Genomic DNA, 115343 nt, shown 5'->3' on the forward strand with positions numbered 1-115343 from the left:
GGATGTGACGGCAGAAGCCGGGGCTAAAAGGCAGGAAGTGCTTTGGATTAACCCAATAGCTGCGGAGTTCGGATTTCAACAGCAGTCATTGGAATTGGATACAGTGTAATCTTTACAACTGAATTTAGCACACCAGTTCCATAGACGTCCCTAATTGGTTGTAGTGAATGAATACACCAAATCAACTATAGGGCGCTCAGAATCGATGGAAAACAACATTGTACGCTCTGTTAGTAGTCTAGTGAAACTTTGAAAGGGTGAGTACTGTGAATATTGAATGGCAATGGCAGCAGGAAAACGCAAAGTTACGAATAGAAAATCACGAGCTAAGGAAAAAACTCGAACTTTTTTCTGGTAATCGATTGATCACGGAACAGGCGCCAGTTATCGCTAAAAAGAATCGGTGGACTGACAAAGAACGTGAAATTGCAAAGAAAAATGGGTTGTCTGCAAATCATATGAATCTCGTTAGCGCTCGCATTGGCAAAGGGTGGACAAGAGAAGAAGCGTTGAACACTCCTAAGATGTCGTTGGAAGAACAAGCGGAACGCATTGGGGAAGGTACTAGGGCTTATCACGAACGGAGGAAAAAGGATGAGTGCATGTAATCGTTGCGGAAGAAAGCTTAAAACGCAGAAATCGATTGATGATGGTTATGGTCCTGTCTGCATGAAAAAACAGGCTGCTGAAGATGCAGAGTTCGAGAAAATCCAAATCACGCTTGATGAGGTTGTTGAATCGGAGGTGGCAGTTTGAGAAATGTTCAAAGGGCTCCTAGTAGACCAAGGGCGCCGAAACAACCGCGTCAATTCAATTCCAATACAACTGTAATCGACGGCATTACGTTCGATTCATTGACCGAGGGAGCTTATTACGTTCACTTGAAAAAAGATCAGTCTATCAAACTGATTGAGGTACAGCCGGAATTCCAGATTATCAAACCGTACAAGGTTTCATGTAAACGTTGTGCGGGTGGTGGCAAGCTGATAAGTCCTAAAACGGGCAATCCTATCAATTGTTCTTTATGCAGTGGTAGGGGCAAACGTGAAAAGGCAGGGGCTATCTACACGGCTGATTTTCAAGTTACTTACTTTGATGGTTACGTAGAAATAATCGACGTCAAAGGCGGTCCGGTTGGACGTGACTTCTCGTTGAGAAAAAAGTTATTCGAAATTAAAACTGGTATGGAATTAATTGTAATACGGTCGAAAAATAAGGAATGGGTGAGGGATTAACTAAGGGGGATGAGATTATGGGCGAATATTTCACGACGAGGGTAACGGGCGGGGACAAATCGGAAGTCGATAGACGTGTCGCGGAACTTGAAGAACGGGGATTTGAACTAGTGTCCATTCATGAAAGTTCAGAAACACGAAAAATGTTTGCTTTGAATTCAAGTTCATATGGCCCGAAAAAGAAGTTTGCTACTGATTTTACGACGAATAAATATGTAGCTGTCATGCGTCGGAGGAATGCGGTATGAACGGCGTGTGGCGGTTGTTGTTTCGGTGGGAGGACGGTTATAAAGTTTGGACTTACGAGCCTCTGTTGCGACGGGAGTTGTATGACAAAGAGCAGGAGGGGTGGAAGATATGGCGACAGTGATTACCACGTTTGAAGGTTGGACATTTATTGTTTCAGCTTTGTTACTCGCATTGGGGTTTTATTATTTTGGTCGGATGCATGGGCGGGCGAAGTGACGGAGTAGACACATTATGCACCAAAAAAAGAGGACGCCTATTGCGTCCGTCTCCATGCATTTGAATTAAAAAACATTAATGATTTTTTCTACATCTTTGCAATACTCCTCTTCGACTTTTTTAAAAGAAAATTCAAGGGAGGGATCAATATGTTTATTTACCCATTTTTCATAAACAAAAATTACATTTCTTGCGGTCTCTAAACCAGGAGTAGGAGTAGAGCGTCGGAAATCCGGACCTCTGTGTGCTGAAGAATTATTTCTCCATTCCGTAATCTCTTTCCAGTATAGGTAATATTCTTTCTCGCTTAAATTTAAGTCAGATATTATTAGGGTTCCTAATTCCGGGTTTAGCCCAATATTCTTCCAGTGAATCTCATTACTGTCAGTTCCAAATACCATGCTCCATAAGTTAATAGCTTGATAGTAGTGAGCATTTATGGTGTATACCCAAAATTCACAAGACTCTTTTTCAAGTAATGCTTCCACATTTTGGAGCAAAATTCTGTAACTAGAGTAATGAAACAAGAAGTCTCTCACAGTATGAAGCTGCTCATCAAGGACTTTTATGTTTAATTTCAATTCTTCACCTACTTTTTTTAGACTGTAACTTTATTATATCATTGGCAGATTAATAGAAACATATGCAACGTAGTTCGACCAAAAACGGAGGGGAAACCATGAAAGAACTCAAATTATCGGAGCTAGATGACAATATCGAAATTGCCAAAGAAGAAACAAGTTCATTTTATACAGTCGGTGAATTAAAGCGAGAAATCCTGAAGTTTGATAGTGAGGATCATTTCATCGGGCAGTGGTTTACGGTTGAAAAGAAAAGATGGCAACCTTGCGCACAGTCGATGATTGAAAGCTATATTGATGGGCAGTCAGATGAGATGTACGAGGATTGGAGCGAACGAGCCTTAGATTGTGTTTCGGAGTCATTGATAGATAAGGTGCAAAAACTGTTAAACGGAGCATTTGAAGGCGATGATGCCACGGTTTATTGGGAATGGGACAAACCTGTTGAGATTGATATTTTGCCAAAGTCGCAATGACGCATATCGACCAAAAGGCGAAGGAGATAACCGAATGACTGCATATCAAGAAATAATCAAGCTTTTACCCCGATTACCGTTTGAGGTGCTGAAAGATATCGAAAGGCGTACCGGAGACTGGATGTGGAGCGGCGGCAATGAGGATGATCCGTATATTCATCAACAGTTGAGGTATGCGAAGAGATTTGTAGGGGAGTGACAGAAAAAGACTACTGACTAAAACTCAATCAGTAGTCCACCTCTCAGTCACCATATAACTCAGTCTGCTTCTATTCGAATAGCTTGAATTTTTTGGCAGTCTACGATGAGTGTTGAACCAGGTTCAGTTTCTGGATCACTAAAGAATGCACAGCAATCCTTCTGGTTTAAGGTAATAAAAACAACATCTTCTAGGACTTGACCACCTGATAAGAAAACATCAACTTCAGTCTGCGTTTGTAATCGTCTTAATTGATCACAAATGCATCCTTTACAGTTATTCACAGTTTTCTTGGGTTGTTTTTTTGTCTCACATTTATCACAATTACATCGCTGTTTATTTGAACAATTTCCCATTTTGAAGACCTCCTTTCTGGTTTTGTTAAGCTTGGCTTACATTGATAATGTATGACTTTAAAATGAGAAGTGATTGGACAACTGTGGAGAGTAATTGAAAAATTCTAGAGAAATTAAGAAAATCATTAAACGTAGAAGTATTTGTAGTAGACACATTGGGCGTGCTAGAGAAGGAGGTATTAGCTTGAATTGTGAAAAATACTGGCTAAGTGGCTGTAAAAACTTTGGAATTGTAGAGACTGCTGAAGGGAATTTCGATGTTTATTATAGACTTTATTCCGAGTTGGCTAATCATGACTTTATGTGGTTTCCCACTTACGCCGGGGCTAGAAACTGTCTAAAGAAGGAGTATTTTCTAGAAACTAGAATGAAAAAGATTTCAAGAGATGAGTTTGAGAAAGCAATTTAGTGCCTATTACGACCAAATAGTTAAAGAGTGATAACCATGGTGCAGCAACTCACTATTTTTGATGCGGTGCCAACATTAGCGTTTGAGCTTGGTGACATGGTTGAAGTCGTTGTAAACGTGGAGGAGAAAGAAGTTGAGGATTATTACTATCTCAAATTGTATGAGGGGTCGGAGGGACGGGTTGTGAAGTTTTTACCGAAACGGCAGTATGAGGTTTTATTTGCGAAGTCTAATCAGATTAGGATATTTCGGCATGGTGAATTGAGGAGGAGTGAGTGATACGGAACGGTGGACAATAAAAAAAGGCGCTAATAGATAGCGCCAAAAAATTACCAATCAACTGGTACGCACGGTGTATTCGTCGGAGGTTTTCCATTACAAAAAGGTGGAGCTTGTACAGTTGCTGCAGATGCAAATGATGCAGATGATAAAGCAAATACGAAGCCCAGAGCCATTAATGACGTTAATAGTTTCTTTTTCATATGTTTTCACTCCTTTCGGACTATTTAGTCTATTATAACATGTTTGGGTGAATTAACCAGAAATTAAATATGAAAGTTTTCTGCTGTTTTCGACATGAAATAACAAATTCGATAAAACGAAGGAGTGAGCAGGGATGAACAATGATCACGAACGTGAAAAGTTTAAAAGATTGATGGAGGGCTTTTCGTTCGCTTTGTATGCGAATGCTTTAGCGGAAATAAAGAAAATCGACACCAGCAAAGTCATGGCTAGAATGTCAGAAGAAACTAAGATGTCTCGTCAATATTTGGAGCATCATCCGAGCATTAAAACGGATGTCACGGACAAGGACATGCTGTTGTTGCAGATTGATATGGCGCTTGATTCGGGGGATATGGAGATGTTTATGCGGCTTACGGATGAATTGAAAGGGATGGGGGTTTTGGTGTGATCCACGCGAAAGAACAAAAGCGCGTGTTACTTGATGACGTTGATATTGATTGGGTGTTTACTGAGCGAGAAACAGATGTATTCAGGACGATGTGGGAAGCGGATATGAGCATGGATAGCATCGCGGAAGAGTTGGGACGTAAGCCTTTGGAAATCGGGTTGCTGATTATCGAGCAGGCTGAACTCGGGGAAATACAGGTACGGCAGCAGGGGATATTTGGGCAATAAAAAAGACATCGACCAGGATGCCTTGATGGATCATTTGAAAAGTTCGTGAAATCCAGCGTTCATTGGAATTGCCCATATATAAATTCCGAATAGAGCTACCGGTCCGATCAGGAAATTAAATAACCTTCTAGGTAACCAACTAAAAAGTATCTTGAAAACAAGAGTAACAGCAAACATTGTAACGAACAATACAATTATTGGACCTATGATAGTCATGTAGTTAGTTTCGATACCATCAAACAAGAAGACGACCACCTTTTAGACAAATAAAAAGACAGGAAACCTCCCGTCTCAGCAGACTGATTATACCACAAGGAGGGGTCCTGGTGAATAAAGATATAACTTTTAATACAGATGCATTATTGCTAGGAATTGGTATAATGGAACTACCAATTAACTGTGTGGTGGTTATTTCGGAGGGTATTGCTAAAGTGAGAGAGCTGCCGGAGCATGGTGAATATAGGATAGTTACGCATCAAGGGAAGATTAAGCGGATGCGGAGGGAAGAGGGCGAGGAGTTTTGATTCAATTGAAGAAAATTGTGTTAGAAGAGCTTTTCGATAATTTTGTGCGACAAATTGAAGCCCTAAATGAATACGTATTATCAATCAACGAATATATGGAGAAAAAATACAAAGAAGATATTGAAAGTGACAAAGATACTAAATTCGCAAAGCTTTTAATACAGTTTAAAAGCTACCAACTAAATAGAAAAGAATTAGATCCTAAGGATTTAGAACACCTTGAAAAGCTAGAAAAAATGATGGAGCCAGATTCTGAACTCACAAAAATATTAGAAGACCTTAAAATGGAAGGAGAAGATAAACAAAGTAGTTTAAGTTTTAACGGTAACTATATGGTTAGTAGAAAATTGAGAAAGTATTTTAATAAGGCAGATATACAAGAGAAGAAAATAGTCTTATTGTATAATACTTCCTTTATTTCTCTGATAACCACATATCAATATCTGTTTTCAGACTTCTTAAGATTAAAAGCCCAAGAAAACGTAGCTAATATAGGAATTCAAGATAAGAAAATAAGTTTTTCGGATCTACAATATCTAAATAGCTTAGAAGAAATAAACGAACATTTTATAGAGAACTATATTTCTGATACCATGATCGGCCCGATTGGAAAATGGATGAGTGAAATTATGAAGAGATGCAAACTAACGCTAATAATCTATGGTGAATATGCAGAGGAATTGAATGAGGCATTTCAACGGCGAAATATAATAGTCCACAATAACAGTAAAGTTAATCAGAAATATATTTCAAATGTATCACAAATGTATCTAGAAAATTATAAAATGAACGATGTTGTCAAAATAGATGAAAAATATCTACTGCAAAAAATTAAAATAATAAAGAAAATTGGTATTCATTCTATCTACGAAATTTGGATGAAACATCAAAAGCATGATATTACGAGAAGCAATGTCTTTTCAAGTTTTGGTTTAGCTTTGATTAAAGATGAAGAATATGATTTGGCTGAAGAAGTTTATACATTAATTTTAGAAGATAAATATCTCGAAAATGAATTAATCTCAAAAATTAATTATTGGCAAGTACTTAAATGGAAAGGAGAATTGAACCTAGTAAAAGAAGAAATTATAAAAACAGATATGAGTACAGAAGGTCCCGTTTATGAAATGTGCAAATCATTGCTACTAGATGACCTCGAAGATGCTAATATAAATTTTAGTAAAGCATTAAAAAACAAAACAGTTAATATATATGACCTTTATGATTGGCCGATATTTAAAGACTTTATAGACTATGAACCCGTAAAAATATTGCTTCAATCAGTATTTAATGATGAACAAGAACAAGTTCTTTCAGCTGCTGAAAGGAACTGAATAGACTATGCAATCACAACATGAAGAGTTTAAGAATGTGACGCATCGAGGTAAGGTCAGGATGATGCGGAGGGAGGAGGGGGAAGAGTTTTGAGTCTAGCTGTAGCTAAATCAGCAATAAAGTCAAGCGAAAAATTATTTCAAAGAGTTATAGGGAAGTTCCCAGATGAATCGTATTTAAACAAAGAAGATATTGTCATCATTGGTCTTTTTATCGGAATTATTAAACGTTCTCAAAGTTTGTTGGTTTTATGTGAAAGTAAATACTACTCAGGAACGGATTCGATATTAAGAAGTATTTTTGAGTCAAAAGTGTATTTGGATTTTATATTAAAAAAGCATACGAAGGACAGAGCAAAAGCCTATGAGTATTCTTTAAGAATTCAACATTATAAACGTATTGAGTGGCTTCAAAAGCAGGATGAAAATGTACTTCTTTCCAAAATGAATTTAAAAAAAGAGAGTCTAGAATCATTTAAACCAGGAGATCATGAAGAAATTAAAGAAGAATATTTCGATCTTACTAAGAGATATTCTAAAAAAGAAAAAGCTGATTATGGCGGTAGTAAATGGTATAAGGTTGGAGGGAATATAGATACATTTGAAGGGCTTTGTGAATCACTAGGGCAGGATTGTTTAATGGAATATTTTATAGCGTTCAAAACGTGGTCGGAGGAAGTTCATGGAAGAGATGCGAAACGTTTTTTTGAACATGCGGAAGGTTCCTTGGTAATTGGTGGTGCGGACTACAATGATGAATCAATTTTTAAATGGATTACAAAATTGAGTATGGATGCGTCTGAATTGATGGCAAGGAAGTATAATATTCCATATGAAAAAGCGGTTAGAGACACTGTTTATTTAGCTGCCCAACAAAAAAATATAAATAATTAGTCCCCCTGGCCAACCAGAGGACAACGATTGATTACAGCATTGCGCTGTGTCATTTGTTGTCCTCTTTTTTTATTTCAAAAAAGGAGTGAGAGAAATGAAATCGTTGCAAACGGAACAGGTTGAAATAGGGGTCTCTGATGCTTGTACAGGCGAAGTAGACAAGAAGAGTACAACGGCTAAGGGCAAGCCGAAAGAGCAGTTGTCTGATAGGGACTGGCGAGAAATGATGGGGCAAAATCGACAAACTTATAAACGGGTGAACGGGGCAATTCGTAAACGATAAATAGGGGGCGGGCAGCTTATGACAGAAAAACAGATTGAGCAACTTTTGAAAGACTATCACTGGATGATTAATTCTGTGAAGATCATGCGTGAGGGACTGAACGATGTAGGTGGTAACTTTACGGCTCAGTATGGGTTAGAAGCAGCTATGCCGAAAGCAGCTGGCGGTCATAGTGATCCTATTTATCAAGAGTTTTCAAGACGGGAAAAGCGGTGGAAGAAGATTAGTGATTATGAGCAGAAAATAAAAATGGTGCAGGATAAAATTCATTTGATTACGGTTGACCGAGAGATTGAGGTATTGCATTGGTTGCTCGAAGGAATGAGCATGCGGTGGATAGGGCGTCACATGGGGTTATCACACACGAATATCCAAAGAATCCAAGAGACTATTATCCGCAAGATGGTAAATGTTCCAGAAGTGCCAAATGTGCCAGATGTTCCATAATTCTTCAAAAATAAATTTGATGATACCATGGAAGGCAGGTCGGGGAGTTGGGTGTTCTTGGGGTGCGAGAGTACGCCTTGGCTACCAACCCCCGAATACGGGTGATTTCTTTGTACTTTGAAAACTATATGCCATACAGTCATAAAATAATCCAGGGCTAGTAGGTACTGGATACCGTTAGCTAACAGTTGGACTTGATATGGTGTGTAGTTTTGAGGGTATAAAGTATTTACACCATTTATGACGTATAATATCAGCAGGAGGTGTCGATATGATTCGAGTAATTTATAAAAAGGCAAGTCTAACTGCTGAAGTTATTGAAGTTAATGAAACTGAGGCCGAAAGATTCAAAGTTTGGTCCCGCGGAGAACTCGCGAAACGCAAGGATGAGCATTTTACCTTAGAGCCAGGTAAAATAGTTTACTTTTCTCAGGTTATTAATATTGATTATGATTTGTCTTAAAGGCGTCCTTCGGAGGTGCTGTTTCTAATTTTGAAGGATTTACACCTTATTTGGCGTATGATGTCAGTAAGGGGGTGAAAAAATGAATAGCAATCTAGAAGACGTAAAAACTGTAATGAATGACTTGGGTGTTTGGAAACAAGAACTCGAGAATGCATCGAAAGAAATAAAAGATGCTAGCGAAAAACGCCGTGCTAATTTAACGACAGCAAGAGCCAGAGCTTTTATAATGGGTTTAGCAGTTAGACAATCTTCAGGCGCCGTTTCTGAATCTTTATTAAAAGGTTCGGCACAGTTAAACAGTTCTATAGCCGAAGATAAAAAGACGAATGATCGACTCGAAGAAAAAGATGAAATAAAATTAGAGGAAATTCGCCTAACTTTAAACGAAATCAATGGATATATAGAAAAAAACAAAGCATGAAAAGAGTTTATTTGTAAAGCGCCTTTCAGGTGCTTTTTTTATAACTAAAAATAACCTAAGCGACTAGCATAATGAGGTGATGCCATTGAATGTGAAGAAAAAGAAAAGCGGAAGCCACGGAAAATTCGTCGAATGGTTAAAACCAGAGGGGCTAATTAAGATCGAAGGTTGGGCTCGTGATGGTTTGACGGATGAACAGATAGCAGGAAATATAGGTATTAGTCGTTCGACACTGAATGAATGGAAGAAGAAGTATTCGGACATATCGGACACCCTAAAAAGGGGTAAAGAAGTCGTTGACCGTCAAGTCGAAAATGCACTGCTTAAAAGGGCGCTCGGCTATCAATACAATGAAGTCACGCAAGAAAAAACATGGAGTGACGACCTAGGAATATATGAAATGTCAGTTACAAAGATTGTCACTAAAGAAGTCAATCCAGACACGACTGCCCAAATCTTCTGGTTGAAGAATCGCAAACCTAAAGAGTGGCGTGACAAACAGGACATCGAACATAGCGGCAGTATGGACATCAACAATCCACTTAAAGATTTGTCTACTGAGGACTTGAGGAAGTTGATAGACAAATGATGGATTTAGAACAAATTAAACATATGGCCAGAATTGAACTCGCTAATCGTGAGTTCTTTTATTTTTGCCATTTACTCGCTCCTGACTTCTACGCCGCAAACCGTCAGTACCTAGTTGACCTTTGCGATGAGATGCAAGCGTTCTATGAATCAGATGATGATGTATTGATCGTTAACGTTCCACCACGTCATGGCAAGTCCAGAACGGCTGTCATGTTAGCGCAGTGGATATTTGGACAGAACCAAGAAGAAAAGGTTATGACCGGCTCCTATAACGAAACGTTATCAACGATGTTCTCGAAGGGTGTTCGTAATGGAATATCCGAAGAAAAAGCCGATAAAGGTCGCGTTATATACAAAGACATATTTCCAAATGTACACATAAAGCAAGGTGATGCAGCTATGAACCTATGGAGCTTAGAGGGTGGTTACAACAACTACCTAGCAACGTCTCCAACGGGAACAGCAACTGGCTTCGGTGCCTCGGTACTAATCATTGATGACTTAATCAAAAACTCACTTGAAGCTTACAATGCTTTAACGCTTGAAAAGCACTGGGATTGGTTTACGAACACGATGCTTTCACGGCTTGAAGAAGGCGGTAAAATCATTCTCATCATGACGCGATGGGCGAACAATGACCTAGCGGGAATGGCGCTTGAACACTTCAAGGGAGAAACGAAAGCTGTTCGTCACGTGCTTATGAAGGCGTTGCAAGATGACGGCTCCATGTTATGCCCGGCTGTTCTATCAAAGGATAGCTATGACATGAAGGTTCGTGCGATGGGTGAGGATATTGCGTCAGCAAACTATCAACAGGAACCGATAGATGTAAAAGGGATCCTGTACAAGGTTCTCCAAACTTACGACAGCCCACCTAGGCAGTTTGAGCGCATCGTTAACTACACGGATACGGCGGATGAAGGTTCGGATTATCTATGCAGCATCATAGCGGGGGTTTATCAAGGTGAAATCTATATCCTGGACGTTTACTACACGCAGGATGGCATGGAAATCACCGAGAAAGAAACCGCTTCTTTTTTGGTTCGTAACAATGTAAACCGCGCAGATATCGAGTCCAATAACGGTGGTAAAGGTTTTGCTCGTAACGTGAAGCGGATTATATGGGAAGAACACCACACGAGAAAAGTAGTTGTGAAATGGTTCCACCAAAGTAAAAACAAAATGGCTCGTATTCTTTCTGAAAGTGCATATGTGCAAGACCATGTTTATTTCCCGCACAACTGGAAAGAGAGATGGCCCGAATTTTACAAGCACTTAACGGAGTTCCAAAAGGTAGGTAAGAATTTGCACGATGATGCTCCCGATGCTTTAACAGGGATAGTTGAAAAAGCTAATTACAGCAGTGTATCCGTACTGAAATGAGGTGATTGAATGCTGATAGAGGACCTTCACCGTGCTCCTTGGCACGAACGTATGAATGAGGTGATAAAAGACATGATTGATGACGTCACTACAGACCTTGAGATATTGGTGCAGGAGATTCAAGAATGGGAAAAAAGCGAACGTCGTAAGAATATGGTCACAGGCGAACTCTATTATTTGAACAAAACGGATATCCTGTTAAAAAAACAAAAGATCGCGTGGAAATCAAACACTCAGTTGGCACACGGTTTCGCTAAAAAGCTTGTTGATCAGAAGATTGGATACTTATTGTCGAAAGAGCCTACATTCGGGACTGAGAATATACCTTATCGCGTTCTGATGACGGAAACATTTGACCGGGGTCTGCTGAAAAAGATTAAAAACGTCGGTAAAGAAGCGATCAATAAAGGTATTGCGTATCTTCATCCATTTTTCAATGAAGAAGGAGAACTTTCATTCAAGAAATTTCCGTCTGAGCAGATTATCCCTAATTGGGCTGACAATGAACATATGGAGATTCTGTCATTTACTCGCGTTTATGAGGTGACAGCCTACGAGGATAAGAAAAAGGTAACGAAAAAGAAAGTGGAGTACTACCATTCGCAAGGCGTTAAGTACTTCGTTTTCGAAAGCGGTAAACTTATTCCGGATGTTTCGGCGGGTATCGAGAAAAACTACCACTTCCTAATTAACGACGAACCGTACGTGTGGGAGAAGATTCCGCTGATTCATTTCAAGTACAACGAAGAAGAGCAGCCGCTGATTGACGGCATAAAGTCTTTGGTGGATAACTACAATACGCAAGCATCGACAAACGCCGATTTGTTGGCTGATATTCCGAAATTCATCTACAAGCTTATTAATTATGGTGGGGCTGATCTTGCGGAGTTCCTTTCTGACTTGCATGAGTTCATGGTCGTTAAAACAGATGAAAACGGCGATGTCGATAAGTTGCAGGCGAATATTGAAACCGATGCAGTAGAGAAGGAGATTGATCGTAACAGGAATTCCATCTATGAGTTCGGTCGAGGTGTTGACACTAGAGAGGTAGGTCTTGGAGATGCTTCTGGTGTTGCGTTACGTTTCCGTTATTCAGATTTGGATATGGATTGTAACATCCTAGAATCCGAATTCCAGTCAAGTTTCGAACACATGATGTGGTTCATTAATCACCATCTATTTGTAACTGGCCAAGGAGATTTCACGGAAGAGAAGATCAATGTCATCTTTAATCGCGACATCATCATTGCTGAAACAGAGTCAATTGATAACGCTTCAAAATCCTTCGGCATACTTGATGATCAAACGATTCGCGAGAATCATCCCTGGTACAACGAAGAGGTCGAGAAACGTTTAAAAGCACAAGAAGCGAAGTTGCAGAAAGAAATTGAAAAAGAATATGCGAATGCTTTCCCACCGAAAGAAGTGAAGACGAATGGCTAAACCAAGCAAGAAGTATTGGGAAGGTCGTTCTGCTCAACGTGAATTAGAATCACAGGTCATTGCTGACAAATACCTTGCCCAAATGGATGTCAAGCTACGTGAATCACAGCGTGAGATTCTAAAAGAAATCGAATCCTTTTATGGCCGTTATGCTGTCGACAACAAAATATCAATTCAAGATGCGAAAAGATATCTGACAGCAAAGGAGATGAAGGATTTCAAGAACGTTGACTTAAAACGGTTCCGTGAAATGTCTTTGGACGGTAATCCTGAATACGACAAACTTTTGAATTCAATAAGTTATCGTTCGCGAATATCCCGACTGGAAGCTGTTAACGCGCACATCGAGATTACTATGATGGAGTTGTACGGCGGAAAGAATGGGTTACAGGAGTATGCGAACACTGGTCTTGCTGAAATTTATCAAAACTCTTATCACAAATCGCTATATGAGATAGCGAAGGGTGGCAAGGATATCAGCATTGTCGGACTGACTGACGACCGAATGAAAGAAGTCCTCTCCTACAATTGGAGTGGAAAAGAGTTCTCTGACCGCATTTGGGATCATCAATCGGGTGCGCTTCAAACTATTCGTAAAGAGATGGAAAGAAGCTTTGTATCCGGTCGTTCGATTCAACAGACTTCAAAATCAATCATGGATGCTACAGACGTTACTCGTTCGCGTGTTGAAGCTTTAGTTAGAACTGAGGCTAGTTTCTTCAACAACCAAGCATCAAAAGACAGCTACGATGATGCAGAAATCGATGAATACGAGATCCTTTCTACACTAGATTTGAGAACGTCTGAAATTTGCAGGGAACAAGACGGCAAGCGATACAAAACAAAAGACTTTAAGCCAGGAACGAATGCCCCTCCATTCCACGTCAGATGTCGTTCTACAACGATTCCGTGGTTTGATGAATCAGAATACACGGACGGTGAACAACGCCAGTCAATGGATGGCATGGTTGATTCACAGACATATGAGGAATGGTATGGCAAGAATGTAACCGGCAGTGAGTCGAATGAAAATAAAGAGAAGATGATTCAAAATCGTTTAGGTGATATTGAGCAGATGAAGAAATATCAAACTGCAAAAGTCGAGGGTGCACCTAAGAGTCTTGTTGCTTTCCAAAATCTTAAGTACAACGACGAAGAAAAGTATGAGCAATTGATGAAGGCTTATCGGAAGCGGAAAAAATAAAGGTGGTGGTGAACTTGCGTTTCAAGAAGTCAAATTCGAGAAAGGTACGGTGATCTCTTTAATCTCGGTTCGCTACTCCGTTATGTAGCTATTAAAAAGAGGGAGTGACGGTATTGGAAAACGTGAAAAATTATAGAGTTAAAACTGGATCCGTCAAGGCTATGCGCACTTTTATAGGGCAACCCATTCACGAAATCCGAGACTACATGTTAGGATGCGAAAATATAGCCCTGGGCCTAGGTGACTTACGCGAAGGTTTTAATGTATCGATCGAAGGTACAGGAGGCGCGCGTGATCTTACGCCTGGCGATTATATTGTGATGAGCGAAGATAGGCATGCCTTTTTTATGAGCCCAGTCGAATTCGAGAAGAAGTATGAGGAACAAGTTGACAGTACTGAACTGTATTACGTGGTTACAAAGTACGGATTCCCAGTAAAAGATGGCGAAATGATGTTGAAGGACGAGCGAATCAGACCCATTCTTCTAGCTTCTTTCTTCGAACAGAATAAGTTCAGTCCAGCAGTAACGGTTAATCAATCGTTTAATGTGAAGGATGAAGCGGACATAGGAAGAATAGTTAGTGGGATAACCGAGCAAATGCACGTGGATATTTTAAAAATAGCTACCAAAGTTTATTAATACCTCGCCTGTTTGGTATTTAAGACGTAAAATCAAAAGACAAATCCGAGGTCGATACCCTCGTAAAAAAACGTAATTTGAAAGGATGACTGAATTGAATAAGGAACAGCTGATAGCATTGGGTTTAACCGAGGAACAAGCAGATAAGGTTGTGGCAGGCATCGGGACTATGATTCCTAAATCACGCTTTGACGAATTGAACGATGCTAAAAAGCAACTTGATACCGACTTGGCAGCGCGTGATACCCAACTTGAAGAATTGAAGAAAACAGCCGGTGCCAGTGAAGAGTTAAAGGGGCAGATTGCGACGCTTCAAGCGGCTAATGATTCAACAAAAACTGAGTATGAAGAGAAAATCCAAAAGCAGTCATACAACTACGCTCTCGAACGTGCATTAACGGAGGCCAAGGTAAAGAACCCGAAAGCAGTAAAAGCGTTGCTAGATATAGAAGCCATCAAACTTGATGGGGAAAAGTTGCTCGGTCTTGATGAGCAGTTGAAAACCCTATCTGAGTCGGATGGCTATTTGTTTGCCCGAGATTCAGATGGTAAGCCAGTATTCAAAGGCCTCACTCCGGCGGATGGTATACAACAGGTCAATACGGAACCTAAAGCAGGGGATTACGGCAAACAAATGGCTGAAGGTCTAGCGAAAAGTAACGAAGGTCTCGAAGATGCACGTAAATCTTACTTTGAATAAGGAGGAAATCATACATGAGTAAATTTGTTGAAACAACTTTCGGTAATAAAAAAAGTATTTTAAAGTTTCCGGATCACTATGTAAACCTCGCCGTGACAGTTAGTGACGCAGGTATTGTCGCTAATGTAGACGGTAAGAAAATTGTGCCCGCAGGAACTATCCTTGGTGGCGGTGTACTTGCGGACGATACGAAAGATGCGGTTAAAGCTTCGACTACTGCGGACGTGTCTAATGCGGAGGGTGTGTTGTTCAACGATACTGATGTGACATACGGTCCGGCACCTGGCGCATTATTAATCCACGGATTTATTGCACTCGATAAAATTCCTGAAGCACCAACCGCGGAAGAAGTAGCGGCACTTAAACAAGTTACATTTTTGAAATAAGAGAGGATGAATATTAATGCCAACTATCTTTGATTTAGTAAACGCGCAAGAAATTGGAACATATTTCGAGAATAACCCATCAAACAAAGTACCCTATTTCGGAGCTACATTATTCCCTGCGAAAAAGCAACTTGGTTTAGACCTGAGTTGGATTAAAGGGGCGAACGGTTTACCTGTTGCACTTACTCCTTCTGAATTTGATACAAAGGCCACACTTCGTGACCGTATCGGATTCAGCAAAGTTCAAACGGAGATGCCTTTCTTCCGTGAAGCGATGCGCATCGGAGAAAAAGATCGTCAAGAATTGAACCGGCTGCTTGCGACTAATCTGTCGGAAGCGTACAAGTCGATCATTAACAATATCTATGACGACGTAACGAACTTGGTTAAGGGTGCAGAAGTTCAACCTGAACGGATGATTATGCAATTGCTCTCAAAAGGCAAGATTTCCATTAATGCTAACCGTGTACCTCTTGATTATGATTACAAAATGAAAGATGACCATAAAGAAACGCTTCTCGCAGACGGTAAGTGGAGTGATCCGGCTTCAACTCCAATTCAGGACATTATGAGGTGGCAAGATGAAGTTGAAGAAAACACGGGAAGCCGTCCTACCAATGCCGTTATGACACGCAAGACGTTCGGTTACTTGTTAGCTCATAAGAGTATTCGTCTCGATATGAATCCGTTGGGCGGGCAGAATATCATCATGACTGACGCAATGCTAAAACAATATCTACAGACTCAGCTAGGTTTATCGATTGCAGTTTACAATAAAAAATATCGGGCAGAGGATGGATCACTTCATAACTTCTACCCGGATGATCACTTCACATTATTCCCGGATGGATCACTCGGAAATACGTACTACGGAACAACTCCGGAAGAATCTGATTTGATGACCGGCAGTACGTCGGCTGATGTTCGTATTGTCAATACCGGTGTGGCAATTACAACAATCAAAGAACCACACCCGGTAAACGTCGAAACAATCGTTTCTGAAATCGTACTACCAAGCTTTGAAACAATCGATAACATCTTCATTGCAAAAGTAAACTAAGAGGGGACTTGTTCCTCTCTATTTTTATTGAAGGAGGTAAATTTGTGCCAGAATTCAAAGTGACATTTAATCGCAACGTCAAACTCGGCACTGACCGATACCGTAAAGGTGAATCTGCAACGGTCCCGGAAGATGTTTGTAATGCATTAATGGAATCAGGTGTGATTGATAGTGATTTTGAGCAAATCGCAGCGAAGCGTCAAAAGGTGAAGAATAAGGAGGGGTAACGTTGGAAGTAATCGATATCGTTAAGGCAAAGTTACTCCCTGCCGAGCCACCCGAAGTACTACTGGAAATATTTATTGAAGAAGTTGCACAAGCAATTAAAACATATTGCAACCGGACCGACATTCCGCGCGAACTCGCTTTCATACACGCAAACATGGTCGTCGATATGATTACAGGCGAAAATCGGAAGAATGATCCAGAGGCGCAATCCTCTGTTTCAGCAATCAAAGAGGGGGACGTCCAAGTGACGTTCGGCTCATCCAAAGTGGGATCTCGTGAAAGAGCTACAGAGGGACTCTTGTATGACTACTCGAAGCAGCTTAACAAGTTTCGGAAGTTGAGGTGGTAGCGTGAACATCCGCAATATCATGGCGAAGGCGACTGCTGCAGTTGAGTTTATGTATGACAAGTCGGCTGAGATTAAGCGTCATGTGGAGTATGAAAAGCCTAACGGTGCAGATGGTATGAGGTGGGAAACAGTTCATTCAGACGTGCCTTGTCGCTTATCATCCTCGACGCTCAACAACGCCGTACAGGGCGATGCGAACGTTATACAATATGACGTGAAGTTATTCCTTTCGAGCGACTTCAAAGTGCTGGCGGGGGACGTAGTTACAGTTGATGGCATGAAATATGAATCTACAAAAGAACCATTCGTTTATGTATCTCACCAGGAAGTCCTTCTTCTTCGGAAGGGGTATGCGTAATGGGATTCGAATTTAGCGAAATGGCCCAAATGAAAGCAAATTTGATTGAACTGAACAAGATGTCTCACATCATCCATTTAAAAGTCGCTAAACGAGTCGCACAATTGGCTATCCGAAAAGTAAAGAAAATGACGCCTGTAGACACAGGCGATTTACGCAATAACTGGAAATACCACATTGTTAAAAAGGGCGATACCTACACAATCCTTATTTACAACCAACTCAATTACGCTTCGTGGATTGAAAACGGGCACCGGATAGTAGTAGCGGGCAAAACAGTTGGCTGGGTTGAAGGTAAATTCATGTTGAAATTAACAAAAGATGAAATGGACCGTATCGCCCCGAACATGTGGAAAATGGAAATTGAAAAAGAAATGAGGCGAATCTTTGGTAGCTAATTTGAAATCCCTCATTGTCCAACAGATCAAAGCGGTCTTCGGGCCACTAAAAGTATATGACGAACCGATTAAGCAGGGGCTGACAACTCCTGCTTTTTTGGTACTCATTTTTAACAACGAACACGAACGGCAACTCGGTAAAAGTTCCAAGAGGACGTATTCCGTCAACGTCACTTACTTTCCCAATACGGCTGACAAACGCGGTGAGTGCGACCAGGTGCTCGAGACGTTCCAAGATGAGTTTAGATATATCTACAATCGCTACCATGTCCATAAAGTCGAGGGTGAAGTTGTAGACGAGGCGCTTGTCATTACATTCAGCGTGAAGGTGTTATTGAAAGAAGTGAAATAAGCATCAGTGATGCAAACATTGCAATTTGGAGGTGTAACAAGTGAGCAAAGAAAAAGAAGTGAAACAACCTCAACGAAGTTACAGCAAAGAAGCATTCGTAGAATCAGCAACGGACGGTAAAGAAAGTCTGATTTTACAAGTGATTCTTGAAGACGGTAAATCGTATTCGAAAGAAAAAGTGACGGAAATGGTCACAGCATGGAAATCAAAGAAGGTCAATGCAAAAGTAGAAAAGGAAAAAAAGGAGGTTAAAGCATAATGTCAGGTGGAAATTGGGAAACACAAAACAAGGAACTATCCGGTGCGTTTGTTAACTTCGAAACCGAAAGCTTAGCAGTTGTTGGACTAGATTCGAGAGGCGCAGAAGTAATCCCTTTAATGCTCGATTGGGGCAAGGTTGGCGAGTTTATCAAAGTTTCTCCAGATACGAAATTTGAAGAAACGTTTGGTGAAGACCTCAAAGATTTGAAGGAAATTAGAGAAGCTTTCAAAGGGACTGGCAATGTCATCGTTTATAACTTGAATGGCGAAGGCGTCAAGGCGACAGCTACAAGCGGGACGTTCGTGGCAACAGCTACTCATGGCGGCGTGGAGGGGAACAAGTTGTCTGTAACGGTTGCGATTGGTTTGAGTGGTAACACAACAGTTAGGACGTTCTTCGGAGGTGCCCGTGTTGATTCGCAGGTTGTGACAACAGCAGAGGAGTTGAAGGCGAACGCATTTGTCGCGTTTAGCGGTGGATTACCGGATGCAGATGCAACCCTAACGCTCAAGGACGGTACAACACTCGCCGCAAAGAATGATTCGTATGCAACATTCGCGGCCGGACTTGATTCGCAGATATTCAAAACGATTGCAATTGGAACAGATGACGAATCTGTCAAGTTGCTACTGTCATTGAAAGTGAAACAGTGGCGTGAAAACGAGGGTAAAAATGTAGCGCTTATCACGAATGATTATAACGATGCTGATCATGAAGGTGTCATATCAATCAAGAACGGCGTTTATGTGGGGGAAGAATTTCTTTCCGCGAAAGATGCCGTGTATTGGTATGGAGCTGCTTATGCGAACGCAATTACAAATTCCCTCACTTATGCGGAGTATCCGGGTGCTACTGACGTTGAACGTCTCCCGCATGAGGATATCGTGAAAGCCAAAAGAGAAGGGCATGTTGTCTTTATATATAACGAAGGTGTAGATGGTCTGGATCGGATGGTTGTCGAATCAGACATCAACACGTTCCGTTCATTCACACCAAAGAAGAATCAGGACTTCCGAAAAGGGCTGATTGTACGGCAGATGGACATCATGGGCAACAACATTAAACACATTTACTCACGGAACTTTATTGGGAAAGTGAAGAACCATGGTAACGGTAGGAACCTATTTAAAGGATCCATCATGAAAGAAGTGCTGGACAGATTGGTGCGACAAGAAGCGATTGAACCTTACAATACTGAAGATATCGTGATTCGCGAGGGTGACACGAAAGATGCCGTACTTGTGACGTTAGGCGTTAAGTTCGTCGATGCCATGGAAAAACTCTACATGACTGTGGAATGTAAATAATGGGGGGTGTAATGAATGACTAGAACTGTAGAGAACAACGATCCGATTAGTGCTAAAGAGGGCATGGTTTACATTACTATCGAAGGTAAAATTTATGAATATGCTGAACTATTAAAATTCAAGGCAGAAGTAAAATATATAAAAGCGGACGTTAAAGCGATTGGGAAACGGATGAAGGGCGGTAAAATTGTCGGGGCAGAAGGGACAGGCTCTATGACAGTCTATTACCACCGTCCTGAGATGCGTGAAATGGCACTTGAATATGTTCGGACTGGTAAATCCCCAATTTTCGACGCTCAAGTAGTCAACTCCGATGCTATCAGTAGCGCCGGAACGCAAACGGCGCTACTCAAAAATCTCGTACCTGATGGCGCGGTTATCGCAGAATTGGACGGCGAGTCAGACGATCTATTGAAAGAGGACATCGACTTCACGTTCGATGACTTTGATTTCCTTGAACGCTTCCGCGCTATTGCATAAAAAACTAAAACAACTAATTGGGGGAATATAATACTATGAGTAAAATGAATTCGTTTTTAAAAGGTAATGTAAAGCAAGCGGAAAACGTTTCTTTACCACTAGATCGCTTTGAAGAGGCTATAATTTTGCGTCCATTGCCATCTGGAGAGTCAGATATAATCAATGACCGTTGTTTCGTGAACAAACCCGGACGAAAAGGTAAACAGGAACGAGTTTTTGATGTCGTTAAATTCAACCGAGGAATCAGCGTTGCATCCTTTGTATACCCGGACTTGAACGATGCGGAATTACAAGAATCATACGGTGCCCGTGGAGCGGAGGATCTTTATTCGAAAATGTTCCTGCTCGGAGAAGCGAATCACATCCTTGGTAAAGTAACAGAAATCAGTGAGATTGAACAAGACATTAACGAGGATATTGATTTAGCAAAAAACTAATAGAGGGTGGGGATGATGAAGCGGCTGATTCAGATGCCGTTTTTTATCATTTCGCCCTCCACAATTTCTATTGGGAACCCGCAAAATGGCAAGGACTCGAACGAAGGGAAAAAGCGCTTGTGATTGCTAGTATCAAAGTTGAATTGAAACGCCGTAAGAAAGAGCATGCGGCGATTAATAGCAAGTAATGACTTTAATTCTGTAGTCCTATATGATTGAGTTATATCTATAAATAATCGTATAGGGGGAATTGCTGTGGGGACGTTAATTACAGTGGCTCTATTATTGGCTTTTATTATTTTTTGTGTATTTATGGCCGTCAAGTCGAGTAAGTCAATAAAAGCAAAAAGGTTGATCCATTTAAGGAAGATGGAGGAATTGAATGCTAAAGAGCACGGATTACTTAAACACGTTGTAGGACTCCCGTTACCCGAGAATGTTATTTGTGAAGTATATTATCGCGAAGATAAAATAACTATTGAAGGCGGAGGATCTATATTTAATCTGAGTTTCTCAAAGATTAATGATATGGTGCTTACAACTGACGTAGAAATACAAAAAGCATATGTAAGCAGTGCTGGCGGAGCGGTGGCCGGAGGTATGATATTCGGTCCGTTAGGAGCTATAGTCGGGGGAAGATCTAAACAAAAGGAAACAAAAACGATAACCAATTTTCTAGTCATAACATACAGGAAAGAAGATGAGTTAGAATACATCAGCCTAGATGTTACGAACAACTTCACAGCAAATAAGATGGTTAAATTATTTAAACAACGACCACAAATTCAAATGTCGGAAGTTAACTTATAGTAATCAAAAGTAACCTTTGAAAAGCATCCCTAACCGGATGCTTTTTCTTATGGAAAAAAGGCGGTGAAGTAAATGGGAGCACAAACCTCACTATCTTTAGCTGATCGTATGTCCGGTCCCCTCATAAAAATGATGAAGGCTATGGACAGTACGATTCGCGTAATGGAAAAGATGGATAATGCCGCAAATAATATTGACACGACAGGACTTGCGAAAGCGAGGAGTTCGATAGAGTCCGCATCAGCTGATATGCAACGTTTGATATCAACCTCAAGTAACGCTACTGCCGCGGCTGCGTCCGTTACGCGAGGCTTGAGTGGAATGGGTGGTGATACATCTGGTTTAGCCGTTATGAACGCGGCTTTGTGGGGCACTACGGGTGCTATCGAAACACTTAATTCCATGGTTATCACACCACCGAAAATTCGGTCGATTAGTGGGTCTGATATTACTAATCAAATTTCGAAGGTTGCGGATTCAGCTCTTGTCGCATCAGAAGCATTCAACACTTTAAATGCTTCTATAACGTCGTCAGGCTCAAGTGCGAATTTCGGTCCTGATATTTCTGCATTGTCAACGATGTCTTCTACAGCTGATGGTGCTGCCAAATCTCTAGTAGCTTTCGGCTCAGCATCGACCACTGCAGCGAGCGGAGTAGTTGATGTATTGTCGCAGACAAGTCAGTTAAGCAGTACGATGGATCAAGCGGCAGGGGCGACGGATAATTTATCGAGCGCTGGGGATGATTTAAGTGGATCCACTAACGGTCTAGCGGTAGAGCAAGAAGACCTAAATGGCAGAATAATAGATGGAACAAGCAACTTACAAGAATATGTGGTAGCGGTCCTTGCTGCTGTTGGAGCTTATAAAGCGTTCAGTGCAGCTAAAACTTTTATCCAAGATATATTCTCAAAAGGGATTGAGTTTCATGCATTCAAGCAAGCATCAGAAGTGGCTTTCACGACATTTCTAGGTGACGCGAAAATAGCCAAACAATATATGGCAGATATGCTTACGTTCGCACAAACCACACCATTTGCTTATCCGGATTTGCTTGAATCCAGTCGTAACTTGATTGCGTTCGGCGTCGAGGCTAAGAATACATTCCCAATCATGCAAGCTATCGGTGATGCTACAGCAGCTATCGGTGGGGGAGCCCAAGAGATGATGGAGATGGCTGACGTGTTTGGTCAGATACAAGCTCAAGGTAAGCTTACGGCCATGGAAGTAAATCGATTAGGGTCCAAAGGGATCAATGCCATTCAGATGTTAGCTGATGCATCCGGTGTGACGGCTGACGCCATGAAGAAGCAGATTTCCTCCGGTGCGGTAGGTGCAGGAGAAGCCATATCCGTTCTCGTTGAAGGCATGAACAAGAAGTTCGGCGGTTTGATGGCGGGTGTGAAGGGTACATGGGCAGGCTCTATTGATTCGATGAAATCTGCGTCACGAAACGCAGGAGTGGCGATGATGGAAGACTTCATGGTCCTCGACGGTCCTTTAGTTAATCTCGTAAATAACTTTACTGGGGTTCTCAAAAAGTTACCACAGTATGTAGGTCCGGCAGTTGCGGCGTTTTTACCACTTATCGCGATGATCAATGAAGCTTTTTCGGAAGGGCGATTTGATGCGTTCTTCGCAGGTTTGGGTGCAGGGCTAACAACTACTGCAAATATCGCGGCAGGACTAGCAATGAGTATGGTTTGGATTCTTACAGAAATCAGCGCGTTGGGGAGCATGATTGCGGATAATTGGAACACAATTGGTCCCGTTATCACAATAGCCGCTACTGCACTAGGGACGTATCTCTTTTTGTTGGTGGCATTCAGAACTGCAGCGTTACTCGCGGCAGGAGCTAATGCTATTCTAACCTTTCAAACGGCGGCGGCGGGTGCAGCGGCGATGTTTGCAGCTGGTAGTACTATTGCGCAAACCGTGGCTCAACATGGTCTGAATGCAGCTATATATGCCTTCCCTGGAACTTGGATTCTATTAGCTTTCGTTGCAGTCATTGCACTTGTCATATTCGCAATGGTCCAATGGGCAGAACAATCAGCGGCAGTATTCGGCGCAATCGTCGGTGGTATCTACTGGCTTGGTGCGGCGTTCCATAACGTAATCATGGGAATCGCTAACTTCTTCATTATGGCGGTTGAATGGATCATGAATACTTGGAATCAAGGTATGTACAATATTCAAATGGCTTGGATGGCTTTCAACTTGATGGTCCGTATTGTGTTAGATGCCATTGGGAACGCGGTGCTCAAAACAGTTGAATGGATCATGAATACGTGGAATGACGGGTTATTTGGTGTGCAGACCGCATTCCATAAAATGGCTTCATTTGTTCTGACTATCATGAGCGGAGTTGCGAGCGGCGTTGTAGGAACCGTAAATACTGCTTTAGGTGCTATTTCAGACCTCATTAATGGAGCCGTTAATGGCATCAACTCATTCATTGGTCTATTGAATGGCGTGCTTGGCACTGATCTAAGCACAGTCGGAACAGTTGATTTGAAGATGGGTAATGGGGTATCAAAATTCATCGATAATATGAAATCTGATCTATCGGCACCGGTGAGAGCCGAGAAAGCGAATTTAGGCAGGATGGACACGGCGGGTGACTATGCTAAAAACATAGAAATGCCATCAGCTCCTGCTAAGAAATCTTTCGAACGAATGGAGTACACAAGCCTAGGTGATGCATTCGACAGAGGGAATGCAGCTGGTGCAAGTATGTCAATGGCGGCGAGTGACAAACTTACAGGCGCAATCGAAAAAGTAACAGGTCTCGTTAAAGGTAATAAGGATGGGAAAGACGGTCCACCAAGTGCCAGCGATTTTCCTCTCGGGGATTTAGCGGGCATGAATGATCCATTGGGTGGCGGTGCTGACAAACTTGCGAAAAAGAAAAACCCAACAGGCGGTAAGCTTGATAAAGTCGGCAAGATTGAAAAGGATATTAATATTGCGGACGAGGATATCAAGATGTTGCGTGATTTGGCTGAAATCAAGTCGATCCAACAAACTATCACGCTTACTCCGCAAGTATCCTTCGGGGATATGACAATCCGTGAAGATGCAGATATCCCTAAAATCATTCGCGCCATCGAGAAATATGTGCGGGATGAAATGTCTCGAAGTGCGGAAGGGGTGTATACGTAATGCGCGGAATTTATTTCAGCGTGAAAAACGATACAGAGGGCTTCCGTCTTCCGGTAAACCCTGAAACGGTGGAGGTAGTCAATAAGGGTAGTGGTGAGGTGTATGATATCGCTAAACTCGGTAACGTCAATGTTCCAAAAAACATTGAGCTGACAGAGTTCCCGATTGAAACATTCTTTCCTGCTCAGGACTACCACTTCCTAGTTGCTCCTTTTATGCCACCGGATTTCTACATTCAGAAGCTTGAAAAATGGATGGAAGAAAAGTTACCTGTTCGTTACATATACGTGAACGGGTCTTTTGCGATCAATGAACTTGTGACAATTGAGTCCTTTCCTTATAACGAATCATACGGTAGCGACGATGTGAACTTTTCGTTGTCACTTAAAAAGTACGTTCCGTTCGGACCAAAGAAAATGACGGTTGTGAAAAAGCCTGTCATGGTAGCTTCGGCAACAGTTCCTAAAGCGGCACCGAAACCAGCGGTTGTAAAGAAGGCGACACCACCGAGGCAGAACGAGAAAGTTACACCGAAAACATATTCACTCATTAAAGGTGATAGCTTATGGAAAGTAGCGCAAAAGTTCTTAGGCGACGGTAATCGTTACCCGGAAATCGCAAAGTTGAACGGAATTAAAGCCAGTGATTATAGAAAATTACCGATTGGTTTGAAAGTTAAACTACCACCGAAATGAGAGGTGGCTGCATATGGAAGTACTAATTGATAATAAAGATGGCGTGGTTTGGGATATGCCTGTTTCGTCTATCGAATGGAAGACGGAACGTATCGGTAAAGCGGGTACTCTTGATGCGAAACTTGTCATCGAAGATCCGCTAAAGTATCCAATTAATAATGGCTCTATTATTCGCGTAATGGACGGAAAACAGAAGGTGTTCTACGGGTACGTATTCGAAAGTGGGTACACACGAAGTGGTGAAGTGTCCGTTAAAGCTTTTGACCAACTTCGCTATATGATGTCCAATGACACATTTGTATTCAAGGCGACAACCGCAACAGCTGCCATCAAAAAGATTGCGATTGATTTGGGGTTGAAGGTCGGTACATTTGAAGATACAGGCTATACCGTTCCTGGCATCGTTGAGGATGATAAGAAGGCGCTTGACGTGGCATTGAAGTTTCTAGATTCCACATTGATTGCGACGAACCGAAACTTTGTATTGTTTGACGACTTCGGAGCGCTATCATTGAAAAACATTAAAAATATGATGATTAAAGCAGATGTCTTCTACATTGGAGAAGATAGTCTGCTTTTTGAATTTGAGTACAATAAATCCATTGATAAAGAAACGTATAACCGTATTAAATTGGTTCACGATGACGAGAAAAAGAGCAAACGAGAAGTCTATATTGCGCAAGATAGCGGGAGCATGGCTAAGTTTGGCCGTTTGCAAGAGTTCCGTAAAGTCGAGGAGAACATGAAGCCCGCGCAAATTAAAGAACTTGCGGAACGGATGCTCAAACTTCGGAACCGTGAAACAAAAACACTTGATTTAGATTGCTTGGGTGACTGGCAGGTACGAGCAGGAAGCTTTGTCTATATCTACATCGAAAAGATTGGTGTAAGCGAATATTTCCTTGTTGATGAATGTACTCATACATGGGCAGGTGGTTTACACGTGATGAATTTGGGGGTGAAAGTGATATGAGTCTAGTAGATATGATGAAGGAAGCGGCGCTGGACGTCATCGGGACGACAAACCCGGTCACCTGGACGTATGGAACAGTCGTAAAGTCAAAGCCACTTGAAATATATGTTCATGCAAAGCTAACGCTTTTGGAAGAGTTTCTTGACGTCGCCGAATCGCTCACACGTCATGACCGTATTGTTTCAATAGACTACGAATACCCGAAGGAGTGGGAGAAGAACGATATCGGTGACGAACCAAAAAACGCTGTTTCATCCCGTAGAGATATCGGTTCTGCTGAAACCGTTCCTTATGAAGAGTTTAAAATGAAATATGCAAAACTGACATTTGAAGACGGTTTGAAAATTAACGATAAAGTGATCCTTGTAAGGATGCAAGGTGGCCGTAAGTTTTTAGTTGCGGACAGGTATAAGGAGGGGAAAGATATATGGTCTTACCCATCGGAGAAATAACTGTTTTAGAAGATATGGAAGTCATTGATACCGCTCAGCTTCCTACAAGGACGTATCAACTAGACTTCAAGCGTGGACGATGTACAGGGATGATTGACGGACTGAAAGCAATGGAGCAAGCCGTTTTTAAGGTGCTGCAGACGAAACGTTTTGGTCACCTGATTCACTCAGATGATTATGGATTCGAAGGCATGATTGGGCGCGATCAACTTTTTGTTCATGGCGAATTACCGCGACGGATTAAAGAGGCTTTGTTACAAGATGAACGGATTGTTACATTGGAGAATTTCCGGTTGGAATTCGAAAAGGACGTTGCCTATGTTTCGTTTTCATGCCCCACACTTTACGGTGACGTCGTTGTCTTGAGGGAGGTTATTGACTATGTACGAACATAAAACAGTTGCGTTGCTCCGTGATCAGGCACTTGATGAAGTTGCAGACGATGTTGATAAGCGCGAGGGTGCCATAATCTTCGATTCGACAGCGGCTGTCGCCGTACCGATGTCTGAAATGTATTCGGATATTGACCTGGTAATGCGGCTCACATTTGCTGATTCATCTGATGGCGAATACCTTGAAAGGCGTATCGCAGAACATGGCGTTTACAAGAAAGCGGCGTCAAGAGCCGTGCGAAAAGGTATTATTATTGGAACAGATGAACGTCCGTTTAACGTACCTATCGGTTCCCGTTTCGGTCTAAATAATCTTACCTATGAAGTGATTGAAAAGATCGTAGACGGTGAGTATCAGTTGCGTTCGGAAGCTTTTGGCATTATCGGAAATCAAGATTACGGGGAGCTATTACCAACTGAACCACTTGATAACTTAGGGAGCGCGAAGCTAACCGAAGTACTCGTCCCTGGCGAAGACGAAGAGACAGATGAATCGCTGTACGCAAAATACTTGGACCACATAAACGAACCCGCATTCGGCGGAAATAGAGCTGATTACAAAAGAAAAATCATGGATATCCAAGGCGTCGGTGGTGTTCAGCTATTCCGTGCACCTTTTGGTGGTGGAACTGTTCGTGCTGTGATTATTGATTCTACATTTAACGTACCGACTCCTGAAACGGTTGCATTTGTGCAAAGTAAAATAGATCCTATCGAGGGGCAAGGTGACGGACTCGGCACAGCGCCTATAGGTCATATCGTGACGGTTGAGGCGGTTGAATCAGTTGTGGTAGATATTGAAGCCACTCTTGCATTGGTCGGTGTCACGCTAGGTCAAATCGAACCGCTAGTCGTTGAAATCATAGACGAATACCTGGCGGAAGTTCGGCGCGAATGGATTAAAGGGCTTTCGCTTATTTTGCGAATCAGTCATTTAGAATCTCGCATCTTAGCGCTAGAAGGTGTGCAGGACATTGTAGGAACTACATTTAACGGGTCGCCTATGAATCTTGGGCTACCGCACGAAATCCCGAATAAAGGGAGTGTGGTGCTGAATGAATAGGGTGATGGATGAATTACCCGCTTATTATCGTGACATCAAGGAATTTCAAGAACTGACAAGGGTACAGTCGAAGCGGCTTGATCATTTGGATGGAGCGATACAACAATTCGAGGACGATCAATTCATTCTAACATCAAGTGAACCCGCTATTTATCGGCGTGAAAAAGAATTTAATATTCTCCCAGATAGGACAACTGAAACGCTCGACTTCAGAAAACGACGACTACTAGCCAGGATGATGCAGAAAGCGCCATTCACTTTTCAATACATGGTGAAGCAATTGGATGAATTGGTTGGAAAAAGTCGCTATACAATCAGCATTGACGTCACAAATTATTGGCTTGAAGTTCTCGTTACGGTGGAAACCCAAAGTTATTACAAGGAAGCGGCCGAACTACTAGAACGGACAGTTCCACTCAATTTAATTCTCGAAACCGGGATACTGGCGGCGGGCACGATCTTCAAAGTAGTTCGAGCGGTTTATAGCTTTCCTATTTATTATCCGGTTACAGGTACTTTTCAAACGGGAACTATCTACGGGAAAGGCGCACGTCGTTCATTAATTGCGCAAAATGATGCATATGGCTTTGTCGTAAAGTATCCAATTACCGGTACGTTTGTGGTGGGCGAGGAAACAAGAGGGAGGTTATAGGATGGCTGCACAAGATTTATTGTTTGAATTGTGGATGGATTTCTTAAATACAACGATTCGTTCCGCAAAAGTGACGGTGAATGATGTTGTGATAGTAAAACCGATATTTCGAACATCCGTTGAAGGGTCCATTATAAAAAAATACATTTACCTGGACCAAGAATTCGGCAATGTTTCTCGAGCTGCATTGTTTGACGGCCAAGGTCGGGAAGTCGACGTCGAAGAAATGAATATCGAAAAAACGCAAGATGGTCAGATGATCGTCTTTTTTTATGCGTTCGAACTTACGAAAAGAGGTGTAACGCTTGGATAACGCTTATGTATTTGTCCCAAGGGTCTGGATTGACCACATCATTGAAATTGATGAATACGGAAATCCTGTTATTGATCCAGCGACTGGAAAACCAAAAGTGCTACAGGAAGGTACTCGACACATGGCAGCGTTTGAGAATCATCAAGAACAAGGCATCTTGAAATCCCACGAACGCCTAGATAATCATGCCGACAAAATTATGCGCATACAGGTGCAAATGGAGTTAGATGGTCGAGCACCGGGTAACTCAGGCACGTTTGCCGATGCTTTTGATGGGGAGCCGAACAAGCTCGTCCGTCAAACGGCAGTTGCCGTACTAACAGCACCACGAGCGGCAGGAACAACCGAGTTAAACGTGGACACGACAGACGGATTCAAGGCGTTTACCGAAGTCACCGTATACGATGGCAACAACAGCGAGGACGTATTAATCACAGACGTCACGGCGTCCACGATTACTGTACAGCCATTGGTTAATGATTACGTTAAAGGTGCACGGATTGCACGTAGTAACGTTAGGATTGCGGATGGACAAATGACAAGAGGCGACTGGGGCACTTATTCGGTTGCTGTAGCGGAGGTGGTGTGATATGGCTCAGTATTATTACAATAAATACAACACTATAGTCGGTTCTTGGAACCAACCTCCAGTATCTAGTACCGAAAATGAAACTGTTTCACACGCCGGTTTTGGAAGCTTCTACAAATCTGGCACGTGGAGTCCAATTTCAAAAACATGGACTTATTCAACGCTATGGGGAGATAATTATATTAGTGCAGGGCAGGTCGGATATCAAGACAGAGGAAGTGAATTCCGCAGGTATACGGCGTTAGAAAGTAGTCAGTCAGACACTAAATCCGCTAGTTGCAGAAGAGAGATATACTATTCGACCGACGCCACTCCTAACTACTCCAATGGGGGAAGTTTACTACAATCTAATATAGTAGCCGAGAATGGCACGTACCCTGTAAATGGTCGCCACACTGATGGCAATTGGTACATCCGAGGCGCGGCAGTAAACACTGCCCCAACGATACCCGGCACATTCACGCAACCAACCGGCACGCTTGAAATAGGGGGTTCCAAAGTTGTTTCATGGGTAGCGTCAACCGATGCAGAAAACAACCTATCGAAATACGTCCTTGAAGCGTCGTTAAACGGCGGAGCGTTTGCGGTCATTGCACAGCCGGCTTCACCGACGTACACATATATCGTACCAACAGCAACGTCCGTTAAGTTTAGGGTTAAGGCGGTTGATGCCGGCGGATTAGAATCAGCTTATAGAGATAGCGCGTTGGTTACGATAACGAAGCCAATGTACTACTGGAGTAAGTACAACATAACCAAAAGAATCCAAGTTGATTATCCCGGTTGGGGAAACGTCTTTATGCCTTACAACAGCGAGATGCGTCCTGCCATCTATGTAAATCCAACAACGTTAGCAATAATTTTGACGGGGAATTCTGAATACGTACAGGAAGGTTCTTGGCTTAGGAAAGATTGGTACGTAACTGTATCGGGCACAATTGTGCGATTGGATTCTGCCGGAAGCACTGTCCAAGCAGGAGGATACACGACTTCCGCGAGTAAACCGACAGCTAGAGAGGTCGAAGAGCGCGGAGCGTTAAATCAATCCAATATCACAGCCGTAGAAGGTACGTACCCAACAGATGGCAAGCATACGGACGGTTTTTGGTACGTACGAGGTAGTCGGGTCTCCCAAAGTATCGCGCCACCAGCAGGATTTACGTCACCTGCACCGCAAACGTCGCTACCGCCTAAACAATCTTTGACCCTTACATTTGGTGCATCTACGGCTCCAAGCATAAGCACTTACGAGCTCGAGCATCGGTACAATGAGGGCGCATGGACGCCTGTTGGTACCCATTCAAACACACTAACCCGTCCGTTTACCGTCACAGAGAACAAGGGGCTTACGAAAGTCGAGTTTAGGGTACGTGCGAAAAACACAAGCAACGTCTATTCGGATTACGTCTACTCAGAGTCGTTTATAATCGAGCACAACAAGATTCCAACTGTGACGTTAAATACGCCAAACAACGAGACTCTTTACGAAAACGATACTTTTAAAATTGACGGTTCAGCGCTTGATACTGACGTCGGCGACATATTAAACGTCTATTATCGAATCAATGGCGGTTTATCTCGAGCTATTGCGACAGGCATTTCTACTGGCGTCTTTTTACCGTTTAATGAGCAATTGACATTCAAGGGTGGGAAATTATTAAAAGGCGAAATAGAAATTACCGACGCACTTGCTGAAGGTCCTGCACACCGCTTAGAAGTGTGGTCAGAAGATAACCAGGGCGGTAAATCACCAGTAGCCGAACGCACATTTTACGTCGTGCCAAACCGTGCTCCCTCTTTAACAGTTGATCCGTTTACCGACCAATCGGAATTGATTAAAAATGACACGATTAAGCTTGCTGGTTCATCAAGTGACCCAGACGGAAACGATGTCACTGTTAAATATCGTGTCAACGAAGAGGCACCCGTACAAATTCATTCGGGAGCTGCAGGTCCATGGTCGTTTGATGTCTCACTGAAATCATTAAAACACGGAGAAAACAATATCGTCGTTGAAGTTACTGACACGCACAATTTCAAGTCTTCGAAAACCATCAAATTGAATAAAACAGAAAACCTAACGCCTTTAGAGCATTCCGTCCAACGGTACAAAATTGTACCTCCAAACGGATCCGCACAAGGCGTTTTATTGTGGATTCAAAGGGATGCTGACCAAGAGGTTACGGCTGAAATCTCCATGACAATCGGTACAGAGCAGGAGCAATTCGTGCCATTACCACTTGATAGCACAGTGCCAATGGGCGAGGATGTCGAAGACTATTTCAAATATCGTGCTGATACACCTGCCGAACATATTGCTTTAAAAATATCGTGGACAGGCGATAAACCAATCACGTTTATATCGGGGGCGTTATTACAATGAAAGTACCTATGGTAAAGAAACGATTGCCAGATGGAACGCTTGGTCCGTTAGAACCGGCATTCCCAGAAATGGTAGGAGAGATTGACGAAACAACATTACTCATGTTGAATGCAATCGTTGGAATGCAGGAACAGATCGATGCATTGAAAACAGAAATCGAGACAGCGAAAGGGGGTGGCGAATGATGGTATTTCCATACATGATTCCGGTTTATGGGTTACTTGTTAAAGCTGCAGCATGGAAAATTGATAAGTTACCCGAGCAGTATCAAGTTCCGGTTGCGGAGTATTTAGCGGGGCAGGTAGAGGCAGTATAGTGATAGGTATATAGATTGTAGGTAAAATGAAGGATTTCTTCCTCTTTTGTCAAATGGTAATGAATGGGGGAGATTTAACATGAAATATACGTTAATTGAAAACGGAACAGATTCATTCAAATCCGCTTTTGAAAACATAGAAAAATTTGGTGGTATTACCCAAGGTGGACGGCACAGACTTAAGGATGCAGTAATATTTCTCAATCATGGTGTGGAAATATTACTGAAGTATATTTTACAAGAACATCATCCTTCATTTATTTTCAATAAAATTGATTCATATTTGGACGCTAAAAAAAATTTAAAAAAGATAAGTTTGGATACCCGGAAAAATCCGGAAAATAAAAAGGTTGCAAGGACTGTTTTTGATGTGAAAAATCTACAAACTGTCGGTATCGCGGAAGCTCTTCGGAGAGTAGAATATTTATGTGATATCGAAATACCTTTAGAATTTAAAAATTCAATAAGTGCTATAAATGAAATAAGGAATCAAATTATGCATTATGAAGTAGACATAGATGATTCGGAAAAAGAGAAATTAATAACAAGGTTAAAATACTGTTATCAGGAATCCGTGGACTTTTTCAAGGTCCATATTGATAACTTGGAACACGAAATAGTCATGTCGAGATTTGAGTTTACCCATGAAGAGTATGAAGAAGAAAGAGAAGCGATTTGGGAAGAAGTGATGGAATACGAGAGAATTAGGCGGGAGGAATTGTATCGTAATCTTTCAGAAGATGATCTGTATGACTTGATGCTGTACGAATCGCGTATTTATTAAAGTAAGAACGTCCACCCGGGCGTTCTTTTTCTTTTGAACATTTGGACTATACTGTTCATTTTTCTTATTGAACTAACGGAACGGTATAGTTAAAGAGAAATCGGGCAATACTAGTATTTAGAAAGTGATGATAAAAAATGGAGTGAAGTAAATGCGAGAAGAAGAGATGATTTTAGTTTTACCTGGAACTGAATCAGAAAGAATACCAATTGCAATAACGAAAGTAGAGATAGTTTTTACAAATGAAGATGATCTAAAAAAATGTATTGCTGTACTTCGAGATTCGGATGCACAATTAAAAACCGATCCAAAACCATATGATTGGCAATTTACTGTAAGAAAAGGTTTGAAGATTTACTTTGGAGTGAATTGGTTTGATTTAAACTTTTTTAAAGAGAAAAAAGATGTATTTGAAAATAAACAACATGGAAGCATCTTTCAGAGTTTTAACTCTTCTATAGAAAATTTTGTAGTTAGGCATTATATCGAGTATCACTAGAACACTTTGGACCATTATGTGGCTAACGGAATTTGAATAATCAGCAACAAAGAGCGCCCAATCACGGGCGTTCTTTTTCTTTACCCAAAAATAAAACAACAGGAGTGGTAAAATGGATTATCTAAAATTCATCCCTGCATTTTTCGCAGGCTTATTAACGTTAATGTTTGGTGAGTGGAGCGCTTTACTTACTATTTTAGTTGCGCTGGTTGTCATTGATTTTGTAACAGGAATGACCGCTGCATCACTTGATGGGGGATTAAAAAGCAAAAACGGCATGATTGGCATAGCACGTAAAGTATTCATTTTCGCAATGGTTGCCGTGGCTCATTTGATTGATTTGTTATTGGTAGAAAGCGGCTTTGAATCTACCGAACTTGTCATGACGATGGTAATCGTATTTTACGCGGTGAATGAGATTTTGAGCATTACTGAAAATGCAGGACGAATCGGTCTACCAGTTCCAGAACAAATCAAGAATGCAATCGAAATTCTGAAAGGTAGCAATAAAAAGGATGTGAAGTGATGGGCTTCATTGACCGTCTATCTCCATTCGCGATAAAACACGGGAGGGCTCACGGAGTCCTTCCTTCTTTGATTGTTGCGCAGGGGATTCTTGAATCAGCGTCCGGTACATCCGAATTAGCGATCAAAGCCAACAACCTTTTCGGAATCAAATCGGGTTCCGGGTGGTCTGATGATGTCTATACCAAACGGACCGCAGAGCATAAAACAGACGGCACTATCTACTATATAGATGCTGATTTCCGGGAGTATCCGACCTTTGAGGGATGCGTAATAGACCTGGTCAATAAATACGTCAACGGGACAGGTTGGGAGCCGCATAACCGATACGCATCAGTGTTAAATCAAACAGATTATAAAAAGGCTACAGCGGCAGTTAAAGCGGCTGGGTATGAGACGGATGTTAACTATCCGGAAAAACTTAATAAATTGATTGAGCAATACGAGCTTACTAAATACGATAAGGAGGGTGATAACGTGGTTAAAATCGCACTAGACGCCGGACACGGTATTAACACAGCAGGCAAACGAACACCAGATGGTGAACGTGAATGGTCATTTAATAACAAAGTGTTATTGGCTTGTGCAGCTAAACTGAACAAATACCAGGACGTACAGATCCTCAGACTGGATGACCCGACTGGAAACACAGATGTCCCCCTTGTAACTCGTACCAATAAGGCAAATGCGTGGGGAGCAGGTGCGCTTGTATCTATTCATCACAATGCATTTGCTGGTAAGTGGGGCAGTCATGGCGGCGTTGAAACACTCGTTCAGGAGATTACCGCAAGTAAAGCATCGAAAGATATAGCGGCAATTATTCAGCCGCGCATTGTACAAGCAATGGGCCTACGTAATAGAGGCGCAAAAACCGACAACCTTCATATGTTGAGAGAATCAAACATGCCCGCTATCTTAACTGAAGGTGGCTTCATGGATTCCACAACAGACATCGGCGCATTAAGAAGTGATGCGAAACTGAAAGCGCAAGGTGAGGCTATCGCGGATGGTTTAGCTGTGTACTTCAAGTTGAAATTAAAAGTGGCGGGGACACCCGCACCACCAAAGGAGGATGAGGAATTGAAGTTTTCAAGCCCAGCTTTAAAAACGGAAACAGAAACATCATTAGTAAGCAAGGCACATCGTCAAATTATTGTAGCTGCAGCTATTAAAGCGGGAGCTCATACTTCATGGACTGACAAGCTAGAAAATAATACGCTCACAGATGCCGATGTATTGGGATTAGCTGTTAAGTATACTGTTGCGGTAAATAAGTAAAATCACCCAAGCCTAGATTCCTAAGCGCTTGGGATTTTGATACCAATAAGAATTATATAAGATGCTCTTGGCCATTTCCTGAACGTTGATGTGACAGCGTTCTAGTAATGGCCATGTTGCACTTAAAGTATAAAGCGACCCATCCACAGATTTGATTGTGGGTAGGTCGCTTTTTTATTTGTCGAATTAAAGAGGTATTATTATTTGTAAGGATTTTTGTACTTGTGATAATGATTTCCACCAAGAAGAACATACTGGGATGTGTTTAAGTACAATTAATCAGTTATTACAATAACATTATTAATTTCGCTAAAGTTTGCTGAAGGCTCTATTAGTAGCACTTTATTTAACCCGAAGCCAGAAGTGCTTATCTCTTTTACTTTCCCAACAATTAAACCGTATGGATAGATACCTCCTTTTCCCGAAGTAATAATATTTTTTCCAATTATTTTTTTGGGGTCATTATTAGATATGTATTTCATCAGGAGGAATCCCTTATCTCTATCATATTCCCCAATAATTCCTTGAATTTCTTCATTATCCTGCACAGTTCCGGCCACGTTATTAAGTTCACCAGTTATTAAGTTTACAGTATGAATATTATTTTCATCATTATCTAAAATTTTACCAATTAGTCCTTTTGATGTCATCACAACCCCTTTACGATAACTATTATCTGAAGTTATTACTAATTCATTAAACCATTTATCATAGTCTCTATTTAGAACAGTCTCTACTTGTGTATGGTACTTTAGTTTATCATTTATATAATTATTCATTTCTATTGTCTCTTTTAAATTTATATTTTCATTTTTATAATCTTCAATTTCCGAGTTTATAGAATCGAGATGTACTAGATCCTTTTTTAAAATTTCGTTTTCTTTATATGAGTTAAGTGTTTTACCGATATTTTCTGTAACCACTTCCACTGTGTTTTTGAGACTTGGAGAAAACAGATAAATTAAAGTAATTATTAAAAGCCCTAATAAAGAAAATATAATTTTTTTTTTTGCAAATTGCGTTTTTGAAGACATTCTAATTTCCCTTTCGCTGAGTAGCATTTTAATAATAATAGCCTTTAGTTATATAAAAATCAAATATATACAAAAATACAAAGAATTGGAGATTGTAATTTATGTACAAAGTATTTTGTGGTTTTTTCTTTATTTTGAAATAAAATAAGCCCGAGTTTTTTTGTCTTTTTCTTATCTTGATCTACTTTCAATGCTTTTTGATATGTATTCGGGAAGGTGAAGTTGATTTTGATTTCGAATAAAGAAGCTCAATGCTTCCGGGAACGGGCGCTTTAATTGAACAACAGGAGATCGTCTATTGACGGTCTTTTTAATTTACTTGCAATACGAACACTCATTCTTGGCGTAAATAAAAGTATATGTAGTATTGTGAAAAGTGTGATATTATCACTTAATAGGTTATTTCATAGGGAGGGACACGAATGAAAAGTATTGGTATTACAAGAAAATTAGATGTTCTAGGAAGAATAGTAATCCCGAAAGAACTAAGAAAAACTATGGAGATTGATAGCGGTACTCCTATTGAAATCTTTATTGAAGATGATCTCATCATTCTTCGGAAGTATTCTCCAAATCGAGCCTGTCTAGTTACAGGTGATATTCTCCCTGATAATATTGAATATCAAGGTGGCATTATATTAAGTCCTAAGGGTGCAGAATTATTGGTAGAACAGATAAAAATTCTGAGAAAAAGCGACCTACTTCACAGTTGAATTGTGGATAGGACGCTTTTTTTGTTTGCCAAGACACAGTCATCTATTCTTGGTTTACATATATAATTCACTTATCCATACCAAAGTAAACGTGAAAAGATAAAATTGATTATTGAAAGCAAAAGGTGACTACTCTTAATTGAGCGGTCGCATTTTTTTGTTTGTAGAATTAAAGAGGTATCCGTATGAATAAGGACGAATAAAGAACAGAGCATTGTTCTTATTCAACTAACGGGGCAGGTTAGTTGAAGTAGAGTTTCTATTCAAGGAGGAGTTTTAATGAAAAAGAAAAAATCTGTTATTGCATTTATTGCAGGGGTAGCAGTGACTCTTTTTATATTACCTTTACTTTATGCGTTAGGTGTTCCATCTTTTGATGTTGTGTTAAATTCTTTATTTGGTAAAGATAGTATACTAGCTATTGTCTTTTCATTAGTTCTTGTTATAATAATTTTGTTTTCGCTCGTTAAATATGTAAATCAAAAAGGATAATGTCACGTTTTGGCATTAGTGGATTCCAAACTAACGGGGTGCTTTACTTCAATTAGGGGTTAAGCATCCTGTTCTTGTTCAACTAACGGTGCAGGTTAGTTGAAGAAGATTTTTTTAGTATCAACTATTAAAACCAGATGATAAAATTAGTGAATAGGATTTTAATAAAATTTTTATGGGGGGCAATAATGATTTTAGATACTCAAAAAATTAAGGAAATAATTAGACATCGTTATCCATTTCTTTTAGTGGATAAGATTTTGGAATTAGAAGAAGGAAAAAGAGCAATTGGTATTAAAAATGTTACTGCAAATGAGGATTTTTTTAACGGGCACTTCCCCAATTACCCAGTTATGCCAGGTGTATTAATTGTGGAGGCATTAGCTCAAGTAAGTGCTGTTGTGATGTTAACTAAAGAAGGAAACCAAGGACGATTAGGGCTATTAGCAGGTATAGATAATTGTCGTTTTAAACAGCAAGTAAAATCCGGAGACCAGCTCCGTCTTGAAGTTGAAATCACTCGATTAAAAGGTCCTATTGGGAAAGGCAAAGGTTTAGCTACTGTTGATGGGAAATTAGTTTGCGAAGTAGAAATAATATTTGCTTTTGGTGATTAAAAGAAAATATTAAAAATGTTACTCAAAATCTCTAACGAAAGGTTGTCTTATGCAACTAACGGGTGCTTTACTTGAAGATCCTTGAACTGCTTGGGAGGCTCATTTCTTATTGAACTAAATCCGCAGGTTAGTTGAACGGTGTTGTTAACTTGTGTTCAACAATCGGACCAGATTATGGGTTAAGGGGAATTAAAAATGAAGAGTAAAAGTTTTAAATACCTAGTAATAGGAATTATTATCCTTGCGGTCTTTTTGCCCCTAAAGGTTATTAATGATTATAGGGAAAGAGACTTAATTAGCCTGATAAACTACAAGCCAGCTGATTTTCTTTCTATGGGTTTCACTTCAGATATGAACGAAGTACAAGAAGGCAAAGGCTTTGAGTGGTTTACAAAGGATAAGGAACCAACTGATGAATTGATGGAGTTCTTAAGTCAATATAGTGTAAAAAAGATAAACGAAGAGAAGTTTAATGAAATTAGGGAGAGTAAAGAGCGGATTGAATTTGATATTTATCATTCAAAAACTAAGCCATCCATTGTTAGGGTCTATGGAAAAAGTGTTCACATTCTAGTCGGAAATTATTACGAAATTTCTAATGGACCAATCGATCTGGAATGGATAAGAAAATACAACAAAAAATACAATGATTTGTATGAAGAATAAAATTTGTTTATTTGCTCCCATTAATGAAATGCAAAAGCCAACAACTCATTTAATCTGAGTTGTTGGCTTTTTGGTTTCTAAAAATCAATTTTTCTTAAAAACATAAACTTTAGCAGTAATAATGATTATGGCAATAACGATAAAAATCAACATTGGATATTCCTCAAATGTTAACAGGATATCGGAAAAATCGCCCTTTGAAACTTTGTCTATAGTCATCGTTCATCCCTCCTCTCTATTTTATCCTAGCTCAGTTAACTCCTCAAAAAGTGACATTAATTTCTCCCTTCTTTGCATACGAACACTCATTCGGTATTATGAATCAAAAGGAGGGAACAAACGTGCGCAATCAATTAGTTAAGTCACTGGAATACAACGAGTCCCTAGATATGATGTATATCGCAAAGGATGGTTCAATCAGCAAGCGAAGAATCAGCGTACTACAGGTCGGAGAGGCATCATTTCGCGCATTCTGTTTCTTACGTAAATCCAGGCGTACTTTTACAATTGATAACGTGCTCGCGCTTGTTCCCGTCGTACATAAAGAAAGCTTGGTGATCTAATGCCGTTAATCCCAGGAGATGCATTACCGTATTTCGAGAACATGATCTACCTACCAATAATTATAAGTATCTTGGAGAGAGACCGAGAAGTGATTGAAACAAGCTCATTCAAATTGAAAGGGCCTTATATCAATATCGTTGAAAATACATTAAAGACCGTTCGAGCTGAATTGAAAGAAACAAATAATTATGCACGAAGCAAAAATTTGAAGTTGATTAAAAAGGGGAAAGACGGTTCGTTCACCGAGTACGCATTTATCCATAACGGATATGAAGACATAAGGCGTTACATGAACATACGGTTGCGCAACAGGACTGAAGAATTGATAAATGAGTACTTCGCTAAGACAGAAAACCCAAATCTGAAAGGATGATGAAAATGACAGCAATCCCGAAAACACCAAAATCAAAGGTTGTTGCAGGTCCAAAACTAACAGAGACTGATTTTCTTGAGATAGGCGAGAGAATCGGTGAATCAAAAGAATTCAATGTAGAGGTAGACATTACGATTTATGCTCAAAAGCGGTATGAGACAGTTACAGGGATTGTTACAGAAGTCGATGGCCAACAAGGTAGATTATCGTTGCAAGTGGGTTACGACAGCATAAAAATCAACATGAATAATATAGTGAGCGTGAAATGAGTTGTTAGATAACAATCGCGATAGAGGTATGCAGAAGTGGCAAGGTTTGATGTTACCAGAACACGTTAAGCTGATCCGCGAGTTGAGTGAAAATGAAAACTACATACAGCAATCGTTACTCGACGATTGGGAGCTGCAGCAAATTCAAGAGGAATTGGAAGTCGCATATAAACGACAATGCATGGCAGAGGTCACAGCATGGCGCAAAGGGAAACATATAACGTACATCGGTAAAATTTCGGAACTCGATTACCGTCTTAATTTAATTTCGGTAGAGGGGCCATTCGGTGAAGATAGGATACCAGTAGTGGATGTCATTAAAGTGCAGAGTATGGATTAAAAAAACAACGACCAATTAGGGAAAGGTCGTTGTTTTTGTTCATTTATTAACTTCTAGTTTTATCTCGTAAATTACTTCCTCTAACTCTTTCCTAAATACCGGACCCGTACCTTCCAGTTCAAACGTGTCTTTGGTGATAAGGTCTTCTAGCGTGTGAATGTCATTCTTTTTAAGTATCTTAGTCAACCGTACACTTAGTTCCAACATTTCAATTGGTTCTTGCAAATATTTTTCTTTGTCAAAGCGGATGATAGTATGATTAGTCATGATTAATACCTCCAATATTCTGATAGTTAAATGGTACGACATTTTGGCGGAATTAGCTATAGGAGGAGAGAATGAAAACAGTTACCTTCTATATAAATAGTGGAGTAGCTGTTTTCGTTTATTCGCTCTTAAATGTAAGGAATTTGTTTGTTCGATAAGAATTTTTACAACAGTTTTACAACAAGGCCATTTTTACAACAAAAAAGCACCACCCAATTAAGGATGATGCTTGTCTGTAAACCGTTGGTGCTTATGGCTTTATGTAGGTCAGCCGCCTTTGCCGTATGGTCTTAGAAAGTTTTAAACCACCACTTCTCAAAGTGGGTGTTCGCAGAAACAATCCTGTATGCCCCAGTTATCGAAAGAACTGGGTATGCCATTCCTGTATCTAGGTAAAACTCCCGATTACAGCTTAAGGGTTAAAACTTAATATTTATACGCACAACGCAGCTTGTAAATATAGTGTACATCATCGGCTTGATATTTTCAAATGAAATTGTTGGAATCCATTAAGAAATATTTGAATGATTTCTGATCCATGCACTGCAACAACGTTTATGAACAAACTAAAAACACTTGTGACTTTAGCTGTGTGTATTCTTGGTTTTTATTATGGAATAAATATGTAGAAACTATATTAAAAAGAACGTTCGTTTGGTATAATGAAGATAGGGTTGAAAGGAGAAAAACCCGTTTTCAGTGGAAGACGAGTGTTCGAGAACTCTATAGAGCTGGAACTTATATCTTTATGAATAGCGATGTAAACGGAGCAGTAACTATTTTGCGCAAATGGACTCATACATACGCTTTAGTGGCCAAGAAGAGAATTAGAATGGTGGAAATTTGGAAATTGAAACATATCGAATCTTTTTGCTTTAATGAAGATGAGTTCAAACTAGTTAAGAAATGAATTTAGCTGAAAAAGGAGAATAAGCATGACAGGGAAAACACACATCGTAGGCGGCATTGCAGCAAGTCTTGCTTATGCACAATTTACAAATCATGATCCGATTATAATGCTTGGAGCGGGGATAATTGGCGCGTTACTTCCTGACATTTGTCACAGTGGTAGTAAAATCGGAAGAAAATTTAAGTTGTTATCGAAACTTATCAATATGCTATTCGGTCATCGTACATTTACACACAGTTTATTGTTCTTGGTGATTATCGCGACGTTAATGAATGCCTTTACTCCAAATGAGGCTGTGAAGGCAGGACTTTTAGCGGGGATGGTGAGTCATTACATATTAGATATGGCGACGAAAAACGGAATCAAACTGCTTTTCCCACTTAGCATGACAGTTCGCTTTCCATTGACGACAAGAACCGGAAGCAAGGTAGAGAGCATCGTGTTCAGTCTTCTATCGCTTTTATCATTCTATTTTGGCTATGAAGCATTCAGTTATTATCTATAATTGAAGTTGGTTTAAAAAAATGATGTTCTAGCTCGTTTTTTGTTAGAATGGAAAGGGTAAAAGAGAGGGAGAAAAAAATGGCAATACAAAAATTTAGAAAAACGGTCTTATTTGAATATATACAGATCATCTTTGGGGCTGCACTAGTTGGTCTAGCCTTCAATATTTTCCTTTTACCGTCCAGGCTAGCAGCAGGTGGCGTTTCAGGGATTAGTACAATACTATATGAACTCTTCCAATTCAATCCAGCTTACGTTCAATGGCTCATTAATATTCCACTACTAATACTTGGGGTCTTGCTTGTCGGCAAGGAATTCAGTATGAAAACGTTAGTTGGGACATTTTTTGTTCCGTTTGTCATCTGGCTCACAACGGACATAAAGCTTGCAGTAGAAAACCCATTATTAAGTGCGATTTACGGTGGGATTATGCTTGGTGTAGGTCTCGGTATTGTATACAGGGCTAACGGTTCGACAGGTGGTACTGCTTTAATCGCTCAATTGGTTAAGAAGTATACGGGTCTATCGAGTGGGTTTTCACAGTTGCTTGTAGATGGATTAGTTGTAGTCACATCGGCATTTGTCTTTAACTTTGAACTTGCTCTTTACGCGATGATAGCAATTTACGTTACGAGTAAGGTGATTGACTTTGTTCAGTTGCAAACGTCGCCGACCAAATTGGTTCTCATTATTACGGATAAAGAAGAGAAAGTCCAAGCCATTATAAAAAATGATATTAATCGCGGATTAACGAAGATTAAAACAATAGGCGGGTATTCCAATCAAGAAAAAACAATGATTTTATGTGTCGTTGAACAATCGGAAGCTGTCTACTTTAAAAAATTACTTCAAACACAAGAACCAACCTCATTTGTCATCTTCTTGAATGCGTCGGAGATACTTGGCCGCGGTTTTTCTAAAGCACAATTTGATGAAGATAATATGAAATGAAATTGTTGAAAATGACCTGTTGCGAATAATTCGCAACAGGTCATTTTTGTTTATTATAAAGGTTTTTCTACCCCATTTGTCGAAATAGACTGTATGTTGCAATCATTCAATTGATAGGGGGAATAGAAATGACTTACAAAGTGGAGCAAGTTGAGGATTTAAAGGCAATTGATATCTCTCATTTAGTGAAAGAAAGCGAAACGGAAGGGTACCGATTTTTAACACGACTAGTCAATGATTATGAGGATGGAACAAATAGGTTCAACAAACCGGGTGAAGCATTGTTAGCTGTTCAAAATGATGAGGGTGAGGTAGTAGCGATAGGTGGAGTAAACCAATCACCTTTTTCCGAAGATACACAAGTTGCACGTTTGCAGCGATTTTATGTATTAGATGATGCTAGGCGGCAAGGTGTAGGATCTCTTTTACTGAAAGAAATTGTTGACCATTCACGCGATGCATTTAAAGAAGTGACAGTGCGGACAGAATCTTCAAAAGCAGATGCTTTTTATAGGGCAAACGGATTTGAACTGGATGACACTGCTTCTGAGACGACACATTTGATGAAGTTGTAATTGAGGTATCCCTCAGTCTACTGGAATAAATTCAATACCAGGTGTAGAAATGATTCCGAATCATTTCTGCACCTGGTTAACTTTCGTAGTGTTTGTATAGGGAAATATATCACCGGTATGTCACGGAAGAATTGAGGGATTTACTGTGGAGAAATGGAAAACGATTAAGTCAGAATATCACTTTAAAACTCCTTTTGGGAATTTGAGGAAAGACACGTGTCAGCTTCCGAACGGGGCAATCATTGATGATTATTTTGTCCATGAGTATGAAGATTGGGTAAATGCCATTGTATTAACGGAAGATAAACGGGTCGTATTCGTAGAACAATACCGTCATCCTGGTGAAGGATTTTATTTAGAAATTCCTGCCGGGAAAATTGAAGAGGGAGAGTCACATGAGGAGGGGATTTTGAGGGAGTTACGAGAAGAGACGGGTTTTATTTCGACGACGAAACCGATAAAACTTGGTGAGTTTATGATAAATCCGGCTACTCAAACAAATAGGATTGTTACCTTTCTAATTTTGGATGCATTCAAAGAATGTGAGCAGGAATTGGATGAAACTGAGGAGATTGAGGTGAAACTCATTTCTTTTGATTTAATCGAAGAGATGATTCAAGAACAAAAAATTACACAACTTTTTTCAGTAAGTGCCTATTACCTGGCCAAGAATATGTTGAATAAATCAATTGTCTTGTCTTCAGAAAAGAGGTAAGTGTATGAAAAGTAATAATCATGCTCTAATCATTGGCGGAACGGGTATGCTTGCCGAAGTTTGTCTTCATCTTGCACGTGAAGGTTATTCTGTTTCTGTCATTGGGCGTACATTGTCGAAGTTTAAACGATTGCAAGTAGAAAGTTCGCCAAATTCTATATTCCCACTTATAGCTGATTATAATACAGATGATGTATATGACGAAATTAAAAAAGCGATTCTGGAACGTGGCTCGTTTGATCTAATTATTAGCTGGACATCGAATTACAGTGTACTAGAGCGGATTTGTGAGATGAACCCAGGGGACACACCGTTTAGTCTGTTCCATGTAAAGGGGAGTCGGCGGTATTTCGAAGATGAGTCTATCCGTATTCCAAGCAAGTGCAACTATCAGAGAGTCTATTTAGGATTTGTAATGGAAGACGGTGGCTCACGTTGGCTTACACATGGTGAGATTGCGAACGGAGTTATTAAACAGATTGAGGCAGATGAAGAAATGGGGATAATAGGTCAAATCCATCCCTATGAAGCACGTCCGAAATGATTTTTTGAAAAATGTTGACCTGTTGTTTCAGTACTGTTACAACGTTGAAAGGGGTGAGTGAGATATTAATCCGAAAAGCAGAGGTAGAGGATGTAACAGGAATTGCAAAAGTCCATGTGGATAGTTGGAGGACGACATATAAAGGAATTGTGCCGGATCCTTTTTTAGATAACCTTTCTTACGAGCAACGCGAGCTGATTTGGAAAAAAGGGATAAAAGAAAATAACATATACATAGCAGAAAATGAAAATGGTCAAGTTATCGGATTTTCTACAGGTGGAAAAGAGCGCACCGGGAAATACGAGGCATTTACAGGGGAATTATATGCGATTTATATCTTGAGAGAATACCAAGGAAAAGGAATTGGTCGATTACTCGTTCAGTCTGTTGTGGATGATTTAAAAAATAAGAATTTGAACTCGATGCTTATATGGGCGATAGAAGAGAACCCGGCTTGCCGCTTCTATGAAATGTTAGGTGGAAAGAAGGTTGACACTGAAGAAATCGAAATTGCAGGAAAGAAGTTGAGTGAAGTTGCATATGGATGGGATGATATAGCTATTATGGGGCAAGAACGAGGTAACGGATAAGTTCAGTCATTTATCTGGATTAGTCATTTTTTACAAGCAGCTTTTTAAATATTTCAGGGGAAAGGGAAAGTACAATGGAGAATTTAGAAGAAGCAATTCAGTTAAGAAGTGAAGGGAAGCTTGAGAAATCAAATGCGTTACTTTCCAATCTAGTTTTGAAATTCCCAGACAATGCACTAGTTAATTATCAATATGCATGGAGTTTCGATGTTCTTGGGTTAGAAGCAGATGCTGTACCTTATTACGAAAAAGCCATCCAATTAGGCCTAGATGATACAAATGCAATAGGCGCATTTATAGGATTAGGTAGTTCATATCGAGCATTAGGCAAGTATAACAAATCGAAAACAGTTTTGGAAAAAGGAATTGAACGCTTTCCGGAAAATAATGCTGTGAAAACGTTCTACGCAATGACATTGTACAATGTTGGTGAACATCGTGAAGCCATAGAGATCTTACTGACCAGTCTAGCTTACACGACAAATGATAGTGAAATCTTATCATATAAGAGAGCAATTGAGTTCTATGCTGATAAACTCGACAAAACTTGGTAGATAGACTGCTATAAAAAGAGGATGAAAATAATATCTATATATGTTGAATTAAAGAATCCCATTGAATCTACTGTGCCGCTCAATAATGAGAGACTTGTAATTCGGGGTGTGGATTGTAGAACACTTGGCGCTTTGGGGATGCCTTTCGCCGCGCCTACGCTAGGTTGTTCATTATCGAGAGAAATGTGATTTTGAGATGTGTATGCCAAGACTTTAATATGATTACTAGTTGATACCAATTATATCCAAGAAAGACGAACTCCAGGTTGCAGATTTCATCACAGTTAATGAAAAGCTCTTTCTCACATAGACCACCTAGCGAAGGCGCGACTTCGTGCTAGCCGGAGCGATAAGACTGAAGGAGGGATGCAGTTCATTCCCTCCCTGATCTTCTTTCTGGCTTATCGCGGGAGGAATCCACAAAGCGTCGAAGCGGTATTGGCGGGAAATCTAATTAGTTCTAAGTATTGGGACTTTTTCAGTGGCCTCCCAAAAGCCCTTTTAAAGCGCATAAGCCGTATTCATTTGTTCAACATATATATTAAGGAATGATTAAATTGGGTGAACGATTTACAATCACTGATGTGGAAAGAGAAAAAGTATTGGGAAATTACTTCAAACAAGGTTTGCAAGGACCACTTGACGTATTTCCGAGTAAAGAAAAAAGGAAGTACATTATTGCCCAAGAAATAATTAAGCAATTTGAAGTAGATAGAATGTATTTGGAAAAAGAAATAAATGACCTATTGGCGACGATTTATCCTGATTTTGCCACGGTAAGAAGATTTCTGATAGATTATCGTTTCATGACTCGAAGTGTTGATGGCAAGGAGTATTGGATTGAAGTCTAATCATATGCAGATACATAGAAATGTAAGACGGAAGATGTAAATTTATTCATTGAAAAGGTTTTTGGTGAGCATGAAGATTTAATCCAGTTTTTTTGTACGAGTATGTGAGCAGTGTGAATGAAAGAGGAGTAGTTTATGGTCATTACAACTGAAAGAGAAATTGTTGTTTTAATTCAAGAGGATAAGTGGATGATGGACCTAATGAAATGCGCCAAATCATTGAATTTGCCTGATTGGTGGATCTGCGCCGGATTTGTTCGATCTAAAATTTGGGATGTGCAGCACGGTTTCAATGTAAGGACGACGATTCCAGATATTGATGTCATCTATTATGATCGAACAAATAGTGGGAAAAGTGTGGAAAAGGAATACGAGGAAGTGTTGAAAAGACTTCTACCAGCTATCCCTTGGTCGGTCAAAAATCAGGCAAGAATGCATAGTGTAAATAATGTCATCCCCTATACTTCGTCTGTTGATGCGATTTCAAGGTTTCCTGAAACGGCAACAGCTTTGGGGGTGAAATTGGATGAAGGAAACAATGTCATATTAACAGCGACTCATGGTATAGAAGATGTTGTAAATTTGAGAGTAAAACCGACCCCTTATTTTTGTGATAAGAAAGAACGGATGAAGATTTATGAAGAAAGGATTAAGAAAAAGAATTGGCAAGTTGTATGGAACAAGCTTGAGATTATAAGTTTGGACAGTGACTAGGAGGGCTTTTATGGAATTTACAGTAAGCTACGCTTCATTTACGACTGCAGTTTCTGATATAAATAAAATTATTTCATCAAAAAGCGTTATTCCAATACTCTCTGGAATAAAAATAGAAGCCAACGAGTATGGTCTTAAGCTTACGGGTAGCAATTCGGATATTTTTATTGAAAGAACTATCCCTTTACTAAAAAGTGGAGAAAAGGTCGTGGATATCAAAGAATTTGGAAGTGTAGTTGTTTTATCGAAATATTTGAACGGAATTGTGAAAAAACTCCCCAATGATATTTGTATTAAATTAGGACGCAATGATTCAATCACGATAAAATCGGGGGATATTGAAACAAAACTAAATGGATTCAATGCGAATGACTATCCAAAACTTCCGGAGATGGATCGCAATACTAAAATTGAAATACCGTTTGGGAAATTAACGGAGGCTATAAAGCAAACTGCATTTGCGGTTTCAAAAAGTGAGGCTAAACCGGTACTAACTGGAGTGAAGATGGAGTTTGAAGAAAACAAACTCATTTGTACAGCAACAGATTCACATAGATTAGCACGTAGAGAAGTGACTATAGAATCTAAAACAACAGAATCATTTGTAGTTCCGAGTACAAGTTTGTCAGAACTGACGCATCTTAAAGAGGCGGATTCGTCAATCGTAGAGATTTCTTATACGAATAATTTCATTGTGTTTGGGACCGCTATGAGTTCACTTTATTCAAGGTTAATTGAGGGTGTCTATCCTAACACTGGATCTTTGGTGCCAACTGAATCAAAGGCATTGATAACCATGAATACTCAAGTATTAATAGAAGGAATGGATCGGGCTTGTGTATTTTCGACTGAATGGAAACACAATAACATCCAATTGGAGATTGTGGATGATGCTACTATCAAAATATCTTCCAATTCTACAGAAGTCGGGATGATTGAAGAGCTTCAAAAAATTATACATATCGAAGGACAGAACGATATCCAAATGTCATTTGATGGTCGTTTTGTACTTGACGCACTAAAAAGGATACCAGAAGAAAATGTCACGATACGTTTTGATGGCTTGATGAAACCGATTGTCATTCAGCCGCAAAATGATTCCACTTGCCTCCATCTAATTTCACCAGTACGGTCTTATTGAAATGAATAAGTTCTCTCGATCTAGGGAGGAGAGCTTGGGCATATAGGAGATTTATAATTTTTAGTAGCGAAAGGGGATTTCAAGATGAATTTAGCAGCACAAACTTATTGGGACGAATTTTGGAAGAACGAAGAGAAACCTACTTCTGTCAACGCATGGATGTTTGGAAGTTTGCCAGATGAGCTTGCACAGCTTGTAATTGATGGGGAAAAGACAGCGACATGTTCAGGTCATGTAATTTATGAACTGGAGAACGAGCCATTACCCAGAATAGATGAGTACAGCATTATTTTAAATAGCGACGAAAAACCAGTGGCAATCATTAAGACCATTGCAGTATCGCTTGTACCGATGAATGAAGTATCGGAAGAGTTTGCGCTTGCTGAAGGGGAAGGGTCATATGAAGATTGGAAATTGGCTCATGTGAGATTCTTTACGAGTGAATTACGAGAAGTTGGACTTGAGTTCACTGAGGACATGCTCCTTGTTTGCGAACGATTTACGCTGATTGATGTAAAAGATAATAACTTAGGATTGACATATAGCCTTATACAAGGCAACGATAAATGATCGTTTAGGGGGAATAGTTATGTTAGCAACAACTTTAGAAAGTTATTTAGGAGATAAGATACTAGAGCTATCGAAGGAAGTTAGGCAAGAGATGTTGACGCAAATTGGAAATCCGGATAGTTATTTTCGTGACGAATTAATCTATCGAAGTTTTGGAAAAGTAATAGCTTCCAATCAATTAAATTCAGAAGAAATTCAGAATCTACTTGAGACGGTATTACAGGAAGACTATCTATTTTACGGGATTGGCGAGTCTGGAACTGATACAGTATTTACACGTTCTTTTTCTGCACTCGTCATTGCTGCAGTTATTGAATATGACATTGAGAAACAAATAGTAAATCCAGAACTTGTTCAGTATACAGTGAACAAGGTTATACGCTATATGAGGGAAGAAAAAGACACACGAGGTTTTATCCAGGGGAATGGATGGGCGCATGCCATCGCACATGGCGCAGATGCCTTGGATGCCTTGGCAAAACATCCTCTACTGAAAAAAGAGGATATCAGTCGAATTCTTCATGCAGTTCAATATTCCTTGTTAAGGCAAGTTGACTATTTGGATGAAGAGGAAGAACGCTTAGCTATAATACTAGCTTCATTAATAAAGCATCAAGATGCTGAGAAGGTTATACGAGTATGGATTGAAGAACTGGCCGGAATGGTAGAAACTGAAATGCTTGAAAATAAAGGATCACTTGACGCCTATCACGTACAAAGAACGGTAAAGAACTTTTTGAAATCAGTCTTTGTAATTTTGAGTTCGAAGGGAATCGGTAAGAAAGTGAACAGCGACGTTTTTAAAGTTCTCGAAAAGTGGATGTGGATGTATCTAAATTAGTCATATAGTCTTCAGATACTGCTGTGGTCCTCAAGTAATCTATCGTCCAGTTTTACGTTAAGTGCTAATGTAAATATCTTTTCGAGACAATCAGCATACTATCTAAGGTAGCGTAATGATGCTCAGGAAAGGTGGAGACATATGTATTATCCTTATGCTCAACAAATGACCTGCCGACAACCGCGGGTTATGACTGTTACAGGAATTGGGAGTCTTAAACTAGCACCGGATATTGCTCAAATCCAGTTGGAAGTCAGTACTGAAAACAAACAACTGAACCATGCACAAAAGGAAAATGCTTATGAGATGAATCAAGTCATCGATTCGTTATTGAAATTGGGGATCGACAGGGAGAATATACAAACGGTTTCGTACACTATAGTTCCCCAATACAACTATATCGAAGGCGAACAAGTATTTAGAGGATATGAAGTTACGAATGCGATTACAGTAAAAATTACAGATATTGATCAAGTTGGAAATATAATAGACGTGGCGGTCCAAAACGGAGCGAACAGGATATCAAATATCCAGTTCAAGGTTGAAAATGAACAATTGGACTATCAAAAAGCATTGAGCCTTGCACTTAAAAATGCATTAGCCAAGGCGCAAACAATTGCTGAGACAATGCAACTGCAACTTGATCCACATCCAATTAAAATTGTTGAAGAATTAAGAGCAGAACCCATCGCATATCGAACATTTGCTGCGAGAGAAATGACTAGCTCCACACCGATTGAACAGGGGCAGATTTCGATTAACGCCACGGTTAAAGTGCAATTTCGGTATTGAAATATCAGCGTAAAATAGATGGATACTATTTTACGTTGAAAAAACGCCAGCTAACCGAATCACAACTAAAAATTAAGGGAGTGGGGAAAACATGGGAATTAAAAAATCTTCTAATTACCTATCACCTATTGCGCGGATATTTGACAAGTTTTCACGGCAACAAGACGCATCGTTGATTTATGGTGAACCGATTAATTTTGAAAACAAAAAAGTCCTTCCGGTAGCAAAGATTAATTATATTGTTGGCGGGGGAGGCGGCTATTCTAGTGAAACAGGAAACTCTTTAGGTGCCCAAGGAGAAGGGGGCGGGGGACATATCTCCGTCAGACCTTTGGGTGTTTACGAGATAGATGCGGAGAAGGTGAAGTTCAAACCAATCATTGACCTCAAATTTACTTTAACACTAGTTGCTGTTTTTACACTTGGCCTAGTTTGGTTATTAAAAAGGGCTCGCTGAAAATTAATTTGTACGGGGGGAATAATTGAATGTTGTATCGCAGAAAAACGTACACGGTTGAACCAGCGATGTACGAAACGTTTACCCACTTTTTCCACACCTATTTGCTTCCGAATCAGCTGACGCATGGAGCGCAGCTGGTTGGACGGTGGGTCAATGAAGAACGGACGGAGATAATGGCAATGTGGGCATACGATAATAGGGCTCATTATGAGACAGTGGACGGTGGCATCCGAGCATCGGAAATGCATGTTGAAGCACAAAACTATCGGAAATCGTTAGCTCCATTGTTTATCTCTTCAAATGAAGATTTTTTCACTTCAACGGGGAATTACGGGCAATCCCCACAAATCGTAGCTGTTAGTGGTTACATTGTAAATGAGGAAGGACATGTATTACTTGTACGGAACAATCACCGAAATGATACATATGAAATGCCGGGTGGGCGACTTGAACTTGGCGAATCCTTGAAAGAGGCGGTTAAACGGGAAGTACTAGAAGAAACAGGTATCCACGCAGAAATTGGTGATATGACGGGTGTTTATCAAAATATCACGTCAGGCGTTATCTGTATGGTTTTTCGTGGGAGAGCGGTGTCGGGTGTACCAGCTGCGCAGCCTCCTGAAACGATTGATGTACAATTCGTTGACTTTGATATAGCACAAGTAGGAGACTGGGTTAAACGCCCACAATTCGCTTCTAGGGTGGTTGATGCTCGAAATAGCGATACGATTGCTTATGAAAGTTATGAAGTAAGACCGTATAGATTGATTGAGCGCTCATGAATAATCTCACTTGGGTTGGAAGTGAAAAGGACTTTGTCGATGAACGAGATGTACGATGGATTAATCGTGTAGCGGTTGGTCGATTTGGAGGTAATTCTTTAGCGGGACAAACCAAAAATGAAGATGGCTGCGTTATTTGGCAAAATGGGGATTGGGAATTAGCGGCTATTTTGGATGCACATAAAAGTGCTGAAAGTGCGGAACTTGTTGTACAAACACTCGGGCAGCATAAAGAAAAATTGGTAGAGATTTTAGATATGAAAGGTCCTCCACGATTTAAACGTTTGGAAATGAAGTTACTTGAAATTTTTCAATCTGAACAATTTTTGAATGAATGCAGATGTGCCATGGGAGAAACGGCTTGTCTTATCGTTGTCAGGAAAGCTAATTACGTTTGGTGGTTTTCGGTTGGAGATTGTTTAGTATATCTGTTCCATTCGGAATTAATTGCCCTAAATCAGTTTCAACTTAACCAAAGGCAATTCTTTGAATGGATTGGTCAAGTGAATACGTTTGAGCAAGCAGTACCATGCTACACGTCAGGGACGAGGGAAATGAGAAAAGGGAACAATCTTATTTTTTTGACGACTGATGGTTTAGTGGAATGCCCTGGAGAACCTTTTTTGGATCCGTCAAATCTCGTTGCCGCGCTGAAGGAAAAAGAACTTGATGAAAGTATTTCGCAGTTATTGATGGAAATCGAAAGACAAAATGTACGAGACAGTACGACAATTATCGCATGGAATGTGGAAGTAGAAAAGGAGGGCAGCATCCCGAGCGATTATATCGGATGAAGGGGAAAATGACGGGAGGAATTAGATATGGAGGCATCTGAATTAATTGAAATCAAATTCCTTTATTATAACTTAATTCTTGCATGGAATAATCGCGATGCTAAGAGCATGGCCGATCAATTTACAGAGCAAGGCGAATTGATTGGATTTGACGGAAGTCAAGAAATTGGGCGAAATACTATTTTTGCACATTTAGAACCGATATTTGCAGATCATCCGACACCTCCATTTATCAATGTCGTTAAAGATGTGTACTTTTTGAGTGCTGAAGTTGCGATGCTGCGTGCAATCGTCGGGATGATACCTCCGGGCGGAACAGAACTTGACCCCAATTTGAATGCTCATCAAACACTGATTGCAGTAAAAGAAAAGGATGGATGGAAAATAAAACTTTTCCAAAATACACCGGCCCAATTTCACGGAAGACCTGACTTGGTCGAGCAGATTACCAAAGAATTGAAGCAAGTATCTGACTTAGGCTGAAAAAAGTGCCCCGCACCAAGATACCAGTGCGGGGGGTGTTTTAGTTACTGTTCATGACAAAGGTAATCATTTTCTCTTCTTTTCATTTGAGTTCATTCGTTCGCGTTTTGGTTTCAGGGAACGGAGTTCAGCAAACTCGCGGGCTATTTCTTCATTCATGTCGCCCGGTTTTATTTTTTGGTTTTTCGGCGTTTGTGGTAAAGACCGTGCATTATTTCCGCCAGTTTTATTGTCATCTCTTCCCATAGTAACAACTCCTTTCATTTTTTCAGTGCCACGTTAATATGGCTTTTTAAAGAAATATTATTCAGCAATTTTCATGCTGAATTTACGTGAAAATTAAAATAAAAATGTTTGTTTTGATTAATATCGTCAAAAAAGACGGTTTACAAAAGTAGTTTTAATAGTATAATAGTAAATAATTGAATATTCTTATCAAGAGAAGCTGAGGGATATGGCCCTGTGAAGCTTCAGCAACCTCTGACTTAGTCAGGAAGGTGCTACCTCCAACAAGATTTTTTCTTGAGAGATAAGAACAGAGTGCCCAAATTAAACCCTCTTTTCTTGTCTTATAGAAAAGAGGGTTTTTTATATTGAATCATTTGATTCAAACCAAAGTGAAAAGGGAGAGACGACACATGCCGATCAATGTACCGAAACAATTACCAGCAGGAGAACTATTGAAGAAGGAAAAAATATTTGTGATGGATGAAGAACGCGCAACGTCCCAAGATATACGTCCTATGAACATCGCCATTTTAAACTTAATGCCTGAAAAAGAAAGAACAGAGTTGCAGCTGCTACGTCTATTAGGGAATACACCGCTACAAGTAAATGTCACATTTTTGAACACAGCAACTCATGATTCTAAAAACGTTAGTAAAACGCATTTAAACGCATTTTATACAACATTTGAACATGTGAAACATCGTCGTTTCGATGGACTGATTATTACGGGTGCCCCGATTGAGCATTTAGAATTTGAAGACGTTAATTACTGGAAAGAAATAACGGAGATTATGGAATGGTCAAAAGAAAATGTAACCTCTGTTTTACATATTTGTTGGGGTGCCCAAGCAGCACTCTATCACCATTATGGAATCGGGAAATTTGAATTGCCGAAAAAATGCTCAGGCGTTTTTACGCATCGACTATCCGACCCAACGATTAATCTTGCACGTGGTTTTAATGACGAATTTAAAGCACCGCATTCACGTTATACATCCGTTTCAACTGAGGAAATAAAAAATGATCCCCGTCTACACTTGCTTGCTAAATCAGAGGATGCAGGGGCATTCATCGTCATTTCTAAAGATAATAAACATATTATGATCACAGGTCATTTGGAATACGATGCGGATACGTTGGCGGAGGAATATGCACGTGATTTGCAAAAAGGAGTCGGTATTGATATCCCGGAAAATTATTTTCCGAATGATGATCCAAGCAAAGAGCCGTTGAATACATGGCGTTCCCATACGCATCTACTCTTCTCCAACTGGCTAAATTATTATGTGTATCAAGAAACACCTTATGAATGGGAATAACTAGTTAATGACAAATGTATCAATTAAACCAGGTCTGTAGATTAACCATTTATTTACATAAAATACTGGTGAGTAGGGCTTGATGACCTTCATTTTCACTGCATTATTTTCGGCCCGCTTTCGACTAACTATTCATGACAGATTTACTGAGGGGTCCGAGTGTGGCTAGAAGTGACTCCGTCACTTCTAGCCACACTCTTTTTAGTAATACTATTGCGAATAGTTGCCTGTCGCGTTCCTACACTATTCAAGTGGAAAATGCAGTTGTTTTGGAAGAATAGAATAGATGACATTCTATGAAGGGTGTAAGTGCCCGAAGATGCAATTTCGGGCACTCTTGGACGATGTACAATACGTTCCTTTCTTACTTTTAGCAAAGATTATACATCTAATCATGTGATACCTTATAGCAAGTGCCACTTCTTTACTAAAAAAAAGAAAAAACCATATAGAAAGCTTCAGCCGCCAAAATTGCATCTTTGGCGGCTTTTCTCCGACTTGGATGTCAGCTATTCTTTCATCAAAAAAAGCATAAGCACTACAAGTACTTTTGCATCCAGACATCCCGCTAATTGAATAGAAGTCATTCAATCCGAAGCAATCCAAAAATGCAACTATACAAGTAGCGCCCGGAAGGTAATTATGTTATTCACTAGTTAGTTTTGGTTAATCAACAGGTCTGCAATTAACCAAACCAGAAAATGACTGCTTACTATTTTGCAAAAAACTCTAGATTCCTGGCGTATAGGTGCTTTTTTAAAGAAAGTGGTTAATCATCAGACGTGACTCAATGACCCTTTTGTCGTGAATTGCATAAGCTAATACGACGAGGGGGTAAGTGAGATGGGGTTGTTTATTAACAAAAATGGGCACCCGGATGTTTTTAAAAATAATGCAGACATTTTAGGGAGGAACCAAGAACACTATAAAATAGATCCGATAGCGGAATGGATGAAGGAACATAGGGAAGCGTCTCATTCGGTTGGTGAACAGTTCAATATCATGGAAACCTTACTAAAGCAACAGAAAAACACACAATCCAATCAATTGAAATCAATCCATAATCGTTTGAATGAAATCAAGGAAAGTGATTTCCGACATGAAAAGTTTGGAAAAGATGTTATGAAGTCGTTAAAAAAAGTAGAAACTAAAAACGAAATGTTACAACGTACGTTGATACATGAGCGAATAATGAATCGAGAATTCATCGGGAAAGTGAATGAGGTCAGCCAGTCAAATGAAGAAATTGTCAATAGTATAGAAATGCTGACTTCTGCAAATGAGGAAATTGTAGTCAAAATGAATGAACAATTAGATTATCAAAAGCTGTTGTCAGAGCAACTATTGAAACAAGAAGATATACAAAAAGACGTGATCAGCAGGCTGGACAACCAAGAAGGATTGCTAGGGAAAGTGATAAGGCAACTGGATTATCTACGCTCAGTCCTATACGAGCGAACCAACTTTTTATCAGAGAAAATAGAAGGTAGTTACAGCATGACGTCTTCGTATCTATCCAAATTATTGACCAGATCGGATCCAGTTTCGGCACGTTTTATGTTGAGCCAAAAGCAGGAAGAAAAAGAGGAGAACGTTGATTGAAAGGTATGGCTATTTAATGATGGAAAACATCATTACAATTAAGCAAGCCTCAAGTGCAAATCATATACCTAGGAACTGCTTAATTGTCTTTTCAGTTATGGGCTTAGGGATTCAGCACATATTAGCCATCCTTGAATAGAATGTTAAGGACAACGGGATAATCGAATTGGAGGAGATTGGGTGACGAATCAGAATCGACAAAATCAAAACCAACATTGGCATGAACATTATCAGAACCCACAATACCGGAGGATTACAATAAATCAGGCGATGGCCATTGCATTAGAGCGGGTTCCAGGCCAGGTCGTAAAAGCGGAATTAGATTACGACGATGGAATGCTGGTATATGAAATTGACGTAAGAACGGCAGAAGGTCATAAGTATGAAGTTAAAATTGATGCGAATACAGGTGCAGTCCTCAGAGTGAAACTAGATTAATGAAACTATATGTGAACAGCCACGAATGGTAACTGATACCATCCGTGGCTGTTCTTTTTTTGATGTTTAGGAAATTATGAAATCTCGTACTGTGGATAAGTTGTAACTTAGTGATTTTACGTCTAGACTCCAGCGCCTAGCCCCTGGAGACGTGGGTCATGCAGCTATTGAAAAGGATATCGCGATCCTAAGGTTGCCTTCCTCTGTCGCTTCTAACCTATAGGTCCACCGGGAGGGATTGAACGGGCGATTGCGCTTATGTTCATGAAATTGATTAGAGATCTTTTGCTACTATCACAACTCGAGATTGTTATTACTTTCCAAGGCCTTCGGATTCCATAATTGCATCGACTTTTGCAATTGCATCCGCTTCATCTTCACCATCCGCCGCAATTGTAATGGTAGTGCCTGAAGCTACTCCAAGTGACATAACACCTAAAATGGATTTCAGATTTACTTTTTTACCGACGTATTCCAGTGTAATATCCGATTTGAAAGAACTAACCGCACTAACGAGAGCGGATGTTGGACGGGCATGTAAACCAGCAGTACCTAAAATGGTGTATTGTTTTTCTATCAATGTGTATTCCTCCTAATTGTTAGTATCAATTACTGTATTATAAAAGTTGGTGACTGACTATGGAAGATTATGATTGATTATGAAAGGGATTTCAAGTAATATGAGTTTACAGCTAATTAGAGGTGGTGTTCATATGTTGACAAATGAACGATATGAATTGATTTTGAATTTATTGACTGAGAAAAAGACAGTTAAAATTCAAGAGTTAGTCGATGCGACATCCGCGTCAGAGTCAACAATTCGCAGGGATTTGAACGATCTCGAAGACTTAAATAAATTGGATCGTATCCATGGAGGCGCTACAATAAGCGAGCGAATCACAAAAGAACTTAGTATTTCGGATAAAGCATCCAAAAACCTTCAAGAGAAGATTCAGCTTGCTACTTATGCCGCTTCTTTTGTCCAAGATGGGGATTGTATTTTTCTTGATGCAGGGACTACCACTTTGCAGATGATTCCTTATTTAAAGAATAAAAAAGTGACCGTTGTGACGAATGGATTGACACATGTTGATTCATTGATGGAATACGAAATAACGACTTATTTGACGGGTGGCTATATAAAATCCCGCACGCGTGCCCTTGTGGGACCTCAAACAATCCAGACGCTTGGCGACTATCAGTTTGACAAATGCTTTCTTGGCGTCAACGGATTCCATTTGGAAATCGGCTATACAACGCCAGATCCAGAAGAAGCCGCTGTTAAAAGGCTTGCTTCTACACTCTCGAGAAAAACATATGTCGTGACGGATCATTCAAAATATAACAAAGTAAGTTTTGCTACTATTATGCCACTCGATAAAGCCGTATTGATAGTAAGTGATTTCGAAAAACAAGCTATCAACTTATTGGAGCAAAAAACAACAGTAAAGGTGGGGAAATCATGATTTATACGTGCACAATCACACCCTCGCTTGATTATACTACCTATTTACCCGAATTCAGGAGCGGTAAACTGAACCGTTCTAAAGATGTATATTACTATCCCGGGGGAAAGGGAATAAACGTGTCCCGTGTGTTAAGCCGATTAGAAGTTAGCAACATCGCTTTAGGTTTTGTAGGTGGGTTCACAGGTGACTATATTCAACAATCTCTACATTCAGAAGGGGTTCATACGGACTTTATCCAAACTGAAGAAATTACGCGCATCAATGTGAAAATCAAAGCCGATAAAGAAACTGAGTTAAATGGTCCTGGTCCTGATATAACACTAGAACAGCAACAGCAATTGATGGCGAAAGTGCAGAACATGAAAAAAGGTGATTGGTTCGTTCTTGCGGGCCGTCTTCCTGAATCAATAGCGAAAACTTTTTTCGAGGATATCGCAACTATCTGCAATGACAATGGCGTACATTTCGTTCTTGATACATCGGGTCCTGCGTTAAAACGGTTGATCGACATGAAGCCATTTCTTATTAAACCAAACGAACAGGAGCTTGGTGAATTGTTCGATACGGTAATAGAAAACAAACAGCAAGCACACCATTACGCTAAGAAACTTATTGAAAAAGGTGTCGAACATGTCATCGTTTCCATGGGCGGGGAAGGGGCACTGCTCGTTACGAAAGAGGTTGCTGTTTTTGCGGAAGCGCCAAAAGGGGAAGTTGTGAATACAGTGGGGGCTGGTGATTCACTTGTATCCGGGTTTCTTGCATCCTTTACGAAAGAGTGGGATCCAGTTAAGGCATTCCGATCGGGTGTTGCAAGCGGAAGTGCAACAGCTTTTAGAGTGGATCTTTGTGAGAAAAAAGATGTACTAGCATTGCTGGACCAAGTATTGATTAGTTCATTAGATAAGGGGGATATGAGATGATGAAAATCACACAATTATTAACTGAAGCTACAATTATTTTGGATGTGAAAGCTACATCTAAACAGGATATATTGACAGAACTGATAAATCAGTTCGATCGTGCAGGAAATTTGAATGATACAGGGGCATTTACAAAAGATATTTTGGCCCGAGAAGAGCAAGGGACGACGGGAATCGGCGATGGAATTGCGATTCCACATGCGAAATCAGCAGCTGTTAAGGTACCGGGAATCGCATTTGGACGTTCTTTACCAGGTATCGATTACGCATCGCTAGACGGCCAGCCGGCTCATCTGTTTTTCATGATTGCTGCGAGCGAAGGAGCAAATAACGACCATTTGGAAGCGCTATCAAGACTAGCTACATTTTTGATGGATTCAAACTTTAGAGAAAAAATTCTAAATGCTACGTCAAAAAATGAAATTCTACAAGCGGTCAATGACAAGGAAATCGAGTTGGAAGGACCTGAAGAGATAGATGAATCAAAATCATCACTTTCACCTACATCGAAAATACTTGCTGTTACTGCGTGTCCAACGGGAATAGCGCATACCTACATGGCGGCACAAAAACTAACTGACAAAGCGAAAGAAATGGGCATTTCATTGAAAGTGGAAACGAACGGTTCGTCTGGCGTGAAAAACCGTTTGACAGACGCGGATATTGCGGAAGCGGATGCCATTATTGTTGCCGCAGATACCAAAGTTGAAATGGCTCGGTTTAACGGTAAGCCGGTCATACAGACGAAAGTCGGCAAGGCAATCTATGAAACGGAAGAATTGTTGAATCGTGCAATCATTAAAGACGCACCAATCTACAAACATGATAAGTCTAAAGAGGATAGTGACACTTCCGAAACCAAAAACGGTTTTTATAAACATTTAATGAATGGTGTGTCCAATATGCTACCGTTTGTTGTTGGTGGCGGAATTTTAATTGCGTTATCGTTCTTCTGGGGTATAAATTCAAGTGATCCGAATAGTGCAGATTACAATGCATTCGCAGCAATGCTAAATACAATAGGCGGTGGAAATGCATTCTTCTTGATGGTTCCTGTATTAGCAGGATTCATCGCGTCGAGTATCGCGGACCGCCCCGGATTTGCTCCAGGTATGGTCGGTGGATTAATCGCGATTACGGTTACAGGTGTTGACGGTGTCAGCGGGGGCTCTGGATTTCTAGGCGGAATCATTGCCGGTTTCCTAGCAGGGTATGTAACAGTTCTTGTTAAAAAAGCATTTGCGGCATTACCCGATGCACTTGAAGGATTAAAACCGGTGTTGTTTTATCCAGTGTTCGGTATTGCGATTACTGGACTCATTATGATGATGATCAATCCTCCTTTGACTAAATTATATACGGGTATGTCAGTATTTTTAGAAGGGCTTGGTGGAACAAACCAGGTACTAGTCGGTATATTATTAGGTGCGATGATGGCAATTGACATGGGTGGGCCGATTAATAAAGCCGCATACACATTCGGTATTGCGATGCTCGATGCACAGAACTTCGGATTCATTGCGACGGTTATGGCAGCGGGGATGGTACCGCCACTAGGCATGGCAATTGCCACGACATTGTTCAAAAAACGATTTACAAAACAAGAGCGTGAAGCGGGGAAAACGGCTTATGTCCTTGGGGCTTGTTTTATAACGGAGGGTGTCATTCCGTTTGCGGCGGCAGACCCGGCACGTGTTATTCCAGCATCGGTAGCTGGAGCTGCATTGACTGGTGGACTTACAATGCTATTTGATATTGGGTTACGTGCACCGCATGGTGGCGTCTTCGTTATGGGGCTTGTCGATGGTGGTATTGGAAAAGTATTGCTATATGCATTGGCGATAGTCGCTGGGGCCATGGTTACAGGTTTACTTGCGGGTATATTGAAGAAGAACAAAATACAGGCGATATAAAAATAGAGAGAGCTGTCCAAAAAGTCATTCGCAGATGGCTATAGGCGGAGCTCTCTTTTTTTACAAGTAAACGCCTAGTCATTTACATGTATAGGCAATGCGCAACAGTGGAACACTCTCTGTAAAGCGGAGGTGTGAACTTTGGATGACTTTTTTGAAGTGGACTTTTGGGAAATGATTATGAGGGTGACGGTTACATTTTTTGTCCTCCTTATACTTGCACGATTTATGGGGAAAAAACAAATTTCTCAACTGACGTTTTTCCATTACGTAACCGGTATTACGATAGGGTCCATCGCGGGAGAAATCGCGGGAGTATCCAAAACCCCATTATTGGATGGACTCGTAGCAATGGTTTGGTGGGCATTCCTGACGATACTTATGAGCTACATTGCATTTAAATCTAAAAAGGCGCGGATTCTTCTTGATGATCAGCCTACTATCGTTGTATATGAAGGGAAAATAGTTGAAGCTTCCTTGAAGAAGCTACGTCTCCACCTTAATGATTTGGGTATGATGCTACGTGAACAAAGTATTTTTTCGATTAAAGATGTCCATTATGCAATACTTGAAACAAACGGTGAGTTAAGTGTTTTAAAGAAAGCTGGACTAGAAGCCGCCACGAAAAAAGATGTAAATGCTACTATACAGGTTCCTAAATATATACCAACCGAAGTAATAGCAGAAGGGAAAATTTCGAAAGGGAATTTAGCGGAACTAAATTTGACGGAAGAGTGGTTGTTTGAACAGTTGAAAAAGCAGGGTATTGGCAATGTGGAAAATGTATTTTATGCCGAGGTTCAAACAGATGGAAGTCTTCACGTAGATATGAAGTCCGAAGATGGAAAATAAGGAAAAGCGTTGCGAAAAGGATAGAACTTTTCGCGACGCTTTTCAATGGAGTGTTCTATAATTAGTGGACAGCACACATAAGAGCAGATACTCCCGACTCAATTGCTGCTTTACTTACCGCCTGTGTAACGGCTTTTACAACTCTTTCATCAAAAGGATCAGGAACAATATAATCATCGCGTAATTCGGATTCATTGATCAATGATGCAATAGCATAAGTCGCAGCCAGCTTCATGCTTTCATTTATTTCTGTTGCCCGGACATCCAGTGCCCCTCGGAAAATACCAGGAAACGCGAGCACATTGTTCACTTGATTTGGATAATCGGATCTGCCGGTCGCTATGATGCGAACTCCATATGCTTTTGCCAAAGCAGGCGCGATTTCAGGGTCTGGATTGGCCAAAGCAAAGACAATCGGGTCGATGCTCATGGAGTCGATAAGTTCCTTCGTCAATAAATTAGCAGCAGAAACACCTATGAATATGTCAGCATCCGTCATAGCAATTTGTAACGAGCCTGTTAAGTCGTTAGGATTTGTAATCTCAGCAATTTCATCTTTAGTGGCATTCATGCCATTGGGGCGACCTTTGTAAATAATGCCTTTTGAATCACAGATGACAATCTGCTCAAATCCAATATTCTTGAGATGTTTCACTATTGCAATACCTGCAGCACCGGCACCATTGATCACTATTTTAACTGTCTCCATACTTTTATTAACTACCTTTAGAGCATTTAATAAACCCGCACCAACAACGATTGCAGTACCATGCTGATCATCATGGAACACAGGGATATCGCACTCTTCACGTAATCTTTTTTCAATTTCAAAGCAGCGCGGAGCGGATATATCTTCCAAATTGATCCCGCCGAATGTCGGGCTGATGGCTTTAATTGTTTGAACGATGATATCAACATCTTTAGTACCTAGACAGATTGGAAACGAGTCAATGTTAGCATATCTCTTTAACAGCATCGCTTTCCCTTCCATTACCGGAAGTGCTGCTTCGGGTCCTATATCACCTAAGCCTAACACGGCAGTTCCATCTGTAATTACTGCCACTAGATTCCCTTTGATTGTATAGTCGTATACCGCATAGGGGTTTTTTGCGATTTCTAAACACGGATCTGCTACTCCTGGAGAATAAGCTAGGCTGAGATCTACACTGTTTTCAAGCGGGACCTTCGATACAGTTTCCATTTTTCCTGTATGAATACGATGCATTTCTAAAGAAGATTGATAACGACTCGTCATTAAATATACCCCATTCCACTTCGTATTTTTTAACTGTTGTTATAAATTTTTACCATGAACTCGAAAAAAACACAAGTCAGAAAATTCAACACAGTTAGATAATTAAGGGAATGTAGCGCTTACATTAGCTTTGTTGCAACGTTTAAGATTAATATATTTTATTTTGATGAAAATCAGTAATACGCTCAAAATAACAAATTCACTATATATATTGAATTAAAGATTCCCATTGAATCTACTGTGGTGCTCAATAATGAGAGAGTTGTAATTCGGGGTGTGGATTGTAGAACGCTTGGTGCTTTAGGGATACCTTCCGCCGTAAGCCGGGATTAGCGCTTCGCATCCAGTCTTACGGCTTCGGCGACCCCTTTGCCGCGCCTGCACTAGGGTGTTCATTACCGAGAGAAATGTGATTTTGAGATGTATATGCTGAGATTATAATGTGATTACTAGTTGATACTACTTATAGTCAAGAAAGATGCACTCCAGGTTGCAGATTTCATCCCTGAAAATGAAATGCGCTTTCTTACATAGACCATCTAGCGAAGGCGCGTCTTCGTGGTAGCCGGAGCGATAAGACTGAAAGTGGTCTTCTTTCTGGCTTATCGCGGGAGGCATCCACAAAGCGTCGAAGCGGTATTAGGGGGAATTCTAATTCATTCCAATTACAAGGGCTTTTTCAGTGGCCTCCCAAAAGCCCTTGTAAAGCGCATACGCCGTATTCATTTGTTCAACATATATAGACTTCAATCAAGTGAGAAATCGAGCGAAGAGGGAGGAAAAGTATACATATTATCACGTCTGTTGATTAACGAAAAAGCTGCGTAGGACGCGACAAAGTCGCATCCTACGCAGCAAGAAATTCTGATGATTGTATAGTAGTCGTTCAGTTCAATGCAATCCGAAGCACCTGTACATAGAGTAACTAGTGTTTTATCAAAAAAGTAAGCAGTCATCTGTTTAACCTATCTAGAAAATAGGTGTTTCGCGCTTTTGATACAAGGTAAGAAAGTATAAGTTTATCTACATGGATTGGTGTCTAGACTTCAGACGCCAGCCCCTCGAGTCGCTTCAGAATTGATGGTAAAGGCAAAGAGCGCCTTTACCATCAATTCCTCCAGCGCTTGTCGGGGCTAAAACGGCGTCTTGCGCTTTTCCTTACGTCTAGACTCCAGCGCCTAGCTCCTCGGGTCACTTCAGTCTTGCTGATAAAGGCAAAGAACGCCTTTATCTTCAAGCCTTTCAGTGCCTGTCGGAGCTGAACAGGCGCTTGCGCTTTTTCATACTCAAATTATTTCCCATTCACGTTCTTTAGCTATAGCTTTTAAGCGGGGTTCAGGTCGAACGGCGACTGGGTTCCCGACAAGTTCTAGAACAGACAAATCGGAAAAACTATCTCCGTAGGCGAAACTATTTTGCCAGTCGATTTCTTTTCCTTGTAGTACTTCTTGAATCTTCTCGTTTTTTCGAGGACCTTGTATATGATAGATTGGCGTCCGCTTATCGGTTTTGCCCTCCTTCATAGGAATTTCGGTACCGATGATGGTGTCGAACTGCAACTCCTTTGTGACGGATTGCAAAAGGGACGTGTAGGCACCAGAAACAAGCATTATATGTATGTTTTCAGCAGCATGCTCTTTTAAACGTGTGATGACTTCAGGATTAAAACCTTCTCGTACCCGATCGGTTAATTCCCCGAAATAGGTATCTAATTCTGTAATGGACATTTGCCCAAGCGCATTCAAGTAGATTTGCATAGAACGTTCTTTCATCTTGGCTTCTGGAACCAGTTTTAACTTGTGTCCGATATAAGGTGGAAGGATGGCCCGATAAAATCGTTTGTAGTTTGGATGATGGACGGGGTGGTATCTTAAATGGTTCATTAGTAGTTGAAAAGTTTCATCTGAATACAGTGTTCCATCAAAATCGAATATCGCAACTCGCATAAAAATCCCCTTTTTCCTGCTATTTGTAATTAATTCCTTGATTTTATCATACAGCGTTTGTAATGTAGAGGCAATTTGAGGATAATAAGAAGTGAGAGCGAGGAGTTTATTAATTATGAAAAAAAATCATAAGAATTCAGCAAGCAGAAAAGAAGATACATCCGTTTATACAGTGAAAGAACCCATGGAGTTATTACCCTTTCTATTGGAAATGATGTCTAAAAGTAGCCGCAACTCGGTGAAATCTATACTGACACGTGGACAGGTCACGGTGAATGGCAAGATGGTAACGCAACATAATCATCCACTTCAGGCTGGACAACATGTTGAAATCCTTAAAAATCGAGCGGCGATGAAAGAAGAGACGTTGGTCGGTGTCACTATCTTGCATGAAGATGACGATATCATTGTTATTAATAAAGAAGCAGGTCTGCTATCAGTCGCTTCAAAAAATCCGGAAGACATGACCGCTTACAGACAGCTAATGGACTATGTAAAAGAAACCAATCCAAGAAACCGAGTTTATGTCGTTCACCGCCTTGATAGAGATACATCGGGTGTGATGTTGTTCGCGAAAAATGAAGAAGTGAAAAATGGAATGCAAGCTGCTTGGAATGAAGTCGTGAAAGAACGTACGTATACGGCACTTGTTGAGGGTGCTGTTAGAAAAAAAGAAGGTACGATTTCATCATGGCTTAAGGAAAGTAAAACATTCAAAGTATACTCAAATCCAACTGATAATGGTGGGCAACATGCTGTAACACATTACAAAAAGCTCCAGTCGAATAGTAACTACTCGTTACTTGAAGTTCAACTGGAAACAGGTCGTAAAAATCAGATTCGCGTTCATATGGAAGACATTGGTCACCCAATTGTTGGCGATAAAAAGTACGGATCTAGCGTTAACCCGATTAAACGGATTGGCCTTCATGCTACGGCATTGGCACTTTTACATCCGCGTACTGGAGAACTCGTCCGTTTCAAAGCGGATGTGCCATCTTCACTAATTTCGAAGTCAAAATGATCGGTTGGTGTGTTCATGAAAATTATATCTTATGATGATTTACAACAAGCTGAGATGGTTCTTTCATTTGGTAAGCAAAAATTGACTGTTTCCGTCTTTATGATAGACGGGTTATTAATTGATACTGGACCAGCTAAAATGAAAGCAAAACTCATACCTTTGTTTGAACAGTGGGATATAACGAAAGTGATCTTAACGCACCACCACGAAGATCATACGGGATTGGCATATTGGCTTCAAGAAAATACGGAATTCCCGATTTACATTCATGAATCGGGAATTAAAGACTGTGAAAATCGTACAAAGTTGCCTTTTTATCGTAAAGTTTTTTGGGGAGATAGAGAACCGTTCCAACCGATTGAATTGAATGACACGATTACAACAGATAACTACAATTGGGATGTCATTCATACACCTGGTCACGCACATGATCATGTTGCGTTGTTTAATCAGGAAAAAGGTTGGATGTTTGGCGGTGATCTGTATATACAACCGACTCCGAAAAGTTTGTTTGCCTTTGAATCTGTTCCGGAAATTATTACATCATTAAAGAAAATATTGACGTATGATTTTGAAACGTATATTTGCTCCCATGCAGGGGTAAAAGTTAGAGGTAGACAGGCGATTGAGAAAAAGTTGGATTATTTGGAGGGCGTACAACAAGAAGTTCAATCGCTCAATAATCAAGGAATGACTTCGCATGCAATAAGAAAAAAACTATTTCCCAAAAGTCATCCGATGCATTACTTATCCTTCTTTGAAAATTCACCAAAACATATCGTCAACTCGATTTTAAAATGACTTGCAGGCATTGCAATTAGTGGGTGTTAATAAGAAAATCAGGTACATACTAGAATTCTAGTGTGCACCTGATTTTTTTGATTATTGAAGCGTGTTATTTGGCATTCCGGGTTGACCTTGTGAAGAGGCGAACGAATTCAATAATTGTTGCATATCTTGTGCGGCAAGCTGTGGCACTTGGTAATAATGATGTTTGTTTTGGTAAATCGCCAGTTCATAAGCCATTTCTATACAGTTAGGTACAGAGTCAGCAAGTACGCGACGAACAACGGGGTTACATGTTTCGGTTGCAGCCATCGTTTTCATCGATGCTCCAGCCTTTGCGGAGCCTAGTAAAAAGCCTGAAATGATTTCATCCGATATGTCTGCCACGGACTGCATCGGTTTTTTCGGTTGAGACGGTTTCATACCATATACGAAGTCATTACCTTGTTTCATCTCATACCTTCCTGTAGGATGCGATGGATTTTGTCCAGTTTTGAAACATTCAACTGTAATGTTATATTCATCTAAAGCAAAGCGGTATTGGCGATCCAAAATGTCAAGTAACTCGGGATCTTTCACATGTGTTCGTAATAGCATTGCTTGGTTCAGACATGCGACAGTCCCAGATAATGCCTCGTGGACGTCAAATAATTCATGACCACCATGATTCAGCTGTTGCGGAACGCTTCCCGTATGCATGTTTTCGTGAGTTTGATCGTTCGATTGACCGAATGGATTTTGCGTCACTGTATAAATTCCTCCTTTATGGTTGTTGATTTTCATCAACCATAGTATGGATGATCGTGTGAAAACTATGCGTGGAAATTGTGAAATGAAAACAATATAAGCATAATCTCCTTCTAACTAAAATAGTCTAGAGTAGAGGACATTTTTATTTATGAAAGGCAGATGATAGGTATGCAGATTCATGTGGTTCAAAATGGTCAAAGTTTATATGGAATTGCCCAAGCTTATGGCATCAATTATCAAGAAATTGCACAAGCAAATGAACTACCAGATCCATCACGTATCGTTGTAGGCCAAGCGTTAGTCATACCAATTACAGGCAGCTATCACTGGGTTCAGCCAGGTCAGTCGCTTTATGTCATCGCACAAATGTACGGTTTGACAGTCAATGAGCTCGCAACAATTAATCGACTATCGCCATCCCAGAACTTACGTGTGGGACAACGTCTTTACATTCCAGCGCGACCGAAAAAAACGGCTGAGTCATTACTCTATGTGGAGCCAAGGACTCCAGTAACCGAAGTAATGATTGATGAAGTTAGACAAAGAGTCGATGCACTAACGTACTTAGCCATGTTCAGTTACGAAGCGCAGCGGGATGGGTCATTGAAAGCACCTTCGATTGATGATATACCGAATATAGCGAGTGCTGCAGGGGCGGCGAATGCACTTGTAGTAAGTAATTTGGAGAACTTTGCATTTAATGCAGATCTTGCTCATGTATTATTTACGGATCAGGCAGCACAAAATCGGTTGTTCGGCAATCTCATTCAAGTGGCTAATGAAATTGGTTATAAGGACATACATTTTGATTTTGAGTTATTACATCCAGAAGATCGTGAACTTTATAATAGTTTTCTGCGAAATGCTAGAGATCGATTCCATCAAGCCGGTTTCACAATATCGACCGCACTTGCACCCATGACAAGTGATGTTAGAACTGGGATTTACGGGGCACATGACTATCGTGCGCATGGAGAGATTGTGGATTTTGTTTCTCTTATGACGTATGAGTGGGGCTACACATACAGCGACCCGCAAGCTGTCAGTCCAATAGGTCCTGTTCGGAATGTAGTCGAGTATGCTGTCAGTCAAATTCCGAGTGAGAAAATATTCTTGGGCCAAAATCTATACGGTTATGATTGGTCTACACCATATCCGAGTCAAGGTGGATCTGCTGCCAGAGCGATAAGCCCTCAACAGGCAATTTTGATTGCGACAGATCGAGAAGTTGATATCGAATACGACTATGTAGCGCAGGCACCCAATTTCGAGTACACGGATGATACAGGAGTACGTCATGTAGTTTGGTTTGAAGATGCACGTAGTATTCAAGCTAAATTTGACTTGATCAAACAGTTCAACTTACGCGGGATTATGTATTGGAAACTTGGTTTAGCTTTTCCACAAAACTGGTTGCTGTTGGAAGACAATTTCGCCATACGAAAAATTACTTAAAAAAAAGAACCGCTGTGCTTAAGCACTCGCGGTTCATTTTTTAAGATTAATTACTCTTTATTGATATAATTGATGAAACTCGTCAGAAACTCTACATCCGGATTGAAAAGTAAAACAGGTAGGAAAACGAAAGTCATTAATAGCATTACGTTCGCACCGATAAATGTACGGAGAATTTTTTTAAATTTCATTGTCCTAACCTTCTTTCTCCTAGTTGTAATTTTCTAATAGCTATTGACAGCTACACTGATAAGTATATGCTTCATCAATCGTTATTTGAATAACTAAATAATACTCTCTCTTCGGAAAAAAGTAAATAATTTTATTTTCCATACATAAATAGGACATAATGTTGTATAATTACTTATTCGACACTAGAAAAAAGTTGTATATATTCATTTTTTCAGCGATAATACTAAAAATGGTAACATGAGTTTGAACTATCATTTAGTAGTGGAAGTAGGGATTTAATAGCTTCCACCTTTAACTTAAAGCAAGAAAGGGATGAGTGAAAATTGACGAAGTTGAATGAAACTTACAATGATAATAAAAAAAGAGCGAATGATTACGTCCATGAAGTCTATGAATTGATCAAGAAAAGAAATCCAGATGAAAAAGAGTTCTTACAAGCAACTAGAGAAATTTTCGATTCGCTTCGACCTGTCTTTTCCAAGCATCCCGATTATATAACAAATGGCATTTTAGAGCGTATTACGGAACCGGAACGCATCATCATTTTTCGGGTTGCATGGGAAGATGATCAAGGTAAAGTACATGTAAATCGTGGTTTTCGTGTCCAGTTCAATAGTGATCTCGGACCGTATAAAGGCGGTATCCGATTCCATCCTTCTGTAAACAGCAGCATTATGAAGTTTCTCGCATTTGAACAGATATTTAAAAATGCGTTAACAGGCCAGCCAATTGGTGCGGGTAAAGGTGGTTCTGACTTTGATCCGAAGGGGAAATCAGACCGTGAAATTATGCGTTTCACTCAAAGCTTCATCACGGAGTTGAGCAGATATATCGGTCCTGATACCGACGTTCCAGCAGGTGATATTGGAGTAGGTAAGAGAGAAATAGGTTATATGTTTGGTCAGTATAATCGCTTGAAAGGCGGTTATGAAGCAGGCGTGTTTACTGGGAAAGATCCAAAACATGGTGGTAGCCTTGGTCGCAAAGAGGCGACAGGGTATGGAACAGTCTACTTTGTTGAAGAGATGTTAAAAGAAGCAGGTTTAAGTTTTGAAGGTAAAAAAGTTGTTGTTTCAGGGTCGGGTAACGTTTCCACTTATGCAATTGAAAAAGCAATGCAGTTAGGCGCTACTGTACTGGCTTGTAGTGATTCAGACGGTTATATTTATGATGAAAATGGAATCGACCTAGATACAATCAAGCGTTTGAAAGAGGTTGAGAACAAACGAATTTCGGAATACGTCAAAGAACATCCGGAAGCAAAGTATTTTGAGGACTGTTCTGCAATCTGGTCAATTCCATGTGACATTGCACTTCCTTGTGCGACGCAAAATGAAATTGATGAGATAGCTGCCCGTATACTGATTGCGAATGGTGTAATTGCAGTCGGAGAAGGTGCGAATATGCCTTGTACGTTGGAAGCGATGGCAGTTTTCCACGAGCATAAAACTTTATTCGGTCCAGCAAAAGCTGCGAATGCAGGTGGTGTTGCGGTATCAGCGATGGAAATGTCCCAAAATAGTATGCGTCTTTCTTGGACAGTTGAAGAGGTTGATGAAAGACTTCAGACGGTCATGAAAAATATCTATACGAGCTGTTTGGATGCAGCAGAAGCATATGGACATCCCGGTAACCTCGTAGTCGGAGCGAATATTGCAGGATTTTTAAAAGTAGCAGATGCAATGGTAGCCCATGGTCTTAGTTAAGCTTATGACAGTCCCATAAAAAGAGTACACAAGCTGAAAATTGTGTACTCTTTTTTATTTCGGAAAAATTTCAACAAAACTATTGTGTAAAATTGAAAATATGTTATTATAAAAATACTTAGTGTTGCATAAATATACAACTAGATGAATGAATGGAAGGGGATTTTAATTATGAGTAAGAAAAAAGTAGTTTTAGCATATTCAGGTGGACTAGATACATCTGTGGCAGTACAGTGGCTAACAGAACAAGGATATGATGTAGTTGCAGTTTGTCTTGATGTCGGAGAAGGAAAAGACTTGGACTTCATCCAGGCGAAAGCGTTGCAGGTTGGAGCTGTAAATAGTTATGTCATTGATGCGAAAGAGGAATTCGCACAGGAGTATGCGTTGCTCTCACTCCAAGCTCAAACTTATTATGAAAACAAATATCCACTTGTATCGGCACTATCACGTCCGCTTATTTCGAAAAAACTTGTTGAAGTGGCTCATAAAGAAAATGCTACTGCAGTTGCACACGGCTGTACTGGAAAAGGGAATGACCAAGTACGTTTCGAAGTGGCAATTAAAGCATTGGATCCATCATTGGAAGTTATTGCCCCTGTCCGTGAGTGGAGTTGGTCGCGTGAAGAAGAAATTGCTTACGCAAAAGAGAAGAATATCCCGATTCCAATCGATTTAGAAAGCCCATATTCCGTTGATCAAAACTTATGGGGACGTGCTAATGAGTGTGGAATTTTGGAAGATCCTTGGGCAGCACCACCTGAAGATGCATTCGGTCTTACAGTTTCAATTGAAAATGCACCAGATACGTCTGATGTTATTGAAATTGATTTTGTAAAAGGTGTGCCTGTCAGTATTGACGGTCAGCAATATCCACTCAGTGAACTGATTCTAAAACTAAATGATATTGGTGGAAAGCACGGAGTAGGAAGAATTGACCATGTAGAAAACCGTCTTGTTGGTATCAAATCACGTGAAGTGTATGAATGTCCAGGAGCAATTATATTGTTGAAATCACATAAGGAATTAGAAGATCTGACACTTGTTAAAGAGTTGGCTCATTTCAAACCAATTATTTCACAAAAGTTGAGTGAATTAATTTATAATGGCTTGTGGTTCTCACCACTGAGAGATGCATTAGAAGCGTTCATCAAAGAAACACAGCAATACGTTAATGGAACAGTGCGTGTGAAGTTGTTCAAGGGTCATGCAATTGTAGAAGGCAGAAAGTCAGCTAATTCACTTTATGACATGAATCTTGCAACGTATACGTCTGATGACTCCTTTGACCAATCTGCAGCGGTTGGGTTCATCAAGCTTTGGGGATTACCTACAGAAGTTCACAGCATGGTAAACAAGAAGCAAACAGTGAAAAATTAAGCACTATCCATTCATGTCTGTTGATTAACCAAAGTAACCAGTGTGTAACATGATCACCTACTGGAAGCTATGTGTATAGTTGACTTTGAGTTACTTTGGATAGAATGACTTCTATATGATTACCGAGATGTCTGAATATGTAGGGATGCGACTTTGTCGCATCCCTACATATTTTTTCGGTGATCGTATGGTGGTCCTTCATCCGTCGCGCTTCAAATGCATTAATACACAGAGTGCTGAAACTTTCTATATATGTTGAATTAAAGAATCCCATTGAATCTGCCGTGGCACACAATAATAAGAGAGGTGTTATTCGGGGTGTGGATTGTAGAACGCCTGGCGCTTTGGGAATGCCTCTCGCTGTAAGCCTGGATTAGCGCTTCGCATCCAGTCTTACAGTTTCGGCGACCCCTTTGCCGCGCCTGCGCTAGGTTGTTCATTATCGAGAGAAATGTGATTTTGAGATGTATATGTCGAAATTGTAAGGTGATTACTAGTTGATACTATATAAATGAATCCCATTGAACCGCTACGGCGCTAGGAGATGCCTTCACAAAGCGTCCAAGCGGTATTGGCGGGAAATCTAATTAGTTCTAAGTATTGGGACTTTTTCAGTGGCCTCCTAAAAACCTTTGTAAAGCGCATACGCCTCACGGTAAATATGTCGTGATAATTTCGCCGAAAGCGGATCGGAAATGATCCAGTGAAAATGGATTTTTCCAGGCCCTACTCACCAGTATTTTATGCAAACAAATGGTTAATGACAGACGTGCTATCCATTCAAAGAACCATCTACTTTTTAAAGGTAGATGGTTCTTTGAGCTGTATGATTCTTTGGGTGTAGAGAGGGGACTAGTCGGATATCATCAATTGCTCTGAAAAGGTGAATTCTTCCAACTTATTTTTGAGTAAAGACATAGACTGTGATAGTATGAAAAAATGTGAATATGAAAAAACTTCAACTTTAGCAAAACATTTCTAGTTCACGATTCGAATTTAGGAGGAGAATAGTATGGAAGAGAAAGCTGTGAAGAAAAAGTCACCCAAGTTATTAATGATTATGTTATTAACTGGATTGGTCATTGTAGGCGGTAGCGTGTCGGCATTTTTCTTGGTGAATAAGTCACCTAAAGTACAATATTTTTTAGCAGAAGCAGAAACGTTTAAACAAATGGGAACTATTTTGGAAGACCGTTATAAGAACGAACTAAGATGGTTGGAAGTTCAAGAGGAAAAGCCAGTTGAAACGAACTTTGATCTTTCCGGCGAATGGAATGATCCGTCTGTTGACCATGAAATGCAGGAAGTACAAAGCATTGTCAATAGTGCTAAAATATCTAGTAAACAAGTCTATGATCCGGTCAAAAAAGAACTCGAAGTGGATCTTAGGGGAGAACTAGGCAGTGTTAACATGGACTTCGGTTCGGTTTTTGTGACAACTAAGAAACTAGTGGCTTCATTTCCATTCATGGATGAACTAATTCGCTTCGACGATAAGGATTTCGGGAAGTTAATGAGAGAAACGGATCCAGATTATGAAGGAAATGAAAATCTTGGTCTATCCCAATTATTCGAAGGTGGATTTTCGATGACGGAAGAATCACGTACATATGTCGAAAACGAATATATCACGTATCTCATTAAAGAGATTCCTGAAGAGGCATTTACGAGCGCAAAAGAAGAACTTACAGTGTTTGATAAAAAAATAAAAACTAAAAAAACCAAGATGGATCTTACAGAACAACAAGTTAAAACGTTATTAAAAGATTTATTGAAAAAAGCGAAATCAGATGAAAAACTTAAAGCTATACTGAAAGAGCAATTGACACTTACTTCATTTGCTGGGGATACTTCCGACAATGAACTTGCAACTATAATGGATGATTTTGAAAATGGGCTTGATGAAGCGATTGAAGGTGTGGACGCTATTAAACTTCCTAACGGACTGCAATCGACAATCTGGCACCATTCAAACAAAATTGTGAAACGTGAATTCGCAATGGGTGTTGGAGAAGATAAGACGGATGTCGATACGTTAATGATTAATGGAACTCAATTGCTAGATAAAACAAGTCAAAAGTGGGATTTCACAATGGGGGTAGAAGATTCCTTAGGTGATGAAAACTTTGTGAAAATTATTGGTGATTTAAGTTGGAAAGATCAGAAGGCAACTGATTCCATAACATTTTCGATGGATGATATGAAGTTCATCTATAAAGGAAAAGAACAACTGGAAGATAAGAAACGTACATTTACTCGTTCGTTTGGCTTTACAGATGGAAATGTCGATCCAGCCGTTATCTGGAAAGGGAGTGCTACACACGAAAGCGATTCTATGAAAGCGAATCATGAATTTACTTTCAGTGAAGAAACAATGGGCGCTGATATGTTCAATCTCATTTTAAAGCAACAAGGAAAAGTTGTGAAAAAAGTAGATATGCCAGTAGAAACAGAGGGCACAGTGAATATTGGTAAAATGAATAAGGATGAATTTGATGCATTCACTGAAGAAATCACGGTGAAAGTACAAGAATGGATGTTCGGATTTATGGAGGATTTACAAGGTGAAATAGGCGAGTTTTAAGAATGGAAGTGACCATTATGCTATCCATGAGAAGAATACTATTTTTCATGCGCCAATATAATAAGCAGTTGAAGAAGAAGTGGGCAACACTTCTTCTTCTTTTTCTATTTCCAATTATTTTGATAGGCTCACTGTTGCTCCTGGTGGCTGGTTTACTGCTGCCTGAAGAAGATTCACCAATCCGGGTGGCTTTGGTTGATGAAGACAGAACGCAGGAAACGATACTGTTTAGTGGGCTACTGGAAGAAACAGCCTCGGATAATCAGTTCATCCAAATAATATCAATAACGAAAGAAAATGCTGTGAAACTTATGGAGCAAAACCAAATCAGTTCCTATTTTACATTTCCGAGCGGATTTACGGAGGATTTGTATGAAGGTCAATCCGTGACGGTTCCTATTGTTGGAAACCCATCGCGTCCAACAGATAGTTTTCTTGTGAAAGAGTTAGTGGAAAGTATGATGCGTTACATCTCTGTAGCTCAGTCGACTATTCTTACCGTCAATGAGTACGCAAAAAAAACGGATATGCCCAAAGAAGAACGACAAGAAATGATGTTTCAACAGTTTATGGATTTCAGTTTGTACACATTTGGAAAAGATAAGCTACTTGATGAAGAAATGATTACAAATGTGGCGACGTCATCACCAACGCACTATTACATATTGTCCGGCTGGTTTATAACTATGTCAGTCTGGCTTTTCGCCATCTATACTATTTTAGGGAAAGAAGAGCATTCCTCGATGCTAATTCGGATGAAACTGTTCGGTGTAACTACGTGGCAACGTATCCTCGCAAGAATTCTGGTCTCTTTAGGATATAGCCTTGTCGTTGCGGCAGTAGCCTTTTTCATTATCGGTGAGTTTGTTGGATTTGAACTTTTCTTTATTGATTATTTCCGGTTTGGTTTATTTACTATTCTTAATGCTTTATTGTTTTTAGTTGGCATAGCGCTAATCGATGTCTGGATTTCATCTCGAAAAGTCATTCTTTTATTACAAAGTTTCTATACGTTCGTACTAATTTTCACAAGTGGTGCAGTTATACCGACGCTCTACTTTCCGCAAGTGATACAAGGTGTTTTACCGTATATCTTTTCATACGTTAGCTTGAATTGGATGATTGATATTGTATTGGAAGGGCGAAACTATGCGAACTTCATAACACTAACTGTCATTGCTACTATCGGACTACTCCTTCTTTGGCTATCAACAGTCGGAAAAGAGAGGTGGATTCGATGAAAAATGTTGTGTTTATCCGCTTGATGCGTTTGAAGAAGGACTGGAAAAGTCTTTTATGCTGGATGCTTCTGCCAATCGTTATGACAGTGCTAATTATGCAAGGTGTTGTGACTTGGCAAGAGGAGACTAGAGTGCCGATAGCTCTTGTCGTTGAGGAACAGACTGAAATGGCAGCGCGTCTAGTTGACGATATCGCGAGTACGGAGCTTCTCCATATCCAGTTCATATCCCTAGATGAAGCACTACATAAACTCGAACAGCATGAGTTGGATAGTGTGTTCGTTATTCGCAAGGGGTATGAAGATCATATACTGGCAAACCGGCGAAATCAGCTTATCGAGGCATACTCTTCCAATCGGTCTTTTGCTTATCGAGCTGTCGTCGAAACGATTACGTCCTATGCTCAACAAGATGCAGCCCGTTCAAAAGCAGCTTTCGTTATCAAACAATTATTCTCGGATTATGGTATGGAAGATGAATGGAGTTACGAAGAAGTTATTGAGAGTAGTCGCGAAAGGGAAAAAAGTGAAGCACTGCTCCGATCGAGTTTTTCTTATTATGATAAGGAAAATACCGCTGAAGAACAAACGTTACCGCTACTGAAAGCATGGGGTGTTTGGGCATTCTTCGCAATCATCACGACATTCTTCCTATTCGACTGGATGCTAAAAGAAAATCGACCATCGATGCGTCAGCGCTGGTTATTCACTGAAATCTCTTTTAAAAAGTATGCATGTTTATCATTGCTGTTTTTTACAGTTATCATTTTCCTCATCGATCTTGTCACGGTGTTCATCTTCTCATCATTAATCCAGGAAGCATGGACAATTCGAGTTCTGATTTCACTATTTACTTTCCGGCTGACGATAAATTTGCTGGCGTTTCTACTCGCAAGCGTCTACAAGCAATTGTTTATGTACTATATAAGTAGCTTGGGGATTGCGTTGTTGCTGATTGTAGTCGGTGGGTCAATCATACCGATGGATGGGCTAAAGGGGAAGTGGCCGTGGATTGAAGAACTTAGTCCGGTCCAATCGTTACTGGATGGGACGATACCTCTGACATGGCTTTTCGTTATGATTGCTTTGCTCACTGTTTGGATTCATAGAGGAGGGAAGGCAAATGCTTAACGTGACGGGACTACAGAAAAAGTACAAGGAAAAGACCGTTTTAGAAAATGTGTCTTTTCAAATGAAGCCTGGAGAAATTGTTGGTCTCGTTGGGGAAAATGGTGCAGGAAAATCAACCTTGCTTCAATTATTGGCGACAGTTATTCAGCCGACTCAAGGCGATATTCAATTGGATGAACTTTCTTATATGACTGATGTAAAGGGCATCAGGCGCTTAATCGGTTATGTCCCTCAAGATATATCGGTTTGGGAGGAACTCACAGTAGAGGAAAATATGCTTTTTTTTGAACAGCTGTCGTGGAAAAAACGTACAAAAGAGGAATGCCGGCAACTTTGTTTGGATATGCAATTGACGCATTGGAAGGAAGGAGTTCAATCGTTATCGGGTGGTATGAAAAGGAAATTGAACCTAGCAATCAGCCTGCTCCATGATCCGACTTTCTTGTTGTTAGATGAACCTACAGTTGGTATCGATCTAAAATCCAAAAAGGAGATAGGTTCGTATTTGCATAGGTTGGCGAAAAATGAAGGGAAAATGATTATGTACACTTCTCATGATATGGACGAAATTACTACCGTTTGCGACCGAGTTTATGCAATCGGAAAAGATCCGTTTTATATGAATTTATTGATGGAGAATAAAATTTTCGTAGAACAGTTGAAATGAGTGATTGTAATGAAAAAATCAAAGAAAATAGCTATAGCTTGTGCAATTGCACTTACTATTTTTAGTCTGTTTTTATGGTGGCTAACGGGCAAATGGATGGATGAGGGATTAGAACCTGCAGCAGATGGCACGAATGACTATGTAATCGTACTCGGTGCTAGAGTGAAAAAAGATTCTCTGTCGCTATCATTACAGTATCGTTTGGATGCTACGCTACAGTACGCTAATGAGTATCCACATGTGACGATAATCTTATCAGGCGGGCAAGGTCCGGATGAGCCTATTAGCGAAGCGGAAGCGATGAGACGGTTTCTAACGGAGAATGGCATCGCCGAGGAACGGCTTATTTTAGAAGCGGCGTCTACTTCCACTTATGAAAACATTTTATTCTCGAAAAAGTTGTTGCCGTCTGAAATTAGTTCAATCACAATCATCACAAGTGATTATCACCTGGCGAGAGCAAGGAAAATTGCGGCTAGCCTTGGACTCGAGTCAGATGGAGTGTCGGCTAAAACGCCGAAAGTAGTGGCAGCAAAATTGACTGTGAGAGAACGTATCGCCCTTGTGAAAACGTATATTGTAGGGAAATAAGAAAAGCGCAAGGCGCCGTTTAGACGCGACAGGCATAAGTCGATCCAGTGAAGTGGCGCTCTTTGCCACGTAACTGGATTGCTTATGACCAGAGCGGCTGGCGCCTGGAGTCTAGACACAAAGAAAAGCGCAAGGCGCCGTTTAGACGCGACAGGCATAAGTCGATCCAGTGAAGTGGCGCTCTTTGCCACATAACTGGATTGCTTATGACCAGAGCGGCTGGCGCCTGGAGTCTAGACACAAAGAAAAGCGCAAGGCGCCTGGTGAAAAACTTATAATTTCTTAACTTATAAACGGGCAACCGCCATTTTTAATGATGGTTGATAAGAATTCGCTTTTCGTGGGAATAAATAGTACTACATGCTGAAAAAAGTGTTTTCAATGCTAAACGACGGTATCTAATTACAGTGAAGGAAAACTAGTATTCTATGTCGAATTAGTCAAGAATAGTACTGGTTGGCACGGTTAAATGCGAAGGTGGTGTGACAAGGAGTTATACCGAGGTAGGGTGTTCGCAAAAACATAAAATAGGAGGAAGGTTATGGTGAAATCGAAGTTCAAATTTCGAATGCTTTTTGTAATTGCACTTATGATCCAAATGATTGTTGTACCGTACCGTTTTGCAGCAGCTGAAATAGATACAAGTGCTCCTTCTTGGATGCTGCCAATCGATTATCTTGCTATAGGTGATTCATTGGCAGCAGGTGTCACTCCTAACAATGAATTAGGGAAGGGCTATGCAGATTTCTTAGCGGTGTCAATGATGGAGATAGGGGCTTTGAAAACATATAACAAAGGATTCTCGTATCCAGGCTATAAAACAACAGACGTTTTAAATGATATTAAACTGAACGTCACAAAGGATATCCACGGCATTGGCTTTGAAGAGAAGACAGCTAAACTTCAACAATCCATCAAAGATGCAGAAGTTATCACAATTAGCGCCGGTGCAAATGATATTTTACCGCATTTCAAACAAGATCCGACGACAGGTAAGGCCATTATTGATCAGAAAATGGCGCTGACGACGCTTCAGCAAGTAGGTACAAACTACAAATCGATTATGGCTCAAATCAATGAAATCAATCCTGATGCGCAAGTGTATGTCATGGGTTACTATAATCCGTTTCCTTATATGTCGGAAGACCTGCAACCATTGCTCAAACAATTACTAGATATGTTGAATAAAGCCATTACAACAGGCCTAGTGGGGACGCAAGCAATCTTCGTGCCTACTGGTGACGTAATCGCGTCAGACTACAAGACCTACCTTCCAAATCCGGAAAATATCCACTTAAGTGAAGCAGGCTATAAAAAAGTGACTGAGCAATTTTGGGCGAACATGCTACCAGCTAATACATGGATCACAGGAGGTAGCCTCGTCGCCGATGCGCCGGGTCCAAACTCGGTGAAATTAAACTGGCAACCAGCTAGTGATAATGTAGCCGTAACGAGTTATGAAATATACAGTGGTGAAGAAAAACTAGCAACTGTAGCTGGAGACATTACGACATATAAAGTAGAAAATCTTACTGCAAATACAACGTATGTTTTTTCAGTAATGGCAGTAGATCAAGCTGGAAACAAAAGTGTTCATAATCCAATAATCAGTGTAACTGTTGCAGATTCATCGACACCAACACCAATATTATTCTCGGATATCGCCAATCATGGCTTGAAGAATTATATTGAACATGCAGCCGTAGCTGGAATCATTGGTGGCTACCCGGACGGGACATTCAAACCTGATCAAAACTTAACACGTGTGCAAGCTGCTACAATAATTGTACGCGCATTAGGTTTGAAAACGGATGAAGTAGCCCCATTTGGTGATATTGGTAATTATGCAGATAAGACCAAAGCTGACATCAATGCCGCTTATAAATATGGAATTATTAAAGGGAATAAAGGAAACTTTAATCCAACTGATTTAGTAACACGCGCACAATTGGCTTTAATGATTGAACGTGCATATGGAAGCGTAACAGGAAAGGCATATAAGGCCTCTACTAAAGCACCTTATTCCGATTTCGGAAACTATAATGCGGAAGTAGTAAATGCCATTTCAATGCTTCATGAATTAGATGTTGCAACTGGATTCGAAGGAAAATTCATGCCGAGCAGCTCAACTACACGTGCACAAGCTGCAAAAATGGTTGTTAATTTTATCTCTATATTTAAACAAACAAACTAATAGCTGTGAAAAAATGGTCCAGTCCGTCTCTAGTGAGTAGAGGCGGACTGGACCGTTTGATTAAAAGAAAAGTCATGTCTGTTGATTAACCATTAATTCGCATAAAAAACTGGTGAAAAGGGCTTGAAAACTTCATTTTCACTGGACCATTTCTGGTCCGCTTACGGAAAATATTCATACCCTTTTAAGGAGGAATTGCAGTTCATTCTTCCTTAAAGGGGTGTGTGTGGTTAAAAGCGACTCCGTCACTTCTAGACACACTCTTTTCAGTAATCCTGTTGTGAATAATTGCCTGTCGCGTTCCTACACTATTCAAGTGAAAAATGCAGCTGCTTTGAAAGAAATGAATAGATGACTTTCTACAGAGATTGTAAGTGCCCGAAGATACAATTTCGGGCACTCTAGTACTTTGTACAATGTGTTTCTTGCTTACTTTTAGCAAAGAGTATGTATGTAATCATGTGATACCTTATAGAAAGTGACACTTCTTTAAAATAAAAAAGAAAAACCATAGAGAAAGCATCAGCCGCCAAAATTGCATCTTTGGCGGCTTTTCTCTAGTGAAAAAGCCAGCTATTCTTTCGTCCAAAAAAACTTCAGCACTACGTGTAGTTACACATCCAGACATCTCGAAAATGGTATAGAAGTCATTCAATCCAAAGCAATCAAAATGTAACTATATGCACAGCACCCAGTGTGTGATCAAGTTATTTACAGGTTATTTTTGGTTAATTAACCGGTGTGAAGAAAAGTATAAGTTTTTCAACATGGAATAGTGTCTAGGAGCTGGAGCTTTTCTTAATTCACATCATATTACTAATTGCGTGAAAAGTAGGTTTTTCATTATCGAATGTAGTGATATACTTGAATCCAATCGACTGCAATAATTTTAGTGATTCACTGAATTGGAATGCAATGTCTTCAGGTTTATGTGCATCGGAACCAAGTGTGATGATTTCGCCTCCGCATTGTTTATATAGTTTCAAAATATCATCACTTGGCATGCCGTTTGCCAGTCCGTAGCGGACACCAGAAGTATTCAACTCAATACCTTTACCTTCTGGAATAATAACGTTGAAAATAGCCGTCAATTCAGTATAGAAAGGGTTATCACACGGTTTTTTTGTGTACCTCTTCACGAGGTCAACATGACCGAGGATATTAAATTGTTTATAGTTTTTTACACAATATAATAACTCTGCGTAATAAATACCATACGCTTCTTCTATGGTTTTATGCTCGAAAAATTCTCCGTAGTGTAATCCTTTTTTCTCAACGGTATGCATGGAGCAAATGACGAAATCGAATACTTCCTTAGCCATAAGCTCGTCGTATTTGTCCAGTATATGTGGTTGTACACCGATTTCAACGCCTTTTTTTATACGAATACGCCCTTCATATTTCTTCTGCATTTCTATCAATTTGCTTGCGTACTCCTTTTTATCAAAGTCGAAAACGATTGTATCATCGGGATATTCATAGTCGATATGTTCTGTAAAACAAATTTCAGTCAATCCTTTTTGAATCGCTCTCTTAATCATATCTTCCATTGGAACTGGGCAGTCTGCTGAGAACGAACTGTGCATGTGATAATCGAACATTAATAATCATTCCTCCTGTTGACATTTCGTTGGTATACCTTTATAGTACTAAATAACTTTAGTCTAGTAAAGTAGTGAAGTAAGGGGTGTTGGAAATGGTTAGAAACGAAGTGTATCCTGAACGAATGTTAAGTGATAGTGAAAAGTTTGAAAGAATCATTAAGACGATCAATAAGCGCTTTACCACATATGGCTATAAACGCATTAAAACATCGGCTTTTGAACAATATGATTTATATTCAAAAGTAAAAAGCTCAATCAACCAAAATGAAATGATTAAAGTAATCGATCATACAGGGCAAGTATTAGTATTACGACCCGATGTCACGATTCCAATCACAAGAGAACTGGTACAAAATTTCCCAGACCTTTCGAGTGAACTTCGCTATTTTTATGTACAAGAGGTGTTCCGTCAGCCATTTGATAAAAACGACAGTATCGAACGCACACAAGCAGGCATTGAATATTTTTGCGATAGTTCACCTGAAGCGGATGCAGAAGTAATTGCACTAGCGTGTCACTTAATGAAAGATTTAGGATTTAATGATATTAAAATAGAATTAGGGCACGCTGGATTTTTCAATGAACTTGTCCAGAATTTACCACTTACTTCACTTCAAATTGATCAATTGAAGTCATTGATACAAGCGAAAAACGTTGTAGAAATTGGACCTTTTCTTCAGAACCTAAACATTGACGATGATGTGAGAGAAGTAATCGAACGGATCCCGTTTTTATACGGTAACCCAGTTGATGTGAGTGAACGGACAACAGGGATCGCCTTAACGGAAAAAATGCAGGACACGCTCGATTACTTAATGGATGTTTACAGTATATTGAAAATGTACGGATTAGAACAGTATATTGTCATGGATTTGGGATTGATTAATCATATGGGTTATTATTCAGGGGTTATTTTCCAAGGATATGTCGAAAGATTTGGGAAACCTGTTTTAATGGGCGGGCGCTACGATGAGTTAGGAAACGAGTTTGGTGCTAGACTTCCAGCGATTGGGTTTGCATGTGAAATTGAATCGCTAGTTAAAGCGACAGATAGCAGGGAAGTTACATCCCGCTTTCCAATCGATGTAAAAATAACATATGCAGATAGCCAATTGGAACAAGCCATTGCCATCTCCAATGAATTACGGGAACGAAATTATAGTGTGCTGTCATTTTCAGAGCATAAGGAACAGGCAGATCCACGACAGAGTGTTTACTCGATACGTTTGGAGAAAGAAAATAATTCATTTCTATATAAAGATAAAGTTACACCATTTCCGGACTTAAAGGCTTTGCTGGAATTACTTGTAGGGGGATTGAATTGAAATGACACATCTTACAATCGCCATGGCGAAGGGACGTACTGCTGATAAAGCGTTAGCGTTTTTTGAAAAAGCAGGCATTCGTTTTTCAGAATATCATGATAAAAGCAGGAAGCTTGTTATCTATGATGATGAAAATAAAGTGAAACTCATTTTCGTGAAAGCAGTTGATGTTCCAACCTATGTCGAAAAAGGAGCAGCAGATATCGGAATTGTTGGTAAAGATACGATTATGGAAGATCCAGTTGATGTCTATGAACTGTTGGATCTTGGAATTGGAAAATGCCAGCTGGTTGTTGCCGGATTTCCGGATAAACAATTTCCGAGTAGTGCGTTGCTGACAGTTGCTTCAAAGTATCCAGCAGTGACAAAAGCCTATTTTGACAGCAAAGGCATTCGTATTGAGACCATCAAGTTGAATGGCTCTATCGAACTGGCTCCGCTTATTGGTATGGCAGATGTCATCGTTGATATTGTTGAATCGGGCAAGACACTAAAAGAAAATGGATTAGTCGTCTTGGAGACAATTGCAGATGTCAGTGCACGATTGATTGTTAATAAAGCAAGTTATGCGACAAGAACCAGTCAAATCCAGCAAGTCATTTCGGACTTAAAAGCTGCATTGGAGTGATAATTTATGCGAATTGTAACGTTGGAACAATATACAAAAGAGAAAGAGCAGCAAACGGCAGTGCAAACAACTAATTTTGAATTTGACCGAACTGTGCTTGGAATTATCGAAACAGTCCGTGAAGATGGGGACCAGGCATTAAGAAGCTTTACCGAACAGTTTGACGGCGTGTTGCTAGATAACTTGATTGTAACGCCTGAGGAGTTTGCGGAGGCGCGGACGTTGATTACAGGGCAATTCCTAAGTGCTCTTAGAAAAGCAAAGCAAAACATTACTACGTTCCATGAAGTTCAAAAAGAACAGTCTTGGTTTATTAATCAAGAACAAGGAATTGTTCTTGGTCAGAAAGTGACGCCTTTAGACAGTGTCGGTATATACGTACCTGGCGGAAAAGCGGCTTATCCATCGACTGTTCTCATGAATGCTGTTCCGGCAAAAATTGCGGGAGTCGGAAGGATTGCAATGGTGACACCACCTCAAGCGGATGGCAAAGTGAATCCACATGTGCTCGTAGCAGCGCAAGAAGCCGGTGTCGATATCGTCTATAAAATTGGTGGTGCTCAAGCGATTGCAGCATTGGCGTATGGGACGGAAACAGTAAAAAAAGTAGTGAAAATCACGGGGCCTGGAAATGCATTTGTTGCACGGGCGAAAAAATGGGTTTTTGGTGACGTAGCCATCGATATGATTGCAGGACCGAGTGAGATTTGTGTTGTTGCAGACAATAGCGCTGTCCCAGTGTTTGTCGCTGCTGATCTATTATCACAAGCGGAGCATGATGAACGGGCAACAGCTGTATGCGTAACGACGAGTCAATCATTTGCTGAAGCACTTCAAAAAGAAGTGATAAAGCAAACTGAACAAGCAGATCGTAAGGGAATTATTGAAGTTTCAATCGCTAATAATGGGCGCATTATCTTGGTTGATTCATTGGAGGAAGCATACGGCTTTGTTAATAAGTTGGCGCCGGAACATTTACAGCTTATGGTGGAAAATCCAATGGAACAAGTACCATTCATTCACAATGCAGGAGCAATCTTCTTAGGAAACTATTCACCAGAGGCACTAGGCGATTATATGGCAGGTCCGAATCATACATTGCCAACGAGCGGGACATCGGCATTTTCATCGCCGTTAGGTGTCTATGACTTTATGAAAAAATCGAGCATTGTTCAGTATACGGAGCAAGCATTGCAAGAAGTAGCCGAAGACATTATCACAATTGCGAATGCGGAAGGCTTAACAGCCCATGCAAATTCAATTCAAGTAAGGAAGGCGGATTTGAATGCGGAGTAAATCGATTTCAAGACAGACAGCGGAAACAAAGATTAACTTAGACTTTGCGATTGATGGAAGTGGAACAACAACTATTAAAACAGGAGTGGGCTTTCTCGATCATATGCTGACATTGTTCACAAATCACGGTCGATTCGATTTGGCTGTTGATTGTGATGGCGATATCGAAGTAGACCAGCATCACTCCGTCGAAGATATCGGAATTGTATTGGGACAAGCGTTCTATGAAAGTATCGGTTCAAAGGAAGGCATCGAGCGTTATGCGACAGTGTCAACACCTATGGATGAAGCATTATCAACAGTTTCTATCGATATAAGCGGGCGTCCATTTTTTGTTTATAACGTTGAGGGATTGAAAGATAAAGTAGGGGAATTCGACACTGAGCTTGTTGAGGAGTTTTTCCAAGCATTCACAAGCCATGCCAAAGTGACATTGCATATCAATTTGCAGTACGGGAAAAACAGTCACCATATTATCGAATCAATTTTCAAAGGATTCGGACGTGCATTACGCGTAGCAAGTGCGATTAATCCAGATGTAAAAGGAGTTCCATCTACGAAGGGAATGCTATAAGAATATTACCTTTACACACTTGGTAATTTTGTTTTGTGTGCAGGTACTGCTCGAATTCGTAATTTACTAAGCGAAGGCGCCTTACAAGGGGTAGCCGAAGCCATAAGACTGGCGGCGAAGCTGCTCGGCTTATGGCGGGAGGCATCCCCAAGCGCCGTAGCGGATTCAATGGAATTCTATATATAAGGGGGAACACCGATGATTTTATTTCCAGCAATTGATATACGTGATGGTAAATGTGTTCGGCTAATTCAAGGTGATTATGACCAAGAAATTATCTATAATGACTCACCAACAGCGATGGCTCTGGAGTGGGAAAAGCAAGGTGCTGACTACATTCACGTCGTCGATTTAGATGGGGCGAAAACAGGTAATTCATTAAATCGCGAAGCCATTCAAGCGATTGCTAAAAACGTATCGATACCAGTTCAAGTAGGTGGCGGAATTCGGACGATGGAGATCATTGACGCACATATTGCATCCGGCGTTAGTCGCGTGATCATCGGAACGGCAGCGATTCAAGATAAACCATTTTTAAAGCAAGCCGTAGAAAAATACGGTGATAAAATTGCAGTTTCCATCGATGCAAGAAAAGGATTCGTTGCAACGGATGGCTGGACGGAAACAAGTGATGTATTAGCAGTTGACTTGTTAAAAGAACTAGAAGTAATCGGTGTGAAAACAGTCATTTATACAGATATTTTGAAAGACGGAATGATGCAAGGACCTAATTTTAACGAACTGGAAATGATGGACAATGCGTCTTCCATCGACATTGTGGCTTCAGGCGGCGTCTCCACGGAAGAGGATATCATTCAGTTACGGGACCTAGATTTATATGGAGCAATTATTGGTAAAGCATTGTATGAAGGTAAAATATCTTTAGAAAAAATATTAGGGGGACAACGAGGATGACAAGCAACCGGATAATACCATGCCTAGATTTTGATAACGGGAAAGTCGTAAAAGGGAAAAAGTTTTTAGAAGTTAAAGAAGTTGCAGATCCACTGACATTGGCTAAGAAATATGTAGCTGACGGTGCAGATGAACTTGTGTTTTACGACATTGCTGCTTCGACAAATAATCGTGCCATGTTCCTTGACCTTATTGCAGAAATTGCGAAAGAAGTACCCGTACCATTTATTGTCGGTGGGGGTATACGGACTGTCGAAGATATTCAGAAGGTGTTTGATGCTGGCGGGGACAAAGTATCCATCAACAGTGCAGCGCTCAGCAATCCATCTTTAATTGAAGAAGCGTCGAAGAAATTCGGTTCTGAACGCATTATCCTGTCGATGGATGTCAATGAAGTGGGCCCTTCTAAGTGGTCGGTATTCTCTAATGGAGGCATGAAAGATACTGGTATGGATGCTATCGAGTGGGCGATTCAAGGCGAAAAACTGGGTGCCGGTGAACTTGTTGTTAATAGTATCGGGGAAGATGGCGTGAAAGACGGCTATAACCTCGAATTGACGCGGGCGATTGCGGAAGCGGTCAACATTCCTGTTATTGCGAGCGGCGGAGCAGGGAAACCTGAACACTTCCATACTGTCTTAACTGAAGGGAAAGCTGACGCTGCGCTTGCTGCATCCGTATTCCATTTCGAAGACATTAATATCGGCGAATTAAAAACATATCTAGCTGAAAAAAATACACCTGTTGGGAATGACTAACCATGACAATAGAAATTGACACATTATCATTTGACGAAAATGGATTGATACCAGCAATTGTTCAAGATGACCGGACAGGGAATGTACTGATGCTTGCTTATATGAATAAAGAATCGTTGCAGAAGACGATTGATACGAAAGAGACTTGGTTTTTCAGCAGATCAAGAAAAGAGCTGTGGAATAAAGGAGCAACATCTGGCAATCGGCAAATTGTAAAGAACTTGTCACTGGACTGCGATGGTGATTCAATTTTAGTACAAGTTACACCACTGGGTCCAGCGTGTCATACGGGAGAAGTGACTTGTTTCCACAAGCAAGTTTTCGATGAGGTAGTACAGACTCGCTCAATCGTTCATGAGATCACGGATGAAATAAAAAATCGACGTGCCAATCCAGTAGAAGGATCATACACAACGTATCTGTTCCGCGAAGGTTTGGATAAGATTTTGAAAAAAGTTGGAGAAGAAACAACTGAAGTTGTCATCGGTGCAAAAAACCGTGATAAAGCTGAAGTAACGAGCGAACTTGCAGATTTGACGTATCACACACTTGTATTGATGGAAGAGTTAGGTGTTAGTGTTGAGGATGTCAAAAACGAATTGCGGAAAAGACGACCTAAAAGTGAAGTGCTGAGAGATGAGTAAATTTTGGAGCTCTATGGTGAAACGGACCGAGCCGTATGTTCCGGGGGAGCAAATTGAACAAAAGGACATCGTGAAACTGAATACCAATGAAAATCCGTATCCTCCAAGTCCAAAAGTGATAGCTGCAATCCAGCAAGAGATGGGGCGCAACCTTCAGTTGTATCCATCTCCTACTGCGACTGAGCTACGAGAAACAATCGGACTGCAATATGGACTTACTGCTGAAGAAGTATTTGTCGGTAATGGTTCGGATGAAGTGCTGGCATTCTCCTTCATGGCGTTTTTTGAGCCTGGCAAACCAATCCGGTTTCCTGATGTAACATATAGCTTTTATCCGGTCTATGCAAAGTTATTCGATATCCCTTATGAGGAAGTTCCGTTGAATAAAGATTTTACATTGCCTGTGGATAACTACTTTCAGTCTGAAGGCGGCGTAATTTTGCCAAATCCAAATGCGCCGACTAGCATTTATGCTGAACTTGAGCACATTGAAGAGATTGTCAAAAATAACCCTGACCAAGTCGTCATCATCGACGAGGCATATATCGACTTTGCAGCGAAATCAGCGACTGAACTCATTCGGAAATACGACAATGTCCTTGTCGTCCAGACGACATCTAAATCACGTTCACTCGCCGGTTTGCGCGTTGGCTTTGCGATGGGAGCTAATTCATTAATTGCTGCATTGATTCGCATTAAAGATTCATTCAATTCTTATACGCTGGACCGTCTTGCACTAGTGGGAGCAAAAGCTGCATTTGAGGATGCAGACTATTTTGAGGAGACGACTCAGAAAATCATTGCAACACGGGAAAAGATGAACGAGACGTTGCAACAGCTCAATTTCAACGTGCTACCTTCACAAGCAAATTTTGTTTTCACCTCGCATCAGACTGTTCCAGCAGAGTTTCTCTACAATAAATTAAAAAAAGAAGGCGTGTTAGTTAGGTATTTTAACAAGCCTGGAATCGACAACTATTTGCGTATTACAGTTGGTACAGATGAACAGATGGAGCGATTAGTTGAGAAGTTGACTGACATTTTGAATTTGTAATGTACTGTTAGGTTCTAAGATGAAATGACTTAATGAAAAGTGCATCGAAACTGATATACTTGTGTAAACAGGGGAGGTTATCGACATGGGATCTAAATATATTGATCTTGCACTTATATTATTCATGAGTTATTTCGCAATTACGCGATTTGCGGATGGTCAAATTGGCTTTGGAATCTTTTTCACAGTACTTAGCTTATTGAATATTTTAACGCTTGTCATGAAAATAAATAAGGACAAAGCCGCAAAGAATGCAGTGCGATGAAGTTTAAATAAGTAGTGACAACAAACTAGGCATCCTCCAGAAAATATGGAGGGTGCCTAGTTTTATTTATTAACGTATGACAAAGAAAAATGAATGAACCCTTGCTATTTGAATTCAGTAGGTCATAGAACGAAATAAGATATTGAAGGTGATGAAAACCATGGGAAGTAAAAATGTGACTAAAATAATAGCAATGAAGGAATTTAAATATAATAAATAAATCATTTATAATTGTAATAAGAATTATATATGGCTTATTTATGCAATAGAATCTATTGCTTATATTATTTAGTTTAAAAGACCTATGATGAATTTTTGAAAAAATAATGTCTTAAAATAAACAAGGAATTTTGAGATAGGCAGAGTTAAAAGCCATAAGAATACAGTTATGACATAATACAGATTAACTATTTACCTATTCGGACTATACAAAATAATGATACTTTAATACAATGCATAGCATTGTTAAAACTTACTATGTATGATAATAGGAGTTATTAACTGTTATTTTTCTGTGGATAATTATAGGTCATTGGGATTAATGATTTTTCAAAATCAATACTATAGGCTCTATTGGGAGATAATAATATCGGTACGAACAAAAATTCTGCTGTAAAAATATAGTGGAAAAAACAAGAAAAAGGAGAATAAAATGATTATACTTGATAAGCCTTATGTATCAACATTACTTTCATCAACTTTACAGCAATTAGGTACTCCGGTTTTAAAAATAGGAGATGTGCAGATTCCGGAGGAAGAAAAACTTGCTTTACTTGAAGAGGCATTGTTCTTTGAACAACTTGAGAAGTCTTCTGCTCCTCTTTTATTTAATTCGGAAAACGGTTTGGCTATGTTAATGAATTACTTACCTGAGAGTAAATTTGCCGAATGGACATCACTATTCAAAAACAAAGCGGAATTTAGGAGGAGAATGACAAAAATTTATCCTTCATTTTATTTCCGTGAAGTATCTATTCAAGATTTATATGAAATACCTTTAGAATCAATTCCATTCCCTATTATTATTAAGCCTGTTATCGGCTACTCGAGTGTTGGGGTTTATAGAATAGATTGTATTGAAGATTGGCATCACACCGTAGAAAAATTGAAAGTCGATATAAACGATTCAGCATCCGCGTATCCTAATGATGTGATTGATAGCCAAACTGTCATATTAGAAGAGCTAATTCAAGGAGACGAGTATGCAATTGATGCTTATTTTACTAAAGAGGGAAAACCTGTCATCTTAAATTTATTTAAGCGCATGTTTGCTAACGATAAAGACATGAGTGATCGTATATATTACACAAGCAAAAGTGTATTAAGGGAAACACTTGCTCCGATTTCAGATTTTTTAGAAAGACTAGGAAATATTGAAGCACTGGCTTCCTTCCCACTACATTTTGAAGTTCGAATAACTAAAGAAGGACAAGTTGTGCCAATTGAAGTAAATCCATTCCGCTTTGCTGGTATAGGTACGACAGAACTGGGCGTACATGCTTATGGTGTAGACGTTTATGATTATTATTTCAATCAGCTAAAACCAAATTGGGAAGAAAAAATAGAGGCTATGGATAATGCGATTTATAGTTTTCTTTGTGCAGAATTTGACCCGTCGATTTCGCTTGAATTAATTCGAGCGGTAGACCATGAAAGTTTTAAGCAACAATTTAATGAAATACTAGACTATAGGTATATGGATTACAAAGAGTACCCTATTTTTTCTGTTGTATTTTTCAAACATCACACATTTGACGAAAATAAGCGATTGCTTACACTTGAATTGAGCAATTTTATATCGCTCTATGAACCGCAACTCGTATAAATCTTAGGAGGAATTAGTTTGTTTAAACAAAAAGGATCTATTAGAACTAAAATAATGCTTGGAACGATTATTCCAATTGCAGTATTATCTTTATTATTTAGTTTAGGTTTTTATTTTCAATCTATGTCAATTGTCAATCAGAATGTCATTCCCCAGTTTGAGAGAGTACTCAACACGAATTTACTAGACTTGAAAAAAGATATCGATGCCGAGATGCTTAATAAAGCAAAGACAAATAAACAGGACTATGAAAGATTACTCGCTATAATCAATGAATCGCGTGAGATAGGCGATTTAGAAAGTGTTTATATCATGAGTAAAGTTGATGGTGAGGATATGATCCTTGCGTTGTCCGATACGGCAGATTATCTTACGCCTTATCCGTTTAAATCCGAACAAAACGATGCGCTAAACATGGAACAGCCATTGTTCAGTGAGATTTATAAGGATGAGTACGGTGTACATAAATCAATCTATTTACATATTGAAGGGACAGATTCTATTATAGGAATCGATCAGGATGCGAAATTTATCCCTGATTTAACCCGGAAAATACTTGTCATCAGTATTGCACTTACGCTAGGGGCATTGGTGGTAGGGGCTGGAATATCTTATATTTTATCAACAAGAATTACGAAACCACTTCAACAATTAGTGAAGTATACAGAAGTTGTAGCCCAAGGTGATTTAACAAAAGAAGTTAGTGTGAATAGTCAAGATGAAATTGGTCATCTTGCCCACAGTTTCCGAAACATGCAGCAAGAATTGAGAAATACGATTGAACATGTCAATGTAGCGACGGACAACGTTATCACTTCCTCGGATGACTTGACCTATAGCGCAGAGCAAATGACAGAAGTAGTCAATCATACGACTGTTACGACCCAAGAAGTATCTTCGACGAGCGATACGTTAGCAAGTAGTGCATCACAAAACTTGGTGGCGCTTGAACAAATCACAATTGGTCTGCAAGAAATAGCAGATTCTTCTATGAAAGTAACGGAAGAATCGATGGATGCATCCCAAGAAGCTAAGCAAGGTAATCATCTTATTTTAGAGTCGATTCAAGGGATTGATACGATAACGAGCTCAGTTAAAGTTTCTATGGATATCACACAGTTGATGAATACGAGATCCAATGAAGTTGGTCAAATTATAGAAATTATTACGGCTATTTCTGATCAAATAAACTTACTTGCACTGAATGCCGCTATAGAAGCAGCACGTGCAGGCGATGCTGGAAAAGGATTCAGTGTAGTCGCAGATGAAGTGAGGAAACTTGCTGAGCAATCCGCATCTTCAGCAAACCAAATTAGTACGCTCGTGAAAGAAATTCAAAATGACTCTCAAAATTCTGTGAAGGCCATGACGAAGGTTTTCGAAGATGTGGAACGTGAAACTGGAATCGTACGAGAAACAGGTAAATCGTTTACTAGCATTTTGAATCGTATTACTCAAATTACAGAAAAAAATCAATCAGTATCTGCAACAATACAAGAAATCTCTGCGGGTTCTGAGGAAATACTAGCATCTACAATCGAAACAGTTCAATCATTAGAAGAGACATCTTCCCATACGCAAAACATTGCTGCATCTATGGAAGAGCAATTGGCTTCTATGGAAGAAATGGTTGGAACGACAACGACCCTTAATGAAATGGCAATAAACTTAAAAGATCATGTAAAGAGATTTAAAATTTAAAACTCCAAAAAGATTAAGGACAGTCTTTATTTGCGGAGGAGATAATAATAGAGGGTCTTTTGCGATTATGGGCTGGAAATTCACATTTATAAACTAAAATAGTTGTTCCCATTTCTAATTTCATGTAGTATAATATGTGAATTGCATTTTTTGAAATGAGGATAACTAATGAAGAATTCGATATATGGACTCACAATTGAACAACTTACAGAATGGTTAGTGGATCAAGGGCAGAAAAAATTCCGTGCTGCACAAATTTGGGACTGGTTATATAAAAAGCGTGTAACAAACTTTGCAGACATGAAAAATATTAATCAAGAATGTATCGACTTGCTGGATGCGAACTATGTCCTCCGAACACTAGAACAGACTGTGAAACAGGAATCAGAAGATGGCACAATCAAATTCCTATTTAAAATGCAAGATGGTAACTTGATTGAAACTGTTTTAATGAAATTTCCTTACGGCCAATCGGTTTGTGTAACGACACAAGTCGGCTGTAATATCGGTTGCAGTTTTTGTGCGAGTGGATTATTGAAAAAAAGCCGTGATTTAACAGCAGGAGAAATTGTGGAACAAATCATGGAAGTACAGCATCACCTTGACGCGAAAGCTGAAGATGAGCGCGTAAGTCATATTGTTGTTATGGGAATTGGCGAACCATTTGACAACTATTCGCATTTGATGAATTTCCTTCGTGTCGTCAATGATCAAAAAGGACTTTCCATCGGTGCTCGTCACATTACCGTTTCAACAAGTGGTAATCCGCAACGAATTAAGGATTTTGCAGAAGAAAATATCCAAATCAACCTAGCAGTATCTCTGCATGCACCTAATAATGAGTTGCGTACACGCGTTATGAAAATTAACAAAGCGTTCCCGCTTGAGAAATTGATGGATTCAATCGATTATTATTTGGAAACGACAAACCGCAGAATCACGTTTGAATATATTATGTTGCATGATGTAAATGATCATGTTCTGGAAGCACAGCAGCTTGCAAAACTACTCGAAAACAAACGTCACCTATCATATGTTAACTTGATTCCCTACAATCCGGTTGACGAACATGACCAGTATCGCCGTAGTACACCAGAAGACATTAAAGCATTTTATGAAACACTCAAAAGAAAAGGCATCAATTGCGGCGTCCGTCTTGAACATGGTACAGACATCGACGCAGCATGCGGTCAGTTACGAAGTAAGCAGATTAAGAAAGATAAAGCCGTCTAATCCATTTAAAAAGAGTGTGCAATTCCTAGGGGAACTAGGAGTTGCACACTCTTTTTATCATCTAGACTTCGGTGCTCTTGTTCTTAGCTCTTTTTCTTCATTAAAATCACGATGAACTGGACAATAAATGCCAGTCCCAATCCAAAGGAAGAAATGATGAACAAGGACAAGATTCCGAGTACATCACCTATCCCATTCGGATTCATTAACAAGCTGCGGAAAAACTCTGCAAAACCGAGAGCCACACCAATCAAGAAAATCCTGAAAGCAATTTTCAAATTGTAAAACAGCAGTAAAAATGAAAAAACACCGATGATTAGCCCGAAAAGACCAAATGTTAAGTAGTTTGTAAAGACAAGCGTTTGACCCAAAACAGTTCGAACACCTACTATGAGAAGAACGAAACTTGTAAGTCCAGTGAAAAAACCAATCTTCCATAACTTGTTAATCATAAACCGCACCCACTTCCATTGTTCATCATATCGAATAATGGTGTGATTATGCCAATGAAAGCATTAAAAAAGTGAAAACGTAAGCGGTTTGCTCGCCAACCGATCAAAACCTTCGCGGAAGCAATCATATCCCCGGCTAACCGATCATAACTGACGCGGAAGCAATCATATCTCCGACGAACCAATCATAACCGACGTGGAAGCAATCATATCTCCGTCCAACCGATCATAACGGACGTGGAAGCAATCATATCTCCGTCCAACCGATCATAACGGACGCGGAAGCAATCATAACCCCGTCTAACCGATCATAACCATCTTGGAAGCAATCATATCCCCGACGAACCGATCATAACCGACGTGGAAGCAATCATAATCCTGTCCAACCGATCATAACGGACGCGGAAGCAATCCTATCTCCGACCAACCGATCATAACCGATGCGGAAGCGATCCTATCTCCGTCCAACCGATCATAACGGACGCGGAAGCAATCATAACCCCGTCTAACCGATCATAACCGATGCGGAAGCAATCGTATCTCCGTCCAACCGATCATAATCGACATCCAACCGACCATATATGCAACGAACTAAATAATCCCCCAAGCAATCAAAAAAATCCCATTCCTCATATCAGAGGAATGGGATTCATAAACTTATAAGTTATTTCTTCGCAATTAGGATAAGTTTCCCTTGGTCAAGTTCTGCCTCTGCATCGGCAGCTTCTGCCGTGGATAGTCCTGCAGCTTCCATCTTGCTACGGAGTTCATCTCCGCGAGAAGAGAACATGTTTTTCATACTATCCAAGAAACCTTGTTCTTTCATACCTACGCTTTCTGTATCTAGCGCATCCGTTATGTGACTGGCTCTCTTTTTGTCATGTGCAAAAATATAAATCTCATCATGTGTATATCCTTGTGTTACCAATTTCTCGATTTCTTCCTTTGCCTGAACGGCATTTTCAACAGTTTTTTTAACAGTCATTAAAATTACCTCCATTTTTTGTTCTCCTTTTTTATATTCCCCAAAAAGGTAAGGACTAAACAAAAAAATGAAAGTGCGGATCATCTGGGCAAACTTTGATAGGTCCTGATGAAATAAGTTGGGTCTGTATCGACTTCATAAGTGAAGACACCTTGGGTTGTATGTAAATAGAAAAATCCTGCTCCGCTGGAAAACGGCTTATAGGACATATCATGCACGTGTTCTAATCTGAATGTATTTCGTGAAGTTGAAATCGAGTCAGTATATAAATGGATACTATGCACGGTACGCTTTGTTTTTTGGTCATACCAACCCATAACTCGTTCGACTGAAATATACGTAAGTGTAGCAACAGTTTGCTTAATCGATTCATTCATTGAAATTCCTCCGTTATCACAATTTATATTCATCATTATCCCCATCCTAACAGGTATTTATCGATATCCAAAATAGGTAGTTTTTTCATGTGTAAAAGTCACTCGATGGGGAATGGACTGTATAAGGAGGTAGATACGATGAAGAAAATTTCTATTTTCATCTTGACCATGGCATTATCCTTTGTGCTTGTTGCTTGCGGGAACGCTGAAAAAAATAATGATAAGGTAGTGGACGAACCTATTACGGGAGAGAATAGTAATGGGGACACAAATGGTGCGACTTCGACGGAGGGAACTAGTAGCCCTGAAACTGAACAAAATACAGATACCGTCAATCAAGATGATATGCAAAAAAAGATGGATGAACTTGGCTATGCTGATTTCGAACTAAAGCTTGACTATGCGAATCATCAGGAATATGAGGCAGAGCTTGAAAAAAATAGTGACAATTCAATCGATGCAGAAATTGAGGATTCACTTAATAATATCAAGAAAAAGGGGACAGAGGCATTCAATGAACTGTATCCATTGGTGAAACAGTTAACAATTACTCAACAGACAGGGAAGGAAGCTGCCATTCAAGAAGTAATGAAGGTATTCGATTTACCGACAGATTATACGGAATTTGAGCTAGAAATTCGATTTAAAGACGGTACAAAAATTGAATTTGAAGATGATAAATAAACAATAAATAGCTTCAATAATAGGTTGTGAAAATCTCCTCGGTTTAAATGCCGGGGAGATTTTTGTCTGAATTGTTAAAGACAACCTGACCTAAATAAGGAGAATATAGGGCAACAAATGTTACAGATTTGTTAATTGTCTGTTTTTCAAAAGAGAATTCTTGACTGGATAAAAGACTAGCACTACAATGAGTAATGTGGAGATGAGTAGTCATGAAAATCAGGAAATTTAAGTTGAATGAAAGTGGGCTAAACCGCTTTTTTGGCCCTCTTGAGGCAAAGATTATGGACGTTTTATGGAATGATGTCGAAATGACTATTAAAGATGTTCAGCAAGTACTTGAACGTGAAAAATCAACGAATTTCAATACAGTAATGACTGTTATGAATCGATTAGTAGACAAGGAGATTCTTTGCAAGAGACTGGAAGGACGGTCGTTTTTGTATAAACCGCTTCTATCAAGGGAAGAATTTTTGACTACACAGTCGAAAGAAATGACAAATGAGCTGATGGATGAATTTGGAAGTGTCGTTGTAAGTCACATGCTAGATGCACTTGAAGATGTAGATGATGCTCTCGTGGCCAAGCTCGAACAGAAAATAAAAGAACTGAAAAAGGGCATGTAACGTATGTACAAACGTCAATCATTAAGTATGCTTATTGTGTCACTCATAATTTCAGGGACGATTTATCTTCAAATGGGTTTGTATCTGATGTCGATCATAGCAGGCTGGGATATTGGTCATAACCTTGTTGTCGTCTGTCACAGTTGGATGAAAAATATTGGCTTGTCTTCTCTTGAGTATGTCCTCGATGCATTTGTCATTTATACGTTGTTATTTTCGATATGGAAAATAGGATCACAATTTTATCATGCTTCACGAATGAAAAAACGATTTAAGCAGTATGAAGAAAATACGCTCACAACCGAAATGAATCAAACTTATAGCGATGGAAAAGATGGATTTATTGTGATCTCGCATCCTTCACCGATTGCAATCACAATGGGATTTGTTCGTCCTAAAATCGTATTATCGACGGGATTGATAAGCCTATTAAATGACGATGAATTAAATGCAGTAATTTCTCATGAGATGTATCATCAAAAAAATCGTGACCCCCTTACCATCTTTTTGATGTCACTTTGTTCGTCCACGATGGGCTATATTCCGATTCTAAAATGGTTTAATCAGAAATATAGCATCATTAAGGAATTGTCAGCGGATGAATATGCAATTGAAAAACAACAGACGTCTGTTAACTTAGGGAGTGCGCTTTTAAAGATGCTTAAAGTGTGCAAAAATGAAAAAATGCCTTTTGTCTATGCATCATTTGCTGATACATCTGTCAATTATCGGATTGACTATATCCTGAATCCGTTAAAAGGAATCCAAATAAAGCTACCTGTGAAGGTTATGCTTCTGTCAGTAACGATTTTTTGCTTCATTTGTGCACTATTTATTTACGCTCTTGCGTAAATTTTTATTTCATTACACTACGTCATGTAGTTCAAATTAGGAGTGTTTACCTTGTCTAAGAAGATTTTTTGGATTGTTGGTTTAGTAGTTATTTGTATCGTAGGCGTTATTGTTTTAACGGACGCCAATCAAAAGTCAACCGTTATAGATGTAGAAGGGCAGCCGTTCTTGGGTGAAGAGTCAGCACCAGTTGACATTATTGAGTTTGGTGATTATAAATGTCCAAGTTGTAAAGATTTCAATGATAGACTTTTTCCGGTTATTTATAAGGAGTTAGTTGAAACGGGGAAAGCCAAGTTTTACTTTATGAATTACTCCTTTATAAACATCGATTCAAATCGATCCGCTCAATTTGCAGAAACGGTTTATCAAGAATTAGGGAATGATAAGTTTTGGACTTTCCATGAATTATTATTTAGTAAGCAACCAGAAGATTTAACCTACGAAAAAAAGGACTTATATACGGAGTCATTTTTGGAAGAGGTTTTAGCGGAAGTGGCAACTGAAGAAGAAACGAATAAAGTAATGCAGTCATTTGGTGAAAGCAAGGGGAAAGAAGCTTGGGAGAAAGATATGAAAACGGCCAATAACCTAGGTGTATCCTCCACACCAACAATCTTTATAAGTGGAAAACAATTTACGGGTAGTACGTTAGATGATTTCACAAAAATGGTGGAAGAGGCGGCTGCTAGTGGTAAGTAAACCGCTCCTCCTTGCCTGGTTAGCATCGATTACAGCGATGGTAGGAAGTTTGTTTTTTAGCGAGCGTATGGGCTTTGTACCATGCACTTTCTGCTGGTATCAGCGAATAGTTATGTACCCACTAGTTCTGTTCCTTGGCATGGCATTTTATCGAAATGACCGCGATATATATAAGTACGTACTTCCGATGTCAGTCATAGGCATGCTTCTATCTGGTTATCATTATGCGTTGCAGAAACTGCCTTCATTGCAAGAATTCAGTACGTGTACGAGCGGGGTTCCATGCTCGGGACAATATATTAATTGGTTTGGTTTTGTAACGATTCCTTTTTTGGCACTCATTGCTTTTACTTTTATTACGGCGATGATGTTGATGCTTTGGAGACGTAAATAATAGTATGAGTAATGCCTCCCTGAAATCATTGGGGGGGCATTCTTCAAATATAGGAAAGTATAAGTTTGTTCGACATAGAATGGTGTCTAGACTCTAGGCACCAGCCGCACGGAGGCTCACAGGATGTTGGGTCTCCTTTAGCTGTTGCCGCAGGACGCGGCGTACTTAGGCTAGGTTTCCTTGAAAGTAATCCGGCTATGTGGCAAAGAGCGCCACGTCGCTTGATCGACTTATGTCTGCTATTCTTTTTGGCACCTTGCACTTTTATAAGGTGTATCGCTATTTTATTCTGTTACGTGACAACGATCAAAGAAACAAGTATGATGAATAAGGTTGTTTCCGTCAATGAATCTGACAAATACTATTGAAAGTGAGTCTATGTATGACTATTATTCAAAACATATTCAGCTTCATATTACATATTGATGAGCATTTGGTTGAAATTATTCAAAATTTCGGCTCGCTGTCATATGTACTATTATTCTTAATCGTGTTTGTTGAAACAGGATTAGTTATTTTCCCATTCTTACCAGGTGATTCTTTGTTATTTGCAAGTGGGGCTCTTGCTGCAATGGGGGCATTTAACATTGTACTTCTCCTTATTGTGTTCTTTACTGCAGCTGTCATTGGGGATACTGTAAATTATCAAATCGGTAAAAAGGTCGGGACAGCGATCAAGCCTAATAGCTTAATTGGTAGAGTCATTGATCAAGAAAAAATGGATAAAGCAGAGAAATTCTTTAATAAACACGGTGGTAAAACGATAGTGATTGCCCGCTTTATGCCGTTCATTCGTACATTTATACCTTTTGTTGCAGGGGCTAGTCGTATGAATTATCGCTACTTTTTCATTTATAATGTAGTAGGCGCAATTCTATGGGTAGGAATTTGTACGATTGCAGGTTATTTCTTCGGGAATATTCCTATCATTAAAGATAACTTTTCCACTGTTATTTTATTAATTATCTTTGTGTCTGTTCTGCCAGTTGTTATCAGTTTTATGAAGAGTCGTTTGAAGAAATAATGAATGTATTGCTAACAAGGAAACACCTCCAAAGCGGATAAGCCTAGGAGGTGTTTTTGTCTATTATCTTTCACGTCTGTTGATTAACCATTTTCTTGCATAAAGAGCAGGTAAGAAAGGCTTGAAAAAACCCATTTTCACTGAATCATTTTCGGTCCGCTTTTGGCGAACTAGTCATGACATCTTTACCGAGGCGCAAGTGTGACGGATGAATAAGCACCATACGATTATCGAAAAACGATGTGTAGGGATGCGACGAGGCCACATCCCTACACATCAAGAAATCTCGATAATCGTATAGAGGCCTTTCAATCCAAAGCGATCCAAATTTAATGTACACGAAGCTCCTGCTGTTTAATTAAGTTATTTACGGGTTGTTTTTGGTTAATCAACACATGTGATTATCTTTGAATCTTTTTGATATCCTTCATCATTTCCTTGACATAGGATGCATCTACATAATTATATTCATTCACAATACTGCCTTGCTGATCAATCAAATAAAAGTTAGTTCCGTGAATGACTTGATTGGATGAGGAAGGTTTTTGGACAATTGTTTGAAATTGATCCCTTGCGAAAGCTTCAATTTCTTCCTGTGTATATCCCGTTAATATATGCCAATTCTTTTCATCGTCCGTAAATTGGTGGATGTACTCTTTTAACACATCTGGTGAATCAATTGTTGGATCGACAGTGAATGATACGAATTCGACTTGAACGCCTTCATCCTCGAACTTTTTTTGCAAATCCGCCATCTCTAGTGTCATCGGGGGACAGACGGTCTTACATTTTGTGAAGACGAAATCAGCAATCCAGACTTTCCCCGTTAGTTCATCTGTACCGAAAGGCTGTCCATTTTGGTCTGTATAAGAAAATGGGACTATTTCCTTTCCACTATGAGGTACAGAACTGCAAGCGGAAAGCAAGACTGCAATGACAAGGGGAATAAACAGATAGCATATGTTTTTCAAATTACACCTCTTCTTGTTCATCAATAGATAAGCCGGGCAATCGAATCGTTACGGTTGTTCCTGTCATGGTGTCGCTAGTCATCTCGAAAGTTCCGTTGTGCAGTCGGATGATTTCTTTGACAATAGGGAGCCCTAAGCCTGTTCCACCGGTTGTCCGATTCCGGGCTTTATCTGTCCTGAAAAAACGATCGCCAATTCGCTCTAGATCTTCATCGTCAATAAGAATTCCATCATTTGTCACTCGGAATTGAAGGAAAGCATCTTTTTTCGTTAATTCAATTGCCAAGGTTCCGTTTGTGGCGGAATACTTCACGGCATTGTCTATGGTATTGTAAAAAATTTGTTGAATTCTTTTTGGATCAGCTGTTAGAATAAGTTCTTCTTCTATAGTCAATTCGAGAGATAATTCTTTTTCTGCAATATGAATTGTGAACAAACCAACTGTATCTACTAATAATTGCGCGATGGCAATAGGCTGAATGTCAATTGTATACAAATCTTCTTGAAGATGATTTAATTCCACAAGATCAGTGATCAATTTGGTCAGTCGATCTGTTTCTTTTTCAATCGTTGTCAAATAGCTTTGTGCTTCTTCGGGCGATGAATATATTTTGTCTTTAAGAACATGCGTGTAACCGCTAATATAGGTGAGCGGTGTACGGAGTTCATGCACGATGTTTGACGTGAATTCCTTTTTTCGTTCTTCCTGTTGTTCAAGTGAAAGGCTCATCAAATTGAACGCCTTCGTCAATTGGCCGACCTCATCGTTCCTTTCGCTTTGAATCCGGTTTGAATAGTTCCCTTTAGATACTTCAAAAGAAAGTCGCTGAAGATCTTGCAACGGTTTGAATAAAGAATGCCAAGTGCGATTGACAACTAAGAAGAGTATGAAGAAAAATAAGCAGCCAACGATCAAAAGTATTGGAATGCTTCCCCGGAATACATCTTGAACTGCCGCAAGTGGAACATAAATATAGATGAAACCGATAAGTCCGTTCTCACCTTTGATTGGAAAAATGGCGCCTAGAATTTCATGGTTAAGTTCTTTTACGAATCCCTCTTTTAATACATAGGCTCCTTTTTCCAACTCAGCCATGTCATTTGCATCGACAAGTGTTTCATAATTGACCTCGTAAGGGAAATAGGAAGTGAGATCCTTTAAGTTATCAACTACGATAATTTCATATTCTGACACGATGTTATACCATTGGATTTTATCGATGATTTCATCACTTAATTCCCCGTAATGGTAATGAGAAGCCGTCCTTTTCCCTTGATAGACAATGGATTCTTCAATACTTGTCAAATACAATTCAGAATAGAGATAATGGATGAAGAAAAAGGAAAAAAGAATTGTAAACCCGATACTGGAAATCAGGACTATACCTATTTTTTTGCTTAATGTAAGTGTCTTCAATCTTCACACCTCGAATTTGTAGCCGATACCCCAAACTGTTTCAATTAGATCACCGTTATTACCCATTTTAAGTCTTAACGTTTTGATATGTGTATCGACTGTACGCTCGCTACTTTGATGTTCTTCACCCCAGACGATGTGCAGCAGTTGTTCCCTTGAATAGACGCGACCTTTATTTTTAGCAAGCACATGAAGCATACCGAACTCCTTTAATGTTAATAATAAGGGTTTTCCATTCAATGACACAGTATGTGCTCCATTATCGATTACGAGTGGCCCGACAGTTAATGTATCGGCAACTGGTATATTTTGATAAGATCGTCTCAGAACGGATTCAATCCTTGCAAGAAGCTCTCCCGGTAAAAATGGTTTGACAATATAATCGTCGCCGCCAAGCTTTAAACCTTGTATTTTATCCCATTCATCTCCTTTTGCTGATAGAAAGATGAGTGGGATTGTCGATGTCCGCTTTATTTCTTTGGCGAATGTAAAGCCATCCATGAAGGGCATCATTACATCTACTAGTAGCAACTGTGGATTTGTTTGGTCTATCAAAGACAGTGCATGGATCCCATCTGTAGCCTCGACGACAGTGTAACCTTCTTTTTCGAGGAACATTCGAATCAGTTTCCTCATTTGTGGTTCATCGTCTATAATCATAATGGTGGATGAATTCAAGATAAAACCTCATTTCAATTATAGGTTGCTCATTGTACTCATTTTCTCTAATAAATGTGAAAATCATGTGAAGCGCGGTAGTTCACACTTAGTTCTAACTTATCTATTATAATCATAACGAACATAAGGAACTACGTTAAGTAAAACGACTATGGGGGAATCTTGATGAAAAGGAAATTTGGTTTGTTAGTGGGGCTATTCATGCTGGCCGCTATGGCAGCATGCGGTAAAGAAGAAGCGGTAAAAGTGGACGAAACAGGAGTACCTCTACCGCTGGATGTGAAGCTAACAGTGACAGAACAAGTTGATGTGAATGGTATTATAAAGATGGAAGCAGTTGTTACACAGGGCGATGACAAAGTAGATGACGCTGATGAAGTTGAATTTGAAGTATGGGAAGAAGGAAAAAAACACGAAAGTTTCAAGGTTGAATCGACGAATGACAAAGACGGTTTGTATACAGCAGAAACTTCTTTTGAGCATGACGGTCTTTTCCACGTTCAAGTGCATGTAACAGCAAGAGGTTTGCACACAATGCCGAAAAAAGAAGTGACAGTAGGTAATGGCGGGAATTATGAAGAAGCCATTGAAGGCGAAGCTGAACACGAACATGGGCATGCAGAAGGATTTTCGATGCACTTCATGAAACCTGAAAATATGAAGTCCGGCGAATCTACTGAATTTGTCGTTCACTTGCAATTAGATGGAAAACCATTTGAAAAAGCACAAGTACGCTATGAAATTTGGAATGAAGAAAATCCGGACAAACACGACTGGGTCGACGTTGAAGAATTAGTTGCCGGTGAATATACAGCTTCATACACATTTGCACAAGTAGGTCCGCACAAAATTCAAATCCACGTAAAAGATGATAAAGAATTACATGAACATGAAGAACATGCGATAGAAGTTAACTAAAATGAGCACGGAGAGTACCTGACAAATAAGTCAAGTACTCTCCGTGCTTTTTTTGTGAATTATACTTGAATATCTTTACGTTTGCTGGAGGAAGGTATATTTAACTCCTCTCTATACTTACTAATTGTTCGCCTAGAGATTGTGATGCCCTTTTCGCGATTAAAGTATTCTGCTATTTTTTGGTCAGAATAGGGTTTGAATTTATTTTCCTGAGCTATAAAATTCTCCAAAAGTGTTTTCACTTTCGTTTGAGAAATGCTAGTGCCGTCCGCAGTTTCTAACTTCGAAGTGAACAGAATTCGAAGGTCGAAAGAACCGAACGCGGTCTGAATGACTTTGTTGGTAGTCGCTCTGCTGACAGTTGATTCGTGCATTTCAATTTCATCAGCTACTTCTTTTAGCGTTAATGGTCTCAATGAAGAGAGTCCATTTATAAAAAAACTTTCCTGTCTATCTAACAGGACTTGCACAATTTTAATAATCGTATTTCGGCGCTGTTCAATACTGCTAAGAAGCCATTCTACATTTTTATATTGAGTATGGATATATTTTGATACATCATTTTTCGTTTGAAGATGTTGCGTGTACTCTTTATTGACATGAATAGCTGGTAAATAGCCGTCATTCAGATGGAAAACTAATTTATCATCTTTTGATTCGACAATAATGTCAGGAGTTAAATACTCAGTTGGGAAATTGGAAATAAATGTGCCTGGCCTCGGGTTAAGCGTTTGTATGAAATCGTAAAGCTCTTTTACTTCCCTCATTTCGATGTTCATTTGTAAGGCGATTTCATTCCATTTATGGTCAGCAAGCAAGTTTAAATGATGTTCTACTAAAAAGGCAGCTGACATTTGTTCAGGATAGGTGTATGTAATTTGCAAGAGCAGGCATTCCTTTAAGTCTCTAGCCCCAATTCCTACTGGACCCACTTCTTGAAGTAAAAGAATTCCTTTATCAATATCAAATTCATCAAATTCTAGATAGAAATCTGGATCCTTACCAAGAACACGTAAATAGCCATTGTCATCCAGATTATAAATGAGATACTTTAACAAATTTTGGATGTGTTCGTCTGAATAAATGAATTTTGCGTCATCGAATAGTGTGTCCCGCATGTTTCTTTCAGTACACTGGAATAGATCCTCCGGCATCTCGGAAGAACCAAAAGTAGATGTCCGCTGATTCACTCTCTCTTCATATGTATTTTTTTCTTTCAGTTCGATAATCGGATTTTCAAGCTCTTGTTGCCTTATAAATTGTTCAAGTTCATACGTCGAGTATTGAAGTATTTCAATTGCTTGTCTTAACTCGAATGTCATTAACAGATTCTGTTCCTGTCGTTGTTGGAGTACGAGCACCATAAAACCCCTCCTTTTGAAGCTGATAAGTAATGTAAGCGTTTTCAAGTAGTGGTCTTAAGTGTACCATATGTTTCTGAAAACTTCGATAAGAAAAGAAGGTAATGTTGAATGAGAAGGTAGGTAAAACTGGTGCCATTATAGTGATGGATACTGATTTGACTATCTCATTTGCGAATAGGGATGTCGTTATGATTTTTACATTTATTTATGCGAAATTGAGTAAGTACTATTAGAAAAACATTTCATAAATGCCGATTATGATGAGCAAAAGTCCGGCGATTTTAGAGGAGTACTTGCCGAATAGTGTATTGCCAATTGTATTACCGATTTTAATACCTAGAGAAATTGAAATCAGTGAAAATAGTCCAATTGAGATTGAAGTGAAAAGCGGAGGGAAGCCTGTAATACCTGCCCCAAAACCAATTGTTAAGCAGTTTAAGGAAAGTAGAAATCCCAAAAAAGTTGATTCTTTTAAAGTGATTTTCATTGGTTGTTCTAAACCTATAAATACGGGGCTATTGTCTTCTGTTTGAATGGATTTATTTTTAATGAAAAATGGCAATGGCGCTATAAACCATATACCAAGGATGGTAATTAAGAAGCCGCCAGTGAAGTTAGCTATTGATTGTGAAAAGTAATTGGATAAAAAACTCCCCGCTGATATGGAGAAGAATGCAAATACAATAGAAATAAGAGAAATAATGAAATTGTATAGGAAAGGAATTCTTTTTAATTTTAAGCCGTATGAAACACTTATTGCTAAATTATCAATGTTTGCAGCAATACCGATTAATAATATAGATATCCATTGCATACTTATTTCCCCCTGCAACTGTTTGTTTATCATCTATCTATATGAGCAAATGGGAAGTAGCGTGCGGGCCCGGTTTACGAAATGATGAGGGAGCAATTGATGCGGGCGAATAAGACTTCGTTTTGTTTTTTTATTGGCATTTCTAGATGGGGTGTGGTATAAATATTGATATTACGCCTATACCGTAGTAAACTACTCGGAATAATATACTTGAAAAAAGGAGTTTTATTATGGGACGCGAATTCATCGATATTTTTGATGAGTGGATTCACTTGTATGACGCATCAGTTGCTGGGGAGGATCCTGAATACCGTGATGTATTTGAAGGCTATGACGAGATTCTAAATGCTGTCGCAAGCAAAGTTATTGGAACTATTCTTGAATTCGGTACAGGGACGGGAAATCTGACAGCAAAATTAATAGATGCCGGTCATCAAGTGATTGGCATTGAACCGAACACTGCGATGCGGCGATTAACGGCGGAGCGATTTCCTTCAATTGAGGTCAAAGATGGGGATTTAATTGATTTTGAAACTGATGGTATAACAATTGATTCAATCGCAAGTTCATATGTATTTCATCATTTAACAGATGAAGAAAAAGGAATTGCGCTGAAGAAGTATGCACAATTGTTACCGATAAATGGAAAAGTCGTCTTTGCCGATACCATTTTTATAACGGAAGATGCAAAGCAGGCTCAGATAGATAAGGAGCGGGCAAGAAACTTTCATAATGTTGCAGACGATTTAGAACGTGAATATTACACAGTACTGCCCGTATTGTTGAAACTATTTCTAGAAGCCGGATTCGAAGTGACGTTTAAACAATTGAACGATTTTGTCTGGCTAATGGACGCGACTAAAAAATAAGGGGAGACTACGATGAAAAAGTTGAATGTTGAAAGTTTTAACTTAGATCATACGAAAGTTGCGGCACCGTACGTGCGTTTAGCAGGGACGAAACAGGGAAGTCATGGTGATGAAGTGTATAAGTACGATTTACGTTTCACACAACCTAACAAACAGTTTATGAAAATGGACGCACTACATTCCATCGAGCATTTAATGGCGGAGAACATTCGTAATCATTCTGATAAAGTTGTGGATCTTAGTCCGATGGGTTGCCAAACAGGCTTTTATTTATCTGTTATTAATCATGATGATTACGAAGATATTCTAGTCATTTTAGAAAATACTCTGCGAGATGTACTCGTAGCGACGGAAGTGCCAGCGTGTAACGAAGTGCAATGTGGGTGGGCCGCAAACCATAGTTTGGAAGGTGCCAAAGAGTTAGCGAGAAGTATGCTTGCGAAAAAAGATGAATGGCGCCACGTGTACGAAGAGGAAGTGTAATGAAAGTTTACGGCAGTGTACAAGAATTAGTTGGAAACACGCCGGTTGTTGAGATTAGTCGTATTCATATTCCAAATAATTGTCGGATATTCGCGAAGCTAGAGTATCTAAATCCAGGGGGAAGCGTAAAGGATCGACTCGGATTAACACTCATTGAGGATGCAGAGCAATCGGGAAGCTTGTTGCCAGGTGGAACAATTATTGAAGCGACGGCGGGAAATACGGGTATCGGCTTGGCTCTTGCAGCGATTGGGAAAGGCTATCATGTGATATTTGTCGTTCCAGAAAAGTTTAGTTTAGAAAAACAAACACTTATGCGTGCACTTGGTGCTGGAATCATCAATACACCAACCGAACTAGGCATGAGAGGTGCGATTGAGAAAGCGAGGGAGCTTGTTTTACAAACACCCGGTGCTTTTACACCATCACAGTTTTCAAATCCCGCAAATCCGGCGACTTATATGAAAACACTTGGACCCGAATTATGGCGTGATTTAGATGGGGAAATCGACGTTTTTGTTGCGGGAGCGGGGTCTGGTGGTACATTTATGGGGACCTCGCAGTTTTTGAAAGAACGCAACCCGGGTGTGAAAACAGTTGTCGTGGAACCTGAAGGCTCTATACTCAACGGTGGAGCAGCAGGATCTCATGTAACAGAAGGAATTGGAATGGAGTTTTTACCAGACTACATGGACCCAACGTATTTTGATGCCATTCATACAGTTAGCGATGAGGACGCGTTCATGCAATTGCGTTCATTGGCGAAAAATGAGGGGTTGCTCGTTGGAAGTTCTTCTGGCGCTGCATTCTATGGTTCTTTACGTGAAGCTGAAATTGCGAAAGCGGGAAGCCATATCGTTACCATTTTTCCTGATTCAAGTGAGCGTTATTTAAGTCAGAACATCTATGATCTATTTAAAGGGAGAGAATAATTCATGCGTGCAAAAACGAAATTAATCCACGGCGGTATTGTTGGAGATGCAACGACAGGTGCTGTTTCCACACCAATATATCAAGTTAGTACGTACAAGCAACAGTCAGTTGGTCAATTTAACGGGTATGAATATTCACGTACAGGTAACCCAACTCGTCATGCGCTAGAAGTATTAATTAGCGATTTAGAAGGCGGAAAAGCGGGCTTTGCTTTTGGCTCCGGAATGGCAGCGATTAGTTCGGTTATGATGTTATTTAGTAAAGGTGACCATATTGTTCTAACAGACGATGTATATGGTGGAACATACCGTGTCATTACGAAAGTGTTAAATCGCTTTGGCATCTCGGCAACATTCGTTGATTCTAGTGATATCACGAAAGTAGATGAAGCAATTAAAGAAAATACAAAAGCGATTTTCGTGGAATCCCCAACGAATCCACTGTTAAAAATAACGGATATTGAAGCTGTTACTAAGCTTGCAAAAGAAAAGGGATTGCTCACAATTGTCGACAATACGTTTATGACCCCATATTTTCAACAACCAATCGCTCAAGGCGCAGATATTGTATTGCATAGTGCGACGAAATATATCGGAGGTCATAGTGACGTCGTAGCAGGGCTTGTCGTGGTAGCAACAGAGAAACTTGCAGAGGATTTACATTTCATTCAAAACTCGGTGGGCGCTATTCTTGGGCCACAGGATTCATGGTTATTGATTCGCGGTATAAAAACGCTCGGACTTCGTATGGAAGAGCATAATGTGAATGCGCAGAAAATCGCGGAGTTTTTAGATGGACACGCGGCAGTGGGGAAAGTGTATTATCCGGGACTTAAAACACATCCGGGCCGAGAATTGATGACAAGGCAAGCGACCGGCTTCGGTGGTATGATTTCGTTCGATGTTGGAAGCGAAAAGAAAGCTGATGAGTTGCTTGCAAAATTGCGCTACTTTACGCTTGCGGAAAGTTTAGGAGCAGTTGAAAGCTTGATTTCTATACCTGCACGCATGACACATGCGTCAATTCCGCGTGAACGCAGATTGCAACTGGGGATTACAGATGGTCTTGTACGCATTTCGGTAGGAATTGAAGATGTGGAAGATTTACTTGAAGACTTGGCAAAAGCGTTAGCATAACAGTACGAAAAGCTATTCACATTCATCGTGAATAGCTTTTTTTCGTTCATATAAAAAAGACATTCAAAATTCTATACAGAAAATTTACACACTCTTTACAGGAAATTTACACGTATATGAGAAAATTGAGTATAAATTCCTGTGAGGTGGTTATTAAATTGAGTCGATTGGCACAAGAAGTCGTTAAGAAGATAAGATTTGGAAAAGTAAACTGGACGAATGTATCTTCTAGAGTTACCAACATCACATTTAAAACTCGATTACTTTTCGCAATTCTAACAATCCTGCTAATATCCACGGTTACAATAGGATTCACAGCATATGAAAAAATGACGAAAAGCACTATTGAACTCGTCTCTTCCCATTTGGAACGAGAGGTGACAATTGTCAATGATCTAGCGAAAACATTGATGTTGATACATATCGGGAATAAGGAAAATTTTATGTCTGCTCTTGAAGAGGCTGTTAAGAGGCAGCATGTATCCTTAACTCAAGATGGTTATAATGCAACGATGTTTTACTCAAAAGATGATCAACTGATTCCCTTTGCGGTTAGTAAAAATACGAATCTGAGTTTGTCCAATCAAATTGTGGAGAAAATCAAACAAGACGGTAAAGGTATTTTACATGAAACAATCCAAGGAAATCCGCATACTATTAGCTATTATCGTGTTCAAGAGTTAGGCGGGGAATTTGTTATTGTCGTTCCGGACAGTGATTATTTGGCGGATACGAAAGAAATGGGAACCCAAATTTTGATATCGATCCTAATTGCGTTAATCATCGCATTGTTACTGATTGCGCCGACGATTCACCGAATGACGAAACCGATAATTGTATTGCAACAAAAAATGCGCATGGTCAGGGAAGGGGATTTAGGAGTCGATTTGGCGATTCAATCTTCTACACCTGAATTCCAATCGCTCATTAAAAGCTTCAAGATGATGATTGAAAGTATGTCCTATATGCTCGTGGAAATAAAAAACACTAGTATACAACTAGCACAGACTGGAAGTCATTTAAACGTCAGCTCAACTGCGCTGCTGACAAAAAATGATTATTTGAATGCTCAGGTTTCAGAGTTGGAGACGATTGCTGCAGAGACGGTTTCTGTATCAGCAACACAGCAGCAAGCCTTCCAGCAGATGAAAGTTCAAATGGCTACGTTGTTTAATGAAATGGAAGATGTTTTTCATGAGTCAACGATTACAAAACAAGTCGTGAAAACAGGAGAGACTTCAACAATCGAGGCAGCAAAAATGATGAGAATCTTCTTCCGAAGTATGGAAAGTGTCATTCAAACGATTGATGAGTTACATGAAAAGTTCATGTCCGTTTCTAGTGTAGTTAGCACCATTGATAGCATTACTGACCAAACGCGTATGCTTGCATTAAATGCGAAAATCGAAGCAACTAGAGCTGGAAAAGCAGGAGCAGGATTCTTAGTGGTAGCAAATGAGGTCCAACGATTAGCGGAGCAATCGGCTAACGCTACAGGAGAAATTAAAGGTACTATTTTACAAATGGAACAATCCGTTGATAGGACTACTTTGAATATAGAAGAGATGCAAGTAGATGCAATAAATTTTGAAAGTATTACACAAGAAAATAGTGGGAATTTCAAGGCCGCTGCAGATCAAATCAAGGTATTGGATCGAAGGTTATTTGTTATGAAAGATCACTTGAACTCGTTGGAAAGCGGACTACCGTTATTGGAGGCATCTACGAAACAAGTAGAAAATGTTTCCGAAAAAAATAAAAGTAATGCAGCTCAAATGATGCGCGCATTTCAGGAACAATTTGAAGCGATGCAAGCTGTTGAAAAAACGGGGTCAGAGTTATCTTCTCTTTCCAATAAACTGTTGGTTAACGCCAATCAATTCACTACTTCAATTTGATTTACTGAATCGACGGATAGTAACCTGTATAATGAAAGAAACAAAATAGTCAAAGGGGGACTTTTCTTATGGCACAACATCACTTCCATTTAAAAGCTGACTGGCCAGGTTTACGGAATGATATAGGAACAATCGATGCGGGAAATTTAAAGACGGAGATTTCAATTCCACCCGAAATGGACGGGCCGGGAATTGGTACAAATCCGGATGAAATGCTGCTAGGTGCAGCGGCGACATGTTATATTATTACACTTGCGGCTATGATGGAGCGAAGTAAATTGGAGAAAGTCGCCTTGACGATGGAGTCAGTTGGTGTTGTCGATGTAACGAACGGTGTCATTACATATAAAAAGATTATTCATAAACCAGAAATCGTATTGAAAAAGGACGCAACTGAAAAGGATGAAGCACTGGCACACAAGCTTGCGGAAAAAGCTGAAACGTCCTGTATGATTAGTCGTGCTATCAAAGGAAATGTAGAAATTGAGTTAGATACAACTGTAATAAAATAGAATGCTAAGATGTTCAAAAACCGTGCTCTATGGAGTGCGGTTTTTTTATACAGAAAAATAAGATTGTATTTAACGTAGATGAAGTGTATATTTGTTTATATAAAAACAGTGTGGAGAGAAAGGTGTTTATGTTTAAATGGATATGTCACTAGATTACCCGGTAGAAGTTATGGAAAAGGGATACATCGAAGAGAATCGTTATTATCGCTGTTTATTATGTGGTGAAGAAGTTGAAAAAGGGATCATTTATCCTGTAGGAGATGTACTTTTCACAGATTGGCGTTATATGGAACACCATATTGAAAGGACGCATGGCAGTGTTTTTGAACGATTACTCTCAGGTGGTAAGGAACAGACGGGGCTGTCCGACCAACAGTCGAAATTGCTTTCTTTGATTTACGCAGGAAATTCAGATAAAGAAATTCAACAGGAACTGAAAATCGGAAGCATGTCGACGATTCGTAATCATCGTTTTTCATTACGCAAAAAAGAAAAACAAGCAAAAACACTGCTGGCTCTCATGAATTTAGTGAAACGGCAACAAGAAATCGTAACAGATGAACCGAATATCGATAAGCCGAATGAGAAATCATTTGAACCTTCAACAGAATTAGCGCGCTATTTCTCTGAGGAGGATGGGCGTTTGAAAACACTACGTATGAAAGAGCAAGAAAAAAATCGCCTGCTAGCAGAAATTGCGTTGCTCTTCAAACCGAATAAAGTGTATTCAGAAGGTGAAGTCAATGCAATTTTGGTGACGATCTTCGAAGATTATATGCTGTTACGGCGGGAGATGGTCGACCGTGATGTGTTAACGCGTAATGCTGAAGGAAGTGCATATCGCCTTGTGCAAAGTCTAGAAAAAGGAGATGTCGATGAAATGGATTTTAAAAAAGAAATGAAATTGAAGGCGAAAGAAGATAAACCGAGTTATGGAATATTTCAAATCAAGAATGTAAAGAACGGGAAGCTTTTTGTAAATTCGACACCGAATTTCAAAACATTGAACGGATTAAAATTCATGTTAACTACCGGTGGGCATAAAAATAAAGAACTACAAACCGATTGGGATGAACATGGAAAAGACAATTTTGAAATTGAAATACTTGAAACGATAGATGAAAAGGATTGGCAGGGGATTAGTAAAAGTAAAATCCTTGAGAAGCAGTTGGATAAGTGGGTAGAAGAGTTACAGCCATATGGGGAAAAAGGATACAATCGTATTAAAAAAATGTGATAGACAGTTAAGAAGACACGTCTGTTGATTAACCATTTATTTGTATAAAACACTGTTGAGTAAGGCTTGGGAAATCCATTTTGACTGGACCATTTCGAGCACTCTAGTACCCTGTACAATTTGTTCCTAGCTTACTTTTAGCAGAGATTATGCATCTATCCATGTGATGTCTTATAGAAAGTGACACTTCTTTAAAATAAATAAGAAAAAACCATATAGAAATTATCAGCCGCCAAAATTACATCTTTGGCGGCTTTTATCCAGGTAGACAATCGTCTATTCTTTTGTCCCAAAAAGCTTTAGCACTTCGTGTACTAATGTATTTGGAGCGCGACGGATGAAGGACCACTATACGATTACCGAAAAATATGTAGGGATGCGACAAAGTCGCATCCCTACATATTCAGATATCCCGGTAGAAGTCATTCAATCCAAAGCAATCTAAAATAAATCATACACGTAGCGCGCCCATAGTGTGATCAAGTTATTTACTGGCCGTCTTTTTCATGTCTACCAAGGCGCCTTCCGCTTTTCTTATGTTCACTTATTGGGCGTATCCTGTTCAGGCTTTTTAATTGGCACGAGATTAAAAATATCATGATCTTCAAAAGCATCAACAAGACGATCAAGCCAATCGTAATAATCTCGTAGGTATAGTAATTTTTCAATATCTATAGTTACTTCTTCTCTCAATTCATCATCTATCGCGGGATCGTTCACAAGTCCTTCCAGTTCAGCCAAAGATC

General features: G+C 39.8%; 143 protein-coding genes, 1 other RNA gene and 1 riboswitch (2 of these 145 only partly in view). Of the genes, 121 read left to right on the top strand and 23 right to left on the bottom strand.

Annotation, left to right across the window (positions count from 1 at the left end; all coding sequences use genetic code 11):
* The 5 genes from H7992_RS07000 to H7992_RS07020 form a co-directional block, all read left to right on the top strand.
* A protein-coding gene (locus H7992_RS07000) for a DNA adenine methylase (RefSeq protein WP_187047062.1) crosses the window boundary here: on the top strand, nt 1–109 show its 3' portion. The gene continues 710 nt to the left of window position 1, outside the view; 109 of the gene's 819 nt are visible here — the last part of the coding sequence; its start codon lies beyond the left edge, outside the window; it ends in the stop codon at nt 107–109.
* 157 nt (nt 110–266) lie between these two features.
* On the top strand, nt 267–608 hold the full coding sequence (locus H7992_RS07005) for a hypothetical protein (RefSeq protein ID WP_187047063.1): 342 nt from the start codon (nt 267–269) through the stop codon (nt 606–608).
* Nucleotides 595–756: a DUF6011 domain-containing protein gene (locus H7992_RS07010; RefSeq protein ID WP_187047064.1), complete on the top strand. Its 162-nt coding sequence runs from the start codon at nt 595–597 to the stop codon at nt 754–756. The genes H7992_RS07005 and H7992_RS07010 overlap by 14 nt, the downstream gene beginning before the upstream one ends.
* A complete protein-coding gene (locus H7992_RS07015; RefSeq protein WP_187047065.1) occupies nt 753–1235 on the top strand; it encodes a DUF1064 domain-containing protein in 483 nt (160 codons plus the stop codon). Before H7992_RS07010 ends, H7992_RS07015 begins: the two co-directional genes overlap by 4 nt.
* Nucleotides 1236–1252: 17 nt before the next feature.
* Nucleotides 1253–1483, top strand: a complete 231-nt coding sequence (locus H7992_RS07020) for a hypothetical protein (protein WP_187047066.1) — start codon at nt 1253–1255, stop codon at nt 1481–1483.
* 282 nt (nt 1484–1765) lie between these two features.
* On the opposite strand, the gene H7992_RS07025 is transcribed toward H7992_RS07020, so the two are convergent.
* Nucleotides 1766–2281: a hypothetical protein gene (locus H7992_RS07025; RefSeq protein WP_187047067.1), complete on the bottom strand. Its 516-nt coding sequence runs from the start codon at nt 2279–2281 to the stop codon at nt 1766–1768.
* Between the two features lie 98 nt (nt 2282–2379).
* Between H7992_RS07025 and H7992_RS07030 the strand changes: the two genes are divergently transcribed.
* Together H7992_RS07030 and H7992_RS07035 are read left to right on the top strand one after the other, a co-directional pair.
* Nucleotides 2380–2757 (top strand): hypothetical protein, encoded by a 378-nt coding sequence (locus tag H7992_RS07030; protein ID WP_187047068.1) that lies wholly within the window; start codon nt 2380–2382, stop codon nt 2755–2757.
* A 34-nt stretch (nt 2758–2791) separates the two neighbouring features.
* Nucleotides 2792–2956 carry a DUF6877 family protein gene (locus H7992_RS07035; protein ID WP_187047069.1) on the top strand — a complete coding sequence of 55 codons (165 nt, stop codon included), beginning with the start codon at nt 2792–2794 and terminating at the stop codon, nt 2954–2956.
* Between the two features lie 59 nt (nt 2957–3015).
* Here the strand turns inward: H7992_RS07035 and H7992_RS07040 are convergent, their stop codons facing one another.
* Entirely contained in the window at nt 3016–3312 is a 297-nt protein-coding gene (locus tag H7992_RS07040) for a hydrolase (protein ID WP_370569975.1), read from the bottom strand.
* A 184-nt stretch (nt 3313–3496) separates the two neighbouring features.
* On the opposite strand from H7992_RS07040, the gene H7992_RS07045 reads away from it, so the two are divergent.
* Both H7992_RS07045 and H7992_RS07050 read left to right on the top strand, forming a co-directional pair.
* Nucleotides 3497–3721, top strand: a complete 225-nt coding sequence (locus H7992_RS07045) for a hypothetical protein (RefSeq protein ID WP_187047070.1) — start codon at nt 3497–3499, stop codon at nt 3719–3721.
* Between the two features lie 36 nt (nt 3722–3757).
* Nucleotides 3758–4000, top strand: a complete 243-nt coding sequence (locus H7992_RS07050; protein ID WP_187047071.1) for a hypothetical protein — start codon at nt 3758–3760, stop codon at nt 3998–4000.
* A 50-nt stretch (nt 4001–4050) separates the two neighbouring features.
* On the opposite strand, the gene H7992_RS07055 is transcribed toward H7992_RS07050, so the two are convergent.
* Nucleotides 4051–4203, bottom strand: coding sequence for a hypothetical protein (locus tag H7992_RS07055; RefSeq protein WP_187047072.1), 153 nt, complete (start codon nt 4201–4203; stop codon nt 4051–4053).
* A 134-nt stretch (nt 4204–4337) separates the two neighbouring features.
* On the opposite strand from H7992_RS07055, the gene H7992_RS07060 reads away from it, so the two are divergent.
* The 43 genes from H7992_RS07060 to H7992_RS07265 all read left to right on the top strand — a co-directional run bounded on the left by H7992_RS07060 (nt 4338) and on the right by H7992_RS07265 (nt 35698).
* Nucleotides 4338–4634, top strand: a complete 297-nt coding sequence (locus tag H7992_RS07060) for an IDEAL domain-containing protein (protein ID WP_187047073.1) — start codon at nt 4338–4340, stop codon at nt 4632–4634.
* Nucleotides 4631–4861, top strand: a complete 231-nt coding sequence (locus H7992_RS07065) for a helix-turn-helix domain containing protein (RefSeq protein ID WP_187047074.1) — start codon at nt 4631–4633, stop codon at nt 4859–4861. The genes H7992_RS07060 and H7992_RS07065 overlap by 4 nt, the downstream gene beginning before the upstream one ends.
* 323 nt (nt 4862–5184) lie before the next feature.
* Nucleotides 5185–5385, top strand: a complete 201-nt coding sequence (locus H7992_RS07070; RefSeq protein ID WP_370569995.1) for an XtrA/YqaO family protein — start codon at nt 5185–5187, stop codon at nt 5383–5385.
* A 5-nt stretch (nt 5386–5390) separates the two neighbouring features.
* Complete coding sequence (locus H7992_RS07075; protein WP_187047076.1) at nt 5391–6719, top strand: hypothetical protein; 1329 nt, start codon at nt 5391–5393, stop codon at nt 6717–6719.
* Between the two features lie 90 nt (nt 6720–6809).
* Entirely contained in the window at nt 6810–7613 is an 804-nt protein-coding gene (locus H7992_RS07080; RefSeq protein ID WP_187047077.1) for a DUF5677 domain-containing protein, read from the top strand.
* Nucleotides 7614–7707: 94 nt separating this feature from the next.
* Complete coding sequence (locus H7992_RS07085; protein WP_187048042.1) at nt 7708–7896, top strand: hypothetical protein; 189 nt, start codon at nt 7708–7710, stop codon at nt 7894–7896.
* Nucleotides 7897–7914: 18 nt separating this feature from the next.
* Nucleotides 7915–8343 (top strand): helix-turn-helix transcriptional regulator, encoded by a 429-nt coding sequence (locus H7992_RS07090; RefSeq protein ID WP_187047078.1) that lies wholly within the window; start codon nt 7915–7917, stop codon nt 8341–8343.
* Between the two features lie 271 nt (nt 8344–8614).
* Nucleotides 8615–8806, top strand: coding sequence for a hypothetical protein (locus H7992_RS07095; RefSeq protein ID WP_187047079.1), 192 nt, complete (start codon nt 8615–8617; stop codon nt 8804–8806).
* A gap of 82 nt (nt 8807–8888) precedes the next feature.
* On the top strand, nt 8889–9230 hold the full coding sequence (locus tag H7992_RS07100; RefSeq protein ID WP_187047080.1) for a hypothetical protein: 342 nt from the start codon (nt 8889–8891) through the stop codon (nt 9228–9230).
* An 85-nt stretch (nt 9231–9315) separates the two neighbouring features.
* Nucleotides 9316–9819 carry a helix-turn-helix domain-containing protein gene (locus H7992_RS07105; RefSeq protein WP_255428613.1) on the top strand — a complete coding sequence of 168 codons (504 nt, stop codon included), beginning with the start codon at nt 9316–9318 and terminating at the stop codon, nt 9817–9819.
* Nucleotides 9816–11204, top strand: coding sequence for a phage terminase large subunit (gene terL / locus H7992_RS07110; RefSeq protein WP_222618007.1), 1389 nt, complete (start codon nt 9816–9818; stop codon nt 11202–11204). Before H7992_RS07105 ends, terL begins: the two co-directional genes overlap by 4 nt.
* A gap of 9 nt (nt 11205–11213) precedes the next feature.
* Nucleotides 11214–12647 carry a phage portal protein gene (locus H7992_RS07115; protein WP_187047082.1) on the top strand — a complete coding sequence of 478 codons (1434 nt, stop codon included), beginning with the start codon at nt 11214–11216 and terminating at the stop codon, nt 12645–12647.
* Nucleotides 12640–13851, top strand: coding sequence for a minor capsid protein (locus tag H7992_RS07120; protein WP_187047083.1), 1212 nt, complete (start codon nt 12640–12642; stop codon nt 13849–13851). The genes H7992_RS07115 and H7992_RS07120 overlap by 8 nt, the downstream gene beginning before the upstream one ends.
* Nucleotides 13852–13964: 113 nt before the next feature.
* Complete coding sequence (locus H7992_RS07125) at nt 13965–14492, top strand: hypothetical protein (RefSeq protein ID WP_187047084.1); 528 nt, start codon at nt 13965–13967, stop codon at nt 14490–14492.
* Between the two features lie 94 nt (nt 14493–14586).
* Complete coding sequence (locus tag H7992_RS07130; RefSeq protein ID WP_255428614.1) at nt 14587–15192, top strand: phage scaffolding protein; 606 nt, start codon at nt 14587–14589, stop codon at nt 15190–15192.
* 14 nt (nt 15193–15206) lie between these two features.
* Complete coding sequence (locus H7992_RS07135) at nt 15207–15578, top strand: hypothetical protein (RefSeq protein WP_187047086.1); 372 nt, start codon at nt 15207–15209, stop codon at nt 15576–15578.
* Nucleotides 15579–15594: 16 nt separating this feature from the next.
* The gene (locus tag H7992_RS07140) at nt 15595–16638 is read left to right on the top strand and encodes a major capsid protein (protein ID WP_187047087.1); all 1044 of its coding nucleotides are present in this window, start codon (nt 15595–15597) and stop codon (nt 16636–16638) included.
* A 44-nt stretch (nt 16639–16682) separates the two neighbouring features.
* Complete coding sequence (locus tag H7992_RS07145; protein ID WP_187047088.1) at nt 16683–16865, top strand: hypothetical protein; 183 nt, start codon at nt 16683–16685, stop codon at nt 16863–16865.
* A gap of 2 nt (nt 16866–16867) precedes the next feature.
* Nucleotides 16868–17215: a head-tail connector protein gene (locus H7992_RS07150; RefSeq protein WP_187047089.1), complete on the top strand. Its 348-nt coding sequence runs from the start codon at nt 16868–16870 to the stop codon at nt 17213–17215.
* Between the two features lies 1 nt (nt 17216).
* On the top strand, nt 17217–17573 hold the full coding sequence (locus tag H7992_RS07155; RefSeq protein WP_187047090.1) for a hypothetical protein: 357 nt from the start codon (nt 17217–17219) through the stop codon (nt 17571–17573).
* On the top strand, nt 17573–17971 hold the full coding sequence (locus tag H7992_RS07160; protein ID WP_187047091.1) for an HK97 gp10 family phage protein: 399 nt from the start codon (nt 17573–17575) through the stop codon (nt 17969–17971). The genes H7992_RS07155 and H7992_RS07160 overlap by 1 nt, the downstream gene beginning before the upstream one ends.
* Nucleotides 17961–18323 carry a phage tail terminator family protein gene (locus tag H7992_RS07165; RefSeq protein WP_187047092.1) on the top strand — a complete coding sequence of 121 codons (363 nt, stop codon included), beginning with the start codon at nt 17961–17963 and terminating at the stop codon, nt 18321–18323. The genes H7992_RS07160 and H7992_RS07165 overlap by 11 nt, the downstream gene beginning before the upstream one ends.
* Before the next feature lie 40 nt (nt 18324–18363).
* Nucleotides 18364–18582: a hypothetical protein gene (locus H7992_RS07170; protein ID WP_187047093.1), complete on the top strand. Its 219-nt coding sequence runs from the start codon at nt 18364–18366 to the stop codon at nt 18580–18582.
* Nucleotides 18582–19892 (top strand): phage tail sheath C-terminal domain-containing protein, encoded by a 1311-nt coding sequence (locus H7992_RS07175; RefSeq protein WP_187047094.1) that lies wholly within the window; start codon nt 18582–18584, stop codon nt 19890–19892. The genes H7992_RS07170 and H7992_RS07175 overlap by 1 nt, the downstream gene beginning before the upstream one ends.
* A gap of 15 nt (nt 19893–19907) precedes the next feature.
* Nucleotides 19908–20372, top strand: coding sequence for a phage tail tube protein (locus tag H7992_RS07180; RefSeq protein WP_187047095.1), 465 nt, complete (start codon nt 19908–19910; stop codon nt 20370–20372).
* A gap of 35 nt (nt 20373–20407) precedes the next feature.
* On the top strand, nt 20408–20809 hold the full coding sequence (locus tag H7992_RS07185; RefSeq protein ID WP_187047096.1) for a phage tail assembly chaperone: 402 nt from the start codon (nt 20408–20410) through the stop codon (nt 20807–20809).
* 255 nt (nt 20810–21064) lie between these two features.
* Nucleotides 21065–21619: a hypothetical protein gene (locus tag H7992_RS07190; protein ID WP_187047097.1), complete on the top strand. Its 555-nt coding sequence runs from the start codon at nt 21065–21067 to the stop codon at nt 21617–21619.
* Nucleotides 21620–21691: 72 nt separating this feature from the next.
* The gene (locus H7992_RS07195; RefSeq protein ID WP_187047098.1) at nt 21692–24784 is read left to right on the top strand and encodes a tape measure protein; all 3093 of its coding nucleotides are present in this window, start codon (nt 21692–21694) and stop codon (nt 24782–24784) included.
* Nucleotides 24784–25479, top strand: a complete 696-nt coding sequence (locus H7992_RS07200) for a LysM peptidoglycan-binding domain-containing protein (protein WP_187047099.1) — start codon at nt 24784–24786, stop codon at nt 25477–25479. The genes H7992_RS07195 and H7992_RS07200 overlap by 1 nt, the downstream gene beginning before the upstream one ends.
* Before the next feature lie 13 nt (nt 25480–25492).
* Complete coding sequence (locus H7992_RS07205; protein ID WP_187047100.1) at nt 25493–26452, top strand: XkdQ/YqbQ family protein; 960 nt, start codon at nt 25493–25495, stop codon at nt 26450–26452.
* A complete protein-coding gene (locus H7992_RS07210; RefSeq protein ID WP_187047101.1) occupies nt 26449–26904 on the top strand; it encodes a DUF2577 domain-containing protein in 456 nt (151 codons plus the stop codon). Before H7992_RS07205 ends, H7992_RS07210 begins: the two co-directional genes overlap by 4 nt.
* Nucleotides 26880–27299 carry a DUF2634 domain-containing protein gene (locus H7992_RS07215; protein WP_187047102.1) on the top strand — a complete coding sequence of 140 codons (420 nt, stop codon included), beginning with the start codon at nt 26880–26882 and terminating at the stop codon, nt 27297–27299. Before H7992_RS07210 ends, H7992_RS07215 begins: the two co-directional genes overlap by 25 nt.
* Nucleotides 27286–28359 carry a baseplate J/gp47 family protein gene (locus H7992_RS07220; RefSeq protein WP_187047103.1) on the top strand — a complete coding sequence of 358 codons (1074 nt, stop codon included), beginning with the start codon at nt 27286–27288 and terminating at the stop codon, nt 28357–28359. The genes H7992_RS07215 and H7992_RS07220 overlap by 14 nt, the downstream gene beginning before the upstream one ends.
* Nucleotides 28352–29011, top strand: a complete 660-nt coding sequence (locus H7992_RS07225) for a putative phage tail protein (RefSeq protein ID WP_187047104.1) — start codon at nt 28352–28354, stop codon at nt 29009–29011. Before H7992_RS07220 ends, H7992_RS07225 begins: the two co-directional genes overlap by 8 nt.
* A 1-nt stretch (nt 29012) precedes the next feature.
* The gene (locus H7992_RS07230) at nt 29013–29324 is read left to right on the top strand and encodes a hypothetical protein (protein WP_187047105.1); all 312 of its coding nucleotides are present in this window, start codon (nt 29013–29015) and stop codon (nt 29322–29324) included.
* Nucleotides 29317–29913, top strand: a complete 597-nt coding sequence (locus tag H7992_RS07235) for a hypothetical protein (RefSeq protein ID WP_187047106.1) — start codon at nt 29317–29319, stop codon at nt 29911–29913. The genes H7992_RS07230 and H7992_RS07235 overlap by 8 nt, the downstream gene beginning before the upstream one ends.
* A gap of 1 nt (nt 29914) precedes the next feature.
* Nucleotides 29915–32296, top strand: coding sequence for a hypothetical protein (locus H7992_RS07240; protein ID WP_187047107.1), 2382 nt, complete (start codon nt 29915–29917; stop codon nt 32294–32296).
* Nucleotides 32293–32481: a hypothetical protein gene (locus H7992_RS07245; protein ID WP_187047108.1), complete on the top strand. Its 189-nt coding sequence runs from the start codon at nt 32293–32295 to the stop codon at nt 32479–32481. Before H7992_RS07240 ends, H7992_RS07245 begins: the two co-directional genes overlap by 4 nt.
* A complete protein-coding gene (locus H7992_RS24645) occupies nt 32478–32612 on the top strand; it encodes a CD1375 family protein (RefSeq protein ID WP_370569976.1) in 135 nt (44 codons plus the stop codon). Before H7992_RS07245 ends, H7992_RS24645 begins: the two co-directional genes overlap by 4 nt.
* Before the next feature lie 79 nt (nt 32613–32691).
* Nucleotides 32692–33396: a hypothetical protein gene (locus H7992_RS07250; RefSeq protein WP_187047109.1), complete on the top strand. Its 705-nt coding sequence runs from the start codon at nt 32692–32694 to the stop codon at nt 33394–33396.
* A 151-nt stretch (nt 33397–33547) separates the two neighbouring features.
* A complete protein-coding gene (locus H7992_RS07255) occupies nt 33548–33895 on the top strand; it encodes a hypothetical protein (RefSeq protein WP_187047110.1) in 348 nt (115 codons plus the stop codon).
* Between the two features lie 112 nt (nt 33896–34007).
* Complete coding sequence (locus H7992_RS07260) at nt 34008–34421, top strand: phage holin family protein (protein ID WP_187047111.1); 414 nt, start codon at nt 34008–34010, stop codon at nt 34419–34421.
* Nucleotides 34421–35698, top strand: coding sequence for an N-acetylmuramoyl-L-alanine amidase (locus tag H7992_RS07265; protein ID WP_187047112.1), 1278 nt, complete (start codon nt 34421–34423; stop codon nt 35696–35698). Before H7992_RS07260 ends, H7992_RS07265 begins: the two co-directional genes overlap by 1 nt.
* 275 nt (nt 35699–35973) lie before the next feature.
* Here the strand turns inward: H7992_RS07265 and mreC are convergent, their stop codons facing one another.
* On the bottom strand, nt 35974–36732 hold the full coding sequence (gene mreC / locus H7992_RS07270) for a rod shape-determining protein MreC (RefSeq protein ID WP_187047113.1): 759 nt from the start codon (nt 36730–36732) through the stop codon (nt 35974–35976).
* A gap of 422 nt (nt 36733–37154) precedes the next feature.
* Between mreC and H7992_RS07275 the strand changes: the two genes are divergently transcribed.
* From H7992_RS07275 to H7992_RS07290, 4 genes are all read left to right on the top strand, one after another.
* Nucleotides 37155–37445 carry an AbrB/MazE/SpoVT family DNA-binding domain-containing protein gene (locus H7992_RS07275; RefSeq protein ID WP_187047114.1) on the top strand — a complete coding sequence of 97 codons (291 nt, stop codon included), beginning with the start codon at nt 37155–37157 and terminating at the stop codon, nt 37443–37445.
* Between the two features lie 279 nt (nt 37446–37724).
* Nucleotides 37725–37937: a hypothetical protein gene (locus H7992_RS07280; RefSeq protein WP_187047115.1), complete on the top strand. Its 213-nt coding sequence runs from the start codon at nt 37725–37727 to the stop codon at nt 37935–37937.
* A 191-nt stretch (nt 37938–38128) separates the two neighbouring features.
* Nucleotides 38129–38554, top strand: coding sequence for a 3-hydroxyacyl-ACP dehydratase FabZ (gene fabZ / locus H7992_RS07285; RefSeq protein ID WP_187047820.1), 426 nt, complete (start codon nt 38129–38131; stop codon nt 38552–38554).
* 195 nt (nt 38555–38749) lie between these two features.
* Nucleotides 38750–39220, top strand: coding sequence for a hypothetical protein (locus H7992_RS07290; protein ID WP_187047116.1), 471 nt, complete (start codon nt 38750–38752; stop codon nt 39218–39220).
* 84 nt (nt 39221–39304) lie between these two features.
* Here H7992_RS07290 and H7992_RS24650 read toward each other — a convergent pair whose 3' ends face one another.
* Nucleotides 39305–39439: a hypothetical protein gene (locus tag H7992_RS24650; protein ID WP_255428615.1), complete on the bottom strand. Its 135-nt coding sequence runs from the start codon at nt 39437–39439 to the stop codon at nt 39305–39307.
* A 122-nt stretch (nt 39440–39561) separates the two neighbouring features.
* Here H7992_RS24650 and H7992_RS07295 point away from each other — a divergent pair, with 122 nt between their 5' ends.
* From H7992_RS07295 to H7992_RS07310, 4 genes are read left to right on the top strand one after another with little or no spacing between them, the layout of a single operon-like run.
* Entirely contained in the window at nt 39562–39783 is a 222-nt protein-coding gene (locus H7992_RS07295; protein ID WP_187047117.1) for a transcriptional regulator, read from the top strand.
* Entirely contained in the window at nt 39783–40157 is a 375-nt protein-coding gene (locus H7992_RS07300) for a YhjD family protein (RefSeq protein ID WP_187047118.1), read from the top strand. Before H7992_RS07295 ends, H7992_RS07300 begins: the two co-directional genes overlap by 1 nt.
* A 5-nt stretch (nt 40158–40162) precedes the next feature.
* Complete coding sequence (locus H7992_RS07305) at nt 40163–40426, top strand: YolD-like family protein (protein WP_187047119.1); 264 nt, start codon at nt 40163–40165, stop codon at nt 40424–40426.
* 28 nt (nt 40427–40454) lie between these two features.
* The gene (locus H7992_RS07310; protein ID WP_187047120.1) at nt 40455–40766 is read left to right on the top strand and encodes a YolD-like family protein; all 312 of its coding nucleotides are present in this window, start codon (nt 40455–40457) and stop codon (nt 40764–40766) included.
* A 39-nt stretch (nt 40767–40805) separates the two neighbouring features.
* Here H7992_RS07310 and H7992_RS07315 read toward each other — a convergent pair whose 3' ends face one another.
* The gene (locus tag H7992_RS07315; RefSeq protein WP_187047121.1) at nt 40806–41033 is read right to left on the bottom strand and encodes a DNA-directed RNA polymerase subunit alpha C-terminal domain-containing protein; all 228 of its coding nucleotides are present in this window, start codon (nt 41031–41033) and stop codon (nt 40806–40808) included.
* A 264-nt stretch (nt 41034–41297) separates the two neighbouring features.
* Nucleotides 41298–41489, bottom strand: a non-coding RNA gene (ssrS, locus tag H7992_RS07320) — 6S RNA.
* A gap of 479 nt (nt 41490–41968) precedes the next feature.
* Here ssrS and H7992_RS07325 point away from each other — a divergent pair.
* From H7992_RS07325 to H7992_RS07405, 17 genes are all read left to right on the top strand, one after another.
* Nucleotides 41969–42448: a metal-dependent hydrolase gene (locus H7992_RS07325; protein WP_067206979.1), complete on the top strand. Its 480-nt coding sequence runs from the start codon at nt 41969–41971 to the stop codon at nt 42446–42448.
* Between the two features lie 77 nt (nt 42449–42525).
* Nucleotides 42526–43398 carry a YitT family protein gene (locus tag H7992_RS07330; RefSeq protein WP_067206981.1) on the top strand — a complete coding sequence of 291 codons (873 nt, stop codon included), beginning with the start codon at nt 42526–42528 and terminating at the stop codon, nt 43396–43398.
* A 128-nt stretch (nt 43399–43526) separates the two neighbouring features.
* Nucleotides 43527–43973: a GNAT family N-acetyltransferase gene (locus H7992_RS07335; protein ID WP_067206984.1), complete on the top strand. Its 447-nt coding sequence runs from the start codon at nt 43527–43529 to the stop codon at nt 43971–43973.
* A gap of 145 nt (nt 43974–44118) precedes the next feature.
* Nucleotides 44119–44688: an NUDIX hydrolase gene (locus tag H7992_RS07340; RefSeq protein ID WP_187047122.1), complete on the top strand. Its 570-nt coding sequence runs from the start codon at nt 44119–44121 to the stop codon at nt 44686–44688.
* Between the two features lie 4 nt (nt 44689–44692).
* Entirely contained in the window at nt 44693–45232 is a 540-nt protein-coding gene (locus H7992_RS07345; RefSeq protein WP_187047123.1) for a Rossmann-fold NAD(P)-binding domain-containing protein, read from the top strand.
* Between the two features lie 53 nt (nt 45233–45285).
* Nucleotides 45286–45822, top strand: a complete 537-nt coding sequence (locus H7992_RS07350; RefSeq protein WP_340741698.1) for a GNAT family N-acetyltransferase — start codon at nt 45286–45288, stop codon at nt 45820–45822.
* A 74-nt stretch (nt 45823–45896) separates the two neighbouring features.
* Nucleotides 45897–46376 (top strand): tetratricopeptide repeat protein, encoded by a 480-nt coding sequence (locus tag H7992_RS07355; RefSeq protein WP_187047125.1) that lies wholly within the window; start codon nt 45897–45899, stop codon nt 46374–46376.
* Nucleotides 46377–46933: 557 nt separating this feature from the next.
* Nucleotides 46934–47227, top strand: a complete 294-nt coding sequence (locus tag H7992_RS07360; RefSeq protein WP_255428616.1) for a DUF2087 domain-containing protein — start codon at nt 46934–46936, stop codon at nt 47225–47227.
* 135 nt (nt 47228–47362) lie between these two features.
* Nucleotides 47363–47941 (top strand): nucleotidyltransferase family protein, encoded by a 579-nt coding sequence (locus H7992_RS07365; protein ID WP_187047127.1) that lies wholly within the window; start codon nt 47363–47365, stop codon nt 47939–47941.
* A gap of 10 nt (nt 47942–47951) precedes the next feature.
* Nucleotides 47952–49082, top strand: a complete 1131-nt coding sequence (gene dnaN, locus H7992_RS07370; RefSeq protein ID WP_187047128.1) for a DNA polymerase III subunit beta — start codon at nt 47952–47954, stop codon at nt 49080–49082.
* An 84-nt stretch (nt 49083–49166) separates the two neighbouring features.
* Nucleotides 49167–49652, top strand: coding sequence for an ASCH domain-containing protein (locus tag H7992_RS07375; RefSeq protein WP_187047129.1), 486 nt, complete (start codon nt 49167–49169; stop codon nt 49650–49652).
* A 19-nt stretch (nt 49653–49671) separates the two neighbouring features.
* Nucleotides 49672–50493, top strand: coding sequence for a DUF2785 domain-containing protein (locus H7992_RS07380; protein ID WP_187047130.1), 822 nt, complete (start codon nt 49672–49674; stop codon nt 50491–50493).
* 141 nt (nt 50494–50634) lie between these two features.
* The gene (locus H7992_RS07385; protein WP_187047131.1) at nt 50635–51285 is read left to right on the top strand and encodes an SIMPL domain-containing protein; all 651 of its coding nucleotides are present in this window, start codon (nt 50635–50637) and stop codon (nt 51283–51285) included.
* Nucleotides 51286–51376: 91 nt separating this feature from the next.
* The gene (locus H7992_RS07390) at nt 51377–51742 is read left to right on the top strand and encodes a hypothetical protein (protein WP_067207011.1); all 366 of its coding nucleotides are present in this window, start codon (nt 51377–51379) and stop codon (nt 51740–51742) included.
* Nucleotides 51743–51771: 29 nt separating this feature from the next.
* Nucleotides 51772–52527, top strand: a complete 756-nt coding sequence (locus H7992_RS07395; RefSeq protein ID WP_187047132.1) for an NUDIX hydrolase — start codon at nt 51772–51774, stop codon at nt 52525–52527.
* Nucleotides 52524–53321 carry a protein phosphatase 2C domain-containing protein gene (locus H7992_RS07400; protein WP_187047133.1) on the top strand — a complete coding sequence of 266 codons (798 nt, stop codon included), beginning with the start codon at nt 52524–52526 and terminating at the stop codon, nt 53319–53321. Before H7992_RS07395 ends, H7992_RS07400 begins: the two co-directional genes overlap by 4 nt.
* A 27-nt stretch (nt 53322–53348) precedes the next feature.
* Nucleotides 53349–53804, top strand: coding sequence for an SgcJ/EcaC family oxidoreductase (locus H7992_RS07405; RefSeq protein ID WP_187047134.1), 456 nt, complete (start codon nt 53349–53351; stop codon nt 53802–53804).
* Between the two features lie 66 nt (nt 53805–53870).
* Here H7992_RS07405 and H7992_RS07410 read toward each other — a convergent pair whose 3' ends face one another.
* Nucleotides 53871–54050, bottom strand: a complete 180-nt coding sequence (locus H7992_RS07410; protein ID WP_067207021.1) for a hypothetical protein — start codon at nt 54048–54050, stop codon at nt 53871–53873.
* 183 nt (nt 54051–54233) lie between these two features.
* Nucleotides 54234–54340, top strand: a riboswitch (SAM riboswitch).
* Nucleotides 54341–54442: 102 nt separating this feature from the next.
* Between H7992_RS07410 and metA the strand changes: the two genes are divergently transcribed.
* The 3 genes from metA (at nt 54443) to H7992_RS07425 (ending at nt 57391) form a co-directional block, all read left to right on the top strand.
* Nucleotides 54443–55351 carry a homoserine O-acetyltransferase MetA gene (gene metA / locus H7992_RS07415; RefSeq protein ID WP_067207023.1) on the top strand — a complete coding sequence of 303 codons (909 nt, stop codon included), beginning with the start codon at nt 54443–54445 and terminating at the stop codon, nt 55349–55351.
* Between the two features lie 843 nt (nt 55352–56194).
* On the top strand, nt 56195–56953 hold the full coding sequence (locus H7992_RS07420) for a hypothetical protein (protein ID WP_187047135.1): 759 nt from the start codon (nt 56195–56197) through the stop codon (nt 56951–56953).
* A gap of 180 nt (nt 56954–57133) precedes the next feature.
* Nucleotides 57134–57391: a PepSY domain-containing protein gene (locus H7992_RS07425; RefSeq protein ID WP_222618008.1), complete on the top strand. Its 258-nt coding sequence runs from the start codon at nt 57134–57136 to the stop codon at nt 57389–57391.
* A gap of 313 nt (nt 57392–57704) precedes the next feature.
* Here H7992_RS07425 and H7992_RS07430 read toward each other — a convergent pair whose 3' ends face one another.
* Entirely contained in the window at nt 57705–57971 is a 267-nt protein-coding gene (locus H7992_RS07430) for a phosphocarrier protein HPr (protein WP_067207033.1), read from the bottom strand.
* 133 nt (nt 57972–58104) lie between these two features.
* Between H7992_RS07430 and H7992_RS07435 the strand changes: the two genes are divergently transcribed.
* From H7992_RS07435 to H7992_RS07450, 4 genes are all read left to right on the top strand, one after another.
* Nucleotides 58105–58857, top strand: coding sequence for a DeoR/GlpR family DNA-binding transcription regulator (locus H7992_RS07435; protein ID WP_067213873.1), 753 nt, complete (start codon nt 58105–58107; stop codon nt 58855–58857).
* A complete protein-coding gene (gene pfkB, locus H7992_RS07440) occupies nt 58854–59783 on the top strand; it encodes a 1-phosphofructokinase (RefSeq protein ID WP_187047136.1) in 930 nt (309 codons plus the stop codon). The genes H7992_RS07435 and pfkB overlap by 4 nt, the downstream gene beginning before the upstream one ends.
* Complete coding sequence (locus H7992_RS07445; RefSeq protein WP_187047821.1) at nt 59783–61696, top strand: PTS fructose transporter subunit IIABC; 1914 nt, start codon at nt 59783–59785, stop codon at nt 61694–61696. Before pfkB ends, H7992_RS07445 begins: the two co-directional genes overlap by 1 nt.
* A 141-nt stretch (nt 61697–61837) precedes the next feature.
* Nucleotides 61838–62548, top strand: coding sequence for a YetF domain-containing protein (locus H7992_RS07450; protein WP_255428617.1), 711 nt, complete (start codon nt 61838–61840; stop codon nt 62546–62548).
* A gap of 61 nt (nt 62549–62609) precedes the next feature.
* On the opposite strand, the gene H7992_RS07455 is transcribed toward H7992_RS07450, so the two are convergent.
* Together H7992_RS07455 and H7992_RS07460 are read right to left on the bottom strand one after the other, a co-directional pair.
* The gene (locus H7992_RS07455) at nt 62610–63803 is read right to left on the bottom strand and encodes an NAD(P)-dependent malic enzyme (RefSeq protein WP_067207040.1); all 1194 of its coding nucleotides are present in this window, start codon (nt 63801–63803) and stop codon (nt 62610–62612) included.
* 1286 nt (nt 63804–65089) lie between these two features.
* Nucleotides 65090–65749, bottom strand: coding sequence for an HAD family hydrolase (locus H7992_RS07460; protein ID WP_187047137.1), 660 nt, complete (start codon nt 65747–65749; stop codon nt 65090–65092).
* A gap of 115 nt (nt 65750–65864) precedes the next feature.
* On the opposite strand from H7992_RS07460, the gene H7992_RS07465 reads away from it, so the two are divergent.
* Nucleotides 65865–66773, top strand: coding sequence for an RluA family pseudouridine synthase (locus tag H7992_RS07465; protein ID WP_187047138.1), 909 nt, complete (start codon nt 65865–65867; stop codon nt 66771–66773).
* A gap of 15 nt (nt 66774–66788) precedes the next feature.
* Entirely contained in the window at nt 66789–67574 is a 786-nt protein-coding gene (locus tag H7992_RS07470; RefSeq protein WP_067207050.1) for an MBL fold metallo-hydrolase, read from the top strand.
* 81 nt (nt 67575–67655) lie between these two features.
* Here H7992_RS07470 and H7992_RS07475 read toward each other — a convergent pair whose 3' ends face one another.
* Complete coding sequence (locus H7992_RS07475; RefSeq protein WP_370569977.1) at nt 67656–68306, bottom strand: spore coat protein; 651 nt, start codon at nt 68304–68306, stop codon at nt 67656–67658.
* A 171-nt stretch (nt 68307–68477) separates the two neighbouring features.
* Here H7992_RS07475 and H7992_RS07480 point away from each other — a divergent pair, with 171 nt between their 5' ends.
* A complete protein-coding gene (locus H7992_RS07480) occupies nt 68478–69764 on the top strand; it encodes a glycoside hydrolase family 18 protein (RefSeq protein WP_067213876.1) in 1287 nt (428 codons plus the stop codon).
* A gap of 50 nt (nt 69765–69814) precedes the next feature.
* Here H7992_RS07480 and H7992_RS07485 read toward each other — a convergent pair whose 3' ends face one another.
* Nucleotides 69815–69955, bottom strand: a complete 141-nt coding sequence (locus H7992_RS07485; protein ID WP_187047139.1) for a hypothetical protein — start codon at nt 69953–69955, stop codon at nt 69815–69817.
* A gap of 324 nt (nt 69956–70279) precedes the next feature.
* Here H7992_RS07485 and gdhA point away from each other — a divergent pair, with 324 nt between their 5' ends.
* The 8 genes from gdhA to H7992_RS07525 all read left to right on the top strand — a co-directional run bounded on the left by gdhA (nt 70280) and on the right by H7992_RS07525 (nt 81449).
* Entirely contained in the window at nt 70280–71662 is a 1383-nt protein-coding gene (gdhA, locus tag H7992_RS07490) for an NADP-specific glutamate dehydrogenase (protein ID WP_067207053.1), read from the top strand.
* A 168-nt stretch (nt 71663–71830) separates the two neighbouring features.
* A complete protein-coding gene (locus H7992_RS07495) occupies nt 71831–73042 on the top strand; it encodes an argininosuccinate synthase (RefSeq protein WP_156476149.1) in 1212 nt (403 codons plus the stop codon).
* Nucleotides 73043–74054: 1012 nt separating this feature from the next.
* On the top strand, nt 74055–75626 hold the full coding sequence (locus H7992_RS07500; protein WP_187047140.1) for a DUF6583 family protein: 1572 nt from the start codon (nt 74055–74057) through the stop codon (nt 75624–75626).
* Between the two features lie 2 nt (nt 75627–75628).
* A complete protein-coding gene (locus H7992_RS07505; protein ID WP_187047141.1) occupies nt 75629–76867 on the top strand; it encodes an ABC transporter permease in 1239 nt (412 codons plus the stop codon).
* The gene (locus H7992_RS07510) at nt 76864–77997 is read left to right on the top strand and encodes an ABC transporter permease (RefSeq protein WP_187047142.1); all 1134 of its coding nucleotides are present in this window, start codon (nt 76864–76866) and stop codon (nt 77995–77997) included. Before H7992_RS07505 ends, H7992_RS07510 begins: the two co-directional genes overlap by 4 nt.
* Entirely contained in the window at nt 77990–78664 is a 675-nt protein-coding gene (locus H7992_RS07515; RefSeq protein WP_187047143.1) for an ABC transporter ATP-binding protein, read from the top strand. Before H7992_RS07510 ends, H7992_RS07515 begins: the two co-directional genes overlap by 8 nt.
* A gap of 9 nt (nt 78665–78673) precedes the next feature.
* Nucleotides 78674–79255 carry a YdcF family protein gene (locus H7992_RS07520; protein ID WP_187047144.1) on the top strand — a complete coding sequence of 194 codons (582 nt, stop codon included), beginning with the start codon at nt 78674–78676 and terminating at the stop codon, nt 79253–79255.
* A 541-nt stretch (nt 79256–79796) separates the two neighbouring features.
* Nucleotides 79797–81449 carry an S-layer homology domain-containing protein gene (locus tag H7992_RS07525; RefSeq protein ID WP_187047145.1) on the top strand — a complete coding sequence of 551 codons (1653 nt, stop codon included), beginning with the start codon at nt 79797–79799 and terminating at the stop codon, nt 81447–81449.
* A gap of 803 nt (nt 81450–82252) precedes the next feature.
* On the opposite strand, the gene H7992_RS07530 is transcribed toward H7992_RS07525, so the two are convergent.
* Entirely contained in the window at nt 82253–83050 is a 798-nt protein-coding gene (locus H7992_RS07530) for a histidinol-phosphatase HisJ family protein (RefSeq protein ID WP_187047146.1), read from the bottom strand.
* Nucleotides 83051–83145: 95 nt separating this feature from the next.
* Here H7992_RS07530 and hisZ point away from each other — a divergent pair, with 95 nt between their 5' ends.
* From hisZ to rlmN, 12 genes are all read left to right on the top strand, one after another.
* Entirely contained in the window at nt 83146–84378 is a 1233-nt protein-coding gene (hisZ, locus tag H7992_RS07535) for an ATP phosphoribosyltransferase regulatory subunit (protein WP_067207074.1), read from the top strand.
* Nucleotide 84379: 1 nt separating this feature from the next.
* Nucleotides 84380–85006 carry an ATP phosphoribosyltransferase gene (gene hisG, locus H7992_RS07540; protein WP_187047147.1) on the top strand — a complete coding sequence of 209 codons (627 nt, stop codon included), beginning with the start codon at nt 84380–84382 and terminating at the stop codon, nt 85004–85006.
* 6 nt (nt 85007–85012) lie between these two features.
* Nucleotides 85013–86302 carry a histidinol dehydrogenase gene (gene hisD / locus H7992_RS07545; RefSeq protein ID WP_187047148.1) on the top strand — a complete coding sequence of 430 codons (1290 nt, stop codon included), beginning with the start codon at nt 85013–85015 and terminating at the stop codon, nt 86300–86302.
* Nucleotides 86292–86876 (top strand): imidazoleglycerol-phosphate dehydratase HisB, encoded by a 585-nt coding sequence (hisB, locus tag H7992_RS07550; RefSeq protein ID WP_187047149.1) that lies wholly within the window; start codon nt 86292–86294, stop codon nt 86874–86876. Before hisD ends, hisB begins: the two co-directional genes overlap by 11 nt.
* Nucleotides 86877–87074: 198 nt before the next feature.
* Nucleotides 87075–87791 (top strand): 1-(5-phosphoribosyl)-5-[(5-phosphoribosylamino)methylideneamino]imidazole-4-carboxamide isomerase, encoded by a 717-nt coding sequence (gene hisA / locus H7992_RS07555; RefSeq protein ID WP_187047150.1) that lies wholly within the window; start codon nt 87075–87077, stop codon nt 87789–87791.
* Entirely contained in the window at nt 87788–88549 is a 762-nt protein-coding gene (gene hisF, locus H7992_RS07560) for an imidazole glycerol phosphate synthase subunit HisF (RefSeq protein WP_187047151.1), read from the top strand. The genes hisA and hisF overlap by 4 nt, the downstream gene beginning before the upstream one ends.
* Before the next feature lie 2 nt (nt 88550–88551).
* A complete protein-coding gene (gene hisIE, locus H7992_RS07565; RefSeq protein WP_067207090.1) occupies nt 88552–89193 on the top strand; it encodes a bifunctional phosphoribosyl-AMP cyclohydrolase/phosphoribosyl-ATP diphosphatase HisIE in 642 nt (213 codons plus the stop codon).
* Nucleotides 89186–90247, top strand: a complete 1062-nt coding sequence (gene hisC, locus H7992_RS07570) for a histidinol-phosphate transaminase (protein WP_187047152.1) — start codon at nt 89186–89188, stop codon at nt 90245–90247. The genes hisIE and hisC overlap by 8 nt, the downstream gene beginning before the upstream one ends.
* Nucleotides 90248–90332: 85 nt before the next feature.
* Complete coding sequence (locus H7992_RS07575; RefSeq protein ID WP_067207096.1) at nt 90333–90512, top strand: hypothetical protein; 180 nt, start codon at nt 90333–90335, stop codon at nt 90510–90512.
* A 652-nt stretch (nt 90513–91164) separates the two neighbouring features.
* The gene (locus H7992_RS07580; RefSeq protein ID WP_187047153.1) at nt 91165–92337 is read left to right on the top strand and encodes an ATP-grasp domain-containing protein; all 1173 of its coding nucleotides are present in this window, start codon (nt 91165–91167) and stop codon (nt 92335–92337) included.
* Nucleotides 92338–92355: 18 nt separating this feature from the next.
* Nucleotides 92356–94038, top strand: a complete 1683-nt coding sequence (locus tag H7992_RS07585; protein ID WP_187047154.1) for a methyl-accepting chemotaxis protein — start codon at nt 92356–92358, stop codon at nt 94036–94038.
* Between the two features lie 168 nt (nt 94039–94206).
* On the top strand, nt 94207–95271 hold the full coding sequence (rlmN, locus tag H7992_RS07590; protein ID WP_067207103.1) for a dual-specificity RNA methyltransferase RlmN: 1065 nt from the start codon (nt 94207–94209) through the stop codon (nt 95269–95271).
* Nucleotides 95272–95354: 83 nt separating this feature from the next.
* Here the strand turns inward: rlmN and H7992_RS07595 are convergent, their stop codons facing one another.
* From H7992_RS07595 to H7992_RS07605, 3 genes are all read right to left on the bottom strand, one after another.
* Entirely contained in the window at nt 95355–95723 is a 369-nt protein-coding gene (locus H7992_RS07595; protein WP_187047155.1) for a hypothetical protein, read from the bottom strand.
* Between the two features lie 664 nt (nt 95724–96387).
* Entirely contained in the window at nt 96388–96708 is a 321-nt protein-coding gene (locus H7992_RS07600; protein ID WP_187047823.1) for a YflT domain-containing protein, read from the bottom strand.
* Nucleotides 96709–96788: 80 nt separating this feature from the next.
* On the bottom strand, nt 96789–97121 hold the full coding sequence (locus H7992_RS07605) for a hypothetical protein (protein ID WP_067207112.1): 333 nt from the start codon (nt 97119–97121) through the stop codon (nt 96789–96791).
* A 102-nt stretch (nt 97122–97223) separates the two neighbouring features.
* Here H7992_RS07605 and H7992_RS07610 point away from each other — a divergent pair, with 102 nt between their 5' ends.
* From H7992_RS07610 to H7992_RS07635, 6 genes are all read left to right on the top strand, one after another.
* Nucleotides 97224–97769, top strand: coding sequence for a YusW family protein (locus H7992_RS07610; protein WP_187047156.1), 546 nt, complete (start codon nt 97224–97226; stop codon nt 97767–97769).
* Nucleotides 97770–97981: 212 nt separating this feature from the next.
* Nucleotides 97982–98395 (top strand): BlaI/MecI/CopY family transcriptional regulator, encoded by a 414-nt coding sequence (locus H7992_RS07615; protein ID WP_187047157.1) that lies wholly within the window; start codon nt 97982–97984, stop codon nt 98393–98395.
* A gap of 3 nt (nt 98396–98398) precedes the next feature.
* Nucleotides 98399–99247: a M56 family metallopeptidase gene (locus H7992_RS07620; RefSeq protein ID WP_187047158.1), complete on the top strand. Its 849-nt coding sequence runs from the start codon at nt 98399–98401 to the stop codon at nt 99245–99247.
* Between the two features lie 42 nt (nt 99248–99289).
* Nucleotides 99290–99949, top strand: a complete 660-nt coding sequence (locus H7992_RS07625; RefSeq protein WP_231885782.1) for a DsbA family protein — start codon at nt 99290–99292, stop codon at nt 99947–99949.
* Between the two features lie 37 nt (nt 99950–99986).
* A complete protein-coding gene (locus H7992_RS07630; RefSeq protein ID WP_255428678.1) occupies nt 99987–100343 on the top strand; it encodes a disulfide oxidoreductase in 357 nt (118 codons plus the stop codon).
* Between the two features lie 382 nt (nt 100344–100725).
* The gene (locus H7992_RS07635) at nt 100726–101367 is read left to right on the top strand and encodes a VTT domain-containing protein (protein ID WP_187047160.1); all 642 of its coding nucleotides are present in this window, start codon (nt 100726–100728) and stop codon (nt 101365–101367) included.
* 401 nt (nt 101368–101768) lie between these two features.
* Here the strand turns inward: H7992_RS07635 and H7992_RS07640 are convergent, their stop codons facing one another.
* The 3 genes from H7992_RS07640 to H7992_RS07650 are packed head-to-tail and all read right to left on the bottom strand — an operon-like array spanning nt 101769 to nt 104433.
* Nucleotides 101769–102338, bottom strand: a complete 570-nt coding sequence (locus tag H7992_RS07640) for an SCO family protein (RefSeq protein WP_255428619.1) — start codon at nt 102336–102338, stop codon at nt 101769–101771.
* A 1-nt stretch (nt 102339) separates the two neighbouring features.
* Nucleotides 102340–103755, bottom strand: a complete 1416-nt coding sequence (locus H7992_RS07645) for a sensor histidine kinase (protein ID WP_187047162.1) — start codon at nt 103753–103755, stop codon at nt 102340–102342.
* A 3-nt stretch (nt 103756–103758) separates the two neighbouring features.
* Nucleotides 103759–104433, bottom strand: coding sequence for a response regulator transcription factor (locus H7992_RS07650; protein ID WP_231885784.1), 675 nt, complete (start codon nt 104431–104433; stop codon nt 103759–103761).
* A 165-nt stretch (nt 104434–104598) separates the two neighbouring features.
* Between H7992_RS07650 and H7992_RS07655 the strand changes: the two genes are divergently transcribed.
* On the top strand, nt 104599–105351 hold the full coding sequence (locus tag H7992_RS07655; RefSeq protein WP_187047163.1) for a FixH family protein: 753 nt from the start codon (nt 104599–104601) through the stop codon (nt 105349–105351).
* 59 nt (nt 105352–105410) lie between these two features.
* On the opposite strand, the gene rpoN is transcribed toward H7992_RS07655, so the two are convergent.
* Together rpoN and H7992_RS07665 are read right to left on the bottom strand one after the other, a co-directional pair.
* Nucleotides 105411–106715 (bottom strand): RNA polymerase factor sigma-54, encoded by a 1305-nt coding sequence (rpoN, locus tag H7992_RS07660; RefSeq protein WP_187047164.1) that lies wholly within the window; start codon nt 106713–106715, stop codon nt 105411–105413.
* A 229-nt stretch (nt 106716–106944) separates the two neighbouring features.
* Nucleotides 106945–107529 (bottom strand): manganese efflux pump MntP, encoded by a 585-nt coding sequence (locus H7992_RS07665; protein WP_187047165.1) that lies wholly within the window; start codon nt 107527–107529, stop codon nt 106945–106947.
* A 230-nt stretch (nt 107530–107759) separates the two neighbouring features.
* Between H7992_RS07665 and H7992_RS07670 the strand changes: the two genes are divergently transcribed.
* The 7 genes from H7992_RS07670 to H7992_RS07700 all read left to right on the top strand — a co-directional run bounded on the left by H7992_RS07670 (nt 107760) and on the right by H7992_RS07700 (nt 114597).
* Nucleotides 107760–108398 carry a class I SAM-dependent methyltransferase gene (locus H7992_RS07670; RefSeq protein ID WP_187047166.1) on the top strand — a complete coding sequence of 213 codons (639 nt, stop codon included), beginning with the start codon at nt 107760–107762 and terminating at the stop codon, nt 108396–108398.
* Between the two features lie 12 nt (nt 108399–108410).
* A complete protein-coding gene (locus tag H7992_RS07675; protein ID WP_187047167.1) occupies nt 108411–108881 on the top strand; it encodes an S-ribosylhomocysteine lyase in 471 nt (156 codons plus the stop codon).
* A complete protein-coding gene (locus H7992_RS07680) occupies nt 108881–109813 on the top strand; it encodes a PLP-dependent cysteine synthase family protein (RefSeq protein WP_187047168.1) in 933 nt (310 codons plus the stop codon). Before H7992_RS07675 ends, H7992_RS07680 begins: the two co-directional genes overlap by 1 nt.
* 3 nt (nt 109814–109816) lie before the next feature.
* The gene (locus H7992_RS07685; protein ID WP_187047169.1) at nt 109817–110950 is read left to right on the top strand and encodes a bifunctional cystathionine gamma-lyase/homocysteine desulfhydrase; all 1134 of its coding nucleotides are present in this window, start codon (nt 109817–109819) and stop codon (nt 110948–110950) included.
* A gap of 158 nt (nt 110951–111108) precedes the next feature.
* On the top strand, nt 111109–112848 hold the full coding sequence (locus H7992_RS07690; protein WP_187047170.1) for a methyl-accepting chemotaxis protein: 1740 nt from the start codon (nt 111109–111111) through the stop codon (nt 112846–112848).
* A gap of 68 nt (nt 112849–112916) precedes the next feature.
* Nucleotides 112917–113360 (top strand): OsmC family protein, encoded by a 444-nt coding sequence (locus tag H7992_RS07695; protein WP_187047171.1) that lies wholly within the window; start codon nt 112917–112919, stop codon nt 113358–113360.
* Between the two features lie 136 nt (nt 113361–113496).
* Nucleotides 113497–114597 carry a DUF2087 domain-containing protein gene (locus H7992_RS07700; protein WP_187047172.1) on the top strand — a complete coding sequence of 367 codons (1101 nt, stop codon included), beginning with the start codon at nt 113497–113499 and terminating at the stop codon, nt 114595–114597.
* Nucleotides 114598–115137: 540 nt separating this feature from the next.
* Here H7992_RS07700 and H7992_RS07705 read toward each other — a convergent pair.
* Nucleotides 115138–115343 carry the 3' portion of a GbsR/MarR family transcriptional regulator gene (locus H7992_RS07705; RefSeq protein WP_187047173.1) on the bottom strand. It continues 352 nt past the right edge of the window, so 206 of the gene's 558 nt are visible here — the last part of the coding sequence; its start codon lies off the right edge, out of view; it ends in the stop codon at nt 115138–115140.

The organism is Sporosarcina sp. resist (genome assembly GCF_014302295.1).
Classification (GTDB): domain Bacteria; phylum Bacillota; class Bacilli; order Bacillales_A; family Planococcaceae; genus Sporosarcina; species Sporosarcina psychrophila.

Coding starts and splice junctions, on each gene's coding strand:
- H7992_RS07115 (WP_187047082.1), top strand. CDS start 11,214: ATGCTGATAGAGGACCTTCACCGTGCTCCTTGGCACGAACGTATGAAT.
- H7992_RS07050 (WP_187047071.1), top strand. CDS start 3,758: ATGGTGCAGCAACTCACTATTTTTGATGCGGTGCCAACATTAGCGTTT.
- H7992_RS07175 (WP_187047094.1), top strand. CDS start 18,582: ATGTCAGGTGGAAATTGGGAAACACAAAACAAGGAACTATCCGGTGCG.
- H7992_RS07200 (WP_187047099.1), top strand. CDS start 24,784: ATGCGCGGAATTTATTTCAGCGTGAAAAACGATACAGAGGGCTTCCGT.
- hisIE (WP_067207090.1), top strand. CDS start 88,552: ATGACAATAGAAATTGACACATTATCATTTGACGAAAATGGATTGATA.
- H7992_RS07655 (WP_187047163.1), top strand. CDS start 104,599: ATGAAAAGGAAATTTGGTTTGTTAGTGGGGCTATTCATGCTGGCCGCT.
- H7992_RS07500 (WP_187047140.1), top strand. CDS start 74,055: ATGGAAGAGAAAGCTGTGAAGAAAAAGTCACCCAAGTTATTAATGATT.
- H7992_RS07680 (WP_187047168.1), top strand. CDS start 108,881: ATGAAAGTTTACGGCAGTGTACAAGAATTAGTTGGAAACACGCCGGTT.
- H7992_RS07230 (WP_187047105.1), top strand. CDS start 29,013: ATGGCTGCACAAGATTTATTGTTTGAATTGTGGATGGATTTCTTAAAT.
- hisG (WP_187047147.1), top strand. CDS start 84,380: ATGACACATCTTACAATCGCCATGGCGAAGGGACGTACTGCTGATAAA.
- H7992_RS07210 (WP_187047101.1), top strand. CDS start 26,449: ATGAGTCTAGTAGATATGATGAAGGAAGCGGCGCTGGACGTCATCGGG.
- pfkB (WP_187047136.1), top strand. CDS start 58,854: ATGATTTATACGTGCACAATCACACCCTCGCTTGATTATACTACCTAT.
- H7992_RS07265 (WP_187047112.1), top strand. CDS start 34,421: ATGGGCTTCATTGACCGTCTATCTCCATTCGCGATAAAACACGGGAGG.
- H7992_RS07395 (WP_187047132.1), top strand. CDS start 51,772: ATGTTGTATCGCAGAAAAACGTACACGGTTGAACCAGCGATGTACGAA.
- H7992_RS07630 (WP_255428678.1), top strand. CDS start 99,987: ATGGTAGGAAGTTTGTTTTTTAGCGAGCGTATGGGCTTTGTACCATGC.
- H7992_RS07700 (WP_187047172.1), top strand. CDS start 113,497: ATGGATATGTCACTAGATTACCCGGTAGAAGTTATGGAAAAGGGATAC.
- rpoN (WP_187047164.1), bottom strand. CDS start 106,715: ATGGTGCTCGTACTCCAACAACGACAGGAACAGAATCTGTTAATGACA.
- H7992_RS07330 (WP_067206981.1), top strand. CDS start 42,526: ATGGCAATACAAAAATTTAGAAAAACGGTCTTATTTGAATATATACAG.
- H7992_RS07615 (WP_187047157.1), top strand. CDS start 97,982: ATGAAAATCAGGAAATTTAAGTTGAATGAAAGTGGGCTAAACCGCTTT.
- H7992_RS07010 (WP_187047064.1), top strand. CDS start 595: ATGAGTGCATGTAATCGTTGCGGAAGAAAGCTTAAAACGCAGAAATCG.
- H7992_RS07355 (WP_187047125.1), top strand. CDS start 45,897: ATGGAGAATTTAGAAGAAGCAATTCAGTTAAGAAGTGAAGGGAAGCTT.
- H7992_RS07595 (WP_187047155.1), bottom strand. CDS start 95,723: ATGATTAACAAGTTATGGAAGATTGGTTTTTTCACTGGACTTACAAGT.
- H7992_RS07040 (WP_370569975.1), bottom strand. CDS start 3,312: ATGGGAAATTGTTCAAATAAACAGCGATGTAATTGTGATAAATGTGAG.
- H7992_RS07600 (WP_187047823.1), bottom strand. CDS start 96,708: ATGACTGTTAAAAAAACTGTTGAAAATGCCGTTCAGGCAAAGGAAGAA.
- H7992_RS07245 (WP_187047108.1), top strand. CDS start 32,293: ATGAAAGTACCTATGGTAAAGAAACGATTGCCAGATGGAACGCTTGGT.
- H7992_RS07515 (WP_187047143.1), top strand. CDS start 77,990: ATGCTTAACGTGACGGGACTACAGAAAAAGTACAAGGAAAAGACCGTT.
- H7992_RS07685 (WP_187047169.1), top strand. CDS start 109,817: ATGCGTGCAAAAACGAAATTAATCCACGGCGGTATTGTTGGAGATGCA.
- H7992_RS07695 (WP_187047171.1), top strand. CDS start 112,917: ATGGCACAACATCACTTCCATTTAAAAGCTGACTGGCCAGGTTTACGG.
- H7992_RS07380 (WP_187047130.1), top strand. CDS start 49,672: ATGTTAGCAACAACTTTAGAAAGTTATTTAGGAGATAAGATACTAGAG.
- H7992_RS07510 (WP_187047142.1), top strand. CDS start 76,864: ATGAAAAATGTTGTGTTTATCCGCTTGATGCGTTTGAAGAAGGACTGG.
- H7992_RS07435 (WP_067213873.1), top strand. CDS start 58,105: ATGTTGACAAATGAACGATATGAATTGATTTTGAATTTATTGACTGAG.
- H7992_RS07530 (WP_187047146.1), bottom strand. CDS start 83,050: ATGTTCGATTATCACATGCACAGTTCGTTCTCAGCAGACTGCCCAGTT.
- H7992_RS07525 (WP_187047145.1), top strand. CDS start 79,797: ATGGTGAAATCGAAGTTCAAATTTCGAATGCTTTTTGTAATTGCACTT.
- dnaN (WP_187047128.1), top strand. CDS start 47,952: ATGGAATTTACAGTAAGCTACGCTTCATTTACGACTGCAGTTTCTGAT.
- H7992_RS07120 (WP_187047083.1), top strand. CDS start 12,640: ATGGCTAAACCAAGCAAGAAGTATTGGGAAGGTCGTTCTGCTCAACGT.
- H7992_RS07390 (WP_067207011.1), top strand. CDS start 51,377: ATGGGAATTAAAAAATCTTCTAATTACCTATCACCTATTGCGCGGATA.
- H7992_RS07675 (WP_187047167.1), top strand. CDS start 108,411: ATGAAAAAGTTGAATGTTGAAAGTTTTAACTTAGATCATACGAAAGTT.
- H7992_RS07060 (WP_187047073.1), top strand. CDS start 4,338: ATGAACAATGATCACGAACGTGAAAAGTTTAAAAGATTGATGGAGGGC.
- H7992_RS07400 (WP_187047133.1), top strand. CDS start 52,524: ATGAATAATCTCACTTGGGTTGGAAGTGAAAAGGACTTTGTCGATGAA.
- H7992_RS07020 (WP_187047066.1), top strand. CDS start 1,253: ATGGGCGAATATTTCACGACGAGGGTAACGGGCGGGGACAAATCGGAA.
- H7992_RS07255 (WP_187047110.1), top strand. CDS start 33,548: ATGCGAGAAGAAGAGATGATTTTAGTTTTACCTGGAACTGAATCAGAA.
- H7992_RS07420 (WP_187047135.1), top strand. CDS start 56,195: ATGGGGTTGTTTATTAACAAAAATGGGCACCCGGATGTTTTTAAAAAT.
- hisA (WP_187047150.1), top strand. CDS start 87,075: ATGATTTTATTTCCAGCAATTGATATACGTGATGGTAAATGTGTTCGG.
- H7992_RS07365 (WP_187047127.1), top strand. CDS start 47,363: ATGGTCATTACAACTGAAAGAGAAATTGTTGTTTTAATTCAAGAGGAT.
- H7992_RS07445 (WP_187047821.1), top strand. CDS start 59,783: ATGAAAATCACACAATTATTAACTGAAGCTACAATTATTTTGGATGTG.
- H7992_RS07095 (WP_187047079.1), top strand. CDS start 8,615: ATGATTCGAGTAATTTATAAAAAGGCAAGTCTAACTGCTGAAGTTATT.
- H7992_RS07260 (WP_187047111.1), top strand. CDS start 34,008: ATGGATTATCTAAAATTCATCCCTGCATTTTTCGCAGGCTTATTAACG.
- H7992_RS07180 (WP_187047095.1), top strand. CDS start 19,908: ATGACTAGAACTGTAGAGAACAACGATCCGATTAGTGCTAAAGAGGGC.
- H7992_RS07160 (WP_187047091.1), top strand. CDS start 17,573: ATGGGATTCGAATTTAGCGAAATGGCCCAAATGAAAGCAAATTTGATT.
- H7992_RS07605 (WP_067207112.1), bottom strand. CDS start 97,121: ATGATGAATATAAATTGTGATAACGGAGGAATTTCAATGAATGAATCG.
- H7992_RS07185 (WP_187047096.1), top strand. CDS start 20,408: ATGAGTAAAATGAATTCGTTTTTAAAAGGTAATGTAAAGCAAGCGGAA.
- H7992_RS07205 (WP_187047100.1), top strand. CDS start 25,493: ATGGAAGTACTAATTGATAATAAAGATGGCGTGGTTTGGGATATGCCT.
- H7992_RS07460 (WP_187047137.1), bottom strand. CDS start 65,749: ATGCGAGTTGCGATATTCGATTTTGATGGAACACTGTATTCAGATGAA.
- H7992_RS07665 (WP_187047165.1), bottom strand. CDS start 107,529: ATGCAATGGATATCTATATTATTAATCGGTATTGCTGCAAACATTGAT.
- H7992_RS07670 (WP_187047166.1), top strand. CDS start 107,760: ATGGGACGCGAATTCATCGATATTTTTGATGAGTGGATTCACTTGTAT.
- H7992_RS07375 (WP_187047129.1), top strand. CDS start 49,167: ATGAATTTAGCAGCACAAACTTATTGGGACGAATTTTGGAAGAACGAA.
- H7992_RS07465 (WP_187047138.1), top strand. CDS start 65,865: ATGAAAAAAAATCATAAGAATTCAGCAAGCAGAAAAGAAGATACATCC.
- H7992_RS07405 (WP_187047134.1), top strand. CDS start 53,349: ATGGAGGCATCTGAATTAATTGAAATCAAATTCCTTTATTATAACTTA.
- terL (WP_222618007.1), top strand. CDS start 9,816: ATGATGGATTTAGAACAAATTAAACATATGGCCAGAATTGAACTCGCT.
- H7992_RS07635 (WP_187047160.1), top strand. CDS start 100,726: ATGACTATTATTCAAAACATATTCAGCTTCATATTACATATTGATGAG.
- H7992_RS07215 (WP_187047102.1), top strand. CDS start 26,880: ATGGTCTTACCCATCGGAGAAATAACTGTTTTAGAAGATATGGAAGTC.
- H7992_RS07085 (WP_187048042.1), top strand. CDS start 7,708: ATGAAATCGTTGCAAACGGAACAGGTTGAAATAGGGGTCTCTGATGCT.
- H7992_RS07505 (WP_187047141.1), top strand. CDS start 75,629: ATGGAAGTGACCATTATGCTATCCATGAGAAGAATACTATTTTTCATG.
- H7992_RS07620 (WP_187047158.1), top strand. CDS start 98,399: ATGTACAAACGTCAATCATTAAGTATGCTTATTGTGTCACTCATAATT.
- hisD (WP_187047148.1), top strand. CDS start 85,013: ATGCGAATTGTAACGTTGGAACAATATACAAAAGAGAAAGAGCAGCAA.
- hisC (WP_187047152.1), top strand. CDS start 89,186: ATGAGTAAATTTTGGAGCTCTATGGTGAAACGGACCGAGCCGTATGTT.
- H7992_RS07225 (WP_187047104.1), top strand. CDS start 28,352: ATGAATAGGGTGATGGATGAATTACCCGCTTATTATCGTGACATCAAG.
- H7992_RS07140 (WP_187047087.1), top strand. CDS start 15,595: ATGCCAACTATCTTTGATTTAGTAAACGCGCAAGAAATTGGAACATAT.
- H7992_RS07290 (WP_187047116.1), top strand. CDS start 38,750: ATGAAGAGTAAAAGTTTTAAATACCTAGTAATAGGAATTATTATCCTT.
- H7992_RS07195 (WP_187047098.1), top strand. CDS start 21,692: ATGGGAGCACAAACCTCACTATCTTTAGCTGATCGTATGTCCGGTCCC.
- hisB (WP_187047149.1), top strand. CDS start 86,292: ATGCGGAGTAAATCGATTTCAAGACAGACAGCGGAAACAAAGATTAAC.
- H7992_RS07580 (WP_187047153.1), top strand. CDS start 91,165: ATGATTATACTTGATAAGCCTTATGTATCAACATTACTTTCATCAACT.
- H7992_RS07455 (WP_067207040.1), bottom strand. CDS start 63,803: ATGACGAGTCGTTATCAATCTTCTTTAGAAATGCATCGTATTCATACA.
- H7992_RS07055 (WP_187047072.1), bottom strand. CDS start 4,203: ATGAAAAAGAAACTATTAACGTCATTAATGGCTCTGGGCTTCGTATTT.
- H7992_RS07410 (WP_067207021.1), bottom strand. CDS start 54,050: ATGGGAAGAGATGACAATAAAACTGGCGGAAATAATGCACGGTCTTTA.
- H7992_RS07485 (WP_187047139.1), bottom strand. CDS start 69,955: ATGAAATTTAAAAAAATTCTCCGTACATTTATCGGTGCGAACGTAATG.
- H7992_RS07575 (WP_067207096.1), top strand. CDS start 90,333: ATGGGATCTAAATATATTGATCTTGCACTTATATTATTCATGAGTTAT.
- H7992_RS07315 (WP_187047121.1), bottom strand. CDS start 41,033: ATGACTAATCATACTATCATCCGCTTTGACAAAGAAAAATATTTGCAA.
- H7992_RS07325 (WP_067206979.1), top strand. CDS start 41,969: ATGACAGGGAAAACACACATCGTAGGCGGCATTGCAGCAAGTCTTGCT.
- H7992_RS07280 (WP_187047115.1), top strand. CDS start 37,725: ATGAAAAAGAAAAAATCTGTTATTGCATTTATTGCAGGGGTAGCAGTG.
- H7992_RS07345 (WP_187047123.1), top strand. CDS start 44,693: ATGAAAAGTAATAATCATGCTCTAATCATTGGCGGAACGGGTATGCTT.
- H7992_RS07090 (WP_187047078.1), top strand. CDS start 7,915: ATGACAGAAAAACAGATTGAGCAACTTTTGAAAGACTATCACTGGATG.
- hisZ (WP_067207074.1), top strand. CDS start 83,146: ATGGTTAGAAACGAAGTGTATCCTGAACGAATGTTAAGTGATAGTGAA.
- H7992_RS24650 (WP_255428615.1), bottom strand. CDS start 39,439: ATGACTATAGACAAAGTTTCAAAGGGCGATTTTTCCGATATCCTGTTA.
- H7992_RS24645 (WP_370569976.1), top strand. CDS start 32,478: ATGATGGTATTTCCATACATGATTCCGGTTTATGGGTTACTTGTTAAA.
- H7992_RS07610 (WP_187047156.1), top strand. CDS start 97,224: ATGAAGAAAATTTCTATTTTCATCTTGACCATGGCATTATCCTTTGTG.
- H7992_RS07385 (WP_187047131.1), top strand. CDS start 50,635: ATGTATTATCCTTATGCTCAACAAATGACCTGCCGACAACCGCGGGTT.
- H7992_RS07135 (WP_187047086.1), top strand. CDS start 15,207: ATGAGTAAATTTGTTGAAACAACTTTCGGTAATAAAAAAAGTATTTTA.
- rlmN (WP_067207103.1), top strand. CDS start 94,207: ATGAAGAATTCGATATATGGACTCACAATTGAACAACTTACAGAATGG.
- H7992_RS07220 (WP_187047103.1), top strand. CDS start 27,286: ATGTACGAACATAAAACAGTTGCGTTGCTCCGTGATCAGGCACTTGAT.
- mreC (WP_187047113.1), bottom strand. CDS start 36,732: ATGTCTTCAAAAACGCAATTTGCAAAAAAAAAAATTATATTTTCTTTA.
- H7992_RS07275 (WP_187047114.1), top strand. CDS start 37,155: ATGAAAAGTATTGGTATTACAAGAAAATTAGATGTTCTAGGAAGAATA.
- H7992_RS07520 (WP_187047144.1), top strand. CDS start 78,674: ATGAAAAAATCAAAGAAAATAGCTATAGCTTGTGCAATTGCACTTACT.
- H7992_RS07240 (WP_187047107.1), top strand. CDS start 29,915: ATGGCTCAGTATTATTACAATAAATACAACACTATAGTCGGTTCTTGG.
- H7992_RS07480 (WP_067213876.1), top strand. CDS start 68,478: ATGCAGATTCATGTGGTTCAAAATGGTCAAAGTTTATATGGAATTGCC.
- hisF (WP_187047151.1), top strand. CDS start 87,788: ATGACAAGCAACCGGATAATACCATGCCTAGATTTTGATAACGGGAAA.
- metA (WP_067207023.1), top strand. CDS start 54,443: ATGCCGATCAATGTACCGAAACAATTACCAGCAGGAGAACTATTGAAG.
- H7992_RS07100 (WP_187047080.1), top strand. CDS start 8,889: ATGAATAGCAATCTAGAAGACGTAAAAACTGTAATGAATGACTTGGGT.
- H7992_RS07305 (WP_187047119.1), top strand. CDS start 40,163: ATGACAGCAATCCCGAAAACACCAAAATCAAAGGTTGTTGCAGGTCCA.
- H7992_RS07250 (WP_187047109.1), top strand. CDS start 32,692: ATGAAATATACGTTAATTGAAAACGGAACAGATTCATTCAAATCCGCT.
- H7992_RS07310 (WP_187047120.1), top strand. CDS start 40,455: ATGCAGAAGTGGCAAGGTTTGATGTTACCAGAACACGTTAAGCTGATC.
- H7992_RS07035 (WP_187047069.1), top strand. CDS start 2,792: ATGACTGCATATCAAGAAATAATCAAGCTTTTACCCCGATTACCGTTT.
- H7992_RS07030 (WP_187047068.1), top strand. CDS start 2,380: ATGAAAGAACTCAAATTATCGGAGCTAGATGACAATATCGAAATTGCC.
- H7992_RS07470 (WP_067207050.1), top strand. CDS start 66,789: ATGAAAATTATATCTTATGATGATTTACAACAAGCTGAGATGGTTCTT.
- H7992_RS07300 (WP_187047118.1), top strand. CDS start 39,783: ATGCCGTTAATCCCAGGAGATGCATTACCGTATTTCGAGAACATGATC.
- H7992_RS07335 (WP_067206984.1), top strand. CDS start 43,527: ATGACTTACAAAGTGGAGCAAGTTGAGGATTTAAAGGCAATTGATATC.